Below are 114,228 nucleotides of genomic sequence, written 5' to 3' on the forward strand. Positions count from 1 at the left end.
GCAGTTTCATGGGTTCAGGCGCGGATTTGCCGCGCATCTCACCCAGCTTCGGCACCGCCGCCAGCAGCGCTTTGGTGTAGTCATGCTGCGGGTTCTCGAAGATTTCTTTTACGGTGCCCTCTTCAACCTTGTTTCCGCGGAACATGACGACAACCCGATCGGCCATCTGCGCCACCACGGCCATGTCATGGGTGATGAACATCACCGCCGTACCTGTTTCCCGCTTCAACCGGTCCATCAATGCCAGAATCTCGGCCTGAATGGTCACATCCAACGCGGTCGTGGGTTCGTCCGCGATGAGCAAACGTGGCTCGCACGCCATCGCCATCGCAATCACAACACGCTGTCGCATGCCACCCGACAATTCATGGGGGTACTGTTTCAAACGACGCTCAGGTTCAGGGATTCGAACCTGACGCAGCAGCTCAAGCGCGCGCTCCTCGGCCTGCGCCTTGGACATTTCTTTGTGGATGCGCAGCCCTTCGGTCAGCTGGCGTCCGACCGTGAAAACCGGGTTCAGCGCTGTCATCGGCTCCTGAAAGATCATCCCGATCTCATTGCCGCGAATCTGTTTCATCAGATCCTGATCGGCGTTTGATAGGTCCATCTCTTCGCCGTCGCGGCGGTCAAACAGTAGCTCTCCACCCGCGATTTCACCGCCACCAAACTCAACCAGACGCATCAAAGACAGTGAGGAAACCGATTTCCCTGAGCCAGATTCGCCAACGATACAAACGGTTTCGCCAGGATTTACTTCGAACGAGACATCCTCGACACCCACCACGGGGCCATCTTTCGTTTGAAACTCGACCCGCAGTTTTTTGATCTGTGCAATAGGTTGATCCAGCACGCACGCGCTCCTGTTGGTAGTCTTTTTTTGTTCGGATGCCCGACGCTAAGGCGGCAAGGCAGGAAAAGTCAAACCCGTTGCCATTTTTCCCGACGGCAACCCTTGCTTTTTTCCAGAGTTCTGTTTCGATACCTCGCGTAACCGTGATGGGGAGATCATGGATTCCGTGGATCTTAGCAGATTTTGCGGCAACAATTCAGACCCTTACCCAAAGCGGCAACGCCAAATCCGCAGGCCTTGCGGAGATAATCGAGACACGGAAGTGTCCTTTTCGGGAGTTTATTATGAAGATCAAAACCCTTTTGCTCGGTGCGATCGCAAGCACGGCGATGGCCCCGATGGCCTTGGCCGAGCGTGGATCGGACGGCAATGTCAGCATCATTTATTGGCAGGCTCCGTCGATCCTGAACCCCTTCTTGTCGGGCGGAACCAAGGACGTTGAATCCGCATCGCTGGTGATCGAACCGCTCGCGCGTTATGACCAGGACGGCAACATGGTGCCCTATCTGGCGTCAGAGATCCCGACCGTTGAAAACGGTGGCGTCAGCGAGGACCTGACTTCGATCACTTGGAAAATTGCGCCGGGAATCACCTGGTCGGACGGCTCGGCGTTTACCTCGGCAGATGTGGTCTTTACCGCGAATTACTGCATGGACCCCGATGGCGGCTGCGCGCAGGTCACCAAGTTTGAAGGCGTCACCAACGTCGAAGCGGTGGATGATCTGACCGTCAAGGTCACCTTCGACAAGCCAACCCCGTTCCCCTATGGCCCGTTTGTGGGTGGCGAAAGCCCGATCATTCAAGCCGCTCAGTTCGCAGATTGCATGGGCGCGAAAGCCCCCGAATGCACCGAGCAGAACTTTAACCCCATCGGCACTGGCCCGTTTGTTGTCACCGAATTCAAGCCGAATGACGTGATCACCTTCAAGGCGAACGACAACTATCGCGATCCGGCGAAACCTGCCTTTGCGACAGTCACCTTCAAGGGTGGCGGCGATGCAACGGCGGCTGGTCGTGCTGTTATGGAAACCGGCGAGTTTGACTATGCCTGGAACCTGCAGCTGGCGCCCGAGGTGATCGCGCAGATGCAAGAAGGCGGCAAAGGTACCCCGGTCGCTGGCTTCGGTCCACTGGTCGAGCGTATCATGCTGAACCAGACCAACCCCTCGCCTGACCTGCCGGAAGGCGAGCGGTCGACAGCAACGCATCCGCACCCGTTCCTTCAGGACCCGGCCGTTTACAAAGCCATGTCCATGGCTATCGATCGGCCGCTACTGGTTGAGATCGGCTATGGTCAGGCAGGTAAAGTGACCTGTAACTGGGTTCCGGCCCCGGCTGCGTTCAACTCGACCTCGATGACCTGTGACACGCAGGATATCGCTGGTGCGAACGCCCTGCTGGACGAAGCAGGTATCGTTGACACCAATGGCGATGGCGTCCGTGAAAAAGACGGTGTTCCGCTGAAAGTTGTCTATCAAACGTCGACCAACGCCGTCCGTCAGGACTTCCAGGCGCTGATCAAGGAATGGTGGAGCCAGATCGGTATCGAAACCGAACTGCGCAACATCAACGCTTCGGTCTTCTTCGGTGGTGACCCGGGCTCGCCTGACACGTTCCAGAAGTTCTATGCCGATGTTGAGATGTATGCCAACACCTTCAACGGCACCGACCCTCAGTCCTATCTGGGCAACGGTCTGTGCGACAAGGCACCTCGTCCCGACACACAGTGGCAGGGTGAAAACATCAGCCGCTTCTGCAACGAAGAGTTCGATAAGTTGCACGCACAGCTGGCCGAAACTGCCGGTCTGGAAAAGCGCGCCGAGATCGCGAAACAGCTGAACGACATCATAGTTGAAAACGGCGGTATGATCCCGCTGGTGCACCGTGGTCGTCTGTCGGCGCATGCAAACACCCTGGGTGGCGTTGTCCTGAACGTTTGGGACAGCGAGCTTTGGAATATCGCTGACTGGTACCGCAAGACCGGTTCCTAAGCGTTAGCCTTGCAAAGCCGCGCCCCGATCTTCGGGGCGCGGTGCTTTGCACACCACCCCAACAAGAAGACGCATATAAAGGCGCCTCTTAATGCTTAATTTTACCATCAGACGACTGATATTGGCGGTGCCTACACTGCTGTTCATCAGCCTCGTCATCTTCCTGCTCCTCGAACTCGCACCTGGCGATCCGATGGCACAGGTTCCGCTCACCGTTCCCCCCGAAGTCAAAGAGAAGATGCGCGAAGCGCTTGGCCTTGGCCAACCGATGCATATCCGGTTCTGGAAATGGATCGTTCAGTTCTTCTGGATCGAACCTCAGGTTCTGATCGACCACATGTTCGGCACCACCTTTTCCGAAGGTGATCTGCGTGTGATTTCGTGGCAGACCCGTTCGCCGGTCATGGACATCGTCGTTCAGCGCATCCCGCAGACCCTGTGGGTTGTTGGCACCGCCTATGTGGTTGCGATCCTGATCGCTCTGCCCATCGGCATCTATTCGGCCTATCGCCAGTATTCCTGGTTCGATCAAATGGGCACTTTTGTGTCGATGGTCGGCTTCTCGGTCCCGCCCTTCTTCTCGGGCGTTCTGGTGATCGTGATCTTCTCAGTCCAGCTGGGCTGGTTCCCTTCGATCTATGACACCACGCTGGTGGTCAACAGTTGGGACAGCTTTGTCGTGCAACTCAAGCAAATGATCATGCCGGTCATGGTTCTGGCGCTTCAGATCACCGCACAGCTGAGCCGCTTCATGCGCGCCTCGATGTTGGACAACCTCAATCAGGATTACGTTCGCACCGCCCGCGCCAAGGGTCTCAGCGAATACACCGTTGTCATGGTCCACGTCCTGCGCAACTCGATGATCCCTGTGGTCACAGTGATCGCGCTGGGTATCCCCGCCATCTTCGGCGGCGCCATCATCACCGAACAGGTTTTCAAGGTGAATGGCATCGGCCAGTTGCTGATCGGGGCCATTCAGGCCAATGACCTGCCGATGGTTCAAACTCTGACCTTCATCTTTGCCGTGCTGATCGTACTGTTCAACCTGATTGCAGACGTGCTCTACGGCATTCTGGACCCGAGGATTCGCTATGACTGATCATGATCGTACGGATACGCTGGTCCCGGATGAAGGTATTGCGCCGGCCTCCACCGCCCTGCCAACCGCAGGTGTGATGGACGACCTGTCCACCCCACCCCGCAGCCAGTGGCGCGATGTGTGGGATCAGTTCAAAACCCACAAGGGCGCGATGATCGGGGCGGTCCTGTTCATCTTCATCGTCGCTGCAGTGTATCTCGGCCCGTATCTCTGGACCATCGACCCGACGCAGATCGACATCCGGTCGCGTAATCAGGGGCCAAGCTGGGCGCACCCGTTTGGCACCGACCAGTTGGGGCGTGATATTTTGGCGCGGATGATGTCGGGTGGGCAGACCTCGGTATCGGTCGGCATCACCGCGATGCTACTGGCGCTGTTCCTGGGCTCATTCATCGGCGTGGTCGCCGGGTTCTTCAAGCGGCTCGACGGGCCGCTGATGCGCCTGACCGACCTGTTCCTAGCCCTGCCTCTGCTGCCCTTGCTGCTGGTCATGATGCTGCTGTTCCGCGAGCCCTTGTCTGCGGCCTTCGGGCTGGAACGCGGGATTTTCATCCTGATTGTCTGCGCCATCGGCATCACCTCGTGGATGCCGACAGCCCGGATCGTTCGGGGCGATGTTTTGGCCATCAAGGAACGCGAGTTCGTTTTGGCAGCCCGGTCCATTGGCACCAGCAACAGCCAGATCATCACGCGGCACATCCTGCCGAACGTGCTGTCTCCGATCATGGTGTCGGCGACATTGGGGATTGCCACGGCGATCATCACTGAAAGCGCGCTGTCCTTCCTGGGCTTGGGCTTCCCGCCCGACTTCCCGACCTGGGGCCGCTTGCTGTTTGATGGCGTTGACTATCTACAACAATACCCCGAGCGCGTGTTCTGGCCCGGCCTGGCAATCTCACTGACCGTTCTCAGCGTAAACTATCTGGGCGACGGCCTGCGCGATGCGCTGGATCCGCGTATTCGCGGACGTTAATCAAACTCAGTCGGCGCGCTTAAGCGCGCCGGCGCACACGACGATCAGAACGGCAAGCGGCAGTAAGACACCAAAGGCCATTCTCAGCGTCAGCAACTCTGCCAAAAACCCAATCAAAGGCGGGCCAATCAGCAGACCGCCATAGCCAAGCGTCGCCACACTTGCGATAGCCTGCCCCGGCGGTATCTTTGGGTCATTCGCGGCACGGCTAAACGCCAAAGGCATAATCACCGCATATCCCACGCCCATCAGCGTAAAGCCCACCAAAGCCAGCGGAGCGGCCCCGGCCGAGACAACACAAAACACGCCCATAGCGGCAAACATCCCGCCGCCCCGTGCCGCAGAAACCGGCCCGACCCGGGCAATCACCAGCCCCCCCGCAAGACGACATACCACCATCGCGACCGAGAACACTGCATAACCCAAGGTCGCAATGCTTTCGGCAGCGCCAGTGACGTCGCGCAGGAATATCGCACTCCAATCCGCGACGGCCCCTTCGCCCAGCGCACCGCACAAGGCCGTGAACCCCACCAGGATCAGCACCCCAGACGGGAACGCAAAAACTGATCCCTGCGACTGCACCGACCGGCGAGATGTCCATTGCACCCAGGACAGCGCCAGAGCCAAGGCCACGACCAAACCACCTGCGGCAAGAAAATGCTGCAACACGTTCATCTGCATCTGAACAGCCGCATACCCGCTGATCGCACCCAAGCCCGCCCCAAGGCTCCACATCGCGTGGAATGAGGACATCAACGGTTTCTCATAGGCGCTTTCAACTTCGGCGGCCCAGGCATTCATGGCCACATCCATCGACCCGTGAAACGCCCCGAAGACAAACAGAAAGACAGCAAGCAGGGTGAAACTGTCAGCCAGCCCCAACAGCACCAGAGATCCGGTATAGAGAACCGCGATAACCCGCGTGATTGCAACGGCGCCAAACCGGTCGGTCAATCGTCCGGTGATGGGAAAGGAGCACACCGCGCCCGCTGCCATGAACAGCAGGCCATAGCCCAACGCCTCATGGCTCAGCTGCAGATGATCCCGAACCGCCGGAATGCGCGAGGCCCAGATACCGAACAACGCACCGTTGAGGATGAACATCGCTGTCACAGCCCGCCATGCTGAAACGACATTGATCACAGGGATGCTCCGATTATGTGACTATCGCTGCCGGTCACTAGTACAAGGCTAGCCCCGCTGTGCAAGTGACGTCATTCCAACCGCTTGCGAATTCTGTGGACGGCAGCCCAGACCATCAAAATGACCGGCAACGTGATCAAGGCGGTCAATGTACCCTTGCTCAATCCGGTCGACGTGAGCGGATACAATACGTAGCTCACCAGCGACACGGCATAGTAGCTGATGGCTACAACCGAAAGCCCCTCGACAGTGTGCTGCAGACGCAAGGCCAGATCCGCACGCTTGTCCATGCTTTCCAACAAAGCCTGGTTCTGTGCACTGCGTTCCACATCGACCCGTGTGCGCAGCAGATCCCCAGCACGGATGGCCCGATCCGACAGGGTTTGCAGGCGTTTTTCTGTCGATTTCACGGTGCGCATAGCCGGGTCGTAACGGCGCATCATGAAATCGGCAAAGCTCTGACGGCCCATGAACCGTTCTTCCCGCAACACGGCGATGCGCTGATTGACGATGGCTTCATAGGCACCCGTCGCCCCAAAGCGAAAGGCACAGCGGGCAGACAAGGTTTCCAACTCGGTCGAGATGCGCAGCAGATCAGGTAACAGATCGTCAGGGTGGTTTTCTCCATCGGTCATCTCGCCCATCAACGCGGTCAGTTTCTGGTCTAGTTCACCAATGCGCGGGGTCAGGTCTTTGACCCGAGCAAAGCCCAGCATGGACATCGCCTTGTACGTCTCAATCTCGCACAGGCGTTGAATGATGCGCCCAATCCGACGCTGACCGGTGTCTTCAGAGACGAACAACGCAAAGCGCATATGACCCGCGGGATCGATGCGGAAATCGCTGGCACAGATGGCGGCATCATCCAGAACGCATGAAACGGCTAGGCTTTCGGGTTCGAACCAGTCGGGCAAAAGGGCACGGACCGCATCTTGATCTGGCCGCCGCACCACACGCATTAGGATCGATGTGATTCTTTTGCCCGGGCTGGCCATGACCCAATCCGCTGGAAACACCTCAAAATCAGCCGGATCAAACGCCCGGGCGCTCACATTCTGAGAGATCGCGGTATAGGTCACAAACTCGGTATGCTGTTCCCACTTCAACCAATGGCGCCCGATCTGACCCGCGTAGTGCGTGGCGTCTGGCTGGGGACGAGACGCACCATAACGCGTCAGCAACTCCGTCAGATGAGCGATATCCGTCTGACGCTCCCCTTCTATCGCCGCCGCCGGTTTCTTGATTGCTAGAAACGCAACTGTGCACGGCACCTCGGCGCTCGGAAAAGGCCTCGCGTGCAGTTCATTGGCCAGCGCATAGCGCAAGGGATGATCATCAATCGGCGTCATTTTTGGCTCCGTCTTACCGGGGGCACTATACGACACAGTCGAGATACATCAATTCTCTTTTTATTTCATATACTTACAGGAATGCAACGGTATACAAACCCGCTATCTCATTGATTTGGCTGCCACAGCTCGATCGGATTGCCTTCCGGGTCATGAATGCGGGCGAACTTACCAACCTCGCTGTCCCAGTCGGGATGGGTCTCAACCTTGATCCCCGCGGCCTCAAGCTGTGCGGTCATCGCCGCCAGATCATCCACGCGAAAATTGATCATCCATTGCTGCTCGGCCTTTCCGAAATACTCGGTGTCCTGCGCGAAGGGGGCAAAGACCGTGTAGCCCTCGCGCTGTTTCCAGGGCACTGGATCATAGTGATTGACCCCAAGATGGGTCGCGTACCAGTCCCGCAAAGCGTCAGGATCCCGGGCCCGAAAGAAAACCCCGCCAATACCGTTCACTTTCTGCAAAGCTACCTCCTGTCACCGTGCTCCGGCTCAGAATAGCACATTCCACAGGCTTCATCTGGCCCCAAATATCCTGGGGGTTTGGGGGCAAAGCCCCCAACTCTACCCAAAAAAGAAAAGGGCGCCCGCAGGCGCCCTTTGCAATTTGCTAGCAACATTTGATCAGTCGATCATCGGCAGCAGCTTGTCCAGCGACTGCTTGGCATCGCCATAGAACATGCGCGTGTTCTCTTTGAAGAACAGCGGGTTTTCGATGCCCGAATAGCCGGTGCCCTGACCGCGCTTCGACACAAAGACCTGCTTGGCCTTCCAGCACTCCAGCACCGGCATACCGGCGATGGGGCTGTTGGGATCCTCCTGCGCCGCAGGGTTCACGATGTCGTTCGAGCCGATGACGATGGCAACATCCGTTTCCGGGAAATCGTCATTGATCTCATCCATCTCCAGCACGATATCATACGGCACTTTCGCCTCGGCCAGCAGCACGTTCATGTGGCCCGGCAGACGTCCGGCAACGGGGTGGATCGCAAAACGCACCTCTTTGCCCTTGGCACGCAGCTTGCGAACCAGTTCGGACACCGATTGCTGTGCCTGCGCCACGGCCATGCCATAGCCCGGGATGATGACAATGCTGTCCGCATCGTTCAGCGCAGCGGCCACGCCGTCAGCCTCAATCGCGATCTGTTCGCCTTCGACAGCCATCTGCTCGCCCTGCGGGCCACCGAAGCCGCCCAGGATTACGCTGACAAAGTGACGGTTCATCGCCTTGCACATGATGTAGGACAGGATCGCACCCGACGAGCCGACAAGAGCGCCGACAACAATCAGCAGGTCGTTGCCAAGGCTGAAGCCAATCGCGGCTGCCGCCCAACCCGAATACGAGTTCAGCATCGACACAACCACCGGCATGTCGGCACCACCGATGCCCATGATCAGGTGATAGCCGATAAACAGCGCCGCCAGCGTCATCAGGAACAGCGGGAAAAACCCACCCGAGCTGGTATACCAGATCAGACAGATCAGCGAGAGACCTGCAGCCGCCGCGTTCAGCATATGACCACCAGGCAGCTTGGTCGCCGCCGAGGTCACTTTGCCCGCCAGCTTGCCATAGGCCACGACCGAGCCGGTAAAGGTGATTGCACCGATGAAGATGCCCAGGAACAGCTCAACATGCAGGATCGCCAGTTCCGCCGGGGTCTTCTTGGCGATCAGCTTGGCAAAAGCGCCAAGGTCGGACAGGTCCGCCTGGCTGGCACTATCCGCAATCGCCATGACCTGCGCCACGTTTCCGATCTCGAAATGCGCGTTAAAGCCCACGAACACGGCCGCCAGACCGACCAGCGAGTGCATTGCGGCCACCAGCTGCGGCATCTCGGTCATCTGGACGCGCTGCGCCACGTATTGACCGATTAGACCACCGCCGATGATCAGCAGAATGGACAGCAGCCACAGGCCCGAACCCGGACCGACCAGCGTGGCGAAAACCGCCAGCGCCATACCAACAATGCCATACCAGACCGCGCGCTTGGCGCTTTCCTGGTTCGACAATCCGCCGAGCGACAGGATGAAAAGGACAGCCGCAACAACATAAGCGGCAGAAGTAAAGCCAATCATATGCCCGACCTCCTTAGGATTTCTGGAACATGGCGAGCATGCGCCGGGTTACGAGGAAGCCGCCGAAGATATTGATCCCGGCCATGAACACGGACAGTGCAGCCAGCAGAATAACCAGGAACGACCCGGACCCAATCTGCATCAAGGCCCCGACGATAATGATCGACGAGATCGCGTTGGTGATCGCCATCAGCGGTGTGTGCAAGCTGTGCGCGACGCCCCAGATCACCTGGAAGCCCACGAAAATGGCCAGCACAAAGACGATGAAGTGCTGCATGAAGCTGGCCGGAGCGATCAGCCCCACCAACAGCATCAGCGCACCGCCACCCCCCAGCAGGGTGAACTGCTGTTTTGTCTGCGCCTTGAAGGCCGCGATCTCCTGCGCCTTCTTCTCTTCCGGGGTCAGTTCCTTGACCTCGGGTTTCTTCTGCGCCGCGATCGCCTGCACCTTGGGTGGTGGTGGCGGGAAGGTGATGTCGCCTTCAAATGTCACGGTCGCACCGCGGATCACGTCATCTTCCATGTCATGATTGATCTGACCGTCCTTTTCAGGCGTCAGGTCGGTCATCATGTGGCGGATGTTAGTGGCATAAAGCGACGACGATTGCGCCGCCATCCGGCTGGGGAAGTCGGTATAGCCGATGATGGTCACGCCATTGTCGGTCACGATCTTCTCATCCGCGACGGTCAGCTTACAGTTGCCGCCCTTTTCCGCCGCAAGGTCAACGATGACCGAGCCCGGCTTCATCGCCTCGACCATGTCTTTGGTCCAAAGCTCGGGCGCTTCGCGGTTCGGGATCAGCGCGGTGGTGATCACGATGTCCATCTCGGGCGCCAGTTCGCGGAACTTGGCCAGCTGCGCTTCGCGGAATTCATCCGACTGAACCGAGGCATAGCCGCCTGTGGCCGCGCCGTCCTGCTGGTCTTCTTCAAAGTCCAGATAGACAAACTCGGCCCCCATGGATTCGACCTGTTCGGCCACTTCGGGGCGCACGTCGAACGCATAGGTAATAGCTCCCAGCGAGGTCGAAGTTCCGATCGCCGCCAGACCAGCCACGCCGGCCCCAACGATCAGCACTTTGGCAGGTGGCACCTTTCCGGCGGCGGTCACCTGACCGGTAAAGAAACGGCCGAAGTTGTTACCGGCCTCGATCACCGCACGATAGCCCGCGATATTCGCCATCGAAGACAGCGCATCCATCTTCTGCGCGCGTGAAATACGCGGCACCATCTCCATGGCGATAACATTCGCGCCTTTGGATTTGGCCAGTTCCATCCCCTCTTCATTGCCCGCGGGGTTGAAGAACGAGATCAGCGTTTTGCCTTTGGTCAGACGCTTCATCTCGGTGTCTGTCGGGATGCGCACCTTGGCGACAATATCCGCCGCTTTCCATAGTGCTGCCGCGGTTTTTACGACCTCAACACCCGCAGCCTCATACGTCGCATCCGAAAACCCGGCCGCCGCACCGGCCCCTTTTTCGATCAGGCACTCATAGCCCAGTTTCTGCAACTGCACGGCCGAGTCTGGCGTCATTGCCACTCGGTTCTCGCCATCCAGTATTTCTTTTGGTGTGCCTATTTTCACTGGCAGTCCCCCTCGCTTCTAAGGCCGGTCAGGTCCTCGGGTATGGATTGTTAAGAAAAGATGTATCTTGCGCAATTTTATTTCGCAAGCGCAGCATCCATTACGTTGTGTCATTCGGTTGATCTGGCTACACCCACCGTCTTGTTTTTTGTTCGTAGCGGGCGAAATCCGCGCGGAAGGTGCGGCGCATGCGGTCCTCCTCGGGCAGGATGAAACGACGTTCAAGCACCCAGACGAAGATCGGCACCAGAGCCAGTGACAGAACGGCGTCAAAGCGCAGAACCAAGCCCGCCAGGATCAAAACATCTCCCAGGTAGATCGGATTCCGGCTGCGTTTGTAGATGCCGGATTGCACGATTGCACTGGGTGTTTCATGCGGGATGACTGTCGTCTTATGGCGTCGGAATTCGGCAACGGCCAATACGGCCAGAAGAATGCCACCCCCGATCAGCACGCCGCTGAGAAGATCGGTCAACCCACCGTCAAGGGACAGGCCAAATCCCAAATAGCGTCCCTGCAACCAGGCAAGCAGGGCAAAGCCCACGAGCCAGACAGGGGGAAGGTCGATCCAGCGCATCGTCAATCCTCGGGGCTGACGTCACGTAAGGGCACGTGTCGTTTCTGGGCGCTGTCCTACCGCTTTGGGACCGAAATAGCAAAACCCCAGTTGTCGCATCAATGGACAGCAGAGACGGGATGTTTTACGCCCTAGGGGCAATGCTATCCAAATAAACAAAAAACGGGCCGCCATGACTGATTTCGCGACGACCAAAGACATGTTCATTTTGCCCGAGGGGATGATCTACCTCGACGGAAACTCTCTGGGCCCGGTTCCGAGGGCAGCGGCGGATCACGTGCATCAGATGATGACCGACGAATGGGGGCAAATGCTGATCACGGGCTGGAACAAAGCCGGTTGGATGGGTATGCCCGCGGCGTTGGGCGACCGGATTGGCAAACTGATCGGAGCGGAACCGGGCAGTGTTGTCGTGGGCGACACGTTATCGATCAAAGTCTATCAAGCGGTTGCATCCGCTCTGGAGCTAAACCCGGATCGCAAGGTTGTGCTGTCAGACAATGGCAACTTCCCAACCGATCTTTACATGGTTGACGGACTTTTGCGTTCGCTCGGCGATGACTATGAGTTGCGAGTGGTCGACCCTGAACAGGTGGCTGATGCCCTGACGGACGATGTCGCCGTTCTGATGCTGACTGAGGTCGATTACCGGACCGGACGCATGCATGACATGAAAACCCTGACCGAATTGGCGCACTCCTCGGGCGTGGTGACCGTTTGGGATCTGGCCCATTCGGCTGGGGCGATTCCTGTAGATCTGACGGGCTGCAATGCCGATTTTGCAGTGGGCTGTACCTACAAATACCTTAATGGCGGGCCCGGTGCTCCGGCCTTTGTCTATGTCGCCCCTCGATTGGCGGAGCGCGTGCGCCCAGCTCTGTCGGGTTGGCTGGGGCACGAGGCTCCGTTCGCCTTTGATCTCGACTATCGCCCTGGCGCGGGGATCGAACGGATGCGGGTCGGAACTCCTCCGGTCATTCAGATGGCCTCACTTTCGGTGGCGATGGATGTCTGGGATATGGCCGATATGACCGATGTCCGTGCCAAATCCATCGAATTGACCGAGCTTTTCATTCAACGGGTCGAGGCCACCTGCCCTGATCTGACGCTTGCCAGCCCGCGCGACCCAATGCAGCGAGGCAGTCAGGTCTCATTCCGATTTGCCGAAGGCTATGCCGCGATGCAGGCGCTGATCGCGCGCGGTGTGATCGGAGATTTCCGGGCACCGGATATCATGCGCTTTGGCTTTACACCGCTTTACATTGACGAAACGGATGTGGAGCAAGCGGTTGATATTCTGGCCGATATCATGCGCAACAGGCAGTGGGATCGGCCCGAATACAAAATCCGTCAGCGGGTTACCTGACCTCAAGCCCAGCGCCGATCATAGCGGCCAACTGCCGGGTGCGCTGTTCGAATTCTTCGGCGCTGGAGGCGGTCAGCTTGATCCCTTTCAGGCTGGCCGTAATCGTCTTTGCAGCCTCGTGGGGCGTATCGAACACGCGGGCGCGCCCTTTGGCCTGCATATCGGTCAGCCAGTTGGCAAACAGCAAAGTCAGTTCTGCCTCACCCTGTTCGACAATATCGGTGGACATGGATTTGGTCGTATCCAGCATCTCGACCCCATGGGGTGAAGCCAGTATCGCGGCCATTCCCTCCATTTGCGCCTGAATCGCTGCGTTCAACACCTGCGAGATCGATCCTGCGTTCTTCAAAGCAGCGGCTACGGCATTTGCCTTGTCAGCATAGTGCAGCCTGGTTAGTTCGCGAACGATCGCCTCTTTGTTCTTATAGTGCAGATACACGGCAGGCCGGGACATACCTGCACCTTTCGCAATGTCATCCATCGATGTCTTGCGGAATCCGTATTTCGAAAAAGCCTGGAAAGCCGAAGCCAGAATAGCCTTTTGCCGTATGTCGTCGCTCGTATCCTTCATTTCAGAAGCTCTGACAGTTTTCGTATATTTTGTCAATTGACATACTGACACTTTTCACCAATTATGTCAGATACTGCCACAGCTAACGAGAGGCGCGCCATGGCGACCACCCTTAAGATCAACGGAACCGCACATCAGGTGGATCTGCCTGATGATGTCCCCCTGCTTTGGGTGCTGCGTGATGAGGTCGGCCTGACCGGCACCAAATTCGGTTGCGGTGTAGCTGCCTGCGGGGCCTGTACCGTGCACATCGATGGCGAGGCGGTGCGGTCCTGTCAGGTGGCCCTTTCGGATGTCTGGGGTGACGTGACGACGATTGAAGGCATCGGAACGCCTGCGGCCATGTCAGCACTCCAACAAGCCTGGGTCGACCATCAGGTGGCGCAATGCGGCTATTGCCAGTCCGGTCAAATCATGCAGGCCGCAGCTTTGCTGGCCGAAAACCCCGCGCCCTCAGATGCTGATATCGATGACGCGATGCAGGGCAACCTGTGCCGCTGCGGCACTTATCCCCGAATACGTGCAGCAATTCACGACGCCGCTGGCAAACTGAAGGAGGCGTAAGAGATGGGCAAAGTTGGAAAAATCCTGCGCCGTACCTTCCTGATCGGGTCTGCCGCGATCGTTGGCGGCGTGGCTTTCGGTGCTTATTACGTAAGCCGACCCGCAACGAACCCGCTGAAACCCGGCGAGGGTGAGGCTGCACTGAACCCGTTTATTCTGATCGATCAGAACGGTGTGACGCTATTCGCACCCCGCGCTGAAATGGGACAGGGTGTACAAACCACCTGGGCCGCGTTGATTGCCGAGGAACTGGACGTTGACCTTGATCAGGTCACCGTTCTGCACGGGCCTGCTGCTGCGGCCTACTACAACTCGGCCCTGATTGGCGAAGGTCTGCCCAACAAGGGCTATGACATCCCGGATATCCAGTACAATTTGGGTGAAGCACTAGGGGTGTTGGGGCGTACGCTCAGCCTTCAGGTCACCGGTGGATCGACTTCGATGAAAGACGGGTTTGAACGGATGCGTCAGGCAGGGGCTTCGGCGCGCGAAACCCTGAAACGCGCCGCCGCCGACCGATTGGGCGTTGATCCAGCAGAGTTGCAGACCGCGTCTGGCCATGTAATCGCCCCGAATGGTGACAAGATCCCTTACACCGATTTGGCCGTTGATGTCGCCGATCTTGAGCCGGTCGAGGTTCCCCTGCGCGATCCCTCCGAATGGCGCTATCTTGGACAATCCCAGCCGCGTCTGGATATGGTGGAGAAGGCGACGGGAACGGCGGAGTTTGGCGTCGATGTCCGCTTGCCGGGTATGAAATTCGCAGCCGTGCGCATGAACCCTAAGCTGGGTGGTGCGATGAACGGATATGACGACAGTCCCGCAACCTCAATGCCGGGGGTCGAGAAGGTGGTCGATCTGGGCGCGGGTGTTGCGGTCATCGCCAACAACACATGGCTTGCCCAACAGGCGGTTGACGCCATTGATGTGGATTGGGGCGACGCCCCCTACCCACCCGAAACCGATCAGGTCTTTGCCGAGATCGCCAAGGCGTTCGATGACGCCCCGAACTCGACGATGCGCGACGATGGCGATGTCAGCGTTTTGCCCGAGGGCGCAACAGAGATCACAGCCGAATATCAGTTGCCCTATCTGGCCCATGCAACGATGGAGCCGATGAACGCCACCGCGCTTTACACCGGAAACGCATTGGAACTGTGGTGCGGCAACCAGGCCCCCACCCTGATCCAGTTCCGCGTTGCCAACACAGCCGGGTTGGAGACCGAAGCCGTGCAAATTCATACCACCTATCTGGGTGGGGGCTTTGGCCGACGTGGTGAGCTGGATTTTGGTGACATCGCCACCAAAGTTGCCATGGCGATGCCGGGCACTCCGGTCCAGACCACCTGGAGCCGTGAAGAAGACATGCGCCACGACTACTACCGCCCCGGCGCCATCGCCCGGATGCGAGGCGCGGTTCAGGATGGCAAAGCGGTTTTGATCGACGGGGCCGTCGCCTCACAATCCTGCACACAACAGGCTGTTCAGCGGTATACCGGCTTACCTGGCGCAGGCCCGGATAAGGTATTGGTCGAGGGTTTCTTCAACCAGCCCTACGGCGTCCCGAACTATCGCATCAGTGGACATATCGCCAATCTCGATATCCCTGTCGGGTTCTGGCGCTCGGTCGGCAACAGCCATAACGGGTTCTTCCACGAGACATTCATGGATGAACTGGCCCATGCTGCAGGCCGTGATCCGCTGGAATTCCGGCTGGAATTGATGCAAGGCGAGCACGTCCCATCCGCAGGATGTCTCGAAGCGGTCCGCGATATGTCGGGCTGGACGGGCCAGACACCCCGTGGTGTCGGGCGCGGTGTGGCCTTCACTTACAGCTTCGGCACCCCTGTTGCGCAAGTCATCGAAGTGGTGGATGAGGACGGCATTATCCGTATCAACAAGGCGTGGATCGCCTGTGACATGGGGCTTGCGCTGGACCCGGAGAATGTCAAAGCGCAGATGTTCGGCGGCATGATGTATGGCCTGTCAGCGGCCTGCTACGGCGAGATTACCTTTGCCGACGGCGAGGTGGAGCAGTACAACTTCCCCGACTATGACGCGATCCGCATGCACACTGCGCCACAGGTTGAGGTGCGCGTGCTGGAAACCAACCGCCATATGGGCGGCGCGGGTGAGCCCGGCACACCGCCATCCATGCCTGCGCTTGGCAACGCCCTGTTTGACCTGACCGGAGAACGAGCGCGCAGCCTGCCCTTGATTAATCAGTTTGATCTGTTGATCTGATGATATTGAGGCGGTCCGGCACCCATCGCCGGGCCGCTGCCAATATCACGCCAATCTCTGCATCTGTTGCAACGCGGTTCCTGAAGCCCAGTTCCGCACAGCGGCCCCAAACGCTTCAAACAGCGGACGAGACACCGGATCATTGATTGCATCCCATTCCGGGTGCCACTGAACCGACAGGGTAAAACCAGGCGCGTCTTTGACATAGATCGCCTCGGGCGTTCCATCCGGTGCATGGCCATCAATCACAACGCGTTCGCCAATCCGTTTGATGCCTTGACCGTGCAACGTGTTCGTCATCACTTCGGTCGCACCAAAAACATCGTGAAACACACCGTTTTCTGATAAGGTCACGATGTGGCGGAGGGCGAATTTTTCCTCAAGCGTCCCATCCGGCGGCATCCGGTGGTTCATCCGACCCGGCAGGTCCCGGATTTCCGGATAAAGCGTGCCGCCCATGGCCACGTTCACCTCTTGAAACCCGCGGCAGATCCCCAGAAAGGGCTGGCCACGTTCGACACAGGCGCGCACCAAAGGCAGCGTGATTGCATCCCGCGCCCGGTCGAAATCGCCATGCGCATCTGTGGCTGCTTCACCATATTCCTCGGGGTGTACGTTGGGGCGACCACCCGTCAGCAGGAACCCGTCGCAGACCTCAAGTAATTCATCAACCGAAACATACCGCGGATCAGCTGGTATCAGCAGCGGCAGACAGCCCGACACATTGGCCACGGCATCCGAATTCATCGTCCCACCCGCATGTGTGGGATATTGATCATTCATCAGATAAGAATTGCCGATAATACCAACAACGGGTCGCACCATTCCAATGTCCTTGCTTTTGCATTGATTGGAACTGACGCTATCGACACAAAGCAGCCCGTGCAACAGAGCACAGGCTGCATAACAGCGCAAAGCAATGTTCAATTGCGCACACGCCTATTAACTGGACAGTGCCGGGTCAGATTTCGCCCGTCAGCCCAGCTGCTTCGATCCCTGCCATGCCTGCGACGGCATCATTGTCAGAGGTATCGCCCGTCACACCAACCGCACCGATCACGGCACCTTTGCGGTCGCGCAGCAGAATGCCGCCCGGCACTGGCACGACCTGTCCGCTGTACACGCCGTTCACCGCGGCCATAAAATAGGCCTGCGCTTCAGCCCGCTGCATCTGCGCCGTGCCTGCCATGCCCAGCATGACCGCACCATAGGCCTTGCCCTGCGCAATGGCGAACCGGCCAGGGGCGGCACCGTCTTCACGCTCAAACGCGATAACATGACCGCCGGCATCCAGAACCACAACCGACAGTGGTTTTAGTTCCATTTCCCGCCCTTTTTCCATCGCTTTACGTATAATGGTCCGCGCCTTGCGCAAAGAAATACCCATACCTGATCCCTTCATCTGGCCAAAAATATCCTCGGGGGAGCGCGAGGGGGCAGACAGCCCCCTCGTTCCCGCAACTACCACTCAATCCTGACTGGCTTTGAATTCCAACCGCCGCGCATGCAGGACCGGTTCGGTGTAGCCTGACGGTTGAACCCGGCCCTTGAAGACCAGATCGCAAGCAGCCTGAAAAGCCACACCGTCAAATCCCGGCGCCATCGGAACATAGTTTGAATCGCTCGCATTCTGCCGATCCACCACAGCTGCCATTTTCTGCATCGCGGCCATCACCTGCTGCTCGCTCACCACATCATGGTGCACCCAGTTCGCCAAGGCTTGGGATGAGATACGGCAGGTCGCGCGATCCTCCATCAACCCGACATCATGGATGTCTGGCACTTTTGAACAGCCAACACCCTGATCGACCCATCGCACCACATAGCCAAGGATACCCTGCGCGTTATTTTCGATCTCACGGGTGATTTCCTCATCGCTCAGGTTGCGACCATCCAATAATGGAACCGTCAGCAGATCATCCAAAGTGCCGCGCGCGCCGCCCGCCGCAATTTCATCCTGCCGGGCCAGCACATCCACCTTGTGGTAATGCGTTGCATGCAGAGTTGCCGCTGTAGGAGATGGAACCCAGGCGCAGGTTGCGCCAGATTGCGGGTGGCCGATCTTGGCTTCCAGCATCTCTCCCATCCGGTCGGGCATCGCCCACATACCTTTGCCGATCTGCGCCTTGCCCTTGAGACCGCAGGCCAGTCCGATATCGACATTGCGATCCTCATATGAGGCAATCCACGGCGTGGTTTTGATGTCCCCCTTGGGCAACATCGGACCCGCTTCCATTGAGGTATGAATCTCATCCCCGGTGCGATCCAGGAACCCGGTATTGATAAACGCCACGCGCGATTTCGCGGCGCGGATGCACTCCTTGAGGTTTGCCGAGGTGCGGCGTTCCTCGTCCATGATGCCCAGTTTCACGGTGTTGCGTGGCAGTCCCAGAACGTCTTCGACCATGTCGAAAATCTCAACCGCGAACGCGACCTCTTCGGGGCCATGCATCTTGGGTTTGACCACATAAACGGACCCTTCGACCGAGTTCCCGCCGTCACGCTTCAGGTCATGCATTGCGATCAGCGTGGTGCACAGCGCATCCATCAGCCCCTCACCGATCTCATTGCCTTCAGCGTCCAATACGGCCGGGTTGGTCATCAGGTGGCCCACATTCCGTATCAACATCAGCGACCGGCCCTTTAGCGACGCCTGAGCTCCGTCAGCAGCGGTGTATTCCACATCATCCGCAAGCTTACGGGTGAAGGTTTTGCCGCCCTTCGTGACCTCTTCGGTCAGGTCGCCCTTCATTAAGCCCAGCCAGTTGCCGTAGGCGACAACCTTATCTTCGGCATCCACGCAGGCGACCGAATCTTCGCAATCCATGATGGTCGACAGCGCTGATTCCAGGCGCATATCGGCAATGCCCGCAGGATCACTTGTCCCAATTGCGCTGGACGGGTCGATCATGATTTGAATGTGCAAGCCATTGTTTTTCAACAATACGAACGCAGGCTTATTTGCTTCCCCGCCGAAACCGGCAAACTGTGCAGGATTGGCCAACGCGGGGGTCAACGCGCCGGCATCGATGGTCAGCCCCGTGACATCAGCCCATGATCCTTCGGCAAGCGGCGCAACCTCATCCAGAAACGCCTTCGCCCATGCAATTACACGCGCCCCACGCTTCACGTCATAGCCCCCACCCGCAGGCAGATCGCCCATTGCGTCTGTCCCGTAGAGTGCATCATACAGGCTGCCCCAGCGGGCGTTTGCCGCGTTCAAAGCAAAGCGGGCATTGGTAATTGGCACAACCAGTTGCGGGCCAGGGGTCAGCGCGATTTCGGGGTCCACATTTGCCGTTTCGATCTGAAACGCGTCGCCCTCATCGACCAGATACCCGATCTCTTTCAGAAACGCCTGATAGGCGGAGGGATCCATGGGTTGCGATTTTTCTGCAAGATGCCAGCCATCAATACGGCTTTGAATGTCCGCGCGTTTGGCCAGAAGGGCACGGTTCTTGGGCCCCAGCTCTTGAACCATACGTGCAAGACCAGCCCAGAAATGCTGGGACGATACGCCTGTCCCTGGCAGCGCCTGCGTCTCGATAAACTCAACCAGTATTGGGTCTACCTGCAACCCGCTCAGGGCCTGTCTGCCACTCATATGTTGCTCTCCTGCGATTGTGTGCCGATGTATGCCAAACTGACTTAGGCCGAATGTTTCCGATAGGCAACTTTTGTCGAAGGTTTCCCATCGCACAGTTTTGCTTAAAGCTGTTTCAAAAGCCGCAAGACAATCCCGCAGGCTGGTTGCAGCCCCGGATCGAAGCTCCTAACGTCGCGAAAAACCCAAAACCGATGCGAGGCCTCGGATGCGCGACGAAACCGGCAAAACGATCTATCTGAAAGACTACACACCCTTTGGGTTCCTGGTGGACAGCGTTCACCTGACCTTTGATCTTGCCCCGCATGCAACGCGGGTTAAATCGCGCATCGCGTTTAGGCCAAACCCCGATGCCTCGGATCGCCGCTTCTATTTGCATGGGGAAGAGTTAAAGCTGATACGTGCGTCCATTGATGGCACAGAAGTGAACCCTGCAGTGACCGAGCAAGGTTTGACTGTCGATGTCCCCGATACTCCATTTATCTGGGAAGCCGAGGTTGAAATCGACCCGGGCAACAACACCGCGCTTGAAGGGCTCTATATGTCAAACGGCATGTACTGCACTCAATGCGAGGCTGAAGGCTTCCGCAAGATCACCTACTATCCCGACCGCCCCGATGTAATGTCCACATTCACAGTACGGATCAACGGCGACCTTCCTGTTCTGCTGTCTAATGGCAACCCATCGGGCAAAGGCAAAGGCTGGGCCGAATGGACCGATCCCTGGCCCAAACCCGCCTATCTGTTCGCGCTGGTCGCCGGAGACCTGATCGCCCATCTCGGTCAGTTCACCACCCAATCGGGCCGCGAGGTCGAGCTGAACCTCTGGGTCCGCTCCGGTGACGAAGGCAAATGCGCCTTCGGGATGGAGGCGCTGAAGAAGTCCATGAAATGGGATGAGGACGTCTACGGCCGCGAATACGATCTTGATGTGTTCAACATCGTCGCCGTGGATGATTTCAACATGGGCGCGATGGAGAACAAGGGGTTGAACATCTTCAACTCTTCCGCCGTGTTGGCCAGCCCCGAAACCTCGACCGATCTGAATTTCGAACGGATTGAGGCCATCATTGCGCATGAGTATTTCCACAACTGGACCGGCAATCGCATCACCTGCCGCGATTGGTTCCAGCTGTGTTTGAAAGAGGGGCTGACGGTGTTCCGTGATGCGCAGTTCACCTCCGACATGCGCTCAGCTCCGGTGAAACGCATTCACGACGCCATCGATCTGCGCGCACGCCAGTTCCCCGAGGATAATGGGCCATTGTCGCACCCTGTCAGACCTGAGAGTTTTCAGGAAATCAACAACTTCTACACCTCGACAGTCTATGAAAAAGGCGCCGAGGTGATTGGCATGTTGAAACGGCTGGTCGGGGATACGGCATATGCCAAAGCGCTAAACCTCTACTTTGACCGCCATGACGGGCAGGCCTGCACGATCGAGGACTGGCTACAAGTGTTCGAAGACACGACAGGCCGCGACCTCAGCCAGTTCAAACGCTGGTACAGCCAATCCGGCACGCCTCGAGTTTCCGTCGCCGAACATTGGGACAATGGCACTTATACCCTGACGCTTCGCCAGCGCACCGAACCTACGCCGGGTCAGGACAACAAAGCGCCTCAGGTGATACCCGTGGCCGTGGGCCTGTTGGGCCCCAATGGCGATGAGGTGCGCGCCACCGAAATACTGGAACTGACCAAAACCGGGCAGAGCTTTACCTTCTCGGATCTCACGGCCAGGCCGGTACCGTCAATCCTGCGAGATTTCTCGGCGCCGGTGATCCTTGAACACGATCACACCAACGCAGATCGTGCCTTCTTGCTGGCCCATGACACCGACCCATTTAACCGCTGGCAAGCCGGGCGTTCGCTGGCCGAAGATACGCTACTGCGCATGATTGCAGAGGACGCAACACCAGGAACCGACTACCTGGACGGGTTGCTGGCCGTGCTGCGCGATGGGGATTTAGACCCCGCCTACCGAGCGCTGATGCTGGGCCTGCCCACACAATCGGAACTTGCGGCGGCTTTACACGAACGGGGCCGTGCGCCCGATCCGATGGCGATCTGGACCGCGACCGAAACCTTGCGGCAAGCCACAGCCCAGCACCTGCAAGACCTGTTGCCCCGCCTGCATGGCGAAGCCCTCGTGGACGCGCCCTATGCGCCGGATGCCGAACAATCCGGCAAGCGCGCACTGGGCGGTGCGGCATTGGCTTTGACCACCCGTCTGGATGGAGGCGCACTGGCGGCTGAATCCTACGCGAAGTCGGATAACATGACCTTGCAACTCTCGGCCCTGTCCTGCCTTCTGCGTGCCCGGAAAGGCAAGGCGGAATTGGCCGGATTCTATGATCAATGGCAGCATGATCGGCTGGTCATCGACAAATGGTTCGGTTTGCAAGTGGCAATGGCCGCGCCCGAAGTCACGGCGGATGTCGCACAGAAGCTAGCGGAACATGCTGACTTCAATTGGAAAAATCCCAATCGATTCCGCGCTGTGTTGGGTGGTTTGGCGATGAATCATGCAGGCTTTCATCAGCTTGATGGCGCAGGGTATCAACTACTGACCGATTGGTTGATCAAACTGGATCCCGTGAACCCGCAAACCACAGCGCGCATGTGTTCGGCCTTCCAGACCTGGCGGCGGTATGATGCGGGCCGACAGGACCTGATCCAGGCGCAACTGACCCGCATTTCCGAAACACCAAACCTGTCGCGCGACACGACCGAAATGATCTCGCGCATCCTGGGCGCATGACGACCTACACGTTCACGCGGCGCAATCGGAACCCTCGGGCAGTCATTCTTCTGATTGGTATCTACGCGACTTTGCTTGCGCTGATTATTCTGTTTGACGCCGTATGGTGGCTGATGGCTTTGCTGGCTTTGACCACCCTGCCCGCGATATGGGATGTTTTGCACGACAGCAGCGCAGGTATTCAATTCGATCAGGATACGCTGCGCTGGTATTCCGGCAAACGGCAGGGCCAGATCGCTTTGGAAGAGGTTGATTTCTTTCGATTTGATACGCGCTGGGATTTCTCGGTCCGCGTCTCACTGGTGCTGAAATCAGAAAAACGCATCCGCCTGCCCGATGAGTCGTTGCCGCCGCATCAAGAGTTTGAAAACGTTGTCACCCAAGCCGGTTTCCGCGTTGAGCGCCATCATTTCTCTGTTTTCTGAAACGATCCGCACAGCGGAGTGCGATTGCACAGGATTCATGGAAGGTAACGCGCATTTAACTTGAAATCGTCGGGTTTTCCGGCCAGCCTACCTTGCAGTTACCAGTTTTTAAGTTCTCGAGTTCCACTATGTTCCGCATTGCACGGGCATTCTCTGCCCGATTTTCACCTCACAAACCTCAGGCCGCACCTGATTTCTGTCCGGCTAATTCTGCTTTAGCCGCAGCTTTACCCGAACAGGGTCAGTTGAACATTCCTGTTGCCAAACTTGACCCCAAGGATCTTGTGGGCCGTGAGATGATCGAACGCGGGCGTCATCTGGCGCGTCAAGATCGGTGGGATGAATTGTCCACAGAAATGCGCGCTGCGGATCAGACTGGCGCGACGGCGCCGGATGGGATGCCGATTGCCGATTTGTTGGGTTTTGGCGCCCGGTCTGACGTGGTTTTGGCGGCGGAACATGCCTTGTCAGATGGCAAGGCCGTATCCGATTACGATCTGCTGGGCGGGATTTCGGAACTTGAAACCGAGATGCGCGACCATCCGGGTGACCCAATGATTGCTGCAATCGTCGCGCTGGCACATATCGATATCGCGTGGGCCTGGCGAGGCAACTCGGCGGATGCGACTTTGCCCGCGCTGCACAGTTCGCGTTGCGCGGCCCATTTCGACCGCGCCGGGCAAATCCTGCCGGACTGCACGGCTGCCGCACCCGATAGCCCGCTCATCGCTGCGGCGAACTGTGCGTTGCTGGCCGGTCAACGCAAGGAGACCGCTCGGGTCGCCGAGAAGTATGAGCGCCTAATTGGCCTCGACCCGAAAAACCAGCGCCATATGCGCGCGATGGGCAGCCATCTGCTGCCTCGCTGGTTCGGCAGCTATGAGGAGCTTGAACTGCAAGCCCTACGCAACGCGGCCAGAACACACGACACATGGGGCGCAGGCGGTTACACATGGGTCCAGTTCGACGCCATTGCGATGGACGCCAAAGCTTGCGCGCGGGTGGATGTCGAGTATTTCCTTGAAGGCCTGCGCGATATTCTGCGGCTGCACCCCGGTCAGCAAATGGTCAATATGCTGTCCGCTTATTGCGCGATCACGGTGCAAAACGGGCTGGGCTTGAACGAAAAGGCCGATCAGGTCCGCAACCAGATGCGCGAGACCGCCAATTGGCTGATCCGCGACCATCTGACCGAACTGCATCCGCTGATTTGGGCCCATGCAACTGCGGGCTTCAACAACTCAGTGCGTATCAATTCACCCGAGCGATTTGCAGCACGTGGACAGCGCGATGCGCTGCGTACGATCGGCGATTTCTTCCGGGATGAGTTGGGCAGCGGCAAGGATGTGACCTTTACACCCACCGGTCTGCAATTCTCGCAGCACTGAATCGCGCCTTTCCCCCTTGCCCCTAGGCCCCGCCGGGCCTAATACGCAGGCTTAGACTTCTGCGGAAATGAGGCGCGACATGCTCGACCTGACATACGAAATGCCCAAAATCAAAACCATTGCCGGGGCCAAGCACGACTGGGAACTGGTGATCGGGATGGAGGTGCACGCTCAGGTCTCGTCCAATGCCAAGCTGTTTTCCGGCGCGTCGACCCAATTCGGGGCCGAGCCGAACTCGAACGTGGCCTTCGTGGACGCGGCGATGCCCGGTATGCTGCCGGTGATCAACGAATATTGTGTGGAACAGGCCGTGCGCACCGGTCTGGGTTTGAAGGCGGATATCAATCTGAAATCGGCCTTTGACCGCAAAAACTATTTCTACCCTGACCTGCCACAAGGCTACCAGATCTCGCAGCTTTATCACCCCATCGTAGGCGAAGGTGAAGTGCTGGTTGAGATGGGCGATGGCACTGCGCGCATGGTCCGTATCGAACGTATCCACATGGAGCAGGACGCGGGCAAATCGATCCACGACATGGACCCGCATATGTCCTTTGTTGACCTGAACCGGACCGGCGTCTGCCTGATGGAGATCGTCTCGCGCCCCGACATTCGTGGCCCGGAAGAGGCTGCGGCTTATATCGCCAAGCTGCGCCAGATCATGCGCTACCTAGGCACCTGTGATGGCAACATGCAAAACGGCAACCTGCGGGCGGACGTGAACGTCTCGATCTGTTTGCCGGGGGCTTATGAGAAGTATCAGGAAACGCAGGACTTCTCGCATCTGGGCACGCGCTGCGAGATCAAGAACATGAACTCGATGCGCTTCATCCAGCAGGCGATTGAGGTCGAGGCCCGCCGTCAGATCGCAATCGTCGAAGGCGGTGGCACCGTCGATCAAGAAACACGCCTGTACGATCCGGACAAGGGTGAGACCCGCTCGATGCGGTCCAAGGAAGAAGCGCACGATTACCGCTATTTCCCAGACCCTGACCTACTGCCTTTGGAGATCGAACAGGCGTGGGTTGACGACATCGCCGCCAAGCTGCCTGAGCTGCCCGACGAGAAAAAGGCGCGGTTCATCGAAACGTTCGGCCTGACCGACTATGACGCCTCAGTCCTGACCGCCGAGGTCGAAAGCGCCGCTTATTTCGAAGAGGTCGCCAAAGGCCGCAACGGCAAGCTGGCCGCGAACTGGGTCATCAACGAGCTGTTTGGGCGCCTGAAAAAAGAAGATCACGACATCACCGACTCGCCTGTATCTCCGGCGCAGTTGGGTGGGATCATCGACCTGATTTCCTCGGATGCCATCTCGGGCAAGATCGCCAAGGATCTGTTCGAAATCGTCTACACCGAAGGTGGTGACCCGGCGAAGATCGTCGAAGAGCGCGGCATGAAGCAGGTCACCGACACCGGCGCGATCGAGGCTGCTTTGGACGAGATCATCGCCGCCAACCCGGCGCAGGTCGAAAAGGCCAAGGTGAACCCGAAACTGGCTGGCTGGTTTGTCGGTCAGGTGATGAAAGCCACCGGCGGCAAAGCCAACCCCAAGGCCGTGAACGAGCTGGTTGCCCAAAAGCTGGGCTCATAACCCCGTTTTCAAAGTTCTGCGACGGAGTCAGGCCACCTGCTTGACTCCGTTTTCTTTTGCGCCCTTTCTTCCGCACAGGAGAGGTGCCATGACCAGAAAATTCGATCAGGAACTTGAAGACCGTCTGATGCGCTACGCGGCTATCGACAGCCAAAGCGATGAGACATCGCCTTCGACCCCAAGTACGCCCATTCAGTTCGACATGCTGAACCTGCTGCAGCAGGAGCTGACTGAAATCGGCGCGCAGGATGTCGAGATGACTGGCGACAGCGTCGTTGTGGCGACCATTCCCGGCACCGCCGAAGGGCCGACCGTGGGTTTCCTCGCCCATGTCGACACCGCCCCGCAATTCAACGCAACCGGTGTCAAACCACGCGTCATCAAAGGCTATAACGGCGGTGAGATCACCTTTCCTGACGATCCCGATCTGGTTCTGTCGCCAGGCGAGCACCCTTATCTGGCCGAAAAGATCGGACATGATCTGATCACCGCTTCTGGCACCACTCTATTGGGCGCCGATGACAAGGCCGGCGTGTCCATCCTGATGACCATGGCGCGGCACCTGATCGAAAATCCAGACATTCCACACGGGCCCATCCGCATTGCTTTCACTCCGGACGAAGAAATCGGACGCGGCGTGACCGAGCAACTACCTAAGGACCTCAAGGCCGATTTCGCCTATACGCTGGACGGGCAGGAAGTGGGCGAGATCGAATATGAAAGCTTCTCGGCTGACCGTGCGGTGATCAAGATCACCGGCGTGTCGATCCACCCGGGGCTGGCTAAGGAAAAGATGGTCAATGCCACCCATCTGGCCGCAAAGATCGTACAGACCCTGCCGCAGGCCACACTGACCCCCGAAGTCACCGATGGGCGCGAAGGGTTCATCCATGTCACCGACATGAATGGCGGCTCGTCCGAGATGGAGATCAAGCTGATCCTGCGGGATTTCGAGATGGAGGGTCTTGAGGCCCAGCGCGATCTGGTGCGCAAGGTCTGCGACGCTGTTCAGGCATCCGAACCTCGCGCGACCATCACCTGCGACATCAGCCATCAATACCGCAACATGCGCTATTGGCTGGAAAAGGACATGACACCCGTTGATCTGGCCCGCGCAGCCTGCCGGGAACTGGGGATTGAGCCCCTCTCGGTTCCAATCCGGGGCGGCACTGATGGCTCACGCCTGACCGAGTTCGGCACACCCTGCCCCAACCTGTTCACGGGCATGCAGTGCATTCACGGACCGTTGGAGTGGATTTCGGTGCAGGACATGGCGCTGGCGACGGAACTTTGCCTGTCAGTTGTGACCAAAGCGGCACAGACCAGCGGTAACATGCGGAGCTAAATCTCGCCGATCCCGCAACGATGCTTTCGCCCGGGGACCAGCATGTTAAGTTGGCGCGAATATGGTTTAGGAACAGTTGATGCAGCGCTACGAATACAAGGTCATCCCCGCCCCTCAAAAAGGTGTCAAAGCCAAGGGCGTGAAAACGACCGAGGGCCGCTTTGCCGCCTCGGTCGAGCAGGTGTTGAACCAGATGGGCCAGGACGGCTGGGAATACCAGCGCGCTGAACTGCTGCCCAGCGAGGAACGCTCGGGCCTGACGGGGTCGACAACGAACTGGCGCAATGTGCTGGTGTTTCGGCGGGCGGTGGCGCAAGACGCGCCAGACGTCGAGACGGCACCCGTGGTTGCAGCCCCAACCCCCAGCGAAACCCCAGAAGGCCTACCGTTGGCGCAGCCGGTGCCAGGGCCGGATGCGGTTCAAGCCCCTGAGCCCATCGCCGAAGAGGCGGACGAGCCGCCATTGACATTGAAGTCGGCCGAGTTGGATGGCAAAACTGAGGAAAAAAATGGCTAGCCGAATGGCTAGTTCTCTACGCCTCTGGCGGACATTACTTGCATTGCTTTTAACTCTGTTTAGCTTAGCCTACGCTATCGCCGCGCAGTCAGAAACACAGCCAGAGGGCCTCAGTCTTCCATGGTGCCTGACGAACGTCGACGCCAAGGGCAGCCTCATCGCTGGACTCTACGGGACAGTGGCTTCTCCAGTGTCGTATGAAAACGTGATTTCCGGAAGTGAGAGTATCACGATCTTCCCAGGAAACAGGTCCGGGCTACATACCGAAATCCACGCTTACGACGTTTTCAAATCTTCCGCGTCAGACGGCACTCGAAATAGTACTTCCCTCAGCCGCAGCACTATTTTGACTTTTCTCAGAAAAGACGAGACAGAAGCTTACAGTTGTTTGGTGCAAATTGTTGAATTCAATCCCGATCTTCACAATTTGGAAGATCTGGAGTTTGGAAACTGTGAGTTGGTACATCAATACGGAGCGAAGGCTCCAATCGTTGGACATGTCCAGATTATTGAGCTCCCAGAGGATGTATCGGAAGTCAGCGGCAGACCCCGCGCGATAATTGATGCGGGGCCGCTCATTGATCGATCCGTTCAAGTTCGTGGCCAGGCTGAAGGACTGGGCAGCCTCTCATGGAACAAAGGGACACCGGACGATAGAGAGGCGAGCATCTACGAAATTGGTGGAGTTTGCCCATATTGGGTAACTCAACCGACCTCAACGGATGAAAACAAAATGCTGGAAGCAACGCCATTTTGCCAAGATGTTAACGGCGAAGACATAGTTTTAGCCGTCGATGGAAGAGCTACACTATTGCTGTCGGAGTATAGTAGAAACATCAATTTTTTCTCGGGCAGTCTGACACAAATTCTACCACCGATAGAAGTAGTCACACAACTAGTATTTGGATCCCCAGAGGTACAAGAATTCGAAGTGATCGCTTCTAAGCCCGGGCTGATGACGCTGGTTCGGCTAATTTACTATAGCGAAGAACGAAAGCTGACTTATGAAGCCTGTAAAGTCATCGTCATCCAGTAGAAAAAAAGGTCGATACATCAGCAATTTTCTTAACTCCGACAATGCAATGCGATGGTTCCATCAAACCCCAATATCCAACGCCAGTGCGTGGATGCGTGGCACGACGTCTCCCAACACCTTGTGCACGGCCCGGTGACGCGCCACACGGGATTGGCCCTCGAATGCTGCGGCGCGGATGCGAACGTTGAAATGGCTCTCGCCGCCTTCCTGAAAGCCTGCATGGCCGCGATGGCTTTCGCTGTCGTCGATCACCTCTAACTCTCGCGGGTCAAAGGCGGCTTGAAGGCGGGTTCGGATGTCCTCGGTTATGCTCAATTTTGTGCTCAGCGGCAAAAAACTTGCCGCCCCCCTCTTCTACTTTCGGCAGCTTAGACTAAACTGCTGCCTCCGAGTCGAAAAGATGCGTTCGTGAGGATAAAGCATGGCGAAATCAGACCCCTTTGGATTCGATATGTCCGTTTCCAGCGCCAAGAAAAAGAACCCGCGCGGGCGTCGGGGCATGTCGGGCGCATCTGAAACCTCGGTGCGAATCTGTGACCATCCCGGATGTCAGGAGCCCGGAAAGTATCGCGCACCCAAGGCCCCGGATGTGCTGGATGATTTCTACTGGTTCTGCCAACAACATGTGCGCGAATATAACCAGAAATGGAACTTCTTCGATGGCACGACCGAGGCCGAGCTGAATGCGCAACGCTCGAAAGACAAGGTGTGGGAACGTGAAACAAAGCCCATGGGCGACCCTGAAGCCCGCGCTTGGGCCCGTCTGGGCATCGAGGATCCGCATCAGGTTCTGGGCGCAAACAGCACCCAGAACAAAGGCCGCACGTCAGGCGGCGGCGGGCGCCGCCTTCCGCCGACCGAGCGTCGCGCCATTGAGATTCTTGAAGCCAATGACAGCTGGTCCAAAGCCGAAGTGCGCAAAGCCTATAAAAAGCTGATCAAGGTCCTGCACCCTGACATGAATGGCGGCGACCGGTCACAAGAGGAACAACTGCAAGAGGTGGTCTGGGCCTGGGATCAGATCAAGGACAGCCGGAACTTTAAGTAGCTTGGGGCTGAAAGTTAGTCCTTTATCGCAAGCTCTAAGATATTAAGCAGGCTAGCCGCGCCTTCGGCCAGATTCATCCCAAGCTCTGCTTTGTCAGCCGGGGACAAGTTCGACCACAGGCGGCCCGAGTGTTCGCCTTTTAAAATCACCGCATCCGCGCGACCGGTTTCAACATCCAGTGTCATGCTGAGGTCTTCGGTTTCCATCTGCAACGCAGGCGCCCCGTGGGTCAAATGGCGCAAGGCGGCCTTTCGCTCGGATTGCAGCTCTGCAATGCGCTGTTCGCGTTCGGCCTGATTTAGCGTGGCTGCTTTGTCCATGTCTTTGCGCCAGGCGCGCATCGCAGCAAGCACTGCGCCCCCTGCCGTAAGCGGCAACAATGGTGGGCACAGGACCCCAACCACAACACCCAAGCCGACCCCGGCCCCGACGCCATGTTTCAGAGCTCGCCCCCCTGCATTCAGCCGCATGGATATCGGAGTCAAAACGGTGTCAGACAGTGCACCAGACACGGTTTTCTGCAAATTCTCGAACAATGCCGGAGCAGACGCGGCGCGCGACAGTGTACCTGAAACACCGCTCTGAAGGCCGCTAACCAGATTAGGCATTGCAGTTGCATGCGATTTCGCACCCTGCCAGGCGGAGTCCGAAGCCGAAGCAAGGCCGTTGAACGCGCGCGTAAGGCGCGACGGCTTTTGATAGGGTTCGTCTGGGATTGCCGCGTATTGGGCAAGCACCTCAAGCTCGGTTTTAGCATCCATCAATTTGGATTGTTCCATGCGTCGTCTAGCCACTTTGGCCAACTGCGCAGCTCGATGAACCGAAATCAGAATCTGGTGTTTTTCATCATCCGATATAGACACCATCTGATCCATATCATCGAATATCGACATGATGGCGAGGAAGCTTGGTACATGAACGATATGGAACGCCCTGTTTTGCCGCCATTTGGCAGGCTCGGCTCTTAGAGCTTTGTCTATGTAGACCAGATCATTCTTTAAGGTTCCAATAGCGCGTCCGAAATCCCGATCAGCGGATTCGCGTCTTTCAACGAGTTTGACTAGAGCATCAATATTGCTCAGTTTTTCATCATCAACATCAATCATTTCCAAACTAGAACACGCTCTGCATAATCGACTTTTTATTGGTCGTAATTCTACCGACAGATGCATCGGGTTTCGAGTTATTTTCTGTCAGAAACGAACTTTCGCGCGCTTTTCATGACTCTCAAAATAACCGAGGCGTCGCGCTGAACCGTTAACCGGCTCTGGGGTCCTCAACCTGTTACAAAGCCTTGCTACGGCCTGTCCCTATGGGCTGCGCACTGTGCCCATATCCGAACATGACCTTTGACAACGGAATTCGATATGGAACCCCTCATCTATCACGCTCATACGATTGCTCTTTGTGTTGCTCTGGGCTCGGCCTTGTTGCTGAGCGGATATCTTTCTCTGAATCTGCGCCTTCCGCAGCTTGGCCTATGGCCCAGCGCAAACGGATGGCGGCATCATACGGCTTTTGGCCTGTTTCGGTTGTTCTGCGGTGCAACCGTTGTGTTTGCCCTGTCAGAAGTATGGGTGAACGGCTGGGGTCATTGGATCCGCTATGTGCTAGGCCTGCCGATCATGCTGATGTCCTTTGGCATCACGCTTTGGGGCTATCGGTTCCTGGGGCTCGATAACACCTATTGCGAAAGTGATGGGCTGGTAACCGGCGGCATGTATGCCTATTCGCGCAATCCACAATATGTCACCTCGGTTCTGGCAACGATTGGCTTGGGTATCGCCAGCGGGTCGTGGGTGACCCTTGGTCTGGCCGCCATCCTGTTCGTGATCTACTTTCTGTTCGTTCTGAACGAAGAACGCTGGCTGCTGCAGGGTTATGGCCGCGCCTTCCGCGACTACATGCACCAGACCCCGCGTTTCGTTGATGAACGCAGCCTAGTCCGGATGCGTAACGCCATTCTGGATTAAGCGTGGTTCTGCCCGCGATAAGGCCAGTTTGAAAGAAAGATCCTGTCAGCCATTTCATCACGCGGCTTTCCCTTGCCCTTGTCTGCAATATGTTGCACCACACACGGGTTCAAACCCGGTGAACGGGCCAAAGGATAAGGACAAGGCGCATGGCTGACGGATCGATCGACATCAACGCAAAACCAACCGAAGAGATTTCGGTTCGTGAAGTGTTCGGCATTGATAGCGATATGGCGGTCAAAGGGTTTGCTGAATCAAGCGACCGCGTCCCGGCAATCGACCCTACCTATAAGTTCGATCCGGAAACCACGCTGGCGATCTTGGCGGGCTTTACCCATAACCGGCGCGTTATGATCCAGGGCTATCACGGTACGGGTAAGTCGACCCATATCGAACAGGTCGCCGCCCGCCTGAACTGGCCCGCCGTGCGTGTGAACCTGGATAGCCACATCAGCCGGATCGACCTGATCGGTAAAGACGCGATCAAACTGCGCGACGGCAAGCAGGTCACCGAGTTCCACGAAGGCATCCTGCCCTGGGCCCTGCGCAACCCCGTTGCCATCGTGTTCGACGAATACGATGCGGGCCGCGCGGACGTGATGTTTGTGATCCAGCGCGTTCTGGAGCATGACGGCAAGCTGACCTTGCTGGACCAGAACGAAATCATCACACCAAACCCGAACTTCCGCCTGTTTGCCACCGCAAACACTGTGGGTCTGGGCGACACAACCGGCCTCTATCACGGCACACAACAGATCAACCAGGCGCAGATGGACCGCTGGTCTCTTGTCTCGACGCTAAACTACCTCAGCCATGATGCGGAAACGATGATCGTGCTGTCCAAGGCACCTTTGTACAACACCGCCGAGGGCCGCAAGACCGTCAGCCAGATGGTTACCGTTGCCGACCTGACCCGGACCGCCTTCATGAACGGTGACCTGTCGACCGTGATGAGCCCTCGGACCGTGATCAACTGGGCCCAGAACGCCGAGATTTTCCGCGATGTCGGCTACGCCTTCCGTCTGTCCTTCCTGAACAAGTGTGATGAGCTGGAGCGTCAGACCGTGGCCGAGTTCTATCAGCGTTGCTTTGATGAGGAACTGCCGGAAAGCGCGGCGAGTGTGAGCTTGGGGTGATGCGTTGCGGCCCTGGCATCGCAATTCTCGCCTTCATCTTGAGCGGTGCACATACCGCTTTTGCGGATTTGAAATTGCCTTGTGTGAAACCAGGGTACATCGGTTTCATTGATACAACAAATGCCCTCGAGGCCGGTGTATTCGCGGTTTGCAACACCGGCCCTCCTGCTAGAATCGAATATCGAGGGTTCGACGATGATCGAAGTTGGAGCATGCATTATGAGAACGCTGTCGTTATCTTTGCAGACAGCCTAGTCATGTTAGAGGGCGAGCCTTGGCTGAGTGTTCGCCCGCCATTGGATCAAACCTGCAATAGCAGCGCTATCTTGGGCCTGGTTAAAATGACTAATATGAGCTGCATGTTTGGGGATCAGGACAAGAAATGAGCAAACCCAACGACAATCCCGCTGATCCGTTCAAGAAGGCCTTGGCCGAGGCTACCAAGGTCATGGCCGATGATCCGGAACTGTCGGTGAGTTACACCGTCGATCCGTCGGGCCTGTCGGGTGAATCGATGCGGTTGCCGCAAGTCTCGCGCCGGATGACCCGCGAAGAGGTTCTACTGGCGCGGGGTACAGCGGATGCCCTGGCCTTGCAACGCCGCTATCATGACGACGCGACCCATGCGCGTTATGCCCCTCCGGGCGATATGGCGCGCGACCTCTATGAAGCGATGGAAACCGCGCGGTGCGAGGCGATGGGTGCGCGGGACATGCCCGGCACGGCGTCGAACATCGATGTGAAAATCGGCCATGAAGCGCTGCGGCGCGGATATGATCAGTGCAAACAACCGGCCGAGGCGCCTTTGTCCGTGGCCGCGGGATACCTGATCCGGCATCTGGCCACGGGGCGCGATCTGCCGCCTGCGGCTGAGAATGTCATGAACCTGTGGCGCGGGTTTATCGAGGAACAGGCGGGCGGAACGCTGGAAAACCTCGATGACATCCTTTCGGATCAGGCCGAGTTCGCCAAATTCACCCGGCAGGTGATCAAGGATCTGGGATACGGCGATCAGTTGGGCGATGACCCGGATGAGCTGGACGACGAGCAGGAAGATCAGGCCGAGGAAGACGCCGAAGAACAGCCCGATCCCGACAGCACCGGGCAGGATGATCAGGACGAACAAGACGCGGACGCCACGCCCGAGCAGACGCAGGAAGAACAGCAGGACCAGTCTCAGGCACAGGTCTCGATGGACGAGATGGCCGACGAAGAGATGTCGGATGAGGCCGAGATGCCAGATGGCGAGGCCCCGCTGGAGCCGCCTGCCCCGCCGCCTGCCTCCGAGGCTGATCCGGACTACAAGGTCTACCTGAACACGCATGACGAAGAGATTGCGGCCGAAGACCTGGCAGAACCGGCCGAACTAGAACGGCTGCGCGCCTATCTGGATCAACAACTGGATCAGTTGAAAGGCGCGGTCAGCCGACTGGCCAACAAGCTGCAGCGCCGTTTGCAGGCGCAACAGAACCGGTCTTGGGAGTTTGACCGCGAAGAGGGTATTCTGGATGCTGGTCGTCTGGCCCGTGTGGTTGCAAACCCGACCACCCCGCTGAGCTTCAAGGTCGAAAAAGACACTGAATTCCGGGACACGGTGGTGACGTTGTTGCTGGACAATTCTGGGTCGATGCGCGGACGCCCGATCTCGATCGCGGCAGTTTGTGCGGATGTTCTGGCCCGTACGCTAGAGCGCTGCAATGTGAAGGTCGAAATTCTGGGCTTTACCACGCGGGCGTGGAAAGGCGGACAGGCGCGCGAGGCGTGGCTGAACGATGGCCGTCCGCAGCAACCCGGTCGCCTGAACGACCTGCGTCACATCATCTACAAAGGAGCCGATGCGCCCTGGCGGCGTGCACGAGCCAATCTGGGCCTGATGATGAAAGAGGGCTTGCTGAAGGAAAACATCGACGGTGAGGCACTGGAATGGGCCCATCGCCGCATGCTGGCCCGGCGCGAGCAGCGCAAGATCCTGATGGTGATCTCGGATGGTGCGCCGGTCGATGATTCAACGCTCAGCGTGAACCCGGCGAATTATTTGGAAAAACACCTGCGCGATGTGATTGCGATGGTGGAAAAGCGCAAGATGGTCGAACTGCTGGCCATCGGTATCGGCCATGATGTAACCCGCTACTACGACCGCGCGGTGACCATCACCGATGTCGAGCAATTGGCAGGCGCGATGACTGAACAGTTGGCCGCGCTGTTTGACAGCGATCCTCGCGCCCGTGCCCGCGTGATGGGAATGAAGAAAGCAAGCTAGGCTTGCTGCGTCGGAAGAGTCCAGAAGCCTGTTAAAAAGGCGAAAATGCTCTGCAGGAACGGTCGGCGCGACCTCTTGGTTCGGGCAGCAGCGTTGCGCATTTGGTAGCGTGTCGGTTGGTGCTGAAGAAGCGCTGTGTCAAAGGGTGGCAACATGTTGAAATCTCCTGATGTTGATTGTCATTTTGCCACCCAGCTAAGCTGAGCGCTTGAAGGCCGCATTGAGAAATCCCTAAGAAACCTTTGGGATTGCCATTGGCGCTTGTGAGACCGCCCAAAACCGGATGTACTAATCCCATGCGCTATGAATTTGCAGATTGTGTTCTGGACGTGGATCGTCACGTTCTGACCCGCCAGGGCGAGGCGGTGCCTGTTGAACCGCAGGTCTTCGATCTGCTGAAGCTTCTGGCCGAACACCCCGGCAAACTGGTCGCACGTGATGAGATTGTCGCGCGGGTCTGGAACGGGCGCTTTGTATCGGAATCCACCATCAGCGCCCGCGTGGCCGCCGCTCGGCGTGCCGTGGGTGATGACGGCAAGGCGCAACGGATCATCCGCACAATCGTGCGCCGCGGGCTGCAATTGGCCGCAGAGGTTACGTGCGACCAAATCGTTTCCCAAAGTGAGCCGGCGCAGACCCGCACTCTGCGCTATGTCAAGGGTAGCAACGGTCAGGCGATTGCTTTTTCAGTAGCAGGTTCCGGCCCTCCAGTGTTGCGTGTCGGATCGGTTGTCTACGACATCGAAGCAGAATGGCGGCTGCCGTCGGAAAGGGCCTATCTGAAGGCCATGGAGGCCAAGTTCACTCTGTTACGATACAACAAACATCATCAAAGTGGCTGGGACGATCCAGAAGACACAGACTACGATGGTGTCGTCGAGGATATTTTGGCGATCACCAAGGCAGCAGGCTTTGGAAGCTTCGCGATTGTCTCGGAATTTGGCGGTTTGTTTTCGGCATTAAGATTTGCGACCCGATATCCCCAACGTGTCAGCAAACTGGTCATCATCGGAGGCTGGGCCGAAGGGCGCGATCACCGAGAAGGCGTCGTCGGGCCGGATTCAATTCGCAATCTGATTATTGAAGGCTGGGATGAGCGCGGTAGCGGCTATGCGGTGGGCTCGTTGCTCAGCTATTTCCCGGACGGCCCCCTGGAAACCGTGCGCGAGATGGTGGGCGAGTTGCAGTCCCTCTACTCGGTCGAGCAGAAACTACATCAGCGCGATTGCGGCAATACCGCATCGGTACTCCACTTGTTGTCTGAGGTGAAATGCCCGACCTTGATCCTGCATGGCCGGAATTGTGCGGTGCATCCCCTGTCCGAAGCGCGCAAGCTGGCTGCTGGTATTCCCGACGCGTCGCTGGTCGTGCTGGAAACCGCAAACATTATTCCGCTGCCCGGCAATGATGTCTACGACACCTATCTGCGCACCTTGACAGATTTTCTGTCCGACAACGACTAACCCGCAATGACGCTGGACATTTCTCGCGACAGGTCTCAGGTTTCACCGAAATTCGACAGCTGCAAGAGGCCCTCATGTTCCAGAGTTTCAAAGTCACTGCGCGCCCGGAACAGGGACCTCCGAGATTGGCTGCGCTTCGGGCCGAGTTAGAGCGTGCCGGGCTGGATGGGTTTCTGATTCCCCGCGCGGATGCGCATCAAGGTGAATACGTAGCGCCTCGGGATGAACGTCTGGCCTGGTTGACCGGCTTTACTGGCTCGGCCGGATTTTGCGTCGCGCTCGGGGATGCGGCGGGTGTGTTCATCGATGGGCGATATCGCACACAGGTCAAGGCGCAGGTCGCGGATGTTTATACACCTGTCCCATGGCCGGATGTCAGCCTGAGCGCCTGGCTGAAAGAGCAATTGCCGCATGGTGGAAAGGTAGGCTTTGACCCCTGGCTGCACGCGGCGGGCCAAGTTTCCGCTGCGGAAAAGGAGCTCGAAGGCAGTGGCATCGAACTGGTGCGCTCCGACAATCTGGTCGACCGGGTATGGGAGAACCAGCCTGCCTCACCGATGAACCCGGTCAAAGCACACCCGTTAGAGTTTGCGGGAGAAGCCGCGCGTGACAAGATCACGCGATTGGCGAGTGGGGTACAGGACGCAGGGTGTACGGCAGCGCTGATCACGCTGCCGGATTCGATCATGTGGCTGCTGAACATTCGCGGCTCTGATATCGCCTATAATCCGGTTGCTCATGGTTTCGCAATTTTGCACGCCGCAGGCCAGGTGGATTTGTTCATGGCCGCGCAGAAACTTGTCGAGGTGCGCGATCATCTTGGTGATGAGGTTTCGATCCATGACCCTGTTGATTTTCTGGATGCAGTTCAGAAGTTGGACGGGCGTGTTCAGGTCGACGCAGGCACGGTGCCGCAGATCGTGGCAGATATGCTGGGCGACAAGATGGTCGATGGTGGCGACCCCTGCGCCCTACCTAAGGCCTGCAAAAACCCCGCCGAGATTGCAGGCAGCGCCGAGGCGCATCTGCGCGATGCGGTCGCAGTTGTCGAGACCCTGTGTTGGCTGGATGCGCAACAGCCCGGCAGCGTGACCGAAACGCAGGTCGTGACCCGGCTGGAACATAACCGACGCAAAGACAATGCGCTACAGGATATCTCATTCGATACGATTTCAGGCACCGGCCCGAATGGCGCCATCATGCACTACCGAGTGACCGAAGAGACTGACAGTCGGCTGCAGAATGGCCACCTGCTGGTTCTGGACAGCGGTGGGCAGTATCTGGACGGTACGACTGACATCACCCGAACCATCGCCATTGGTGAGGCGGGTGACGACGAAAAAGCATGTTTCACCCGTGTTCTGAAAGGCATGATCAACCTCTCGATGTTGCGCTGGCCTGTCGGTTTGGCTGGGCGCGACATTGAGTGTATCGCACGGGCGCCACTGTGGCTGGCCGGGCAGGATTTCAATCACGGCGTTGGCCATGGTGTGGGCGCGTATCTCAGCGTCCATGAGGGCCCGCAGCGTTTGTCACGCGTCAGCCATGTGCCCCTGAAACCCGGGATGATCTTGTCCAACGAACCGGGATACTATCGCGAAGGGGCCTTTGGCATACGCATCGAAAATCTAGTCGTCGTCGAAGATGCCCCAGCCCTGCCTGGTGGCGATGATGAACGCGAGATGCTGCATTGGCGCACTCTGACCTATGTGCCTATTGACCGCCGGCTGATCGTGGTGGACATGCTAACCGCCGCCGAACGCAGCTGGCTCAACGCCTATCACCACGACGTTGCGGAAAAAATCCGACCAAGGCTGGGCCCTGACGCTCAACTGTGGTTGGATGCCGCAACCGCGCCGGTCTGACACCGGACTGTTACATAGAACGGGCACAGGAGAGCCCCACGCGACGCTGAGGGAAAGGCAAGAAATGACAGAGATCACAATCGAGAAAGCTGATGGCAAGTGGAGCGTCCGATCAGGCGGTGCCATTCTAGGCGAAACGAACAATGCTCTGGTTCTGCTGGAAGGCGATCTGGAACCCGTAATCTATTTCCCTCGGTCCGACATCGCGATGGCTTTTCTGGACCAAACGGACAAGGTCACACATTGCCCGCACAAAGGGGATGCAACCCATTTCTCGATCGTCAACAAGTCATCGGTCACCGAAAATGCCGCGTGGAGCTATGAGAGCCCGATCCCCGGCGTAGCAAAGATCAAAGACTACATCGCGTTCTATCCGGTGGAGTCGGTGAAGGTGGAGCAGATCTAAAGCAATAGATCGCGCAATCCCCGACGCTGAGTACCTGTCGCTTTCCAGATGATCTAGGCTGGCCTTGAGGGTCTGCTTGCAACCAATATGATAGCTGCGATGAGCGCGACCACCGAGGCGGTATGCACAACCGTTCGGAAATCGTAGACCTGAGCGATAAGCCCAACGACTGGACCGGCCAGAAGACCTGTAATCATGAGGGTGTTCCAGTACATGGCCGTAGCCCGTGCGGGACGGTCGGTTGCGAATGACTGCACATAGCTGATGCCCAGGCTGGCGTAGAGGCCATAGTACAACCCTTCCAGTGCAGCGGCACCCAGCATTTGCGGAAAGGTCTGAACCGCCGCAAGGAGTTGTATGGTGATCACCGCCAGCAAAGTGGTGGCGATCAGAGCCGGACGCATTCCGAACCTAACTATGATCAACGGTGTGCTGAAGATCGCAAACACTTCGACAAAGGTTTTGATACTGAATGCCAGGCCCGGTGCGTAGCCAGGCAAACCGACCTCTTGCACATAGAAGACCGGCAGCGAGGTGAATGTCAGCGAATGCGCAAGCGACAGGCAGAACACAAAACCTGTCGCAAGCCACAACTGGCGCGACGCTGAAGCTTGCGCAACATCGCTGCCCGGAATTTCTTTGACTCCGGCGGCGATATCACGAGGCAGCGTCGTCCACCACAATGTCAGCCAGATCAAGGCGACGATGAAAGAGAGAACAAAGACTGCGCGCAAACCAATCTGATCGGCGATCAGAAAACTCACGGCAGGGCCGATCATCCAGGCAGTGGATGTTGTCGCGCGCATATATGCATTAAATCGGCTCCGCGCGATCTCATGCCGTTCAGCCATGCTGCCGCCAAGGCTGAACATGGTCGACACGGCGCTAGACCCGATGCCAAAGCCCACCGCGCCAATGGTCATGACCATCCAGATGGTCGGCAAAGCAGACAGCGTCAAAGTGGCCACAAGGAATCCTGCGATGGCAATCCCTACAAGCGGAAAGACGTGCGCACCACCATCAATGCGTCGCGCAAACTGCCTGTTCGCGAACAGGGTCAGGCTGAGCGCCAGAACAGAATACACGCTGATCACCCAGGGCTCGTACCCCAATCCGTCAACCAGAAAAAAGCCCATGAAAGGCACAATCATCGAACTGCAGATCGTGCCGCAAAACAGTAGCAACAGGAATAGCAGACGCGCAGAGGCTGGATTGGAAGGCATGACAGAAATGGATTGCAAACAGACGTACCATGTTTTTCAGGCCCGGCGAGGCATTGCAACTGCCGAGTTCAGATACCTCTGACACAGGTTTCTGCAAGCTCACGCATCTGTTGCGTGAATGTGAGCGCGACAGCGGTCAGAATATGGCCAAGCAGAAGTGGAGGATGCCATGTCAGTTTCACGCCGCAGCTTTGTTGGGGGGCTGAGTTTCAGCGCGCTGGCACCACGCGTGCTTTGGGCGCAGCAGGACCCGGTCCTGCAGGCACTGCGCAGCACGCTTTATTCCGGTCGAACCGAGTTTGAGACACAGATGGCCTATCTGACGCAGCGCAGAAAGCCGGATGTGGTGCCTGCCCTGCTGACTGCGATGCGATACGGGGATCGGCGGCGGGATGAAATCTCGGAGGTGATGGAAACCCTCAGCGGGCAAAAGCTAGGTACAGACTGGTTTGATTGGATGCTCTGGCAAGAGCGGAATCCGCAGCTGATCCCGCACCCATCGCTGATCCCCTTCAAGCGTGAGGTTCTGCTAGGCCTCGACCAAAACTTTGATCTGTTCCTCAGGCCCGAATACCTGGCACGGGATCGGATGAAAATCAGGCTGGAAGAGATCGCCTGGGGTGGGGTTTACAAAGACGGTATCCCTTCATTGGACAATCCAACCCTCCTGTCGGCGGCTGATGCCAGCTACCTCAAGGGTGACGATCTGGTCTTTGGCGTCTCGATCAACGGGGATGTACGCGCCTATCCGCTGCGGATCATGGGATGGCATGAAATGTTCAACGAAGTGATCGGAGGAGTTCCGGTCGCACTTGCCTATTGTACCTTGTGCGGGTCGGGCATTTTGTTTGAAACGCAGGTTGCGGGTCGGCGCAAACCGTTTGTCTTTGGCTCCTCTGGCTTCCTCTACCGGTCAAACAAACTAATGTTTGACCGCGAGACACACTCGCTGTGGAACCAATACACCGGCAAACCCGTGGTCGGCCCATTGGTTGATAGCGGGATTGAGTTGAAGCAGCGACCGGTGGTGATCACGACCTGGGACAACTGGAAGACCTCGCATCCTGGTACCCGCGTACTGTCGCTGGATACTGGGCATCGCCGAAACTATGGGTCTGGCGTGGTCTACCGCGAGTATTTCGCCTCGCCCGAACTGATGTTCCCCGCGCAGGTCGATCAATCCCAGCACCGACAAAAGGACTACATCTTCACGATCCGTCAGTTCGGTGCTGCGCGGGCATGGCCTTTGGACGCGTTCAGCCGCACCCGTGTGATCAATGATGCAATTGCGAACCGCCCTCTGGTTCTGATCGGAAACCCGGATCGCCGAACCGTGCGGGCTTATGAGCGGGCGGGGCACAGATTCAAAGCCTCTGACGGTGGACTGGTGGATGAGACAGGACGCAAATGGACACTGTCCGAAGAGATGTTAACCGGACCAGATGGCGCGCAACTGCCGCGCGTCGCCGGGCATATCTCTTATTGGTTTGCCTGGGATAACTATCTGGGTGACGCTGCCAGCGTCTATGATGGCTAGGAATGTTCCTCGGCCGCTGTGGCCGCCAACGCCCTGTTGTAGGCCTTGAGCGCATCGACATGATAGAGCGCGCCGATCGGGGTTTCTGACCCGTCCTCTTCTAACAAGATCACCGGAATACAAGGAATGTCTTCCCGGTCGAAATAAGGCATGGCGGCTTCCAGTGTGGCGCTCGCTTTGACGCAGAGGCCCCGCGCGATCAGTTCTTGCGCCTCATCTGCCGTAATCGAGCGCGCGTCGCCGATTGGCCGCATCACTGCCCCGGCGCGCAGCATGGCAAGCAGATAAGCTTGCGGGCCAGCGGCCAGATGCACATTTCGGCGCTCCAACTGAGTCAGGAAGAAAGACCGGTCCACCAAACGAGATGCCAGCGCCGTCGACATCGAAACCGAAACCATCACCGCCAAACCGATCTGCCAGTCTCCGGTCAGTTCAAACACGATCAACGTGGTCGAAATTGGTGCGCCCAGTACCGCAGCTGCAACCGCTCCCATCCCTGCAAACGCATAAAGCGTGTGGGTTCCCGACACGTCCGGCAGCAACCCCGTTGCAATCAAGCCGAAGGCCAACCCTGTCAACGCCCCGATCATCAAAGAGGGCGAAAATACCCCGCCGCCCATGCGACCACCCATGGTGATGGCCACCGCGATGGTTTTGATCACGGCCAGCAAGATAGCGGTCGTCAGAACCAGATCACCAGTCAACGCACGGATCGTGGTTTCATAGCCGACACCGATAATATGCGGAAACCAGATGGCCAAAACGCCCAGCATCGCCCCCGACACCGCCGGACGCAGCCATCCCGGCAAGGACAGGCGGTTCTGGACGTGGGTGCCGATGTCTTCGGCAAAAAAGATTGACCGCATCAATACCAAAGCAACGAGACCGCAGATCAGGCCAAGGATCAGAAAGGCGGGCAGCTCCACATAGAACTTCAGGGACCCCGGCGTATCCAGCGCGAATTGGGTCACATCCCCATAGGCCAGCCGGTTGATCACCGTTCCTGCGACCGAGGCAATGACGATGGGCGCAAAGGCGTGAACCGCGAAATGGCGCAGCACGACCTCAAGCGCGAACAAAGCCCCAGCAATGGGCGCGTTAAAGCTGGCCGAGACAGCAGCGGCAACGGCGCATCCCAACAGATCCCTGCCTGTGATCCCATCCGCATGAATACGGTTGCTGACCCATGTCGAAATAACTCCGGCCATATGCACAACCGGCCCTTCTCGACCGGTCGAACCGCCTGAGCTGAGCGTGATCAGTGAGGCAAAGAAGGACGCTATACCTGCCTTCGTCTCGACCCGGCCATCCGTGATCGCGGCACCTTCGATCACATCCGCAACCGACCGTACACGGCCATCATCAGTGAACCAGTTCAGGATCACGCCAACCAGCAAACCGCCCAGGATCGGGATGATCAGAACCATGTACCACGGCAGTTTCTCAGCATGGCTGTGCAGCAGCAGGATATCATCTGTGTCGTACAAATAGGCCTGTAAAAACTGGATCGCCTTACGGAAACCCAAGGCCATGAACCCGGCGGCAATCCCGATCACCAAAGCGATGAACCAGAACTGTATTTGACTGGGCCCGCGTCGGCGCATCACCCAAAAGGCATCCTTGATCGCGGCGATGGCCTGATTCAGCTGGTTGCGCAGTACGGTATAGGTTGATTGAGTCATCTGCCTTCGGGGCTCGTCACTTAACCCTTAGTAAGCCAAGGGGTGGTCATATAAAAGCATGGCAGAACAAAGAAGGCGGCGCCAATACATCACGCCTTCAACAGCGCACGTGCGGCGGCCCGCGCTTCGTCGGTGATCGTATCGCCCGAAACCATCCGGGCAATTTCGTCCACACGGTCACCTTCGGCCAGCGGTACAACGGTAGACAGCGTCTGCCCGTCGCTGACCTGTTTCTGCACCCGCCAGTGGTGTGCTGCCCGTGCGGCCACCTGAGGTGAGTGAGTCACGACCAGAACCTGCCCTCCTTGCGCCAACGCCGCCAACCGGCGGCCAACCGCATCGGCGGTGGCGCCCCCGACGCCCCGGTCAATCTCATCAAAAATCATGGTGCGCGCACTGTCATCGCCAGACAGACAGACCTTGAGCGCCAGCAGAAAGCGGCTGAGCTCGCCGCCAGAAGCGATCTTGTTCAATGGACCCGATGGCGCGCCGGGGTTCGTGGCCACGGTAAAGGCAACCGCGTCGATACCTTCGGGACCCGGGTCCGCTGTGGTGATTTCGGTCTGGAACACGGCGCGTTCCATTTTGAGCGGCGCAAGCTCGGCCATCACCGCTGCATCCAATTGACCGGCGGCTTTTTGACGGGCCGCACTGAGGGTCGCAGCCTCGGCGTTGTAAGCGGCCTGCGCGGCCTCGACTGATGCGCGTCGATCGGCCAGATCGGCATCGCCTGCATCCAAACGACCCAGCCGATCCCGCAGGGTATTCGCAAAGGCCCCCAGGTCATCCGGGGCGACATCATGCTTTCTGGCAAGTGCGCGGATCGCAAACAGGCGCTCCTCAGCTGCTTCCAGCTCTGCCGGGTTGAAATCCAGCGCCTGAAGGCAGGCGTTCACGCCATCCTGCGCTTCGCCTAGCTCGATCAGCGCGCGGCCTAAAGCACTGATTGGCCCTTCCAACTGCCCGCCTGCATTGTCCGAAACACCCTCCAGCCAGCGCATCGCATCCGACATCGCCCCTTCGGCCCCGTCGCCACCCAGCAGGTCAAAGGCCCGGGCGACATCATCGCGGATGCGTTCAGCCCCCTGCATCATGCGGCGGCGGGCGTCCAATTCAGCATCTTCACCCGGTTGAGGGTCCAGCTTGTCCAGTTCGGCAACGGAATGGCGCAGGAAATCTTCTTCGGCCCGCATCTCAGCCAGCGCCGCCTCGGTCTCGGCCAGCGCTTTACGGCTGCGCGACATTTCGGACCATGCGCGGCGCACTGCGGCTAGTTGCTCCGAGACCTGAGCGTAGTTGTCCAACAGCAGGCGATGCCCACGCGGGTTCAGCAATCCGCGATCATCGTGCTGGCCGTGAAGCTCGACCAGAGTCTCGGACAAGGCGCGCAGAACTTCACCGGAACAGCGGCGGTCATTGACCCAGGCGGTCTTACGGCCTTCGGCAGTGTTGACACGGCGCAGGATCAACTCCTCTCCACCCGGCAGTCCAGCCTCGGCCAAAACCTCGTGCGCGGGATGGCCTTCGGGCAGCTCGAATTCGGCCACGACCTCACCTTGCGCAGCCCCCTGCCGTACCAGTTCGGCCCGACCGCGCCAACCCAGAACAAACCCCAGCGAATCCAGAAGGATCGACTTGCCCGCCCCGGTCTCACCGGTCAGCGCGTTCAGTCCCGGCTGGAAGGTCAATTCCAGCCGGTCGATGATCAACATGTCACGGATATCTAAGGCACGCAGCATCGGGTGTTAGCATCCCCTGCCCGTCACCAGCTTACAACCACTGGCCCTTGATCGTCTGACGATAGATCTGGCTGAGCCAGTTGTTGCCGCGGCTCTTCAGGTCCAACCCGCGCGAGGTCAACAGCTTGTAGGCATCGTCATACCATTCCGAGGACTGGTAGTTGTACCCAAGGATCGCGCCCGCGGTCTGCGCCTCATCAAACAGACCCAGAGACAAATAGGCCTCGACCAGACGATACAGGGCTTCGGCTGTATGAGAAGTTGTCTGGAAATCCTCAACCACAACGCGGAATCGGTTGATGGCCGCGACATAGTGATCCTGACGCAGGTAGTAGCGCCCGATCTCCATTTCCTTGCCCGCCAGATGATCGAAGGCCAGATCGAATTTCAGCACCGCCGAGGTCGCGTATTCGCTGTCAGGATAGACTTCGATCACCGTTCGAAGCGCTTGCAGCGCCTGAAAGGTCAGACCCTGATCGCGGCCCACTTCGTCGATCTGATCATAATAGCTGAGCGCCAGCAGATACTGCGCATAGGCGGCATCTTCATCGGTAGGATAGAAATCGATGTAGCGCTGCGCAGCGGCACGGCTTTCTTCATAATTCTTGTCGGAATGGAACGAAAACGCCTGCATGATTAGCGCGCGTTTTGCCCAGTCAGAATAGGGATAAAGACGCTCAACCTCCGAGAAATACCAAGCCGCATCATCCGAGCGATTCTGCGACAGTTCATACTCACCACGGGTATAGATCTGCTCGGGCGTGAAGCCTTCGAGGTTTTGATCGCGGTCTGCGCCCCTGTTGCCGCATGCCGTCAAAACTGCTGCCAGAAGAATCGCACCTGCGAACCTGACTGCCGCTTTGCTGCCAACCATACCGCCCATCCTTGTCATCTTACTTACCGGGGTTCGCCCCGAATTGAGCCATGGTCTAGCATAGATATTTCCGGTGCAAAACGCCTTATGCACCCTCTGTCGCAAATGTCGTCAAAGGTGAGCGGCTCAGGCCACCGCCGGAATCTCTTCCTGAACCAGACCTTGCCCAGGCAGCCGTGCTGCCTGTTCAGGGGTGCACAAGATCGGACGCACAGCGCCCGGCGTTTCAAACAGCTTCCGCAACAGCGTGTTGGTCATAGAATGACCGGACTTGTCGCCGGTGAAATGGCCCAGAATCGGCCCGCCGGCCAGATACAGATCACCCAGAGCGTCCAGCATCTTGTGACGCACGGCCTCATCCGCGTGGCGGAAACCGCCTGGTGTCAGCACCTCTTCGCCCTGCACCACCACTGCATTTTCAAGTGTACCACCCAAGGCCAATCCATTCTCGCGCATTGTCTCGACATCAATACGGCGACAGAAAGTGCGGCAATCGCTCAGCTCACGTACAAACGAGCCATTGCGCATGTCCAGTGTCTTGGTCTGATTTCCGATTGCGTCATCTTCAAAGTCGATGTGAAAATCGATGATCAGACCATCCGCAGGCGCAATCGTTGCACTTGCACCTTCGCGGGACGCAGTAACGGGCTTGAGCACTTCGTAAGCCAGAACCGGGCTGGCCTGACGGCGCACGCCCTTGGCCATGATGCCGCGCACGAAATCAATCGACGAGCCATCCATGATCGGAACCTCGGGGCCGTCAATCTCGATCAGCGCGTTGTGAACACCACAGCCCGCAAGTGCGGCCATGATATGTTCCACGGTAGAAACCGATACACCCGCATCGTTCACCAGACGGGTGCAGAGCGGTGTCCGCTCGACCACGTCATAGATCGCGGGGATCAATGCATTGCCAAGCTCAATATCCGTCCGCTTGAACCAGATTCCATGACCTGCCGCAGCGGGTTTCAGAACCATAACGACAGGCTGACCGCCATGCAGTCCGACGCCGTTAAAGGTAACCGGAGATTTGAGCGTATGTTGCAAATTGGGCCTCAGCGAGTGGTGTCCAGCCTGTTACAGCTGTGTTGGCCACTCAGTTAAGGAAGCACGGGTCTATGCTCAACTCACTCTTTGTAACTGAATGAAACATGGATGTGACAGATCGGCAAAACCCTGCTTATCCCCCTATATCCATCTGTTAACAAAGAAAAAAGGATCGCCGGAAGGCGACCCTTTGCATTCATTTTGTTACCGCGATCAGTTGGCCTGACGGCGCAGGAAAGCAGGAATTTCGATCCGATCCTGATCGGGGTCGGCCTCTTCATGCGCAGGTGCCGTCGCGTCAACCTGGCGCATCGCGGGCTGCTGACGGGCTGGCTGAGACGGTGTGTCTGCCGCATGTCCAGTCATCCGATCGATCAATCGGTTGAAGCCAAAGCGCGAGCGTTCCTCGGTTTCTGCCTGCACCTGAGGCGCCGGTTCCTGTGGCCGGGTTGCCGTCAGACGCTGCGCCGAAGAAGGCACGTTCTGGACAGCGGCCTGCAACCGCTGCAGCGCTTCTGGCGAAGGTGTTCCCGCGGGTTCCGGCTGCGGCGCAACATAGCTTTCGGGGGTCTGTTCGAAATGCTCCGGCTGCGGTTCAAACTCGGCGACCCGAGGCTGATATGCTGGCGGAGGCAGGCCGTCATCCTCCTGCTGATCCTGCGGCTGGAACCGGGTTGCCGGGTCTTCGGTGGTTTCGAACAACGTCGGCTCACGGTTTTCCACGATTTCAGGCGCAGGTTCAGCAACCTCAGCAGCAACAGGCGCTGCCTCAGGTGTCGGTTCTTCTGCAGATACGGTGCGGGTCAGCGGCTCCGACATCGAACGGCGCGCGACCGGCACATCGCTGGTTTTTTCCGTGGCATCGATCCCGGTCGCAACAACCGAAACGCGCATACCGCCTTCCATGGCCGTATCCAGGGTCGAGCCGACGATGATGTTGGCCTCTGGGTCCACTTCCTCGCGAATACGGTTGGCGGCCTCGTCCAGTTCGAACAGCGTCAGGTCATGCGAGCCAGTGATGTTGATCAGCACGCCCTTGGCGCCCTTGAGGCTGATTTCGTCCAGCAGCGGGTTGGCAATCGCCTTTTCGGCGGCCTGAATGGCGCGATCTTCGCCAGTTGCCTCGCCCGTGCCCATCATCGCCTTGCCCATCTCGTCCATCACGGCGCGCACGTCCGCGAAGTCGAGGTTGATCAGGCCCGGGCGCACCATCAGGTCGGTCACACCTTTGACGCCCTGGTACAGAACGTCATCAGCCATCGAGAATGCCTCGGTGAAGGTGGTTTTTTCGTTGGCCAACCGGAACAGGTTCTGGTTCGGAATGATGATCAATGTGTCGACGACCTGTTGCAGCGCTTCAACGCCATCTTCGGCCTGACGCATCCGCTTGGCCCCTTCGAACTGGAAGGGCTTGGTAACTACACCAACGGTCAGCACGCCCAGTTCCCGAGCAGCTTGCGCTATGATCGGCGCAGCACCCGTACCGGTGCCGCCGCCCATACCGGCGGTGATAAAGCACATATGCGCGCCTGCCAGATGATCGACGATCTGCTCGATGCTTTCTTCTGCGGCGGCTGCGCCAACGGTTGGGCGGGCTCCAGCCCCCAGACCTTCGGTGACTTTCACACCCAACTGCACGCGCGCCGAAGAATGGCTTTGCTGCAGCGCCTGCGCGTCGGTGTTGGCAACTACGAAATCAACGCCGTCCAACTGCTTTTCAATCATGTTGTTGACTGCGTTGCCACCCGCACCGCCAACACCAAATACTGTAATCCGAGGCTTCAGTTCGTCGTGCCCGGGCATCGAAAGGTTCAATGTCATGCTCTGTCCGCCTGTATTTTTGTTCCGCCAAAGCGGTGTTTTTCTTACCTATCCTTGTTCGATTCTATCGTTGTGATGCGCAAAGGTCACGCTAAAAATCGCGAATTCCCACAAAATATGGAGGAAGTAAGGCGCTACCCGGCGGTATTTCGCGCCACCCGCGAAATCTAGCGGACTGACTTAAGCACGCCACAAGACAGGCGAAATGAGCGCGATACCTTTTCGGCTCACGTGCGGGTTGCTTTCCCGGATTTCACAGGGCGGAAAACTGCTCATGGTCCTGCCGCCGGGCCTCTGACGGGCCTTGTGGATATCTTTATGGATAAATGCCTGCGCTGCAACCGGTTTCTTTAGCTGGTGGGCGCATTCGGACAGTTCAAACCCTTCTCCGAGATGTTTCGCGTTTCCTGTATTTCCCCATCCGACAATGAGGCCAGTCGCACCATCAGCCGGTCCTGATACAAAAACGGCCACCAACAGACCGGCACCCCGTCCGCGTCATTGTCATACAGAAAACAAATCTGACCGTTCGGCGTGGTGATCTGACCATAGACGCAGCCGCGGCCTTCTTCCCGCCAGACAGAGGTTCGGTGATTCAGAAACTCCTCGGTCCCGACCAGATCGCCGCTGCGAATCTCGTAGAACATGACGGTTTTACCGACAACAGCATCCAGAAAGGCTTCGGGCGTGATCCGGGTTTGCGCCACGGCATCGCCCGACCACAGCGTCAGAGTGGTAAGGCCGAGAACTCTACCAATTGTCACGGAACCACCGGACGGCGCGTTTGAACGGGCGCGCGGCATAGGTGTCTACAGGAATTTCGAAATCCCACCATTCGTCCTGCGGATGGGCCGCAAACAAGCTGAGCCCCACGGCAGACGAGAAGCCCGGTCCGGTGGCCGATTGCGGCAGACCATGAACGCGCAGCGGGCGGCCCAAACGCACGCGTTGACCCAGGATGCGCGTCGCCAATCCATCCAGCCCCATGATCTGACTACCGCCACCAGTCAGAACGATCTGCTGGCTCGGCATATGCTCAAAGCCTGCTGCATCCAGACGCACGCGGACCTCTTCCAGAATTTCTTCAACACGGGGGCGCATAATGCCAATCAATTCGGCCCGGCTGACCGTGCGGCGATCATGCTCCCAATCGCCAGTATCTCCCCCGATATCGATCAGATCGCGGTCATCGGCACCGGTTGCATGAACACCACCATTGAAGGTTTTGATCCGCTCAGCCACGGCCGCCGGTACGCCCAACCCCATTGAGATATCAGCGGTCACGTGATCCCCACCCATGCGCACGCAATCGGCATAGATCATGTGTTTCTTCATGAAGATCGACACGCTGGTCGTACCACCGCCCATATCGATACAGGCGGCACCCAGCTCCTGCTCGTCCTCGACCAGCGCCGAAACGCCCGACACATAGGCCGAGTTCGCAATACCGGCCAATTCCAGATCACAACGCTTGATACAGCGCACGATGTTCTGGATAGCAACCGCATCAACAGTCAGCATGTGCATGTCAACGGCTAGGCTTTGACCCAGTTGCCCACGCGGATCGATCAGGCCTGATCGGTTATCCAACGCAAAGTTCACAGGCTGTGCATGCAGCACCTCGCGCCCTGCCCCGTAATCCGGAACGTCACAAGCGTTAAGTACGCGGCCCACTTCGGCCTCGGTCACCAGCTGGCCTTCCAGATCAACCTGAGCGTCCAGCCCGTAAGAGCGCGGGTTTGCACCCGAGAAACAGGCGATCACATGGTCGACGCGAATATCGGCCATTTTCTGCGCCGCTTGCAGGGCGGTCCGAATGGCGCGTTCGGTTTCCTGCATCGCGGTAACTTCGCCGAACTGCACACCCCGCGAACGCGTTGTGGCCGCACCGATGACGCGGAACCCGGTCTGACCAGCCATGGATCCGATCGTGTTATCCTCGTTTAGGCGACCGGTTCCGTCAAAGCGCAGCACCAAACAGGCAATCTTGGAACTGCCCACATCCAGAATGGCAATGACACCCCGCTGCATCGCTTGTCTGCGCATCTGCCGCATGGCGCGTTGGGACTGATAAAGATCGGTCATCATGGTCGTTACTGCCCGCTACTCACGTCTGTTTTTGTGTTCCACCAGTCTTCGCTGGCGGCTTTGGTCATTCTGACCGTGGGACGCTGCCCGAGGCGCATGTCGACGATAGCGACATCGCGTTCCAAAAGATCTTGCACTTCATTGACGGCCAATACCCGTTCCAGCGCGCGCACCGGACGCTCGGTCGGCAACATGATGCGCTGCCCGCGATCCAGAACCAGATCCCAGCGCCGTTCGCCCATGCGCACAAGCCCACGCACCCGCGTGCCCAGGCTGCGCGCGGTCTGAAAAATCTCCAACGCTTCTGCAACGTGCAAATCCGCGCCCTCGCCTGCGATCAGTGGCAGATCAACGTGATCTTTGCGCGAGGAGATCTGGTCGACATGAACTCCGGTTTCATCCAGCAGTTCAATGCCGCTCCGGGTGCGCCAGACAATGACGGGCTGGCGTTCGATCACATCGACCTGCAATACACCGCCGGGCCGGATGCGCACGGTAGCCGTTTTCACCGGGTCCAACCCGATGATCGTGTCGCGCATCTGCTCGACATCCAGATCCCAGGAACTGATCGGGAAATCCAGCGGCACGACCTCGCGGATATCCTCAGCAAGGCCTGATCCCGCACCATCGATGGCCATTAGGTTGACCATAAATTCCGGACGTTCCTGAATCGAGGTGCGGATTTCGACAATGTAGGTGCTGACCGCCTCGCGCCGTTCGGCAGAAGCAAAGTAAAGCCCAACACCCGCGACGACCGCACAAATCGGCAAGCCCAGCTTGACACCCAATCGAATGCCAGGCGTCAGCATCCAGCGCTGAAATCGGTAGCTCAGCCGCGAAGGCGCCGGGTCCGAGCCGCGCGAAGTACGCCCAAACAACCGCGCTCCGCGCAGGCGCAAGACGGGGTCCACCTCATGCGTTTCTGTATCTGCAGAGTCGAAACCCGCATCCGGCCCTGCAACGGGCTTGGTCCGGTGGATCACCGGCGCGCGGGTGGCGCTTAGCGGTCGCATGAGGCGTCCTCCACCATCCAGGCGCACAGCTGGCCGAATGTCATGCCGCAATACTCACCCTGTTCGGGGACAAGCGAGGTAGGAGTCATCCCCGGCTGAGTATTGGTTTCCAGCAGCGCCAGACCATCAGCGCCTTTGGTGTCATCCCAACGGAAATCGGTCCGACTGACGCCTTTGCAGCCCAGTACGTTATGGGCGCGCAGCGCGTAGTCCATGCACAGGTCAAAAATTTCTACGGGAATCTCGGCTGGTAGAACGTGCCACGAGCCGCCAGGCTTATACTTGGCGTCATAGTCGTACCAACCATCGGTCATGATCTCGGTCACGGTCAGGGCACGATCGCCCATCACGGTCACCGTCAGCTCTCGACCGGCCACATATTGCTCGACCATCACCTCATCCGGCATGTCGTCGGATAGCTGAGGCGGGCCGTTTGTATCCTCATGCACCAGATAAATACCGACGCTGGAGCCCTCGTTGTTCGGCTTGACCACATAAGGTGGCGCCATCACGTGATCGGCCATCACATCCCGCTTAGGTACGATGATGCTGCATGCAATGGGCAGGCCGCTAATGCGAAACGCCTCTTTGCTGCGCTGCTTGTCCATTGCCAGGGCCGAGGCCAAAACGCCGGAATGCGTGTATGGGATTTGCATCCACTCCAGCAGCCCCTGCACACAGCCATCTTCGCCCCAGCGTCCATGCAGGGCGTTGAAAACCACATCCGGCTTGATCTCAATCAGGCGCGCATAGAGGTCCGGACCTGCGTCCAGCTCGACCACGTCAATGCCTTCTCCCACAAGGGCGGCTGCGCATTCGCGCCCAGAGCTGAGAGACACCTCGCGTTCCGCCGAGGGGCCGCCCATCAATACCGCCACTTTGGGGTTTGTCCTGCTCGACATACCCAATGTGCGCCTCAATGTCCCCGGACCTTATGTAATGGTCCGTACTGTGTTTATGCCTTTGATCCGTCGCCTGAATTTGCCTGTTTTGGTCTGACGGTTGGGGCTTTATTCTGTCAGCGGATCACCGACCCGCATGATTTCCCACTCTAGCGTGATGCCGCTTGTTTCGTAAACCTTTTTTCGCACCTCTTCACCTAGACCTTCCAGATCAGCCGCAGTGGCGTCACCAGTGTTGATCAGGAAATTCGAATGCTTCGGGCTCATCTGCGCGCCGCCTTTGGTTGCGCCACGCATCCCGGCATCGTCGATCACCTTCCATGCCTTGAGGTCATGTACGTCATCCGCCTTTCCGGTCGAGGAAAACCCCGCCGGATTGCGAAAGGTCGATCCTGCGCTGCGGTCCTTGGTGGGTTGGGTTTCGTCACGTTTTTTCAGCTGCGCCTCCATTCGGGCGTGCAGCTCTGCCGGGTCGCCCTTGGGTCCTTCGAATGTGGCAGACACCAGAACAGCCCCTTCAGGCAGGTCGGATTGGCGATAGCGGAAATTCAAGTCGGCGGCGGTGAGGTCTATCAACTCACCCTGCCGCGTGACGATCGTGGCTTTGCGAAGGACGTCCGCCGTATAGCTGCCGTAGCACCCCGCATTCATCCGAACCGCCCCGCCTATCGATCCGGGGATCGTGCGAAGGAATGTCAGATCAACACCCCCATCTGCCGCCTTACGCGCCACATGAGCGTCCAGCGCAGCGGCACCAGCCGTGACGGTCGAGCCTTCGATCGAAATCCCGTTGAAGTCACGCCCCAACCGGATCACGACCGCACGCAAGCCACCGTCGCGCACGATCAGGTTAGACCCAACACCCATGGGAAATATCGGCACATCTTCGGGTAGCTCGCGCAGGAAGGCCTGCAAATCCTCAAGATCGGCAGGCTGGAACAGAAAGTCTGCAGGGCCACCAACGCGGAGCCATGTCAGGTCGTTAAGGTTACGATTTTTAGACAGTTTGCCACGCGGCGCAGGAAGTGTTCTCATGAACGCTAGATCGCGGATTCAAAGGGATATGGCAACCTGTATCCGAAACTCAGCTATCAAATGCGTCGACGGATCCAGCGACCCAGATAGATCACCGGCCAGCGCAGCATGGACATGCCCGCAGCCAAAACCAACAACCCGATCCATGGGCCGTTCTCATAGGTAACATAGCCCAAAATCGGAATGCCCACAGCGATCAATACATAGGCGCGCGTCCAGTGGTTGTCCTTGCTGGGGATCATGGCTAACAGGTTGGCGGCCAGGCCCCAGAGGGCGGCCAGAGCAAGCGACCAGCTCATTCCATTACCTCCCCGCGCACCCATTTGCGCCAGTAGTAGCGGATCGGGTTGCGGAACATTGAGGCGAAACCTCCGAAGGCGAGAGCCGACCAGAACCAGCCATGATCATAGCCCAGCCAGACAATCAGGATCGGCGCGCAGATCAGCAGGGTGACACCCGGAGGGAATTGCAGCCGCATAGGCAACAACGCCACAATGGTGGCGCAGATCACCCAGATCGCAGCAAAGATCATCGAATAGTCCATGCGCCCCTTCCGAGCACCCGCGGTAACTAAGGTTAACCTACCACACTTTCAGGTTGTGCTGCAAATGAGGAATGCCTTCAAACTGCTTGTTTTCTTTGCAGTCTCTCAGGCAGCCCATTCGCCCATGCGCTGATCGTACCGGCGCCAAGGCAGACGACCATATCCCCCGGACGCGCCTGTTCGCGCACGAGGCGTTCAAGATCGCCCTCGTCCAGCAACGCACGAGCATGCCGATGCCCATGGCGGATCAGCCCCTGCACCAGATCATCGCGCGAGGCCCCTTCGATCGGATCTTCACCGGCCGCGAAGATATCGGCAATCGCAACCACATCCGCGTCGTTGAAACAGGTGCAGAAATCATCGAACAGATTGGACAGACGGGAATAGCGGTGCGGCTGGTGTACGGCAATCACGCGTCCCTCAGTCGCCTGACGCGCAGCTTTCAGCACCGCAGCGATTTCCACCGGGTGATGGCCGTAATCGTCGATGATGGTGACGCCATCAATCTCTCCGACCTTGGTGAAACGCCGGTTCACGCCGCCGAAATTGGCCAGCGCCTCGCGGATTTCAGTGGTTTTCATGCCCAGATGGCGGGCAACAGCCACGGCAGACAACGCGTTTGAGACGTTGTGATCGCCTGGCATCGGCAGAGTACAGTCCTCGATCACGTTGTCTTCGTATTGTAGATGGATGTCGAAATGGGCGACGCCGCCTTTGTAGGTCAGGTTTTCGGCGCGCACATCGGCTTGCGCGTTGAACCCGTAAGTGCGCACGCGGCGGTCAGTGATACGCCCGACGAGAGCCTGCACTTCGGCATGATCCGTGCAGCAAACGGCTAGGCCGTAGAACGGCAGGTTCGAAACGAACTCATAAAACCCGTCGCGCAGCCTATCGAAATCGCCCCAATGCTCCATATGCTCGGGGTCGATATTGGTGACGATGGCGATGGTTGCGGGCAGACGGTTGAACGAGCCGTCGGATTCGTCGGCCTCGACCACCATCCATTCGCCCTGCCCCATCCGCGCGTTCGAGCCATAGGCGTGGATGATCCCGCCATTGATGACCGTAGGGTCAAAATCACCCGCGACCATCAGTTCGGCCATCATCGTGGTCGTGGTGGTTTTGCCATGCGTCCCGGCAATAGCGATGTTCGAACGCAGGCGCATCAGTTCGGCCAACATATCCGCGCGGCGAACGACAGGAAGACCTTGCGCGCGCGCCTCATCCAGTTCCGGGTTGCCCGGTTTGATCGCGGTCGAGGTGACAACCACGGCGGCGTTTTGCAGGTTTTCGGCCTTTTGACCCACGAATATCTCGGCCCCCAGAGACGCCAACCGATCCGTGATCTTCGAAGCCTTTAGATCCGACCCCTGCACCCGGTAGCCAAGGTTCAGCAACACCTCGGCGATGCCCGACATCCCGATCCCTCCAATCCCAACGAAATGGATCGGTCCTACGTCCTGCGGCAGTTTGGTTGCGGGGTTCATGTGGTCTCCTTCTGCGCCAGTTGCTCGACAAGCGCGACCAGACGCTCAGTAGCGTCGGGGGCACCTGTCGAGAGGGCGGCATGGGCCATTTTCTGTGCGGCTTCGGGGTTGGTCAAAACCGTGGTCATTTGCTCGGTCAGTGAGGGAACGTCAAGTGCCTTTTCAGGGATCATGATCGCCCCGCCCGCCTGCACCAGCCCTCGGGCGTTGGCGGTTTGATGATCGCCTGCGGCGGCGGCGAAAGGGATCAGGATCGACGGGCGACCGATGACCGAGATGTCGGCCACGCTCGACGCGCCCGAACGGCTGATGACAAGCTGCGCATCCGACATCCGTCGCGGAACGTCGTCAAAGAACGGTTGCACATCGGCGCGAATACCGTGATCGGCGTAGAAGGCCGTGACGCGCGCGCCATCCTCGTCCCGGGCCTGGTGCGAAACGCGGATGAACCCGCGCAGGAATTCAGGTAGAGCGGCAATCGCTTCGGGCACCACATCGCTGAGAATACGGGCGCCCTGAGAGCCGCCCATCACCAGAACCGACATCGGATATTCGCCGGGTGGGATATAGGGCGCACCCGCCCGTTCCAACACTGCGGCCCGGACGGGGTTGCCGGTATGGATGCCCTGCGCGCCTTCGGGCAGGTCCGTCGGCCAGACACCGCAGGCCACTTGTGAAACGCGCGTGGCAAACAGCTGGTTCACCCGGCCCAGCACCCCGTTTTGCTCATGGATCATGCGCGGGAGTTTCAGCATCACCGCCGCACCCAGCGCCGGGATCGAGGGATATCCGCCGAAGCCCACGACCACGTCCGGTTTGTCCCGCATCATCTGAAACGCCATGCTGGCGACGCCACCAACAATCTTAGGGCCGACCAGTGCCTTAGCCGCTAAACCGCCTCGCGCGAAAGTGGCCGAGGAGGCTTCGACAATCTCGGTCGTGTGCGGGAAGCCACCGGTATAGCGGGCCCCACGGGCATCGGTAGACAGGCGCACCCGCCAACCTTTGTGCAACATCGCCTCAGCCAGGGCTTGCGCCGGGAACATATGGCCCCCGGTGCCGCCCGCCGCAATCAGAAGGTAGGGTTTGCCCATCAGCTTCGTCCGCGCAGAATATCGCCCAGTTCGCCTTGCGGGCGGGTTCGGGTGAAGGCCAGCAACATGCCGATGGCGATGCCGCCAGCGATCAGGGACGAGCCGCCGTAGCTGACAAAAGGCAGCGTCATACCCTTGGCAGGCAGCAGTCGCACCGCAACACCCATATTGATTATCGCCTGGACACCAAACATGCAGGCCAGGCCAGTTCCCGCCAAGCGGATGAACATATCCCGTTCACGCATCAACCTCAGCAGCGAGCGCACCACGATGATCGAATAAAGCGCGATGATGATCAGCACCAGGATCAGCCCATATTCCTCGGCCGCCACGGCGATGATGAAATCTGTATGCGCATCCGGCAGAGACCATTTGACCTGCCCCTCCCCCACGCCGACGCCAAACAAACCGCCCTCGCGGATAGCATTGGTGGCATAGCCAAGCTGAGTGGTCGGATCGACCTCTTGATTCAAAAATCCGTCAATACGACGCGCGAAATGGTCCGAGTTGGAATAGGCGAACATCCCCGCCAGAATGACCACACCCGCCATGCCAACCAACAGCAGCATGGGGGCGCCTGCCACAAAATACATCACGCCCCAACCAAAAAGGATAAGGCAAGCTTGCCCGAAATCAGGCTGCATCACCAGCATGCCGACAATCGCCATACACAGCGCAAAGGACCACAACCGCCCCGGAGGGCCATTGATCTCTTGAGAGGCGGCCAGCAACCAGGCTGCGACGACCACAAATCCGGGCTTGAGAAACTCGGACGGTTGCAACGAGGCAAAGCCGAGCGAGTACCAACGTACTGCCCCTTTGCCGAAATCCGTGCCAAAAATCGGCAGAAAGGCGAGCGCAACAAACGCCCCCAGAAAGCCCAGCACCGCCAGACGGCGCACCAAAGTCGGCGACATCATCGAGGTCAGCAACATCGCAATCAGCGCCAGCCCACCGAACAGCACCTGACGTTCAACATAGTGAAACGGATCGAAGCCGTTGCGCCCAGCCAGTGGCGGCGAGGACGCCAACCCCAACAATAGCCCGATGACAAACAGGATCAGAACGCAGGACATCGTCCAGCGATCAATCGTGCGCCACCACTTTGGTAGAATCGGTTCGCCGCGCTGGTCTTGGACCGCGCCATACACCATCTCAGTCATGAGATACCGCCACTTACTGCCTCGTTAACGCCCCGTTTTCGGGGTCTGGGTCGAAGTGTACAGGGATTTTGGGGATTGGGCTAGGGAAATGAGGGGCATAAGCGGAATTCGATCAGCCCCAGAGATATGAAAGTGCGCTACGCTTTGATCGGATACCGGTCCGGTTCCTCAAAGACATCAATCACGCGCGTACCTGCCTTGATCCGGCCTCCGTGTTCGACCCCGGCTGGGATCGAGTAGCTTTCACCAGGACGGTAGGTTTTTGTCTGATCTCCGATTGTCAGTTCAATCTCACCTTCAATAACTGTACCCCACTGCGCGCCATGAGAATGAAGCGGAAGCTCCATTTCCTTAAGAAAGGTAAAAAACGCCACCAGCCCCGCATCCGAGCGAATTACCGCCGTCTGCACCACATCTTCGGGGAAAGGAACGTCGAGTTTTGGAAAGGCCACCATAAAATCCGGGAATTGCATGAACTGTTCCTTCTAAGCAGGTAAGTTATTACCGCAGGATGACAGTGCGTCCGGCAACTGGCAATGCGGATTTCCGGCGCGGGATTGCACCTTGAACGAGACGATGGCGCGCTCTTGCGTTCTGGCTCAATCCAAGCCATCCCCCCACCCATGACCTACGACACGATCATCCTTGGGGCCGGAGCGGCCGGCATGATGTGCGCCGCCCATTGCGGCGGACGCGTATTGGTGATCGATCACGCGAAAGCGCCGGGTGAGAAAATCCGCATTTCTGGCGGCGGGCGCTGCAATTTCACCAACATGTATGCGGGACCGGGAAAATTCCTGTCGCAGAACCCACATTTCTGTAAATCCGCTCTGGCGCGGTATACGCAATGGGATTTCGTCGATCTGGTCGTGCGCCACAAAATCGCATGGCATGAGAAAACACTGGGGCAACTGTTCTGCGACGGATCCTCGAGGCAGATCATCCAGATGCTGCTGGATGAGATGACGCGTACCGGAGCAGAGCTGTGGGTGCGGACCGAGCTGAAGGACCTGCGCAAGACTGAAAGGGGCTTCACACTGGAGGTCGAACGCGAAGGACAGCGCCAAAGCCTGACTTGCTCCAATCTGGTTCTGGCCACAGGCGGCAAGTCAATCCCCAAAATGGGCGCGACAGGGCTGGCCTATGATATCGCCCTGCAATTCGGGTTGCGAATGACTGAAACCCGCGCCGCGCTGGTCCCGTTCACGTTCTCAGATGGGAAGTTCAAAGACCTCTCAGGCGTGTCGCTGCCAACACGATTGTCAAACGAGCGTACCAGTTTTGACGAAGCGCTTCTGTTCACTCATCGCGGCCTTAGCGGGCCGTCGGTTCTGCAACTCTCATCCTACTGGCGCGAGGGTGAGGCGATCTGCGTGAACCTGATCCCCGATCTGCCTTTGTTCGACCTGCTGCGGGATCAACGCCAAAGCGCTGGGCGCAAGGATTTGACCACAGAACTGGCGCGCCACTTGCCCGCGCGACTGGTCGATTACCTCAGCCAACAGATGCCAATGCATGGCAATCTGGCCGACCAGTCTGATGCGGCGCTCAGCGATCTGAGCTCCGCCCTGTCCAACTGGCAACTGACCCCATCGGGCACCGAAGGCTACCGCACGGCCGAGGTCACGCTGGGCGGGATCGATACAGATGAGCTGTCCTCAAAAACGATGGAGGCCAGGGATGTCCCCGGCCTCTATGCAGTTGGTGAAGCGGTGGATGTCACCGGATGGTTGGGTGGATACAACTTCCAATGGGCGTGGTCCTCGGGCCACGCCGCCGGAACCGCCATCGCAAGCCGCTCGTTTTGACGATCAAACCCTAGCCGACGACGTTATAGCCACGCCCGCGCATGCAATTGCGCACGATAACCTCTTGATTTTGGGTGTTCTGCAGCGCGCTTGCGCCTGCGCCGATCAGAGCACCCGCAACAGCGGTACGGCCCAGATCGCTGGCACTGTCATCGATGATCGCTTTTGTACCAGCGGCACCTGCAGCACCAATCGCCGCCGCACCCGCTGTTCTGCCATCAACCGTTGGCTGTGTTCGGGCCAGAGCCTGACACTGCGCCAAGTCTGCGTTGTAATTGGGACCGATATTGCCATCGATGATCGGCGTGTAGTTCGCACCCGAACTGGCACAAGCTCCGACCAACAGTACAGCTGGCAACACCATAAATTTCTTTCGGTTGGACATATCCGTAACCTCGTTATCTACGTCCTGCCAAGGCAAGACCAAATCCGCTAGGGCGTCAAGACGATAGCCCATTTGCCCTTGTGAACAAGCGGCAAACTGTAATCGCTCTATTCAGCCAGTCTTTGCAGAACATTGTCAGCAAAATCTTCGCCACGTCGTTCAAAACTATCATACTGGTCAAAACTTGCAGCAGCAGGCGCAAGCAAAACGGTATCACCTGCTTCGGCATCTGCCATCGCCTGTTCAACCGCCGCAGCCATGGTTGTGCAAACCTGTGTTTCGACGTTCAATTGCATTGCAAAATTCGCAGCCTCACGCCCAATGACGTAAGCCTTCAGCACATCCGAGGTCGCATCGTTCAGAGCAGCCAGACCACCCTCTTTCTCCAACCCGCCACAGATCCAGCGTATCCGCTTGAACGCCCCCAGCGCCTTGACCGCACTGTCGACATTTGTGGCCTTAGAGTCGTTCACATAAGTCACGCCCTGCGCTTCGGCGATAATCTGGCTGCGATGCGGCAGGCCCGGATAGCTGTGCAACGCTTCTTCGATCACCCGAGGGGCCAAGCCCAGCGAACGGCAAGCGGCATAGGCGGCACAGGCGTTTTGGTGGTTATGGGTCCCCGGCAAGCCCTTGATGGCGCGCAGATCAATTGAACCCGCCTGCCGCCCCTTGCGGTATTCTGAAAGGAACCCTTTACGGGCAAAGACCTGCCAGCCCGGACCGGTCAGCTTACGATCGACCGAGACACGGATAACTCGGTCATCCGCCGGCCCCTCAGCCATCTGACCAGCCAGAAACGCGCCCTCGGCCTCATCCACTCCAATGACAGCACGATCGGGCCCACCTTCGGCAAACAGGCGTCTTTTTGCAGCGAAGTAACCACCCATGCCGCCATGACGGTCCAGATGATCTGGCGAAAGATTGGTGAACACCGCCACATCCGGTGTCAGCGACCGGGCCAGTTCAGTTTGATAGCTGCTGAGTTCCAGCACCACGACCGAACCATCGGTGCCGGGATCAATATCCAGCACGCCCCGCCCGATATTCCCGGCCAGTTCGGCTGATCGTCCGGACTCGGTCAGGATATGATGGATCAACGCCGCGGTGGTTGACTTCCCATTCGACCCGGTGACAGCAATCACACGCGGTGGAGTATCAAAGTTGTTCCATTCCGGCCCTGCGAAGGAGCGGAAGAACAGGCCGATATCATTGTCCACCGGAACGCCCGCCTCCAAGGCCGCCGCAACGATGGGGTTCGGCGTGGGATAGAGATGCGGTATCCCCGGCGAGACGATCAGAGACGCAATACCCTCGAACGCCCCGTTCCGGCGCAGATCGGTACAGTCGAACCCTTCGGCCTGCACCTTCTCCCGCGCGTCCGGATTGTCATCCCAACACACCGGCCGTGCCCCGCCTGCACGCAACGCTCGTGCGGTGGTCAGCCCAGATCGCCCCAGCCCCAGAACCGCAACTTTCTGTCCTGAAAACCCTTTGACCGGGATCATGTCGTTTGCCCTTTGTTTAGCTGCGCCTCAAACCAATCTGCCCGGTCTGCAACTGGCTTTTTTGGAAAAAGCACAGTTTGAAACCCGAGCGTTGGTAAGCGGTCGCACAAAGCCTCATACTCTTCAAGTGCGTCGGACAAGTCATGCCTTCGCTGTTCGTCTTTTACATAGATTTCGGGCCACGGTGGGAACAGATAAACGCAGTGATCGTATCCCAGGCTTAGTATCTTATCCCGGAGTGAACTCTCCAGATTGGCACCGGTTCGATCAAACCAAATCAAGGCGTCCAGCGCGGAACGGTCAAATAAGACCATACCATCTGGAGCCTTGGTCACATCATCTAAAGATGTTTGGATCACTTTACGGCAAAACGACTCGGGATTGATCCAGGGCAAACCATCTCCGCTGTGCTCTTGCTCGGCTGCGATCACCCGACGACCCGGTTCCGCGACCGTGGCATAGCCGCGTCGCGCCATTTCCTCTAGTAGGGTGGACTTGCCACCACCCGAACATCCGGACAGTACAACCCGACGGTTCTTCAACGTACCTTCAGCGTCGCCAACCCGATCATCGCCAGGATCAGCGAGATGATCCAGAATCGGATCACAATGGTCGGCTCGGCCCAGCCCTTTTTCTCATAGTGGTGATGGATCGGGGCCATCAGGAAAACGCGCTTGCCGGTGCGCTTGAAGTAGAGGACCTGAATGATCACGCTCAGCGCCTCGACCACGAACAAACCACCAACGACGGCCAGCACCAGCTCGTGCTTGGTCGCCACAGCAATAGCCCCCAGCGCGCCGCCCAGTGCCAGTGATCCGGTATCGCCCATGAACACCGCAGCGGGCGGGGCGTTGTACCACAGGAACCCAAGCCCCGCGCCGAAGAGGGCCGAGGTGAAGATGAAGATTTCACCTGTCCCGGGCACATAATGCACGTCCAAGTACTCGGTAAAGTCGACCCGCCCGACGGCATAGGCGATGATTCCAAGCGTCGAGGCCGCGATCATTGCGGGCATGATCGCCAAGCCGTCCAAACCATCGGTCAGGTTCACCGCATTTGCCGCCCCCACGATTACGACAATAGCGAACGGGATGTAGAAGATGCCCAGATTAACGAGCGTATCTTTGAAAACAGGCACAGCAAGTTGGTTTTGCAGCGCTTCAGGATGATGCAGAACTGCCCATAGCGACGCCAGTACAGCGATGATGACACCCAAAGCCATGCGCATCTTGCCGGAAACACCCTTCGTGTTTTGCTTTGATACCTTTGCGTAGTCATCCGCAAAACCAATGGCCGCATAGGCCAAAGTCACGAACAGAACCATCCAGACATAAGGGTTGTCCCACCGCGCCCAAACGAGGGTCGAAGTGACCAGAGCGCCAACGATCAGCAACCCACCCATGGTTGGGGTACCAGCCTTGGAAAAGTGCCCCTCTGGGCCGTCGTCGCGGATCGGCTGGCCTTTGCCTTGCTTCTTGCGCAGCACATTAATAAGCGGTTTTCCGAAGATGAAGCCAAATATCAGCGCCGTTAGAAAGGCCCCGCCCGCGCGGAAGGTGATGTAGCGGAAGAGGTTCCAGAAATCCCCTCCGTCCGACAAGGCGGTCAACCAATACAGCATTACAAAACCTTTCTTACACGAGGCCTATGGGTAAGTTCACCCGTCAAGCGCGCCCCCTTGCCCCATTTTGCGCAGACCGTCAACAATCCGCGCCAGAGCCATGCTCAGTGAGCCCTTGGCCAGCACGGTATCGCCGGTTTTGATCAGATCAGGCATGTGCTCAGCCATCTCGACGCTGGTTTTAAACCACAGCCCGCGCTTGTCATCTGGCAGAACCTGATGCAGCGCCTGCATTAGCGGGCCGATACAATGCACCTGATCCACACGGGCCATCGCATTGACCTGCGCCATCGCCGCGTGCATGGCCTGTTCCTGCGGCCCCAGCTCTTTCATGTCCCCCAGAAAGGCGATCCGGCGCGCACCTTGGGATGCCGCCAGCACGTCCAAAGCAGCCTCCATCGAAGTCGGGTTGGCATTGTAGCTGTCGTCCAGCAGTTCGATTTGCCCGCCATTTGCCAATGGCAAAGTCTCGCGCACCCCGCGACCTTTGACCGGAGACCAGTGCTGTAACCCTTCGATGGCCTGTTCCAGATCGACGCCCAGTTCGACACAGGCCGCCAAAGCGCCCAACGCATTCATTGCAAAATGCGTACCGGCGGATTGGACGTCGAAGGTGAACTGCGTATCACCAACCGAGGCTTGGGCCTGAACCGAATCCGGCCCGGCAGTCACAGCCGTCAGTTTGTAGTCTGCGGCCTGTCGGCCAAATTCGACTATACCTGCGCCGTGGTCTTGCGCCGTCTGGCGCAGAATTTCGGCATGCTCGATATCGGCATTCAAGATGGCTGCGCCGCCGGGTTCCAGCCCCTCAAAAATAGCCGCCTTTTCATGGGCAATCCCTGCAACCGACACAAACGCCTCAAGATGCACCGCGGCCACCGTTGTCACCAAAGCCACATGCGGGCGGGCCTGACACGCGAGCGGAGCAATCTCGCCGGGGTGGTTCATCCCGATCTCGATCACTGCAAATTCAGTGTCTTGCGGCATCCGCGCCAAAGTCAGGGGCACGCCCCAATGGTTGTTGTAACTGGCCACGCTGGCATGAGTCCTGCCCTGCCTTTCCAGAATGGTCGCCAGCATTTCCTTGGTCGAGGTTTTGCCGACACTGCCTGTCACACCGACGATACGTGCCTCTGTGCGCGCACGCGCGGCTTGGCCCAGTGCTTCCAAACCGGCCTGAACATCCTCGACGATCAACAGCGGTGCGTCTTCGGGCACGCCCTCGGGGACATGCGAGACCAAGGCAGCCCCCGCGCCTTTCTCAAGCGCCTGAGCCACAAAGTCGTGCCCGTCTCGCGCAGCTTTCAAAGCAACAAACAGGTCGCCAGGCTGCAAGGTGCGCGTGTCAATCGACACACCATTCGCCATCCAATCAGTAGTCGCGCGACCACCGGTCCCTTCGGCAGCCTCGGCCGCTGTCCAGAGTGTCATGCGACCCTCCCATCCAGAGCGGCCACAGAGATGCTGGCTTGTTCAACATCATCAAAGGGCAAAACCTGATCACCAACGATCTGGCCGGTTTCATGGCCTTTGCCTGCAATCAACAACGCGTCACCGGGTTGCAAAGCGTCAATGCCGCGCAAGATCGCTTCGGCCCGATCACCCACTTCGGTCGCGCCTGGCGCACCCTCCATCACGGCCGCGCGGATGGTGGCGGGGTCCTCGCTGCGCGGGTTGTCATCGGTGACAAAAACGATATCGGCGTGATTGGTTGCGGCCGCGCCCATCAGCGGGCGTTTGGCGGCATCGCGATCTCCGCCCGCGCCGACGATAGCAATCAGACGTCCCATCACATGCGGGCGCAGCGCTTTCAAAGCTGTCGCAACAGCGTCGGGCGTGTGAGCATAGTCTACAAAAACCGCCGCGCCATTGTCGCGGGTGGCGGCCAGTTGCATGCGGCCTCGGACCGTTGTCAGATGCGGCAGGGTTGCGAATACGCGTTCGGGCTCATCCCCGGCGGCTATCACCAATCCACACGCGAGCAGGATGTTTTCGGCCTGAAACCCTCCGATCAGTTTCAGACGGGTCTGGAAGGTCTTGCCCTGCCATGAGAACCGCAAATCCTGACCGGTCGAGTCAAACCTTTGGTTCATCAAGCACAGGTCGGCCTCGCCCAGCCCAACGGTCAGCACCGACTGCCCCCGCGCTTCGGCGATCTTGCGGACTTGCGCGCCCTTGGGGTCGCTGAGGTTGACGACCGCTGTTCCGTCCTGCGGCAGAACCCGGTCGAACAAACCCGCTTTGGCAGCAAAATAGGCCTCGAAGGTTTCGTGATAGTCCAGATGATCCTGCGTGAAGTTCGAGAACCCGGCAGCGGTCAGATGCACGCCATCCAACCGGCGTTGCTCCAAACCGTGAGAGGAAGCCTCCATCGCCGCATGGGTCACGCCATTCTCCGCCGCCTCGGACAGGCAGCGATGCAGGGTGATCGGTTCGGGCGTTGTGTGAGCCAGCGATGCGGTCCATGCGCCCTCAACCCCAGTGGTGCCAAGGTTGACGGCGGCGTGGCCAAGCTCGGACCAGATCTGGCGGACGAACGTGGCGACCGAGGTTTTGCCATTGGTCCCGGTGACCGCCACAATCGTCTGAGGTTGCGCGCCGAACCAAAGTGCAGCGGACCCGGCCAATGCTTGGCGCGGGTCTTCAACCACAACCAAGGCAGCATCAGATGTGGCCAACTCGGCCTCGGCGATCTGCGCGCCTTGGGCATCGGTCAGAATGGCAGCCGCCCCCATGCGCAAGGCGTATTGAATGAATTCACCGCCGTGCACGCGGGTGCCGGGAAGGGCCGCAAACAGGAAACCCTCTTTGACCTCGCGGCTGTCAACGGCCAGCCCGGTGATATCCGGGTTTGCACCACCGCGCGCGGTCAGGGCCAGTTGGCTGAGTTTCTTTGTTTTTACGCCCATGACCCACCTGTTCTCTGGCACCCTAATTCGAGGTCAGGGTTATAGCAGCGCCCGCCTCGGGCTCAAGCCGGGGGCGCAAGCCCAGCAAAGGAGCAACCCGCCCGATCAATTCAGCGGCGACGGGCACCGCCGTCCACCCGGCCGTCCGGCGCTTTTCGCCATAGGCCACGATCGACGGTTCGTCCAGCGTAACAATCAGCACATATTTTGGATCGTAAGCCGGGAAAATGGTGGCAAAGGTCGCGATCACCTTGTCATCGTAGTACCCGCCACGCGGCTTTGGCTTGTCTGCCGTTCCGGTCTTGCCTGCCACATCATAGCCTTTGACATCACCAAAGCTTGCTGTGCCGTCGGTGACCACCTTGCGCAGCATCTTTTGCGCCTGCGACGCAGCGCTGTCCGTCAGGACACGCGGGCCGTATTGAGGGCCGTTTTTCTTCAGGATCGTCGGGCTGACATAATGCCCACCATTGGCAATCGCCGCATACCCTGCCGCCAGATGCATCGGGCTGGTCGACAGGCCGTGGCCATAGGAAATGGTCACCGTACTCAGTTCACCCCATTTTTTGGGTTTGAGTGGCGCACCCCCGGAGGCCTCGACAATCTCGAACGGTGTTGGTTCGAACATGCCCAGCGTTTCCAGAAACTCCTGCTGTCTTTTGGCCCCGATCTGCAAGGCCAGCCGGCCGGTTCCTCGATTCGAACTGTGGACGATCACATCAGCGACGCTGATCTTGCCATAGTTCTTGCCGTTGAACTCACCAATCGGAAAACGACCGATCTTCATCGGGCCGGAGGTATCGATGATAGTCTCAGAATTCACCAACCCAAGCTGCACCGCCTGTGCTGCGGTGAATATCTTGAAAACCGAACCCAGCTCGTACACGCCCTGCACATAGCGGTTGAACAACGGGCTGTCGGAGGGATCAAAACCCGAGGTCGGCGGGCGTGGGCGGTCATTAGGGTCGAACGAGGGCAGAGAGGCAGCCGAGACCACCTCACCCGTATGGGCATTCATCAAAACCGCCGAGGCCCCTTTGGCGTTCATGATCTTCATGCCACCATAAAGCACCTGCTCGACCGCGGCCTGAATGGTCAGGTCCAGAGACAGTTGCAGCGGCTTGTTGCCATTGGCCGGATCGCGCAGGTAGTCGTCGAATTTCTTTTCGACCCCGGCAACGCCGATCACTTCAGCAGCACTTACGCCCTCGCGCCCAAAACCCGAGCCACCCAGAATATGCGCGGCCAGCTTACCGTTGGGATACAGCCGCATTTCACGGGGGCCGAACAGGATGCCGGGATCGCCGATGTCATGCACGGCCTGTTTCTGCTCAGGTGAGATGCGTTTCTTGATCCAAAGGAACTTGCGATTGCCGGTGAAGTCCTTGACCAGACGCTCTTTTTCCAGATCGGGGAAGATCGCCACCAGCTGATCCGCCGCCGCAATCGGGTCGATCATCAGAGGCGGCTGGGCGTAGACCGAATAGGTATCCAGATTGGTCGCAAGAATACGGCCTTCACGATCCACAATATTGGCACGTTGCATAGCAATCGAAGCCCCAGGCGCGCTCGCCAGCGGCTCTTGCGCCTCAGAGGTCGCAAGCATGCCCATGCGGACCCCAACAACCGAAAACGCGCAGAAAAAGAACAGGCCCAGCACAAGCAAACGCCCCTCAGCGCGGGCGCGCGCGCGATCTTTCATCTGCTCGTGGCGTTGCCGGATATTCTCGCGCTCGATGACCTTGGGGTTTTCCCCTTTTGCGCGCGCCTCAAGAACACGGGCTAGTGGGCGAAGTGGGGTACGTGTCATGGCAGCTGAACCTCGCCCAGGGCCTGCAGATCCGTAATGGCCTGCAATTCAATCGGATCAACAATTGGCAGATCAGGGTCCTCGGCATACGCGATCTGATCCGCACGCCCGAACTGTTCAGACCGCAAGGGCAGCAGGCCCAGACGTTCGAAGTTCAGATCGGCAAGCTCACGCAACCGATCCGGGCGGTTGAGATAAGCCCATTCGGCGTTTAGAACCGCCAGCCGCACCTGCGCCGTGCCAATCTGACGCTGCAACGACTGGGTTTCTTTCAACACCTGCTGGGTGCGGTAGTTCTCTTGATACGCCCAAAGCGCCAAACCAAACACGGACATGGCAGTTAACACATACAGAATACTCTTCATCTTGCCTTCTCCCCCAGCTGCGGCATGCCAATGGCCCGCGCATCGATTTCCCCCGCCGGAGCCTCAGTTCGTACCGCGACGCGCAGCTTGGCAGAACGCGCGCGTGGATTTTCCTGCAATTCCCGCTCATCCGGCGCCACGGCCTTGCGGGTCTTCAGGGTAAATTGCGGCAGTTCCTGTTCGATTTCGGGCGCATAGCGATTGGCCCGACCGGTCTTGCCCGCGCGCGATTGGAAGAACCGCTTAACCATCCGATCCTCGATGGAATGAAAGGTCACAACGGCCAGTTGTCCGCCAGGCTTCAAGGCCCGTTCAGCAGCCATAAGGCCCTGAAACAGCTCCTCATATTCAGCATTCACAGCAATCCGCAGCCCCTGAAAACTGCGCGTCGCCGGGTGCGATTGGCCCGGTTTCGGGCGCGGCAGACAGGATTCAATGATCTCGACCAATCGCAACGTCGTTGTGATCGGTGCCTCAGTCCGTGCTTTGATGATCGCTTTGGCGATACGCCGACTGGCCCGTTCTTCGCCAAAATGAAAGAGAATATCTGCCAGTTGAGCTTCGGTTGCGCCGTTTACCAGATCAGCGGCGCTTTCACCCTGTTGGCTCATGCGCATGTCAAGCGGCCCGTCTTTCATGAACGAAAACCCGCGCTCGGCCTGATCCAATTGCATCGACGACACGCCAAGGTCCAGAACGACTCCGTCCAAATCCTGCGCATATTCATCCAACCGCGAAAACACACCCGGCTGCATCACCAGCCGGTCACCATAGTCACGCGCCCAATCTGCTGCCATCTCAAACGCAAGCGGATCGCGGTCCACACCGATCACCTTGTCGGCGCCAGCCCCAAGCAGACCCCGCGTATAGCCGCCTGCGCCAAAGGTTCCGTCCAACCATACACCCGACACCGGAGACACCGCCGCCAGCAAAGGGCGCAGCAGGACAGGGATATGTGGGTTCGAAGATGAGGAGACAGCGCCGGACATGCCGTTACGCGTCCCCAACGCCATCGAGATAGACCATCGGGTCGAAATCATCCGGCAGATCGTCCATCCACTCTTCGGTCTTGGCCAGTTCTTCGACCTCATAGGTCTCGGGCTTCCAGATCTGGAAGGTGTCACCGGCGGCAATAAAGAATGCCTCATTTTCAAGGTCGATCTTGTTGCGCAGCTTGGCAGGCAGGACCAGACGTCCGGTCTCATCTACTGTCGTAGGGAAGGACTGACCGTGGAACATACGTTGCAGCATCCGCCGCTCCATCGAGCCGCGCGGCAAGGCATCGATCTTGTCATCGACCTCATCAATTGCCTGCATCGTATAGCATTCAAGGTATTTGCGACGGTGGTCGCCATAGACAATCACAAGCTCAGGAGTATCACCGGGCTGCCAGTTGGGATCAGAAGCTTCAAGCACACGGCGAAACGAGGCCGGGATCGACACCCTGCCCTTCGTGTCCACCTTATGGTGGCTTTCACCTCTAAACCTGCGCGCCAAGACGACTGTCCCTTTCGCTTGCGCCCCACCTCAAATTTCACGCCCCCGGATGAAAAACGGCGGGTTGATCTGCTGCCACTGATCAACCCGCCGCATTGACCCGCTGTGCGGGATGTCCAGCTGCGCGCGCCACCTGGGGGGATGTCTGCTCGCTCGCGCGCCGGATCTTCAGAGTGATGAAAGCGAAGTGCCTGTATGAAACCTGTTTGTTATTTGGTTTGGGGTCGTTTTGTGCCCCTGCTGCCTCGTCCTCATCGGATGCATATAGGGATGCCATGGGAATTCATGGAAATCAATAGGAAATTCAGGCCCCATGCTGACTCAGTGGCCAAACAACGGCTCTCAAATCTTTCTGCAGAGAACCTCAGACACCCCCTGTAGTGCCTCCCATCAAGCAAGACACTATATATATGTAAATCTCGTCGACCCATTCGACCCCATGATTTCCCGTACATTTTCAGATTTTTTCAGAGGACCGGGTGTTTTCGTCGATTTTCCTGCTCGTGAAGTCGAATCACCTCTCAAAAAAACTCAGAGATATCGCCAGAGTTCACCGCATCCCACGAATTCCCAGCAAGGTCACAGGACGCCTCCAAAAGACCCCAACACCGTTCGATACCCGGTTCGTGAACGCCTAAATTTTGTGATTTGTCGCTCAAACATCGCGCAGTCAGTCCGCGCATCAATTTTTTTTCAATGTAACGATTTTGCGAATGATCTGCCCAGAACTCATGTTTTTAGGGGCGATCAAGGTGCAGAGCATCAAGTTTTTGATATCTATGCATTTGCTGCATAGCAGCATTGTTATCGCTACCTATTGTGCAATTGCAGCATTGGCTTATCTTCAGTCTCAAGCAAACGCTGGAAATGACCAGCACAGAGATATGAAAGCGAGTGAGCAAATGGCAGTCGCAACCAACACTTCCGCGCTGAAAGGTGCACACAGCAACGGGCTGAACGCATGGATCGAAGCCGCCAAAACCCGCTTCGCCAGCTACCGGATGTACCGTCAGACAGTCAATGAGCTGTCCAACCTCTCGGATCGGGAACTGGCCGATCTCGGCCTGCACCGGTCGATGATCCGACGTCTGGCCAAGCAAGCCGCCGACGAACACACAGCGCGTTAAGCGCCCAGAACAACCGAGATCAGGCCCTTCCTCCTCCCTTTAGGGTCTGTAATCAGCGGCAGCATCTACCTCCTCCCTGATGCTGCCGCACCTTATACCGGCCCAAATAGCCGGAAACTGATACATCGGGGCTCTCCTCCTCCCTGCTCTGATGTTGCAAAGAGCGGCGGTTCCCTCTCCTCCTCCCTGGGAACCGCCGCTTTTCTTTTTCAAACAGCAAAAAGGGGCGCGAACGCCCCCACCTTCTTCTGTTTAAAAATACCTCGGAGCGCGAGGCAGAGCCTCGCAAAAGATCAAAACGGCACGTCGTCCTTGGCAGACAGGAACCGAGAGACAACTTTCTTGGTCCCTGCCTTGTCGAACTCGACCTCAACCTTGTCACCTTCGATGCCAACCACACCGCCATAGCCGAATTTCTGGTGAAACACCCGCTCACCCAATGTGAAACTGGCCACTGCCGTTGCATCGATTACCGTATTCCGGCTTTCCTTGGGTTGCGACACCCCGTACTGCCCCTGCCGCGCCTGCATCCGCTTCCAACCCGGCGAGTTGTAAACATTCGCTTCCGCCGCGCGGGTTTCAATACCCGCCGACACCTGCCCGCCGCCATACAACCCCGGAGGGGTCAGCACCTCCACATGATCCTCGGGCAATTCGTCAATGAATCGCGAGGGCATGGAGTTCTGCCACTGCCCGAACACCCGCCGATTGGCCGCAAAAGATATCGTGCAGACCTCTTCCGCACGGGTGATGCCCACGTAAGCCAAGCGCCGTTCTTCTTCGAGCCCCTTGAGGCCCGATTCGTCCATCGACCGTTGCGAAGGGAACAGACCATCCTCCCACCCCGGCAGGAACACCGCGGGAAACTCTAGCCCCTTAGCCGCGTGCAGGGTCATGATCGAGACCTTGGCGCCATCCGAATCCTGCTCATTGTCCATGACCAGACTGACATGCTCCAAAAACCCTTGCAGGTTCTCGAAATTGTCCAGTTGGTTTACCAGTTCCTTAAGGTTTTCCAACCGCCCGGGCGCTTCGGGTGTTTTGTCGTTCTGCCAGTGACCGGTATAGCCGGACTCGTCCAAAACGATCTGCGCCAGCTCGATATGCGTATGCTCGGGCGCGCCATAGCGTATGGGCGAAACGCCATCATCAATGACCGAGTCGTCATCGACTTCGATCCGAGGCCCTCGCGTCATCGAATTCCAGCGCGCCAGACCGTCGATCAATTCGCGCAGCGCCTTACCGCCCTTGCCTTTGATCAACCCGTTATCGACCGCAAGCCGTGCGCCTTCGACCAGAGACACCCCATTTTCACGGGCCACCACCTGAATCGTCTGCTGCGCCTTATCGCCCAAACCGCGTTTGGGTGTGTTTACGATCCGCTCGAATGCCAGATCATCCTCAGGGCTGACCACCAGCCGGAAATAGGCCATGGCATCACGGATCTCCATCCGCTCATAGAACCGCGGGCCTCCGATCACCTTGTAAGGCAGACCGATGGTCAGGAACCGATCTTCGAACGCCCGCATCTGGTGCGAGGCGCGGACCAGAATGGCGATCTCATCCAGGTTCATGGGCCGCACGCCCCGCGTGCCGCCCTGCATCGCGTCAATTTCCTCGCCGATCCAACGCGCCTCTTCCTCGCCATCCCAATGTCCGATCAGGCGAACCTTTTCTCCGTCTTCGCGATCAGTCCACAGTTCCTTACCCAACCGGCCTTCATTGCCGCGAATGACATTCGAGGCAGCCGCCAGAATATGTGGGGTCGAGCGGTAGTTCTGTTCTAAACGGACAACTTTTGTACTGGGGAAGTCTTTCTCAAATCGCAAGATGTTATCGACTTCGGCCCCACGCCAGCCGTAGATAGATTGGTCATCGTCACCGACGACACAAATGTTTCTGTCGTCGTTTGTTAGCAGGCGAAGCCAAAGATATTGCGCGACGTTGGTATCTTGGTATTCGTCCACAACTATGTATTTGAACCAACGTTGATACTGCTTTTGAAGGTCTTCATGAGTCCTCAAGACAGTTATCATGTGTAGCAACAGATCCCCAAAATCCACCGCATTCAATTCACGTAAGCGCGTTTGATACTGTGCGTAGAGTTCAATACCCTTGTTATTAAAGGCCCCAGCATCTGCCGAAGGTACTTTCTCAGGAGTCAGAGCGCGATTCTTCCATTCATCAATATGTCCGGCCAACAACCGAGGAGGCCAGCGTTTGTCGTCAATATTGGCCGCCTGCACCAACTGCTTGAGCAAACGCAACTGATCATCACTGTCGAGAATGGTGAAGTTCGACTTTAGATCGACCAGTTCCGCATGTCGCCGTAGCAACTGTGCACAAATAGAATGAAAAGTACCCATCCAAGGAAGCGGATGCCTAAGTTTGTAGGGATCCTCCTCCATTCGCTTTTTCATATCTCTGGCGGCCTTGTTGGTGAACGTCACCGCCAACACTTCATTCGGTTGTGCAAGACGGTTTCGGACTAAATACGTGACACGAGCCATCAAAGTTCTTGTTTTGCCGGTGCCGGCACCAGCCAAAATCAAAACGGGTCCATTGACCTGCTCAGCTGCATTACGCTGTTCGGGATTGAGATAGTTCAATTCATAAGGCTCGGTCCGAGCCATGGCCCTTTGGGATAGCGATGCGCCCTCGAAGGCGTCCATTTCGTCGTAACTGCTCATACCCCCAAACTACGCGGGTTGCGTGCCGAGGGGAAGAGTTTGTTCACGGCTTGTTCACTCATTTTTTTGGGGCCGAATATCCACAAATCACGAACGGACCTCACCCGAATGTAGGCGCAGACCCGTAAAACAACCTCAGATGCTTGCCGAATCGCAGCACAGGGCGGATCAATCCGCATGGATTTGCACAGCACTTACCCCGGTATTTCGGACCTGAAGCACCGCGCGCGACGGCGGTTGCCACGCTTTGTCTGGGATTATGTGGAAAGTGGCACGGGCATGGAAACTGCCCTGCAGCGCAACCGGGATGCCCTGGACCGTGTACAGCTTTATCCCGCAATCCTGCGAGGTGAGAGTGATTTTGACACCCGCACGCAGTTTTTGGGCCAGAACTACCCGATGCCTTTTGGTATTGCCCCGATCGGTATGTCCGGACTGGTCTGGCCGGATGCCGAAGGTCTGCTGGCCCGGACCGCCGCCAAGGCCCGGCTGCCCTACACGCTCTCTACGGTCGCGGCACAGAGCCCCGAAGATTTGGCACCCAGTATTGGCGAGAATGCATGGTTCCAACTCTATCCGCCCAAAGACCCTGAAATACGCGCTGATTTGCTGTCTCGCGCACGCAACGCGGGTTTTAAGACTTTGGTGCTGACGGTTGATGTTCCTGTGGCCTCTCGGCGCGAGCGTCAGACACGCTCTGGTCTCACGCAACCCCCAAGGCTGACGCCACGATTGTTGGCGCAGATCGCGATGCGACCAGCCTGGGCGTTGGGGATGTTGCGGCAAGGGTCGCCCAGAATGCGCACACTGGACAAGTACATAGACAGCGGACAGAACCTGCCGCCAACCGCCCATGTGGGGTATCTGCTGCGCACTTCGCCAGATATGGACTACGTCAATTGGCTGCGCGATCACTGGAACGGGCCATTGATCATCAAAGGTGTAATGCGTGCAGAAGACGCCGATCCGTTGGAGCGCGCGGGCGTTGATGCGCTGTGGGTGTCAAACCACGGGGGGCGGCAGTTCGATGCAGCCCCCGCCAGTATCGAGGTTTTGCCAGAACTGCGCTCGGCAACCAAGCTGCCCCTTATCTTTGACAGCGGCATCGAAGGTGGCTTGGACATCCTGCGGGCGCTGGCCTGTGGCGCGGATTTTGTCATGCTGGGGCGAGCATTTTTGTACGGGATGGCAGCCTTGGGTCCGCGAGGTCCGGCGCATGTGATCGATATTCTCAAGCAGGATATGCTGTCCAATATGGGACAGATGGGCACCTTTTCCTTGGATCAACTGACCCAAAGTAAATTAAAGAATTGATGCTGCAACGCAGCGACGTTAAGAAAAGCGCACAAATAAAAGGCGTTTGCGAGCGTTAACATGCCGGTTCTACCCAGAAAGACTGATGTATCTGCGCGTAGTGTCCGGCTAAGAACACGCCCAAACCATCAACACCGGGACCTGCCATGACTGACTTCAAAAAGATCCTTATCGCCAATCGCGGCGAGATTGCCATTCGCGTGATGCGCGCCGCCAATGAGATGGGCAAACGTACAGTCGCAGTCTATGCAGAAGAGGATAAGCTGGGTCTGCATCGCTTTAAGGCGGATGAAGCCTATCGCATTGGCGAAGGGATGGGCCCGGTTGCCGCTTATCTGTCGATTGATGAGATCATTCGTGTCGCCAAGGAATGCGGCGCAGATGCGATCCACCCCGGATATGGCTTGTTATCGGAAAACCCCAGCTTTGTGGATGCCTGTGTGAAGAACGGGATCACGTTCATCGGGCCCAAAGCGGAAACCATGCGCGCATTGGGGGATAAGGCCAGCGCGCGGCGGGTCGCCATCGAAGCAGGTGTGCCCGTGATCCCGGCAACCGAGGTTCTGGGCGACGACATGGATGCGATCCGGGCCGAAGCCAAGGAAATCGGCTATCCCCTGATGCTCAAGGCCTCCTGGGGTGGTGGCGGGCGCGGCATGCGCCCGATCGAATCCGAGGACGAGTTGGAAGAGAAGGTTCTAGAGGGTCGCCGTGAAGCCGAAGCCGCCTTTGGCAATGGCGAGGGCTATCTGGAAAAGATGATCACCCGCGCCCGCCATGTCGAGGTGCAGATTCTGGGCGACAAGCATGGTGAGATTTATCACCTGTACGAACGCGACTGCTCGGTCCAGCGGCGGAACCAGAAAGTCGTCGAACGCGCCCCTGCCCCGTATTTGTCGGAAAACCAGCGTGCAGAGATTTGTGAACTTGGCCGCAAGATCTGCGCCCATGTGAACTATGAGTGTGCAGGTACAGTCGAGTTCCTGATGGATATGGAAACCGGCAAGTTCTACTTCATCGAAGTGAACCCGCGTGTTCAGGTCGAACACACCGTTACTGAAGAGGTCACAGGTATCGACATCGTTCAGGCCCAGATTCTGATCGCCGAGGGCAAAACTCTGGCCGAAGCCACCGGTGCAGCCAGCCAGGCCGACGTGCATCTGACCGGCCACGCATTGCAGACCCGGATTACCACCGAAGACCCACAGAACAACTTCATCCCCGATTATGGCCGTATCACCGCCTATCGTTCGGCCACCGGGATGGGCATTCGTCTGGATGGCGGCACGGCTTATGCAGGCGGGGTGATCACGCGGTATTATGACTCACTGCTGACCAAAGTGACCGCGAAGGCACCGACTCCTGAGGCTGCGATTGCGCGCATGGATCGTGCACTGCGTGAATTCCGAATTCGCGGTGTCAGCACCAATATCGACTTTGTCATCAACCTGCTGAAACACCCGACCTTCCTGTCAAACGAATACACCACCAAGTTCATCGACACGACGCCAGACCTGTTTACCTTTAAACGTCGCCGCGACCGGGGCACCAAAGTGCTGACCTATATCGCGGACATCACCGTGAACGGGCACCCCGAAACCAAGGACCGCCCCGAGCCGCGTGCTGACCTGAAAGAGGCCAAACCTCCGGCACTGCGGGGTGAACCGCAGATGGGCACCCGCAATCTGTTGGAACAAAAAGGACCGCAGGCGGTTGCCGACTGGATGAAAGCCCAGCGTCAGCTGCTGATCACTGACACCACCATGCGCGACGGGCATCAGTCGCTGCTGGCCACGCGGATGCGGTCGATCGACATGATCAAGGTGGCGCCGACCTATGCGGCCAACCTGCCGCAACTGTTCTCGGTCGAATGCTGGGGCGGTGCGACCTTCGATGTGGCTTACCGCTTTTTGCAGGAATGCCCGTGGCAGCGTCTGCGTGATCTGCGCGAGGCAATGCCGAACCTGATGACCCAGATGCTGCTGCGTGGTGCGAACGGAGTTGGCTATACCAACTACCCCGACAACGTGGTGCAGGAATTCGTCCGTCAGGCCTCGCAGAATATCGACGTGTTCCGTGTGTTCGACTCGCTCAACTGGGTCGAAAACATGCGCGTCGCCATGGATGCGGTGGTGGAGAACGGCAAGATCTGCGAGGGCACCGTGTGTTACACCGGTGATATCCTCGACCCGGACCGCTCTAAATATGACCTGAAATACTATGTCGGCATGGCGAAAGAGCTGCGCGATGCAGGAGCACATATCCTGGGTCTGAAAGATATGGCCGGCCTGCTGAAACCCGCCTCGGCCAAGATCCTGATCCGCGCCTTGAAGGAAGAGGTTGGCCTCCCGATCCACTTCCACACCCACGATACCGCCGGGATCGCCAGCGCCACCATTCTGGCTGCCTCCGAGGCGGGCGTGGATGCTGTCGATTGCGCGATGGACAGCTTCTCAGGCAACACCAGCCAGGCGACTTTGGGCACTGTGGTCGAGGCCCTGCGCCACACTGACCGCGACACTGGTCTGGACATCAAGGCCATCCGCGAGATCAGCGACTATTTCGAAGCGGTGCGCGGCCAGTATGCGGCGTTTGAATCCAGCCTTCAGGCGCCAGCGTCCGAGGTCTATCTGCATGAGATGCCTGGCGGTCAGTTCACCAACCTCAAAGCACAAGCCAGGTCCTTGGGATTGGAAGAGCGTTGGCATGAGGTTGCGCAGATGTATGCGGACGTGAACCAGATGTTCGGCGATATCGTCAAGGTGACACCGTCATCGAAAGTGGTTGGCGACATGGCGCTGATGATGGTCAGCCAGGGCCTGACACGGGACGAGGTGGAAAGCCCGGACACAGATGTGGCCTTTCCAGACTCGGTCATCGACATGATGCGTGGCAATCTGGGTCAGCCTCCGGGTGGGTTCCCGAACACCATCATCCAGAAAGTGTTGAAGGACGAAGCACCGAACACGCAACGCCCCGGAAAGGACGTGCCTCCGGTCGATCTGGAAGCCACCCGCGCCGAACTGTCCAAGCAATTGGAGGGCAAGGAGGTTGATGACGAAGACCTCAATGGCTACCTGATGTATCCCAAGGTTTTCCTGGATTATATGGGCCGTCACCGCACCTATGGCCCCGTCCGCACCTTGCCAACCCGCACCTTCTTTTATGGCATGGAGCCCGGAGACGAGATCACAGCCGAGATCGATCCGGGCAAGACGCTGGAAATCCGCTGTCAGGCCATCGGCGAGACCGATGAAAAGGGTGAGGTCAAAGTCTTCTTTGAACTCAACGGGCAGCCTCGGGTGATCCGGGTACCGAACCGCATGGTCACATCGTCCACGCAGGCGCGACCCAAAGCCGAAGCGGGCAATCCCAACCATATCGGCGCCCCGATGCCGGGCGTTGTGGCAACGGTTGCGGCCAGTGTCGGACAACAGGTCAAAGAAGGTGATCTGCTGCTAACCATCGAAGCCATGAAGATGGAAACCGGCATTCACGCCGAACGCGATGCGGTGGTCAAAGCGGTTCATGTTCAGCCTGGCGGCCAGATTGACGCCAAGGACCTGCTGGTGGAACTGGAATAAGCTGTAAAATCAGCTAAGCTTTGAATGGCCGCGCGGGCAACTGCGCGGCCATTTTGCACGACCCTGACGGAGGCCCCAAGAATGCTGACCATTACCCCGATCTATGCTGCATTGATCGCAATTCTTTACGTCTGGCTCAGTGCAAAGGTCATCTCGGCGCGCCGCAGCGGGAAGGTCTCGGTCGGAGATGGGGATGACAAAGTGCTGATCAAAGCGATGCGAACACACTCAAATTGCGCGGAATATGCGCCTTTTGCGCTGCTCTTGATTGCAATGGTCGAGTTGCAGGGCGCACCTGGTCTGTTGGTGAATCTGTTGGGTTTGTTGATCCTGGCCGGACGGCTGATGCATGCCTATGGCTTCGGCCGCAACCCTCAGGTCGTTATTCTGCGGCAGATCGGAATGGTTTTGACTTTTGCCGCCATTCTGGTCAGCGCTATCGCAAGTCTTGTTCTGGCGCTTTAGGCCTCTGTGCTGGACTTATCCTGGCAGCGTGCTGACTACTACAACCGGTGCAGCGGCGATTGTGGGATATGTATGCCCAACGTGCTGCGGCTCGGCTTTGATGATCCAAAACCCCATCACAATCATCACCGCAAGCGCCGCCATTTTCAGGTCTGCAATTTGCATCATCTGTCCACCTCCGCCATTTTCGTTCTCAATTGCTCTGGTTCTTCAACGCACCAGACCCCGGTTTCCGTCGAAAGATTTTTACAGAATTTTGTGTTTTTCCGCTTGCAGCCTCGCGTGGGACTTTATACATCCCTCCTCACTCAACGGCGCGGGCGTAGCTCAGGGGTAGAGCATAACCTTGCCAAGGTTAGGGTCGGGCGTTCGAATCGCCTCGCCCGCTCCATTGAGAGGTCTTTGGACCACATATGTATCTGATGCGGGCGTAGCTCAGGGGTAGAGCATAACCTTGCCAAGGTTAGGGTCGGGCGTTCGAATCGCCTCGCCCGCTCCAGATACCAACCTTTCCTGAACATGCTGGTCCTTTGCAAAGCGTTGCGCCATTCTGGCGACACTGCGAATTACAGGATCATGTGACATGTCAGACTACGTCATCCGCCCCCTTACAGCAGCCGAGCTGCAGCACGCCGTTGACTGGGCCGGGCGCGAAGGGTGGAACCCCGGTCAGCACGACGCTGCGTGCTTCCGCCCAACCGACCCGGATGGCTTTCTGGGCGGGTTTCTTGATGGTGAAATGATCGCGTCAGTATCTGCGGTGAACTATGACGATGCGTTTTCTTTTCTGGGCTTTTACATCGTCCGTCCCGAATTTCGCGGATCGGGCCATGGGCTGGAGATCGCCCAGCACGCGCTGGCCCATTGCAAAGGGCGTAATATGGGTCTGGATGGTGTGGTCGAGCAACAGGACAACTATCGCAAATCCGGCTTTACCTTTGCCTATAACAACTACCGCTTTACCGGAACAAAGACCGGGATATTGGCCGCGCTTGGGTCGCAAGCGACTGCGAACATATCCGTTCTGACCGACATCTCCGAGGACCTGTTGGCCTATGACAGAGCCCTGTTCCCTGCCCCACGCGGCGTTTTCCTGCGTGAATGGCTGCACGCGCCTAGCCATGCCTCACGTGCCTTTGTCGAAAACGGGATGATCAAGGGCTACGTGACACTGCGCCCCTGCCAGACCGGATGTAAGATCGGGCCTTTGTTTGCGGACAGCCCTGACATCGCACAGGCGCTGCTGGTCTCAGTTCTCAACACCATCCCCGAGGATCACGCGTCGCATGAGGTGTTTATCGACATGCCCCAACCCAACGCCGCCGCATTTGCGCTCGCTGACGCGTTGGGACTTGAGAAGGTCTTTGAGACCGCACGGATGTACTCGCATCATGAGCCCGATATCGACCTGAGCCGGATTTTCGGCGTGACGACGTTTGAGCTGGGCTAGAACGCCTTGAACGTCATTGTCGTCAATGAGCGTTCGATACCGGGAATCACCAGCAGGTTTTCATTGATGAAATGGCCCACATCTTCGGATTCGGGAATATAAAGCTTGAGCATCAGGTCATATTCACCGCTGGTAGAATAGAGCTCGGAGTGGATTTCGCGCAGCGCGATCTCTTCCGCCACTTTATAAGTGGTGCCGGGTTTACAGCGGATCTGGATGAAAACGCAGGTGGACATGGGCCGGGCCTTGTTGGTTCGTGTTGCACGCAGGCTGGCACGGGCCGCGCCCAGGTGCAATCCCCTGCAACAGTTTGCAGCGAAGGCCTCAAGCGGTCTGGATAGGCAGCCCGTCCGCGTCTATAAGCGCCCCTGTAGCAAAAGGAATTCGCCCATGCGCAGCGCTAAGATCAGTCGTCAGACCGCCGAGACCGAGATCTCGGTCGAGGTCAATCTGGATGGGACCGGCCAGTATGACAACCAGACCGGTGTTGGTTTCTTTGACCACATGCTGGATCAGTTGGCGCGTCATTCGCTGATCGACATGACGATCCGGGCCAAGGGCGACTACCACATCGACAACCACCATACGGTCGAGGATACCGGCATTGCGCTGGGTCAGGCGCTGACTCAGGCTTTGGGCGATAAAAAGGGGATTCGCCGATATGGTGAATGCCACCTGCCCATGGATGATGCGCAAGTGCGTTGTGCACTGGACCTGTCTGGCCGTCCGTTCCTAGTTTGGAACGTGGACCTGCCAACCCAGAAGATCGGCACGTTCGACACCGAGTTGGTGCGTGAGTTCTTTCAGGCGCTCAGCACCCATGGGGGCATCACCCTTCATATCGACCAGTTGCACGGCTTTAACAGCCATCACATTGCCGAAGCCACATTCAAAGCGGTTGCGCGGGCGCTACGCGATGCGGTCGAAACCGACCCGCGCAAGGCAGATGCGATTCCATCGACCAAAGGTGCCTTGTAGATGCTGACTGCCATTATCGACTACGAGAGCGGTAATCTGCACTCGGCCGAGAAGGCGTTTCAACGCATGGCACAGGAACAGAACGCGGGCGAGGTCGTGGTGACCTCGGATGCGAATGTTGTTGCACGCGCCGATCGGCTGGTGTTGCCCGGTGATGGAGCTTTTCCCGCCTGCGCGGCAGAGCTGCGGGGGCATAAGGGTATCTACGACGCCATGGTCGAAGCGGTCGAACAGAAAGGCCGCCCGTTTCTGGGCATCTGCGTCGGCATGCAGCTGATGGCAACAAAGGGCCATGAATACAGCGAAACCGATGGTTTGGGCTGGGTGGCTGGCGATGTGGTGCGGATTGAACCGTCAGATGCTGCGCTGAAGGTGCCACATATGGGTTGGAACAATCTGGTTCTGGAAAGCGATCACCCAGTGTTCAACGGGGTCGCATCCGGTGATCACACCTATTTCGTCCACTCCTACCATTTCCGTGTCACAGACCCGGCGCAGCGTTTGGCGTATGTGAAGTATGGGCAAGAGGTCACGGCCGTGATCGGCCGCGACACGATGGTAGGCATGCAGTTCCACCCCGAAAAAAGTCAGGATGTGGGCCTGCGCATGATCGGGAACTTCCTGACCTGGACCCCATAAAAGCTTATTGAACGCGCGTCCAAGTCTGCCCGCGGCAGACTAGGCCACCAGCGACACATCCTTTGACCGTCAGCTGGTTCTGGCTGTCCAGGGTCATCTTCGAATTGTAGGTCTTATCCCGATCCGGGGCCCAGATTTTGCCGCTGTCATAGCTTCCGCCACCTTCGGGCACCATGTCCCAGATGATCTGCTTGCCCAGATTCTCATAATCCAGTTGCTGATCACCGTTGCCATCAAAAGCGCTGTCGATGGTGCCGCAGATCGCGCTGCCACACTCACCGATGGAGACGTGCAGATACCCCCCGGTGTCACCCGGCTGTGTTTTCCACAACCCATCAACCGGGTCCGCCGCCATTGCGCCGGTCGCCAAGGTTGCAAAGACAACGGATGTTGCAAGTTTCTTCATAGTAACCTCCCTGATTTGGTGTCAGTCTGGCGTGCCATCGGGCATCGGACAAGATTGACTTTGCGTCGCGTTGCATCCCCGGCCCAGCTTGTGCGATATGCCGCCCATGTAACATTCAGATAAGGTCGCCCGACATGATCCTCTACCCCGCCATCGACCTCAAAGACGGCAACGCCGTGCGCCTGCTGCGCGGAGAGATGGATAAAGCCACCGTTTTCAATGAGGACCCGACCGCTCAGGCCCGTGCGTTTGTCGAGGCCGGGTGCGAGTGGTTACACCTTGTCGACCTGAATGGCGCTTTCGCGGGTGAGCCGGTAAATGCCGCCCCGGTCGAAGCGATCCTGAAAGCCTGCGATGTGCCCGCGCAGCTGGGCGGTGGTATCCGGGACATGGCAACCATCGAGACCTGGATCGACAAAGGGCTGGCCCGCGTCATTCTGGGAACAGTCGCTGTCGAAAACCCCGATCTGGTGCGCGAAGCGGCCAAAGCCTTCCCCGGCAAGGTCGCCGTTGGGATTGATGCACGCAACGGCTTGGTCGCAACCAAAGGCTGGGCTGAAGAAACAGACGTTCAGGTCACCGATTTGGCGCGCAGTTTTGAGGACGCAGGCGTTGCAGCGATCATCTACACCGACATCAACCGGGACGGGGCGATGCAAGGCCCGAATATCGACGCAACCGCCGCGCTGGCGAAAGCCGTTTCAATCCCTGTGATCGCTTCGGGCGGCGTCTCTTCGATTGAAGACCTGCTTGCCCTGCGCGATTGTGGCGCAGCCTTGAATGGTGCCATTTCCGGCCGCGCCCTTTATGATGGGGCGATCGATTTGAAAGAGGCTCTGACAACTCTCAGAGAATAGCGCGATGTTCCATTCCGCTGTCAAACGCACGGCGCTATCGGCCCGAAGCTTGCTTAACAAACGAATCAAACAGGGCGATTTCTTGGACTGTTTCAGTGTCGCGTCGGATTTATCCCCACGTCAGGCAGCAGAGATTATCACCAGCTTTCCGGCATGGGCCATGGCACTGGTTCGGCTACGCGGAGTATTGGTGGCGCCATTCGGGCTCAGCACCAGCGGGCCCAATGCGACCGACAAGGTAGGGATATTTCCGGTTGAGCATGACGATGAGACCGAGGTGATCGCAGGCTTCAACGACCGTCATCTGGATTTTCGTGTGTCGGTCTTGTCTGAAAATGGCCGTATCTCGCTGGCGACCTGGGTTCACCGGCACAATCTGGGCGGACGCTTGTACCTGGCAGCGATCCTGCCTTTCCACATCCTGATCGCCAGAAATGCGCTTGCACGCGTCAGTCGCGCAAGCGCCTAGGGCTTAACCAGCCGCCGCCGCAGTCAATTTGGCCAACGCTCCGCGCATTTTCTCGACAACGGGCGAGTTTTCGACGTCGTCCAACTCGTCCATCGTTTCTTTCGGGTCCTCATAGGCCAACCAGACCTGACCCTCTGCATCTTGATAGGCCTGCACCTTCAGCGGCAGGAACAGCCCTGCACGAGGGTCAATCAGCATGGCAGGCGTACCCAGGGCGGGGTTTCCGAAAATCAACACCTGGTTGGGTGGGATCGGCGTGCCCACCTTCTCGGCCCCTGCCGCGTGATCGATCCGCGCAAAAACGGTTGCGCCCGCATTGCCCACGGCGGCTTCCAATGCGTCCAGCGCCTCGGTCACGGATTTTTCGGTTTGTATCTTGATAATATCGTCAGCCATGGCGGTCAAAGCGCCTCCGATTGTGAAAACTGATGCCAGAAGAAGATGTTTCATTGCAGAAGTCCTTTTGCTGAATTTCATACCTAATTTCCATGGCTTCGCCGCAGATCACAATCACAAGTCTGGCATCGGCGGGGCTTTGCCGGTAGAGGTGCGCCAAGCAAAGGATGGTTCATGCTCAAGACCCGCATCATACCCTGTCTGGATGTTGCCGATGGCCGCGTGGTCAAAGGTGTGAATTTCGTGGGCCTGCGCGATGCGGGCGATCCGGTGGAGTCGGCCAAGGCCTATGACGCAGCAGGCGCGGACGAGATCTGTTTTCTTGACATCCACGCGACCCATGAAAACCGCGGCACGATGTTCGATGTGGTTCAGCGTACGGCTGAACAATGCTTTGTCCCCCTGACCGTTGGTGGAGGTGTGCGCACCAAGGATGATGTGCGCGCCCTGTTGCTGGCGGGCGCTGACAAGGTCAGTTTTAACTCGGCCGCTGTCGCCAACCCCGATGTGATCGCCGAAGCTGCAGACCAGTTTGGCAGTCAATGCATCGTCTGTGCCATCGACGCCAAAACCGTAAGACCGGGGAAATGGGAGATTTTCACCCATGGCGGGCGTAAACCCACAGGGATCGATGCGGTCGAATTCGCCAAGACTGTTGTAGCCAAAGGTGCAGGAGAAATCCTGCTGACGTCGATGGACCGTGATGGCACCAAGGCCGGATTCAACCTGCCACTGACCCGGGCGATCAGTAATGCAGTGGACGTGCCAGTGATCGCCAGTGGCGGTGTTGGTACCCTCGACCATCTGGTCGAAGGTGTAACCGAGGGTCGCGCGAGCGCAGTTCTGGCCGCCTCGATCTTCCATTTCGGCGAATACAGCATCCGCGAGGCCAAGGAACACATGGCTGCTGCGGGTATTCCGATGAGGTTAACATGAGCATTCTCCAAGAACTTGCCGCGACGATCGAAGCCCGCAGAGGGGCTGACCCTGACTCCAGCTGGACCGCCAAACTGCTGGCCAAGGGCCCAGAAAAATGCGCCGAGAAATTCGGTGAAGAAGCGATTGAGGCGATCATCGAAGCTGTCAAAGGCGACAAGGACAAGCTGACCTCCGAGGCGGCGGATGTACTGTATCACCTGCTGGTGATGCTTGCCGCGCGCGACGTTGCGCTGGATGATGTGCTAGCTGAACTCGAACGACGTCAAGGCACCAGCGGTATTGCAGAGAAGGCCACGCGCTAAGTAAGCTTTCGATATGTTAGTTCCAGCTTTATGATCCTTCGAGATATCCAATAGGGGAAATCGGAATGATCAGAGCTTTGGCCTTTGTTCTGGCTCTTGTGGGTTTGGCAGCCTGCGCTACCCCTCCCCCGCAGACTGGGGATGAGGTGCAGCGTCTTGCGGCCGAGATTCGGACTCTAGGGCCTGGGATTGACCCGGAAGAGGCCGACCGCGCCGCCCGGATCGCCTATGCCTACACAGCCCAGCTGGCGCAGGAATATCAGATCACTGATCCCCCGCTGATCCACAACACGAAGGTCAACAGGGGGCTGCGCCCGCGCGGGCTGTGCTGGCATTGGGCCGAAGATATCGAGCGTCGATTGAAGCAGGAAAACTTCGAAACACTTACGCTGCATCGCGCCATCGCCAATGCCGACAACCCTTTCCGCATCGACCACAGCACGGCGATCATCAGCCGCGCCGGAGACTCGATGTACGAAGGTGTTGTGCTGGACCCCTGGCGCTATGGCGGGGTTTTGTTCTGGTCCCCGGTGTCAGATGACAGCCGATATGACTGGGTTCCGCGCGATGTTGTTCTCGAAAAACGGCGCCTCGAACAGGTGGCGCGGCTGAAACCCTATGTCGCCAACTAGGTTCAAAGCTTCGATGAAATGATGCCGGTGCTGAACCCACCCATGCGCAGTTCGCCAAACAGGCGCTGATATTCGATTTTGGGGCAACGGTTCATTACCACATCCACCCCACGGGCCTGCGCCGTTTCAGCAGCCTCAGGATGCTCGACCCCGATCTGCATCCAGATGGTCCGAAGCTTGGGGAACACCTCCAGCGCCTCATCGACAATGGGTGGAACAGCCTCGGAGCGCCGAAATATATCGACCATATCGACAGGTTCAGAAATCTCGGACAGGGCGCCACGCACCGTCTGGCCAAACAAGTCCTTGCCAGCATGGCCCGGATTGACGGGGATCACCGCATATCCTTTCAACGAAAGATACCGCGCCACATAATAGCTGGGTCGCACCGGATTCATCGACACCCCAACCACCGCGATGGTTTTGGTGCGTTGCAGGATGGTTTTCAGATGATCGTCGGAATAATCAGCCATGGCCGCATCCTAATCACAGCCGCGAAAAAGAAAAAAGCGCCCAAGAAGCCTTGGGCGCCAGTTGTTGGAACGAGGGACAGTGAAATGACCCGCGGCAGTTCCGTTCCGCGGTCACTGTGACATTTAGGCATGATCTGGTTAAAAAAAAGACCAAGCGCTCATTTTTGTGATGACTTTTCACAAAAAACGGAAATTCGCTTAGTCTTCGTACAGAATGACGGGCCAATTTTCTTCGGCCAGATGGATATTTGCCGTCCTGTCCTGTTCCCAGATCTGCTCAACCGCCGGGGAATGAGTCAGATACAAACGCCCATCCACAACCTGCCATGCCATGGGGTCAGTGCTTTTCAGAACACCATTTGCCATCGCATAGGAACAATAGCCCCCGAACTGAGGCGCGAAGGCACGCGGGTTGCTTTCAAACCGCTCGCGATTTTCCTGCGACGCAAAATGCCACTGGGCCCCCTTCCACATAACGGCAATGCTTGGTTCACCACGAACCGGTACAGCACTGTCGAAATAGGACACCGGATCGTACCCCGCCATCGCGGCGCCATCGGTCGCAAAATAGACAGGTTTGTCCTGCGCCAAAGCGATAGGCGCCAAAGCGATGGCTGTCAGTATACCGAATATGAAACGGCGGTTTTGCATCTGGGTTCCGTAGCAAAGAATCGAGCAACTAAGATGCAACTTTTGAACCGCTGTGAAACCCCCGTTGACGTGGATGTGAACATCCTTGCGAATGCGCGGTAGCCTTTAATCAAAGATGTCTTCTATAACGTCCCAGGCTTCATCCAGAACGCGATAGAAAGTGCTCTTTTTCTTCTTCTTTTTTCGCGATTTCGGGGGTGCTACGTGGCTGATCGCCGTACGAGCAGACTTTGATTTCTGAACCTTGTGCTTTGGCAACATCTTAAGGTCGTGCAGGGGCGCACCGCAGCTTGAACAACTCAGCTCGTGCCGTTTCTTCCCGGTCAGAACCAGGGCAGCCCGAGTACCGCAATAGCAGCAGGTGGCGATTTTGGACGGTCCGGAAATAGCGATCTCCTGTCTAATGATGCCGAGAGGCATATAGGGCGATTGCGGCAGCATTTGAGACGTTCAGTGACCCAAATCCCCCGGATGCGTCAATTTTAACCAATTGATCTACAGTTTCTTTGGTCTTTTGCCGCAATCCCGGCCCTTCAGCACCCAATACCAGCGCCACAGGTCGATCCCTTTGGTCCCCCAGGGCTGTTTCAATAGTTTCATCCGCCTCGCCATCCAGACCAAGCACCAGAAACCCCATCGACTGAAGCTCGGTTATGGCATCGGCCAGATTGCGCACCCTTAGATAAGGCTGACGTTCCAATGCGCCGCTGGCGGTCTTGGCCAGTGCCCCGGTTTCAGGGGCCGAATGATGCCGGGTTCCGATCACAGCACTTGCACCCAGTACTTCGGCTGACCGAAGAATCGCACCTACATTATGTGGGTCCGTTACACGGTCCAGCAGGATCACCCGGGGATGTTCCCGTCCGATGCAGTTCTCGGCCAAACCGCCCCACTCCAGCGGCTTAACCTCAAGCGCTGCCCCCTGATGCACCGAACCCGCATCGATCGGGGCACTAAACTTGCGCGGATCAACCATCTCGGCCTCGATCCCCGCGAATTCAATGGCTTCGAGCAGCTTGTCCCGCGCATTTCGCGTCACAATCAGGCGCAGTTTCTGGCGTTTGGGGTTCATCAAGGCGTCGCGCACGGCGTGCAAACCAAACAGCCAAACCGTCTCTGCCGCAGCTGCTTTTCGCGCCTGTTCCTTTTCAACAACCCACTTGGGTTTTTTCATTCTGAGGGCCTCCGGGCCATGAATTCGCTTTCCTGCGTCAATGCCGTATTTTCCTGTTGACGCTCCTTTGGTGCGCTAGTAATCACGCCTCCACGTCAGGTGCAACGCCTGACAGTGGGCGACAGGCCGCAAGGTGTGGCAGGGGACTGTAACTCCCTCGCGGAGACGCACGCCTGGTTCGATTCCAGGGTCGCCCACCACTCTCACAAAGCTTCCAGATACCAAAGCAAAACGCCCCCGACTTTGGCCTGTATCTGCTGTTATGAAGAGCCGTCTAGTTATTCGTCAAACATTTGGTTCAGTGAAGTGGTCGCTGTAAACCTTTCGAAAGCCGCAGGCTAAGCCCAGCCATGCCGCCCAGCGACTGCCAGAGGTCGTTTTTCTGCACCCGGCGTTGCGGTTGTCGGCGACACGCTTGACAAGCACCGTATCAGTGCCGCATGTCCGATCCGTTGGTGTCCTCGTAAGAGGATGAAAAGGGAATGCGTCAACGGGTTTACCGCCAAACGCAGCCGCCCCCGCGACCGTGACCGGAGAGGGTGCCCAAAGCCACTGGCCAAAGGCTGGGAAGGCAGGACATCCGACAGGGTATACACCCTGACATCCGCAAGCCGGGAGACCTGCCAGCGCCCGAAGATGAAACCGGACGGGGTGTTCCGGTGTGGGGCTTGGATCGGCCCACATGAAACCCCGTCCCCCAGATTTGACTAAGGGGGATGAGAGAGATGAGTAAAGCCGCACCAGTTGAACTGCTGGTCTGCACGACATGCCGCCGTGGCCTAGCAATCGAAGATGACACCCAGCGCCCCGGCGCTTTGCTGCATAAGGCGCTTGAACAGGCGGGCGTGCCAGATGGAATCCACCTGAAACCCGTGGAGTGCCTGTCAAATTGCGATCAAGGATGTTCCATCGTACTGCGTGGCGGGCCCACGCGTTGGACTTTTGTCTACGAGAACCTCAACGAAACCGACCATGTCGAAACGATCATCGAAGGTGTGACCAAGTATTTGGCCACTGACGATGGTTTGGTCAAATGGCGCGAACGTCCTGAACATTTCCGCAAAAACTGTGCGGCCCGTATTCCCCCGATTGGAGCCCTAAAATGAGCAACTTGGAAAAACTCCCCGTCACCGTGATCACTGGCTTTCTGGGCTCGGGCAAAACCACACTGGTCAAGCATCTGATGCAAAACCCGCAGGGCAAGCGTCTGGCGGTGGTGGTCAATGAGTTCGGCGATGTGGGCGTCGATGGCGACATCCTGAAATCCTGCGCGATCCCGGATTGCCCGGCGGAAAACATCATGGAGCTCGCGAACGGCTGTATCTGCTGCACCGTGGCCGACGACTTCATCCCGACCATCGAAGCCTTGATGGCGCTGGAGCCGCGCCCCGATCACATTCTGATCGAAACCTCGGGCCTCGCCTTGCCTAAGCCGCTGCTGAAAGCGTTCGACTGGCCCGATATCCGCTCAAAAATCACCGTTGATGGCGTGATCGCGCTGGCCGATGCCGAAGCCGTCGCCGCCGGTCGCTTTGCGCCGAATGTGGCAGCGGTGGATGCGCAACGTCTGGCCGATGACTCGATTGACCACGAAACACCCTTGTCCGAGGTGTTCGAGGATCAGATTTCCTGCGCCGACATCATTCTGCTGACCAAGCCCGATCTGGCCGGTCCTGAAGGCGTCGCCAAAGCGAAAGAGATCATCGCCACTGAGGCCCCTCGCCCGCTGCCCGTTGTCGAAGTTGCCGAAGGCGCCGTGGATGTGCGCGTCGTTCTGGGTCTTGAGGCCGCAGCCGAGGATGACATGGATGCTCGTCCGTCGCATCACGACGGTCACCACGATCACGAGCATGACGATTTCGAAAGCACCATCGTCGAGTTGCCGGAACAATCCGATCCTGCCGATCTGGTCGCCAAGATCGAGCGTCTGGCCAATGAGCTGAACATCCTGCGCGTCAAAGGCTATGCCGCTGTTCGAGGCAAACCGATGCGCCTGCTGGTGCAAGCCGTGGGTGCTCGTGTGCGTCACCAGTACGACCGCCCGTGGGGGCCCGGTGAAGAACGCCGCTCGCGCATGGTGGTGATCGCTGAGCATGACGACATCAAAGAAGCAGAGATCCGCGATATCCTCACGGGCGTAACCGAGGCCGCTGAGTAAGGCCCATGCACGTCGTCTTCCGCGAAAGCCACGGGTTAGAAGAAACGGAAACCCCAACCGATCTGGGCCAGAGCCCGGCGGATTTGGTGGTGCTGTCCTTCTCGGACAGCGACCTTGGCGCTTTCGCGGCAGGCTGGCACCGTGGCGGCGGGCCCGAGGGGCGTATGCCCACGATGCGGTTGGCGAACTTGGCGGCGTTGAAGCATCCTCTGTCCGTCGACACCTACGTGGAACAGACGCTTGAGGGTGCGAAGGGCATTCTGATCCGCCTGATTGGTGGCGTGCCATACTGGGCCTACGGACTGCAGCAAGTTCTGTCGCTGGCGCAGGACAAGGGCATCGCGTTGGCCGTCTTACCCGCCGACGGGCGTGAGGACACGCGGCTGGATGAATATTCCACCCTACCCGTCTCGACCCTGCGCCGTCTGGCCCATCTTTGCGACACCGGCGGTGAAGTCGCAGCACAGGCCGCCTTAGCGCAGATGGCATTGGCGGCGGGGCTTTATGCCGGCCCTGTTATGGGGGCTAAGATCCTGCCCGAATCCGGCGCGTGGTGTCCTGATCGCGGCGTGATCCCGGTTGAGACTGCGTTTTCGGGCGACGCAAAACGTATCGTCGTCACGTTCTATCGCGCCTATCTGACCTCGGCGGACACGGCCCCCGTCGCCGCCGTGATCCGCAGCTTGCGGGATCGTGGGTTCGAGGCCGTCGGTCTCTTCGCCCCCTCGCTCAAGGCTCCTGCTGCCGCAGAATGGCTGCGCGACAACATCGTCGCACTGAAACCTTCGGCGATCATCAACGCCACCTCGTTCTCAGGCAAAGGCGCATCGGGTACGTCCCCTTTGGACGCGGCGGGCGTGCCCGTGTTTCAGATGGCTCTGGCCACGTCGCGCCGCAAAGCGTGGGCCGAGGCGGAACGGGGTCTCTCCCCTGCCGACCTCGCCATGCATGTGGTGCTGCCCGAGGTGGACGGGCGCATTTCGGCGGGCATTGCCTCGTTCAAAGAACCGGGCAAGCGCGATCCGCATCTGGAATATTCCCGCTTTGCCCACCGGGCTGAGCAAGAACGGATCGAAGCGATCATCGACCGTGTCACCGGCTGGCTGACACTACATGACAAGCCAAAAGCGGATCAGGTGCCCGCGCTTGTTCTGTCGACCTACCCCGGCAAAGATTGGCAAATGGCGCACGCGGTGGGTCTGGACGCGCTGGCCTCGGCCGAGGCGATGCTGGCCGATCTTCAGGCCGAGGGCTACAACACCGCACCGGCTGAGCCGATTGCTGAAACCCTGCTGGACGCGCGCATCTCATGGTCTTTGGAAGACTACCATGCGGCCCTAGCTGGCCTGCCCGAGCAACTGCGCGCCGATCTCCAAACCGTTTGGGGCAACCCCGAAGACGACCCAGTTTTTACCAAAGGCGCGTTCCACTTCACCGCCCTGCGCCGAGGCAACGCGCTGGTTGCACTGCAACCCGAACGCGGCATTCCTGAACTGCGCGATGACGACTATCACAACCTGTCTCGCACCCCGCGCCACGGCTATGTTGCCTTCTATCTGTGGCTCCGCAAAGGGCTGGGCGCAGACGCGCTGATCCATATCGGCGCGCATGGCACGCTGGAATGGCTGCCGGGCAAGTCCGTTGCTCTGTCTGCGAATTGCTGGCCCGAGGCGCTGATCCGCGACCTGCCAGTGATCTACCCTTTCATCGTCAACGACCCGGGCGAGGCCGCGCAGGCCAAGCGTCGGATCGGGGCTGTCACGCTGGGCCATATCCCGCCCCCGATGAAGGAAAGCGGGACGCCGGATCGCATGGTGCGTCTGGAATCGCTGCTCGATGAGTTTTCGAACGCGGACGGGCTGGACCCCAAACGGCGTGACCGTTTACAGGAGGATATCCGCGACGAGGCGCAGGCCATCGGTTTAGAAAGCGATCTGGGCCTCGATCAGGCGACCTGCACCGCGGAGGCAATCACCCGCATCGACCGCTTTGTCTGCGATATCAAAGAAAGCCAGTTCGGCGACGGGCTGCACATCTATGGCCGCGCGCCTGAGGTGTCCGGCACTTTCGACCCCGCGCCCTCGGCCCATGCGGAACGTAGCGCTCTGATCGACGCGCTGGCCGGGAAACGGATCGAGGCCGGGCCGTCCGGTTCCCCCTATCGCGGTCGCTCGGACGTTCTGCCGACCGGGCGGAACCTCTATACCACCGACCCCCGCTCGGTGCCCACGCGGGCGGCCTACACCCAAGGCGTCAAGCTGGCCGAGGAACTGGTCCGCCGCCACCTTCAGGAAGAAGGCGACTATCCCAAGGGGCTAATCGTCGACCTGTGGGGCTCGGCCACCATGCGCACGGCGGGTGAGGAATTCGCCATGGCGCTGCACCTTTTGGGCGTGAAACCGGTCTGGGACAAAGGGTCCGAGCGGGTCTCGGGGATCGAGGTGCTGCCGATCACTGACCTCAGCCGCCCGCGCCTAGACGTGACGCTGCGGGTCTCGGGCCTGTTCCGGGACGTCTTCCCAACCCTTTCGGCGCTTTACGGTCAGGCGATCCGTGCGTTGGCGGCGCGGGATGAGGCGACCGACTGGAACCCTTATGCCGGTCAAGCCCCGTCGGCCCGCGTCTTCGGCCCCGCCCCCGGCGGCTATGGCGTCAACATGACCCAACTGTCCGAAGTCTATACTGACGAGGCGCGCGTACAGGCGGGTGAGGCGTGGCTTGAGGCCAGCTCCTTCGCACTGGAGGGCGAGAATATCGTTCAGGACAAGGCGGGCATCACTCAACTCGTGGCGCACGCCGACAGTTTTGTTCACCTGCAGGACCTGACCGAGACAGACTTGCTGTTGGCAAATGACTACGCCACGCATGAGGCCGGTTTTGCCGCCGCCAAGAAGGCCGCAGGTGGGACCGCACAGCTGTATCATCTGGACAATACCAATCCCGAAAACCCACGCGCCCGCACCTTGCCGGAAGAGATCAGCCGCGTCGTCCACGCCCGCGCTGCCAATCCGGACTGGATCGCCGGGATGCAACGGCATGGCTTCCGGGGCGCGGCAGAGATAGCCGCGACGCTAGATCACATGGCCTCGTTTGCGCATCTCTCGGGCACGGTTGCATCGCATTTGTTCGACCTCTACCACGATGCCACACTGGGCGATGAAGACGTGGAGGCCTTCCTGCAGCAGGCCAATCCGCAGGCCCATCAGGCCATGCAGGACCGGTTCCGCGCACTGCTGGATGCCGGGTTATGGAAAACGCGGCGCAACTCGATCCGGGCGGATCTGGAGGGGCTGGGATGAGCGCGCCCACCCCAAAACCAGTCGTCCAAGGTTGGTGCCCCGGCGCCCACCGACCGATGATGTCAGGGGATGGGCTGGTGGTGCGCGTGCGCCCTCGTCTCGCACGGCTGACCGCACCACAGGCGCTTGGTCTGTGTGAACTGGCCCAGAAATACGGCAACGGCACAATCGACCTGACCAACCGTGCGAACCTGCAGTTGCGCGGCGTGCAGGAAGGGGAACACCAGGCTTTGCTGTCCGAGTTGTCCGCGCTTGGGCTGCTGGACACGGAGCCGAGTATCGAGGTTCGGCGCAACATTCTGGTCTCACCGCTTTACCAGCCGGGCGATCTGACCGCGCGGCTGACAAAGGAATTGATCGACCGCCTGAGCGAGCTTCCCGTGCTACCCGCCAAATTCGGCTTTGCCATCGACACCGGACCGGAGCGCCTGCTCGCGACGGATTCGGCCGATATCCGGTTGGAGCGTTCCGCCGATGTCCTGATCCTACGCGCAGATGGGGCAAAGACAGGACGAGCAGTCTCGGAGGCCGAGGCCATTGATCACCTGGTTGCTCTGGCCACGTGGTTTGCCGAGATGTTCACGCCGGACACCCGCCGCATGGCGCGGGCCGTGGCGGCTTTTGGTCTGCCTAAGGAGTGGCAGGGCCGCGACCCCGGACCCATCGGCGCATCGTTGCAACCAGGCGCTTGCGATCTGGGCAGCCTATACGGCGCGGCCTTCGGGCAATTGCCCGCAAACGAGTTGCACGTGCTGATCCGCGACAGCGGCGCCTCGGCCTTACGTTTCACCCCGTGGCGACTGATCCTGCTGGAAGGCGGGGCGGCGATACCCGCCCCGGGCTTCGTCACGGACGGCACCGACCCGCTGATGACCGCCGACGCCTGCCCCGGGGCGCCGCTCTGCCCGCAGGCGCAGGTGGAAACCCGCAAAATCGCCCGAGAATTGGCCCCGCTTGTACCCGGCACACTTCATGTTTCGGGCTGTTCCAAAGGGTGCGCCCGGATGGGCCCGGCGGATGTGACTTTGGTCGGCCAGAACGGACGATTTGATCTTGTCAAACAGGGCCGCACAGGGGATGAGCCAATCCTGCGTGGGCTGAACCCCGAAACACTGATGACGATGGACTTCACCTGATGCCCTACACATACGAAACCGACGGCGCGGCGATCTACAGGGAAAGCTTTGCCACCATCCGGTCCGAAGCCGATCTGGCCCGGTTCGACGCCGACGAAGAGCAGGTCGCCGTTCGGATGATCCACGCGGCTGGCATGGTCGGGCTGGAAGAGTTCGTCCATTTCTCACCCGGTTTCGTATCCTCCGCGCGGACCGCGCTGGAAGGTGGCGCGCCGATCCTGTGTGACGCGCGTATGGTGAGCGAAGGCGTAACCCGGTTCCGCCTGCCCGCCGAGAATGAGGTGATCTGCACCCTGCATGACGAACGCGTGCGACCACTGGCCGCCGAGATGAGCAACACGCGTTCAGCCGCCGCGCTGGAGCTGTGGCGTCCGCATCTTGAGGGCGCTGTGGTCGCCATCGGCAACGCGCCGACGGCTTTGTTTCACCTGCTGAACATGCTGGAGGACCCCGATTGCCCACGCCCCGCCGCCATCATCGGCTGCCCGGTGGGCTTTGTCGGCGCGGTCGAATCCAAGGACGCCCTGTGGGAGGCACAGCCGGTGCCGTCGTGCATCGTCAAAGGGCGTCTGGGCGGCAGTGCCATCACCGTTGCCGCCGTGAACGCCATCGCGAGCCGCGCCGAATGAGCGGCGGCACCATATACGGCGTTGGCCTCGGCCCCGGTGACCCCGATCTGATGAGCGTTCGGGCCGACCGTTTGCTGCGCAATGCGCGCCATGTGGCGTTCTTTCGCAAGCCGGGCCGCAACGGTCAGGCGCGCAAGATTGTGGATGGCATGATACCCGGCATTGCGACGGAGTTCCCGATGGAATACCCCGTCACCACGGAAATTCCACTGTCTGATCCGCGCTATAACGCCTTGCTCGCTACGTTTTATGAAGACTGCGCCGCGCATCTGAAAAACCTGTCCAACACAGGTGAAGATGTCGTGGTATTATGCGAGGGTGACCCGTTTTTCTATGGCTCATTCATGCATCTTTACAGCCGCTTACGAGATGAAGCTGAAGTTGAAATCGTACCCGCGATCACAGGCATGTCCGGTGCCTGGACCGCAACGGGCGACCCGATCACTTGGGGCGACGACGTCCTGACTATTCTGATGGGAACATTGCCCGAAGACGATCTGGCCCGTCGCATGGCGCAAACCGACGCGTTGGTCGTTATGAAAATCGGGCGCAATATCGAAAAGGTCAAACGCGCCTTGAAAACCGCAGGCTTGTATGACCGCGCCTGGATCGTGGAATACGCCCAGATGCCCAATCAGCGGGTCTGCAAACTTTCCGATGATTGCGAAGAGATCACGCCCTATTTCTCGATCATCATCGTTCACGGACAGGGACGGCGGCCATGACGGGTTGGGTCAAGATTGCCGGGCTTGGCCCCGGGGATGAAGCGCTGGTAACACCCGAAGTCACAGCTGCCTTGGCCGAGGCTACGGATTTGGTTGGCTATATCCCCTATGTCGCACGCGTGGCAGATCGCGCGGGGCTAACCCTGCATGCCAGCGATAACCGCGTTGAAATCGACCGGTCCCAGCATGCTTTGAAGATGGCATCCGAGGGGAAACGGGTTGTTGTGGTCTCGTCCGGAGACCCCGGCGTGTTTGCCATGGCCGCCGCCGTGTTTGAAGCGATGGAAAACGGGCCCGTTGATTGGCGCGATATCCCTGTCGACGTGTTGCCGGGCATTACGGCCATGCTGGCCGCCTCGGCCCGCGCGGGTGCGCCACTGGGGCATGATTTCTGCGCCATCAACCTGAGTGACAACCTTAAACCCTGGTCGCTGATCGAAAAGCGGCTGCGTCTGGCCGCACAAGGCGATTTCGCCATGGCGTTCTATAACCCACGCTCAAAGTCTCGCCCACAAGGGTTTGTAAAGACGCTGGAAATCCTGCGAGAGGAATGCGAGCCAGAACGGTTGATCCTGTTTGCCCGCGCCGTGTCGCGTGCGGATGAGGCGATCCGGATTTCGAAATTGGCCGAAGCGACGCCCGAAATGGCCGATATGCAGACCGTTGTGATCGTCGGCTCCTCCCTAACCCGCGTGATCGAACGCGAAGGCGCGCCGATTGTCTACACACCAAGGTTCACTTTGGCCGAGGGTCAGGAATGATCAAGCCAGTCCAAAACCTGATCGACCGAAGACAGTTCCTGCCTAGGCGGCAGGCTGGGGCGGTCGATCATCAGGACAGGCACATCCAGCGTCCGCGCAGCATCCAACTTGGCGCGCGCACCCGTGCCGCCTGCGTTCTTCGAAACAACAAGTTCGGTGCCGTGGTTTTTCATCAGCGCAACATCGTCTTCAACCGTGAAGGGCCCACGCGAGACCACTATATCAGCGTTGGGCAGAGGTACAGTTTCCGGTTCATCGACCAGTCGCAACAAATAATGATGCTGAGGCTGAGCCGCGAAATCCTGCAAATGCATTCGACCCACAGCCAGAAACACGCGCCGAGCGGGACCGTCAAGCGCCGCTACAGCTGCCGGAATATCCGACACATGTTGCCAGCGATCACCCTCTTGCGGGCTCCAGGCAGATCGGGTCAAAGCGGCAAGCGGAACATCCGCCGCTTTGCACGCAGCTATGGCGTTGGCGCTCATCTTTGCTGCGAAGGGGTGCGTTGCGTCCACAACATGCGTGATGGCGTTGTCGCGGATGTATTCGGCCAGCCCGTCGACTCCTCCGAACCCACCCACGCGAACCGGAAGAGGTTGCGGGCGAGGATTGTCCACGCGCCCGGCATAGGAGTAGATTGCATTCATCCCCCGTTCGGCAAGGCTGCGGGCCAGGGCGTTGGCCTCGGTCGTGCCGCCAAGAAGCAGGAGTTTGGGCATGCATGAAGCTCCGTGGCTGACCATTCTGGGACTGGGCGAAGATGGACTGGATGGCCTGCCACCCGCAAGTCGTCAAGCCCTGGATCGGGCCGAAGTCGTCATCGGCCCGCCACGGCATCTGTCGCTGGTTCCAGAAACTCAGGCCGAACAGATCGAATGGCCCGTGCCGTTTGCCGATGGGATACCCATTCTAACCGACCTGCGCGGGCGACCCACGGTTGTGCTGGCATCAGGTGATCCGTTCTGGTTTGGCGCGGGCTCGGTCATTGCCCGGACCTTTGATGCGGGCGAATGGATTGCCTTGCCGGGTCAATCCACCTTTTCGCTGGCCGCTGCCCGGTTGGGTTGGCCATTGGAAGCCACACTGACCTTTGGACTGCACGCCGGGCCCTTGACCCGGTTGCGCCCACATCTGGCGGCGGGCCTGCGCGCGATCCTGTTGCTGCGCGATGGCAAGGCGGTGGCCGAACTGGCAACCTATCTGACAGAGACCGGTTTTGCCGACAGCGCCCTGCACGTGATGCAAGCCCTTGGCGGACCGCGCGAAAACACGCAGACGGTTTCGCTGACCGAAGCCCTGCTGGGCACTTTTGATCATCCCGTTTGCGTTGGGCTTGAGGTTACCGGTCCCGGCCTGTCCTTCCCCAAAGCTTCCGGCAAGCCAGACGACATCTTTGAAACCGATGGTCAGATCACCAAACGCCCCATCCGCGCGCTGACCCTGTCGGCGCTGGCACCGCAAAGGGGCGAGCATCTGTGGGACATTGGTGCCGGTACCGGGTCTATTAGCATCGAATGGCTGATGTGCGATCCGACCTTGACCGCCACCTCGATTGAACCACTGGCCGAGCGCGCAGACCGCATTAGGCGCAACGCGGACACGCTGGGGCAGGATCGATTGGAAGTCATTCACGGCACCGCGCCTGAGGCTTTGTCAGGCTTGGCTGATCCAGATGTTGTATTCATCGGCGGCGGCTTGTCCGAGGCCTTGCTGGTCTGGTTGCGCGACAGTCTGCCAAAGGGCACGCGGCTGGTCGCGAATGCAGTAACGCTCGAGAGCGAGGCGCTGCTGGCGCGGTGGCATGAAACGCTGGGCGGTGACTTGCTACGGATTGAATTGGCGCAGGCGGGCCCTCTGGGTCCCCGGCGTGGATGGAAATCCGCCTACCCGGTGGTGCAGTGGAGCGTGACCCTATGATCGTCGCCGGTCTTGGGTTTTCTAACGCCGCCACAGTCGACAGCCTGAAGGCGGCCTATGATCAGGCGTCCTCGGGCCATGCGGTGGATGCGTTGGCCACGGTCGTAGACAAAGATGGGCACCCCGCTTTGGCGGGCTTCGCTGCGACCCTAGGCTTGCCGTTACACTTGATCGCGCCTGCTGATCTTGCCGAACAACGTACCCTGATATGTTCACCCCGCAGCCGCGCCAGCTATGGCACCGGCAGCGTGGCAGAGGCATCTGCATTGGCCGCCGCCGGATTCGGCGCGCGGCTGATTACACCCAGACAGATTTCACACGACCGGCTGGCCACCTGCGCCATCGCCATCGGAGGACAGACATGACCGTTCATTTCATTGGTGCCGGACCGGGTGCCGCCGACCTGCTGACCTTGCGCGGGCGCGATATCATCGCCTCTTGCCCGGTGTGCCTTTATGCCGGGTCGCTGGTTCCGGAAGAGATTCTTAGCCATTGCCCCAAAGGCGCGAAGATCGTGAACACCGCGCCGATGGATCTGGATCAGATCATGGCCGAGATTGACGCTGCTCATCAGGCAGGTCAGGACGTGGCACGTTTGCATTCGGGTGACCTCTCGGTCTGGTCCGCGATGGGCGAACAGATACGACGATTGAAAGAGATGGGTATTCCGGTCAGCGTCACCCCCGGCGTGCCGTCCTTTGCGGCAGCAGCTGCGGCTTTGGGCACCGAACTGACGCTGCCCGGTCTGGCACAATCCGTGGTTTTGACCCGTACGCCCGGCCGGGCTTCATCAATGCCCGAGGGTGAGACACTGAAAAACTTCGCGCGCACCGGGGCCACACTGGCCATTCACCTTTCGATTGGCAATCTGGACAAGGTTATCGCTGACCTGACCCCAGCCTACGGCGCGGATTGCCCGGTGGCCGTTGTCTATCGCGCCAGTTGGCCGGATGAGCGGATCATCCGTGCGACCTTGGAAACGCTGAAAGACGCGTTGGACGAAAGCATTTCGCGTACCGCTCTGATCATGGTCGGACCCGTGCTGGCAGGTGAAGGGTTTGACGAAAGCTGCCTGTATTCAAAGACCTATGACCGTCGGTATCGTCCGCAAAGCGCGGATAGCCCATGGTCCAGCTGGGAACATGGCGATGACTAATCCTCCGGGCATACTGATTTCCGCGCCGTCTTCGGGCACAGGAAAAACCACTGTCATGCTGGGGCTGTTGCGGGCATTGGCCGAGGATGGGTTGACCGTGCAGCCGTTCAAAAGCGGCCCCGACTATATCGACCCGGCTTTTCACCGCGCAGCTGCGGGGCGGGCCTCGTTCAACCTGGACAGTTGGGCGATGGATGATCCGCTTCTGAGCGCGATCTCTGCTCAGGCAGAAGGGGCGGATATTGTGGTCGCTGAAGGCTCGATGGGTCTGTTCGATGGCGTGGCCAAACCCGGCGAGCTGGGCCATGGCTCCAGCGCCGAGACCGCGCAGCGCATGGGCTGGCCGGTGGTGCTGGTGCTGGATGTGGGCGGACAGGCGCAATCGGCGGCAGCCACGGCACTGGGGTTCAAGATGTACAATCCCGATCTACCCTTTGCAGGCGTGATCCTGAACCGCTGTGCCAGCCCACGCCACGAGCGACTGACCCGGCTAGGGATGGAGCGTGCAGATCTGCCGGTTTTAGGCGTGCTGCCAAGACGCGGTGATCTGACCCTGCCTGAGCGGCATCTGGGTTTGATCCAAGCTGTTGAGCATCCCGATCTGGAAAGCGCCATCGTGGGTTATGCGGCGTTCCTGCGCGACCATGTAGATCTGGAGGCGATCAAGCGGGCGGCCTCCTCAGGCCCGGTTGGGCCATCGTCAGCCGCGCTGCCGCGGCCCCCGGCCCAACGGATCGCATTGGCGAGGGATGCAGCGTTTTCCTTTACCTATCCCCATTTGCTAGAAGGCTGGCGCGCAGCCGGGGCCGAAGTGCTACCGTTCTCACCCTTAGCGGATGAAGCGCCGGCGGCGGATGCCGAACTGGTTTGGCTGCCCGGGGGATACCCGGAACTGCATGCCGGCAAACTGGCAGCGGCAAACACCTTCCTAAACGGACTGCGCCGCCATGCTGAAACCAAACCGGTGCATGGCGAATGCGGCGGCTACATGGCTTTGGGGGAAGGGCTAATCGATAAAGACGGCACACGGCACCAAATGGCCGGGTTGCTTGGGCTGGTCACCTCCTACGAGAAGCGCAAATTCAATCTGGGTTATCGCCGGGCTGAATTGCTGGCCCCGATGCCGGGGCTTGCAGCAGGTGCAGCCCTGCGCGGGCATGAGTTCCACTATTCTTCGATCGTTGACCAACCCGATGCGCCGCTTGCGCGCGTCTTTGATGCCGAAGGCACGGAAGGTCCCCAAACCGGGTCGGTGCGTGGCAATGTCACCGGTACGTTCTTTCACCTGATCGCTGAGGCCTCGGCATGAATGGGTTTGTCTCGTTCATCGGCTCTGGGCCTGGTGACCCGGAACTATTGACGCTTAAAGCCGTGGACCGGCTAGGAAAAGCCGATGCAGTACTGTTTGATGACCTGAGCAGCGGCCCGATCCTGAGCCATGCCCGCGAAGATGCGGATTTGGTTGGGGTTGGCAAACGCGCTGGTCGCCCATCGCCGAAGCAGAACCATGTCAGTCGCTTACTGGTCGAATACGCGCAAACAGGACAGCACGTGGTGCGACTGAAATCCGGGGATGGCGGGTTGTTTGGACGGTTGGAAGAGGAACTGGTCGCGTTGCGTGAGGCCGGGATCGACTATGAGATCATACCGGGCATCCCCTCTGCCGTCGCGGCGGCTGCCTCAGCTGGCATCCCTCTGACACGCCGCCTGACCGCGCGCCGGGTGCAGTTTGTGACCGGCCATGATGTAAGCGGGCAATTGCCCGAAGACCTGAACCTGCTTGCCCTGGCCGATGGGCTGGCCACAACGGTTGTATTCATGGGCAAGCGCACCTTTCCCTTGCTGGTCGAAGCGCTGCATGCACATGGCCTGCCGTTGGAGACCCCTGCCTTGCTGGCGGAATCCGTTTCGACCCCGGATCAGGCCCTTCATCGTTCGACCATCGGCGCATTGGCCGACAAGCTGAAATCCGAGATCGGAACAGCCCCGGCCCTGATCCTCTATGGCCCACTCGCGGAATTCGAAGATGTATGAGCTGACCCTGATCGGTATCGGCACCGGCAATCCCGATCATCTGACCCTTCAGGGTGTGCAAGCGATCCGAGAGGCCGATCTGATCCTGATCCCGCGCAAAGGCGAAAGCAAAGCGGATCTGGCCGGGGTGCGGGAAGAGATCATCGCAAAGGCCTGCGAGACGCCACCTCAGATCGCCTATTTCGATATCCCCACGCGCCGCTCGGATGAGGGATATCTGCAAGGTGTCGACGACTGGCATGACGCCATCGCATTGCGCTGGCAGGCAGCCATTGCAGAGTACCCGGATGTAACCAAAGTGGCGCTGTTGATCTGGGGCGACCCATCGCTCTATGACAGTTCTCTGCGCATCGCAGCCCGATTGCACCCGCAGCCCCGCAAACGCGTCATTCCGGGGATCACCGCTCTACAAGCCCTGACCGCCGCGCATGCGATCCCGATCAACGATATTGGCGCACCTTATGTGGTCACAACCGGTCGGCGCTTGCGTGACGAAGGGTGGCCTGCGGACGCATCAAAAGTTGCGGTGATGCTGGATGGGGAGTGTTCATTCCAAAGCCTTAATATAGCAGGTTATGACATCTGGTGGGGCGCTTATGTCGGAATGAAGGAAGAAATCCTGATCCATGGGCCACTGATCGACGTCGCCCAACAGATATTGGACACCCGCGCCAAAGCCCGCGCCGATCACGGCTGGATCATGGATATCTATTTGCTGCAAAAATCCACACGGTGATGTGAGTGCAAACCCCGTCAAACTCTGGCATCAAGATGTGAATACTTGACGGAGATCTCAGATATGAAAGCCCTGTACGCAGCAATGTGCCTTTTTGCCCTGCCCGCCTTGGCCGACGAGGCGTTGCCGGGCTGGGCCGTGTATGAGACCGACAAGACCTATGAGATCTTGATCGCGGACACCAAGGCGGCAGTCAAAGAAAACGGGCTAATCGTTGTCACGCAGGCCGGTCCGACCAAGGCAGCAGCGGCGCGTGGCATCACCATCCCCGGCAATCGGGTGATCGGCGTGTTCAACAATGACTATGCTGTGCGGGTTCTGGAAACTTCAACCGAGGCGATGATTGAAGCCCCGATCCGGTTTTACGTCACCGAGAATGAGGACGGAACTGCAACCCTGTCCTACAAGACTCCCAGTTTTGTCTTCGCCCCATATGCCAACCAAGGTGGCGCAGCCTTGTCTGAGATCGCTGCAGAATTGGACGCGAAGTTTCAATCCATTGCGGAATCGGCGCGCGAATAGTCACACTGGCGTGATCCGGCTTGCCTCTGGGGCGAAGGTCAGACATCTGCTTGGCAATGAAAATCTCGGAGCTCATTGATGCAGGACATGTCCCCCCGCGCGGCTGATTTGCTGGCCCAACGCTTGTATGAGGCCGGATGCCGCCATGCATTTGGCATGCCCGGCGGTGAGGTGCTGACACTGGTCGACGCGCTGGAGCAAGCAGGGATCACCTTTCACCTGGCCAAACATGAAAACGCGGCCGGGTTCATGGCCGAAGCCGTGCATCACCGCGACGGCGCACCCGCGATTCTGGTTGCCACTATTGGCCCAGGTGCGATGAACGGGATCAACGTGGTCGCCAATGCGTTTCAGGATCGGGTGCCGATGATTGTTCTGACCGGCTGCGTGGATCCCGATGAAGCGCTGACCTATACCCATCAGGTGATGGATCACAGCCAGGTTTATCGCTCGATCACCAAGGCCACTTTTGTGATGACCGCAGAAGGCGCGGATATCATCGCCGACAAGGCCGTATCGCTGGCCAACCAGCCCCGGCCCGGCCCGGTTCATATCGACGTACCAATCTCGGTCGCGGATATGCGCGTGTCATCGACCAAGCGTCGGCGTCTGGCCAAGGTCGCAGCCGTTGCTCCGGAAGGCGATTGCCTTGCCAAAGCACGTCGCTGGGTGTCCGAGGCCGAACGTCCCGTCGCGATCATTGGACTGGATGTTCTTTATGATGACTCGTGCAGCGTGGTGCAGGCGTTTCTGGAACACTTCAACATCCCGTTTGTGACAACCTATAAGGCCAAGGGTGTCATCCCCGAGGATCACCCTTTATGTCTGGGCGGTGCAGGGCTGTCGCCTTTGGCTGACAAGCACCTGATCCCTCTGATCGAACAATCCGATCTGGTTCTGTGCCTGGGCTACGACCCGATCGAGATGCGCCCCGGCTGGCGCGAAATTTGGGACCCTGTCGAAAAGCGCGTCATCGATATCTCGGCCGTAGTCAATGATCACTATATGCATCAGGCCGGGCTGAATCTTGTGGCTCACACCGGCGAAACCCTCGAAGCTATGGCCAAAGGCACCCAGGCGCGCGCGACATGGCCCGGCGGAGAACCTGCTCAGGTGAAGGCAGCGCTGGCGCAAACCTTCCCGCAAGATGATGATTGGGGGCCTGCTGCTGTGATCGCCGAAACCCGCGCCACCCTGCCACAGAACGCTCTTGCAACGGCAGACAGTGGTGCGCATCGCATCCTGCTGAGCCAGATGTGGGAGTGTCACGAACCGCGTGGGCTGATCCAGTCTTCGGCGCTTTGCACCATGGGGTGTGCCCTGCCCATGGCCATCGGCCTGAAACTGGCCGAACCCGAGCGTCCGGTGATCAGTTTCTCAGGCGATGCCGGTTTCCTGATGATAGCCGGAGAGCTGTCGACCGCCGCCGAGATGGGCGGCAATCCCATCTTTCTTGTCTTTGTTGATGCCAGCCTTGCGCTGATTGAACTAAAACAGCGCCAGCGTCAGATGGGCAATCGGGGTGTTGATTTCGACCGCCATGACTTTGCCGCCATGGGGCGCGCTTTCGGTGGCTATGGACATACTGTTCGCAACCGCGCAGAACTGCGGACGGCGCTGGAAGAGGCGGTCAAAGCCGACCGCTTTACCGTAATCGCCGCCGAGATCGAGCGTGGAGGATATGATGGCCGCATCTGACGGGCCGCTGAAGGGCGTCAAAGTACTGGACCTGTCTCGCATTCTGGCCGGGCCGACCTGCACACAATTGCTGGGCGATCTGGGCGCAAGCGTCATCAAGGTTGAAAACCCGGCCTCGGGCGGGGACGACACGCGACAATGGGGACCTCCATATGTGACGGATGCCGAAGGCAACCGCTCGGACCTGAGTGCCTATTACATGTCGGCCAATCGGAACAAGAAATCCGTCGCCATCGACATTGCAACGCCCGAGGGGCAGGCCGAAATCAAGCGTCTGGCCTCGCATGCTGATATCCTGATCGAGAATTTCAAGCCCGGTGGGTTAGCCAAATACGGATTGGATTACAACAGCTTATCGCAGGATCTGCCGGGCCTCGTCTATTGTTCGATTTCCGGCTATGGGCAAACCGGACCTAATTCCAGCAAGCCCGGATATGACCTGATGGCGCAAGGCTACGGTGGCGTCATGTCACTGACCGGCGACCCGGATGGCGCGCCGATGAAAGTAGGCGTCGGTATATCTGATGTGATGTGTGGGATGTACGCCGCTGTCGGCATTTTGGCCGCCCTGCGCCATCGCGATCTGACCGGCGAAGGGCAGCAGATCGATCTGGCGCTGGTGGATTCGCAGGTGGCCTGGCTGATCAACGAAGGCGTCAACTATCTGACATCAGGCAACGTCCCGCAGCGACGTGGCAATGGGCATCCCAATATCGTACCTTATGATGTCTACCAGACCGCAGATGGCCACGTGATTTTGGCGGTTGGCAATGATAGCCAGTTTCGTCGTTTTTGCGATTTCATCGGCCGCTCCGACCTTGCCGACGACCCGCGTTTCGCCACCAACCCGGCCCGGCTGGAGCATCGCGATGCTCTGAATGCGATTCTGCGGCCTGCGCTTCGGTCGCACAACATGGACACCGTGATTTCGGAACTGGAGAGGCGCAAAGTCCCTGTTGGCCCGGTGCAGACGCTGGATCAGGTCTTCGACACCGATCAGGTGGCCGCGCGCGAGATGCAAATCACCATGCAGGCCCAGCCGGGTGAGGTGAATCTGATCGGGAATCCGCTGAAACTGTCGCGCACGCCTGTAACATACCGGCACGCCCCGCCACTGTTTGGTGCAGACACTGATGACATTTTAGGCGCTGAAAACCCCTTTGAGGACTGAAACACTTGCCCATTTCGGCGGCAAGTTGCTGAAACATGCCCTTGAATCGGCGGTTTTTTTCAATTTTTGCACACACGCCTTTTCACCAATTCGAGAGCAGGGTCGATACTGTTACGACGCGCCCGCACACTCTGATAAATCAAACAGTGTCGAATATCTCAGTCGGATTGGACCCAAGTATGAAACAAGACGTTTTTGGACAGATGAACACTTTGACCCACTCGGCCAGCGCCGAAGCGTGGGATGGTGTTCTGCTTGGGTTCATGGCGCACGCAGCAATCACCCCTCAGCACTTGGGCAAGGTGCTTGAGCTGGAACCGGATTTTGCCCTAGGCCACGCGATCAAGGGCCTGTTCATGGTTCTGCTGGGCCGACGCGAAATGCTGCCCGTCGCGACCGAAGCGCTGAGTGCGGCCACCACCGCGATGGAGCGCCAGCCTGTATCAGCCCGCGAACGGCTGTATGTTGAGGCACTTTCACTCTATCTGTCCGACCTGCCCTCGCAAGCGATCCAGAAGTTCGAAGAGATTCTGCGCACCCATCCAACCGATACGCTGGCGATGAAACTCAGCCATGCAACCCGGTTTGTTCTTGGGGACGCCGAAGGAATGCGTCGGTCGATCGAACGCATCCTGCCTACCTATGAGCCCGATCATGCCGGGCGCGGCTACCTGTTGGGTTGCCACTCATTTGCGCTGGAAGAAACCGGTGCTTACCAGAAGGCTGAGATTGCCGGACGTCAGGCGCTATGGATGGTTTCAGACGATGCCTGGGGCCTGCATGCTGTGGCCCATGTGCACGAAATGACGGGCAATGCCCAACTGGGCCTTGATTGGCTGGCCGGGCGCGAAGATGCCTGGGCCCATTGCAATAACTTCCGCTATCACGTCTGGTGGCACAAGGCGTTGATGCATTTGGATCTGGGTCAGGTCGATCAGGTGATGGCCCTATACGATCAGCATATCCGCAAGGATAAGACCGACGACTACCGCGACATCTCAAACGCCACATCGCTGCTCTCGCGGCTCGAACTTGAGGGGATCGATGTCGGCAACCGTTGGGAGGAACTGGCCGATCTCAGCGCCGCTCGGACCGAGGATGGCTGTCTGATCTTTGCTGACCTGCACTATCTGCTGGCCTTGACCGGTGACAATCGCGGCGATGCAACCGGGAAAATGCTGCAGCGTATCCAAAAGGATGCGCAGCGCAATCAAGGCGACACCCCGATCCGCATGTCTGATCCGGGCATCGCAGCTGCCAAGGGGCTTGAGGCGTTTGGCGACGGGCTTTACGGCGCGGCCTTTGACTTCCTGTCAACCGCTCGGGCCGGGATGCAATTGGCCGGTGGCAGCCACGCCCAGCGTGATGTATTCGAGCGCATCACAATTGATTCCGGCCTGCGCGCAGGTCGTCTGGATGCAGTCGAGCGCATTCTGGATGATCGCCGCGCGAAACGCGCCGGGGGCGAGGACAATTACGCACTAGCGCGCCGCGCATTGATCGAAGCGGCTCGCGACAGCGGCGACGCGCAAAGCGTCCCGGCTGAATAACCAAAAGACTAAGAAGGACAGAAAACGTATGGCGACTGTTTCGCCCGCTTCTGATTTTGCGCCTGCGGCGGCCCATGCGGCGACGCCCGCAACGATGCGCGACCCGCGGCTGGATTTCTATCGCGGCATTGCGATGTTCATCATTCTGGTGGCCCATATTCCCGGCAACGCCTGGACCGGTTGGATTCCGGCCAGATTCGGATTCTCGGATGCGACCGAGATCTTTGTGTTCTGTTCCGGCATGGCCTCGGCCATTGCTTTTGGCGGAGCCTTCATGCGCAAGGGCTGGTGGATGGGCACGGCCCGCGTGGCGTTCCGCATCTGGCAAGTCTATTGGGCCCATATCTGCCTGTTTTTCTTTGTCGCCATGACCATGGCCGCCTTGGACCAGACCGGTGCGTTTGAAAAGACCTACATCTCATCCCTGAACCTTCAGCACTTCTTCAAAGACCCAGCCTCTCAGATGGTGGGGATTTTCACGCTGACCTATGTGCCGAACTACTTTGACATCCTGCCGATGTATCTGGTGGTTCTGGCCATGATGCCGCTTTACATGGCGCTGTATCGGGTCAATTTCTGGCTGATGGCCGCCGTTTCCGTGGCGATCTGGTTTATTGCTCAAACCGGAGCGCTGGCCCTTCCGGCCGAGCCGTGGTCGGATCGTCAATGGTTCTTCAACCCGTTTGGCTGGCAATTGCTGTTCTTCACCGGCTTTGCCTTCATGCGCCGCTGGATTCCGGCCCCGCCGGTTTCGAATACGCTGATCTGGGCGGCGATTGCGTTCCTTGTTCTGTCCGCGCCGATCGGGTCCTGGAAAGTGTTCCTCTGGGTGCAGTCCGCTGCCCCGGGTCTGGCCGAGCAAATCCGCGAGATCTGGCCCCTGACCAAAGAACTGCGCGGCAAGACCGAGTTTGGCCTGTTCCGCTATATCCACTTCCTGTCATTGGCCTATCTGGGCTGGGTCGTCGCCGGTGAACATGGTCATCGCCTGATTGCTTCGGGTCACAGCCTTGGCGCGCGCATCTGGCAAGTGGCACTGAAACTGATCACCAAAGTGGGTCAGCAATCGCTCGCCGTCTTCGTCTTTTCGATGGCCGCAGCGCGCCTGATCGGCGTTGCCTTGGATCAGACTGGGCGGGATTTTGCCACCGTCTTCGCCGCCAACACGATTGGCTTTGCCATGATCATCGCGGTGGCCTATCTGGCGGCTTGGTTCAAATCACAGCCTTGGAAATCAAAGAGATGACCCTGACGCGCCGCGCATTTCTGGCTTCAACTTCAGCGCTGTTTCTGGCGCCGGCCACCTTTGCCTCGGGCGGTGACGTGCCGTTTGACCGCAACCACGTGATCGAGCTGGCCCGCGAACTGGCAAATCGCCCCTTTACCGAGCGCGAGATGGTGCCGCAGGAATGGCAGGACCTGACCTATCAGCAATACCGATCAATCCGGTTCCGGCTTGATCGCGCGCTGTGGTATGAGACCGAGACGCCGTTCAACGTCGATTTCTTCACGCCTGGCCTGTATTTTCCGCGCACGGTCAAAGTGTCGACGGTTGAGAATGGCATGACCAAACCGGTCGCCTTCGACCTGGACATGTTCGACAAGTCCAAAGATGTTCCAACCCTTCCCATCGATGAAACGCTGGGCTTTTCCGGCCTGCGCCTGCGCACTGAAATGCACCGCCCCGGCGAAACCGATGAGTTCTGCGTCTGGCAAGGGGCCAGCTATTTCCGTGCCATTGGTCTGCACGAGGTTTACGGCCTGTCTGCACGCGGTCTGGCGCTGAAAACAGGCGATCCGGATGGCGAGGAGTTCCCCGAATTCATCCGCTTCTGGCTGGAACGACCGGAACCCGGCCAACGCAATATGGTGGTCCACGCACTTATGGACAGCCCCAGCGTAACAGGGGCTTATCGGTTTAAGGTGACCGCAGGGGCCGATTGCATCATGGATGTCGAGGCCACCTTGTTCCCACGCACCGAACTGGATCATGTCGGCATCGCGCCCGGAACCTCGATGTTCCTGTTCGACCAAACCAACCACAGCCGCTTTGACGATTTCCGCCCCGCCGTCCATGACAGTGACGGGCTGCTGATCCGCAATGGCGTGGGTGAGGTGATCTGGCGGCCTCTGGCCAACCCAACCCGTCTGCAAATCTCTTCCTTCGTGGACACGAACCCTCAGGGCTTTGGCCTGATGCAGCGTAAACGCGAATTCTCGGACTATGCGGATCTTGAGGCGAATTATCACAAGCGACCCAGCCTGTGGGTCGAGCCCGGCGCTGATTGGGGCAAGGGCACGGTGACGCTGGTTGAGATCCCAGCCGATCAGGAGATCTACGACAACATCGTTGCCTATTGGCGTCCGGCAGAACCTTATTCTGCTGGCAACCAGGTTGATCTGACCTACCGCTTGATCTGGGGCGAGGAACCTCAGCGCACCCCGATGCCGCGTGTGATCAACACTGCGATGGGCGAAAATACCTTTGGCGAGGGCCGTCTGGCTGTGATCGACTTCGAACCCAGTGAGCTGTTCGAGGATCTGGACGCGGTTACCATCTTTGCGAACTCCCCTCACGCCGAAACCTCGGATGGTGTGTTGCAGCGCAATCCCGATACCGGCGGCGTGCGTCTGGCGTTTTCTTTCCAACCCGGTGAGCGTGACCATGTCGAACTGCGCGCGCAGCTGCTGGTCAACAAACGCCCGGCCTCCGAAGTGTGGCTGTATCGTTGGACCGCATGAACCGCGACTTGCATATCATGCCACCCGAGGCGCCACTGGCGATGCCCGCTCAGGACTTCAGCGCCGGGTTCCGTGATGCCGAGGTGCCATCAGGCAAACATCGCTCGGCCGGGTTCTGGCGCGCGCTGGCCTTTTCCCCGGCCATGGTGGCAACACTTGGCCTGCTATGGGTTATGGCCGACTGGTTCGGGGCCGAAGGCATCAACCTAGTCGAAGGCATTTTGCTTACCCTGATCTCGTTTAATTTCTTCTGGATATCCTTCACGGTCTGCACCGTTCTGCTGGGCATGATCTCACTATCGCGGCAAGAACGGCCTGTACCGCAAGGTCGCGCGCAGCCGCTGCGCGTCGCCCTGTTGATGCCGATCTACAACGAAGTGCCATGGTTCGTACTGGGAAATGCTCGCACCATGCTAGAGCAGCTGCGCGCACGCGGTGGACGGCACGAATACGCCATGTTCATCCTGTCGGATACCCGCGACCCCGAGATCGCTGCGCAGGAACAAGCCAGTATCGAGGCGCTGCGCACAACGCTGGCCCCGGACCTGAAACTCTATTATCGCCGCCGCGAACAGAATACCGATCGCAAGGTAGGCAATATCGCTGACTGGGTCAGCCGTTGGGGCGCGGATTGGGACGCGATGTTGGTACTGGATGCCGACAGCTTGATGACCGGTCGCGCCATCGCCCGCCTGACGGATTCGCTGGCCCGAGATCCCGGCGCGGGCCTGATCCAAAGCTACCCGCAACTGATCGGCGCGCAGTCGGTCTTTGCCCGGATGCAGCAATTCGCCAATGGCGTCTATGGCATTGCCTTTGCCGAAGGCTTGGCCCGCTGGTGCGGACAAGAAGGCAATTACTGGGGTCACAACGCGATTATCCGAACCAAAGCATTCGCGACCTGTGCGGGTCTGCCTAAACTGCGCTCGCTCAACGGGCAGGACAAGCTGATCATGAGCCACGATTTTGTCGAGGCTGGTCTGCTGCGCCGCGCTGGTTGGGGCGTGCGGTTCCTGCCACGTATTCGCGGCTCTTACGAAGAAACACCACCCACCCTCATCGACCACGCCCTGCGGGACCGCCGCTGGTGTCAGGGCAACCTGCAACATCTGAAATTGCTGGGCTCGCGCGGGTTCCGCTCAGTCTCGCGGTTTCACATGTTCCATGGGGCGGTCGGCTATCTGATGTCGCCGCTGTGGTTTGCGCTGCTGCTGATGTGGGCGCTGATCGGTCAGGGCGAAGAGGCGTCGGTTCTGCACTATTTCAGCCCGGACAACCCACTATTTCCGCAATGGCCCGAGATGAGCGAAACCCGTCACGTGCTGATCATTCTGGTCATGTACGCGATGTTGCTGGCCCCTAAGGTTTTGGGCGTGGCGGCGCTGCCACTGAGCGGTGTCCGCTATTCAGATTTCGGCGGTTGGCGGCGGTTCTTCACCTCATTCCTTTTCGAGGTCATCCTGTCGATCCTCTACGCGCCAATCCTGATGGTGCAACAGATGATTGCCGTGTTCCGCACCGCCTTGGGCCTGCAAAAAGGTTGGTCACCGCAGGCGCGCGACGGAGGCAGCTATGGTCTGCGCACGCTGATCTTTTGCCATGCGCTGGAAACCGTTAGCGGCATCGCACTCAGCCTTGGTATACTGGCCGGTCTGGTTTCAGTCTGGCTGGCCCCGATTGCCATCAGCCTGGCTTTTGCAATCCCACTGTCAGCACTAAGCGGCGTGTCCGCCGGGGCGGCGCGTCAGATGGTCGGAATGCGCGAGGATTTTGCTGAGCCAGATATCACCCGATCAGCCCGTCGTCACCGCGATGAACTGAAACGTCTGATCGAAGGTAAAGGCAGCATGACCCCGGCAGAGTGATTATCCGCCGGACAGACCTTCGTACCAATCCACCATCATGTCCGCCCAACCGTTGGGCACATTATGGCCACCCGGGAACAGTGCAAATTCGAGCGCGCCGCCATCAGCGCAGCCGCTCCAATACCGGCGCATGAATGGACCGGTCGTGGAAAACCCGCTGGGCTTAGTGTCAACGCATCCGTTGGCAACACGCCAGATTTCAAGCCCAGCAAAGATATCACCCTGATGAAACCGACCACCCCCAAGCAGCCGCCCTTCGAGCGGTACAACATTGTCGATCCAGCCATGCGTATGGAACAGGCGCACCGGCCCATTGCAGGCTTCTGGATGTGGTCGCCAGAACCCGCCAGAAACCGGCACATAAGCCGAGAAGGTCTCGGGCGCATCGCAGGCAAGATAGTTCACCATGAACCCTCCGGCTGAAAACCCACCCAGAACGGCGCGATCGCTATCGATGCCGAACCGCTCTGCCGCATCGTTTACCACTTCGCCCAGAAAGGCTGTCTCATCCCGTTCACCAAAACCCGGGTAGAAGTTCCAGCTTTTGGTGCCGCCGCGATCCGGTCTTTCCAGACCCTCGGGGGCCATAACGGCGTATCCACGGGCCAATAAAGGCTCGACCATGCTGCGGTTGTTCATGGTGCCGGACCCACTGCCGCCATAGCCATGCAAGAATACCAGCAAAGGCGGGTTTTCGGCATTGGGCAGTTCGATGTGATATTCGCCCAAGGTCGTCTTGCATGTGCCCTCATCCGGGCCGCAATCAGCAAATGCGGACTGGGCCGCAACGGCCAAACAGGCAGACAACCAGTATTTCATCTTGCTCAGGTCCCCTCAGAATACGTCTCGACCGGCAATCCAGACCAAACCCAACCCGGCCCGGCCGCTGATCCCAGCATGCCTTCCGGCACGTCGATAATATTGGTAAATCCCGCCTCGGTCAGTTGATTGCTCAACCGCGCAGACCGCACGCCCCGTGCGCAGATCAGTGCAATCGGGCCGGATTGATCCCCGTCGGTCAACTGCAACAAAGCTGAAACGAAATCATCCCGCCGCATATCCAGCGGTTGCGCGCCCTGCCCGATGCCGGTCGCCTTCCATTCGCGCGGGGTACGAATATCCACCAACAGAATGTCACCTGAAACCGCACTTTGATGCGCTTGCTTAACATCAAGCTGATCGCCCGAATAATCCTGTGGAATCAAACGGTATTCGCGGATTGC

At 58.6% G+C, this 114,228-nt stretch carries 106 protein-coding genes, 3 tRNA genes and 1 riboswitch (2 of these 110 running past the window's edge); of the genes, 57 read left to right on the plus strand and 52 right to left on the minus strand.

Annotation, left to right across the window (positions count from 1 at the left end):
* On the minus strand, window positions 1–850 hold the start of the coding sequence (locus tag ACR0EL_RS06040) for an ABC transporter ATP-binding protein (RefSeq protein WP_480498881.1). 971 nt of this gene lie to the left of the window's left edge; the window shows 850 of its 1,821 coding nt (coding positions 1–850); the start codon lies at window positions 848–850; the stop codon falls past the left edge of the window.
* 284 nt (window positions 851–1,134) lie between these two features.
* Here ACR0EL_RS06040 and ACR0EL_RS06045 point away from each other — a divergent pair, with 284 nt between their 5' ends.
* The 3 genes from ACR0EL_RS06045 (at window position 1,135) to ACR0EL_RS06055 (ending at window position 4,913) form a co-directional block, all read left to right on the plus strand.
* Window positions 1,135–2,841, plus strand: coding sequence for a peptide ABC transporter substrate-binding protein (locus ACR0EL_RS06045; protein ID WP_353008170.1), 1,707 nt, complete (start codon window positions 1,135–1,137; stop codon window positions 2,839–2,841).
* 91 nt (window positions 2,842–2,932) lie between these two features.
* Window positions 2,933–3,940 carry an ABC transporter permease gene (locus ACR0EL_RS06050; RefSeq protein WP_170532227.1) on the plus strand — a complete coding sequence of 336 codons (1,008 nt, stop codon included), beginning with the start codon at window positions 2,933–2,935 and terminating at the stop codon, window positions 3,938–3,940.
* Window positions 3,933–4,913: an ABC transporter permease gene (locus ACR0EL_RS06055; protein WP_353008173.1), complete on the plus strand. Its 981-nt coding sequence runs from the start codon at window positions 3,933–3,935 to the stop codon at window positions 4,911–4,913. Before ACR0EL_RS06050 ends, ACR0EL_RS06055 begins: the two co-directional genes overlap by 8 nt.
* Window positions 4,914–4,919: 6 nt before the next feature.
* Here the strand turns inward: ACR0EL_RS06055 and ACR0EL_RS06060 are convergent, their stop codons facing one another.
* The 6 genes from ACR0EL_RS06060 to ACR0EL_RS06085 form a co-directional block, all read right to left on the minus strand.
* Window positions 4,920–6,056 (minus strand): MFS transporter, encoded by a 1,137-nt coding sequence (locus ACR0EL_RS06060; protein ID WP_480498882.1) that lies wholly within the window; start codon window positions 6,054–6,056, stop codon window positions 4,920–4,922.
* A gap of 71 nt (window positions 6,057–6,127) precedes the next feature.
* Entirely contained in the window at window positions 6,128–7,405 is a 1,278-nt protein-coding gene (locus ACR0EL_RS06065) for a DUF3422 family protein (RefSeq protein WP_480498883.1), read from the minus strand.
* Window positions 7,406–7,512: 107 nt separating this feature from the next.
* Window positions 7,513–7,869 (minus strand): VOC family protein, encoded by a 357-nt coding sequence (locus ACR0EL_RS06070; protein ID WP_480498884.1) that lies wholly within the window; start codon window positions 7,867–7,869, stop codon window positions 7,513–7,515.
* 159 nt (window positions 7,870–8,028) lie between these two features.
* Entirely contained in the window at window positions 8,029–9,480 is a 1,452-nt protein-coding gene (locus ACR0EL_RS06075) for an NAD(P)(+) transhydrogenase (Re/Si-specific) subunit beta (RefSeq protein WP_480498885.1), read from the minus strand.
* A 13-nt stretch (window positions 9,481–9,493) separates the two neighbouring features.
* Entirely contained in the window at window positions 9,494–11,065 is a 1,572-nt protein-coding gene (locus ACR0EL_RS06080) for a Re/Si-specific NAD(P)(+) transhydrogenase subunit alpha (RefSeq protein WP_480498886.1), read from the minus strand.
* A 127-nt stretch (window positions 11,066–11,192) separates the two neighbouring features.
* A complete protein-coding gene (locus ACR0EL_RS06085; RefSeq protein ID WP_353008184.1) occupies window positions 11,193–11,642 on the minus strand; it encodes a methyltransferase family protein in 450 nt (149 codons plus the stop codon).
* A 172-nt stretch (window positions 11,643–11,814) separates the two neighbouring features.
* On the opposite strand from ACR0EL_RS06085, the gene kynU reads away from it, so the two are divergent.
* Window positions 11,815–13,008 (plus strand): kynureninase, encoded by a 1,194-nt coding sequence (gene kynU / locus ACR0EL_RS06090; protein ID WP_480498887.1) that lies wholly within the window; start codon window positions 11,815–11,817, stop codon window positions 13,006–13,008.
* On the opposite strand, the gene ACR0EL_RS06095 is transcribed toward kynU, so the two are convergent.
* Complete coding sequence (locus ACR0EL_RS06095; RefSeq protein WP_480498888.1) at window positions 13,001–13,579, minus strand: TetR/AcrR family transcriptional regulator; 579 nt, start codon at window positions 13,577–13,579, stop codon at window positions 13,001–13,003. The genes kynU and ACR0EL_RS06095 overlap by 8 nt on opposite strands.
* A gap of 99 nt (window positions 13,580–13,678) precedes the next feature.
* Here ACR0EL_RS06095 and ACR0EL_RS06100 point away from each other — a divergent pair, with 99 nt between their 5' ends.
* Both ACR0EL_RS06100 and ACR0EL_RS06105 read left to right on the plus strand, forming a co-directional pair.
* On the plus strand, window positions 13,679–14,143 hold the full coding sequence (locus tag ACR0EL_RS06100) for a (2Fe-2S)-binding protein (protein ID WP_170532209.1): 465 nt from the start codon (window positions 13,679–13,681) through the stop codon (window positions 14,141–14,143).
* Window positions 14,144–14,146: 3 nt separating this feature from the next.
* Entirely contained in the window at window positions 14,147–16,387 is a 2,241-nt protein-coding gene (locus ACR0EL_RS06105; RefSeq protein ID WP_480498889.1) for a xanthine dehydrogenase family protein molybdopterin-binding subunit, read from the plus strand.
* Window positions 16,388–16,432: 45 nt separating this feature from the next.
* Here ACR0EL_RS06105 and ACR0EL_RS06110 read toward each other — a convergent pair whose 3' ends face one another.
* The 3 genes from ACR0EL_RS06110 to ACR0EL_RS06120 all read right to left on the minus strand — a co-directional run bounded on the left by ACR0EL_RS06110 (window position 16,433) and on the right by ACR0EL_RS06120 (window position 19,991).
* Window positions 16,433–17,212: a gamma-glutamyl-gamma-aminobutyrate hydrolase family protein gene (locus ACR0EL_RS06110; protein ID WP_353008190.1), complete on the minus strand. Its 780-nt coding sequence runs from the start codon at window positions 17,210–17,212 to the stop codon at window positions 16,433–16,435.
* 136 nt (window positions 17,213–17,348) lie between these two features.
* Window positions 17,349–17,774, minus strand: coding sequence for a GlcG/HbpS family heme-binding protein (locus ACR0EL_RS06115; RefSeq protein WP_480499008.1), 426 nt, complete (start codon window positions 17,772–17,774; stop codon window positions 17,349–17,351).
* 81 nt (window positions 17,775–17,855) lie between these two features.
* Window positions 17,856–19,991 (minus strand): malate synthase G, encoded by a 2,136-nt coding sequence (locus ACR0EL_RS06120; protein ID WP_480498890.1) that lies wholly within the window; start codon window positions 19,989–19,991, stop codon window positions 17,856–17,858.
* A gap of 208 nt (window positions 19,992–20,199) precedes the next feature.
* Between ACR0EL_RS06120 and pepN the strand changes: the two genes are divergently transcribed.
* The 7 genes from pepN (at window position 20,200) to ACR0EL_RS06155 (ending at window position 29,054) form a co-directional block, all read left to right on the plus strand.
* Window positions 20,200–22,752, plus strand: a complete 2,553-nt coding sequence (gene pepN, locus ACR0EL_RS06125; RefSeq protein WP_480498891.1) for an aminopeptidase N — start codon at window positions 20,200–20,202, stop codon at window positions 22,750–22,752.
* Window positions 22,749–23,177, plus strand: a complete 429-nt coding sequence (locus ACR0EL_RS06130) for a hypothetical protein (protein ID WP_480498892.1) — start codon at window positions 22,749–22,751, stop codon at window positions 23,175–23,177. The genes pepN and ACR0EL_RS06130 overlap by 4 nt, the downstream gene beginning before the upstream one ends.
* Before the next feature lie 128 nt (window positions 23,178–23,305).
* The gene (locus tag ACR0EL_RS06135; RefSeq protein ID WP_480498893.1) at window positions 23,306–24,565 is read left to right on the plus strand and encodes a hypothetical protein; all 1,260 of its coding nucleotides are present in this window, start codon (window positions 23,306–23,308) and stop codon (window positions 24,563–24,565) included.
* A 79-nt stretch (window positions 24,566–24,644) separates the two neighbouring features.
* The gene (gene gatB / locus ACR0EL_RS06140; protein WP_480498894.1) at window positions 24,645–26,156 is read left to right on the plus strand and encodes an Asp-tRNA(Asn)/Glu-tRNA(Gln) amidotransferase subunit GatB; all 1,512 of its coding nucleotides are present in this window, start codon (window positions 24,645–24,647) and stop codon (window positions 26,154–26,156) included.
* A gap of 88 nt (window positions 26,157–26,244) precedes the next feature.
* Entirely contained in the window at window positions 26,245–27,501 is a 1,257-nt protein-coding gene (gene pepT, locus ACR0EL_RS06145; protein ID WP_480498895.1) for a peptidase T, read from the plus strand.
* A gap of 79 nt (window positions 27,502–27,580) precedes the next feature.
* Window positions 27,581–28,018, plus strand: coding sequence for a DUF4177 domain-containing protein (locus ACR0EL_RS06150; RefSeq protein WP_480498896.1), 438 nt, complete (start codon window positions 27,581–27,583; stop codon window positions 28,016–28,018).
* Window positions 28,019–28,022: 4 nt separating this feature from the next.
* Window positions 28,023–29,054, plus strand: a complete 1,032-nt coding sequence (locus ACR0EL_RS06155; RefSeq protein WP_480498897.1) for a hypothetical protein — start codon at window positions 28,023–28,025, stop codon at window positions 29,052–29,054.
* 60 nt (window positions 29,055–29,114) lie between these two features.
* Here ACR0EL_RS06155 and ACR0EL_RS06160 read toward each other — a convergent pair whose 3' ends face one another.
* Window positions 29,115–29,369: a BolA family protein gene (locus ACR0EL_RS06160; protein WP_480498898.1), complete on the minus strand. Its 255-nt coding sequence runs from the start codon at window positions 29,367–29,369 to the stop codon at window positions 29,115–29,117.
* A 106-nt stretch (window positions 29,370–29,475) separates the two neighbouring features.
* Between ACR0EL_RS06160 and ACR0EL_RS06165 the strand changes: the two genes are divergently transcribed.
* On the plus strand, window positions 29,476–30,102 hold the full coding sequence (locus ACR0EL_RS06165; protein ID WP_170532183.1) for a J domain-containing protein: 627 nt from the start codon (window positions 29,476–29,478) through the stop codon (window positions 30,100–30,102).
* Between the two features lie 14 nt (window positions 30,103–30,116).
* Here ACR0EL_RS06165 and ACR0EL_RS06170 read toward each other — a convergent pair whose 3' ends face one another.
* Entirely contained in the window at window positions 30,117–31,208 is a 1,092-nt protein-coding gene (locus tag ACR0EL_RS06170) for a hypothetical protein (protein WP_480498899.1), read from the minus strand.
* Window positions 31,209–31,469: 261 nt separating this feature from the next.
* Here ACR0EL_RS06170 and ACR0EL_RS06175 point away from each other — a divergent pair, with 261 nt between their 5' ends.
* The 6 genes from ACR0EL_RS06175 to ACR0EL_RS06200 all read left to right on the plus strand — a co-directional run bounded on the left by ACR0EL_RS06175 (window position 31,470) and on the right by ACR0EL_RS06200 (window position 39,205).
* Window positions 31,470–32,075, plus strand: a complete 606-nt coding sequence (locus ACR0EL_RS06175) for a methyltransferase family protein (RefSeq protein ID WP_480498900.1) — start codon at window positions 31,470–31,472, stop codon at window positions 32,073–32,075.
* Window positions 32,076–32,224: 149 nt separating this feature from the next.
* Window positions 32,225–33,211, plus strand: a complete 987-nt coding sequence (gene cobS / locus ACR0EL_RS06180; RefSeq protein ID WP_480498901.1) for a cobaltochelatase subunit CobS — start codon at window positions 32,225–32,227, stop codon at window positions 33,209–33,211.
* Window positions 33,212–33,593: 382 nt separating this feature from the next.
* Complete coding sequence (gene cobT / locus ACR0EL_RS06185) at window positions 33,594–35,471, plus strand: cobaltochelatase subunit CobT (protein ID WP_480498902.1); 1,878 nt, start codon at window positions 33,594–33,596, stop codon at window positions 35,469–35,471.
* Between the two features lie 296 nt (window positions 35,472–35,767).
* Entirely contained in the window at window positions 35,768–36,934 is a 1,167-nt protein-coding gene (locus ACR0EL_RS06190) for an alpha/beta hydrolase (protein WP_480498903.1), read from the plus strand.
* Window positions 36,935–37,008: 74 nt separating this feature from the next.
* Window positions 37,009–38,799 (plus strand): aminopeptidase P family protein, encoded by a 1,791-nt coding sequence (locus ACR0EL_RS06195; RefSeq protein ID WP_480498904.1) that lies wholly within the window; start codon window positions 37,009–37,011, stop codon window positions 38,797–38,799.
* A gap of 64 nt (window positions 38,800–38,863) precedes the next feature.
* Window positions 38,864–39,205, plus strand: coding sequence for a DUF427 domain-containing protein (locus ACR0EL_RS06200; protein WP_480498905.1), 342 nt, complete (start codon window positions 38,864–38,866; stop codon window positions 39,203–39,205).
* Between the two features lie 53 nt (window positions 39,206–39,258).
* Here the strand turns inward: ACR0EL_RS06200 and ACR0EL_RS06205 are convergent, their stop codons facing one another.
* A complete protein-coding gene (locus ACR0EL_RS06205; RefSeq protein ID WP_480498906.1) occupies window positions 39,259–40,341 on the minus strand; it encodes an MFS transporter in 1,083 nt (360 codons plus the stop codon).
* A gap of 256 nt (window positions 40,342–40,597) precedes the next feature.
* Here ACR0EL_RS06205 and ACR0EL_RS06210 point away from each other — a divergent pair, with 256 nt between their 5' ends.
* Complete coding sequence (locus ACR0EL_RS06210) at window positions 40,598–41,965, plus strand: DUF3179 domain-containing protein (RefSeq protein ID WP_480498907.1); 1,368 nt, start codon at window positions 40,598–40,600, stop codon at window positions 41,963–41,965.
* Here ACR0EL_RS06210 and ACR0EL_RS06215 read toward each other — a convergent pair.
* The 16 genes from ACR0EL_RS06215 to ACR0EL_RS06290 all read right to left on the minus strand — a co-directional run bounded on the left by ACR0EL_RS06215 (window position 41,962) and on the right by ACR0EL_RS06290 (window position 58,927).
* A complete protein-coding gene (locus ACR0EL_RS06215; protein ID WP_480498908.1) occupies window positions 41,962–43,647 on the minus strand; it encodes a chloride channel protein in 1,686 nt (561 codons plus the stop codon). The two genes, ACR0EL_RS06210 and ACR0EL_RS06215, sit on opposite strands and share 4 nt — an antisense overlap.
* A gap of 89 nt (window positions 43,648–43,736) precedes the next feature.
* Entirely contained in the window at window positions 43,737–45,386 is a 1,650-nt protein-coding gene (gene recN / locus ACR0EL_RS06220; RefSeq protein WP_480498909.1) for a DNA repair protein RecN, read from the minus strand.
* A 31-nt stretch (window positions 45,387–45,417) separates the two neighbouring features.
* Complete coding sequence (locus tag ACR0EL_RS06225) at window positions 45,418–46,260, minus strand: outer membrane protein assembly factor BamD (protein ID WP_170532154.1); 843 nt, start codon at window positions 46,258–46,260, stop codon at window positions 45,418–45,420.
* A gap of 126 nt (window positions 46,261–46,386) precedes the next feature.
* Window positions 46,387–47,307: a UDP-3-O-acyl-N-acetylglucosamine deacetylase gene (gene lpxC / locus ACR0EL_RS06230; protein ID WP_353008221.1), complete on the minus strand. Its 921-nt coding sequence runs from the start codon at window positions 47,305–47,307 to the stop codon at window positions 46,387–46,389.
* A gap of 213 nt (window positions 47,308–47,520) precedes the next feature.
* On the minus strand, window positions 47,521–49,128 hold the full coding sequence (gene ftsZ, locus ACR0EL_RS06235) for a cell division protein FtsZ (protein WP_480498910.1): 1,608 nt from the start codon (window positions 49,126–49,128) through the stop codon (window positions 47,521–47,523).
* A gap of 350 nt (window positions 49,129–49,478) precedes the next feature.
* A complete protein-coding gene (locus tag ACR0EL_RS06240; protein ID WP_480498911.1) occupies window positions 49,479–49,892 on the minus strand; it encodes a hypothetical protein in 414 nt (137 codons plus the stop codon).
* Complete coding sequence (gene ftsA / locus ACR0EL_RS06245) at window positions 49,879–51,213, minus strand: cell division protein FtsA (protein ID WP_170533075.1); 1,335 nt, start codon at window positions 51,211–51,213, stop codon at window positions 49,879–49,881. The genes ACR0EL_RS06240 and ftsA overlap by 14 nt, the downstream gene beginning before the upstream one ends.
* An 8-nt stretch (window positions 51,214–51,221) precedes the next feature.
* Window positions 51,222–52,229 (minus strand): cell division protein FtsQ/DivIB, encoded by a 1,008-nt coding sequence (locus tag ACR0EL_RS06250; protein ID WP_480498912.1) that lies wholly within the window; start codon window positions 52,227–52,229, stop codon window positions 51,222–51,224.
* Window positions 52,217–53,137, minus strand: coding sequence for a D-alanine--D-alanine ligase (locus tag ACR0EL_RS06255; RefSeq protein WP_480499009.1), 921 nt, complete (start codon window positions 53,135–53,137; stop codon window positions 52,217–52,219). Before ACR0EL_RS06255 ends, ACR0EL_RS06250 begins: the two co-directional genes overlap by 13 nt.
* Before the next feature lie 102 nt (window positions 53,138–53,239).
* Window positions 53,240–54,166, minus strand: a complete 927-nt coding sequence (gene murB, locus ACR0EL_RS06260; protein ID WP_480498913.1) for a UDP-N-acetylmuramate dehydrogenase — start codon at window positions 54,164–54,166, stop codon at window positions 53,240–53,242.
* A 56-nt stretch (window positions 54,167–54,222) separates the two neighbouring features.
* Window positions 54,223–54,465 (minus strand): DUF2484 family protein, encoded by a 243-nt coding sequence (locus tag ACR0EL_RS06265; RefSeq protein ID WP_480498914.1) that lies wholly within the window; start codon window positions 54,463–54,465, stop codon window positions 54,223–54,225.
* Complete coding sequence (locus ACR0EL_RS06270) at window positions 54,462–54,710, minus strand: DUF2484 family protein (RefSeq protein WP_480498915.1); 249 nt, start codon at window positions 54,708–54,710, stop codon at window positions 54,462–54,464. The genes ACR0EL_RS06265 and ACR0EL_RS06270 overlap by 4 nt, the downstream gene beginning before the upstream one ends.
* Before the next feature lie 77 nt (window positions 54,711–54,787).
* Window positions 54,788–56,197: a UDP-N-acetylmuramate--L-alanine ligase gene (murC, locus tag ACR0EL_RS06275; RefSeq protein WP_480498916.1), complete on the minus strand. Its 1,410-nt coding sequence runs from the start codon at window positions 56,195–56,197 to the stop codon at window positions 54,788–54,790.
* Entirely contained in the window at window positions 56,194–57,291 is a 1,098-nt protein-coding gene (locus ACR0EL_RS06280; protein ID WP_480498917.1) for a UDP-N-acetylglucosamine--N-acetylmuramyl-(pentapeptide) pyrophosphoryl-undecaprenol N-acetylglucosamine transferase, read from the minus strand. Before ACR0EL_RS06280 ends, murC begins: the two co-directional genes overlap by 4 nt.
* Complete coding sequence (gene ftsW / locus ACR0EL_RS06285) at window positions 57,291–58,454, minus strand: putative lipid II flippase FtsW (protein ID WP_480498918.1); 1,164 nt, start codon at window positions 58,452–58,454, stop codon at window positions 57,291–57,293. Before ftsW ends, ACR0EL_RS06280 begins: the two co-directional genes overlap by 1 nt.
* Before the next feature lie 137 nt (window positions 58,455–58,591).
* A complete protein-coding gene (locus ACR0EL_RS06290) occupies window positions 58,592–58,927 on the minus strand; it encodes a cupin domain-containing protein (protein ID WP_480498919.1) in 336 nt (111 codons plus the stop codon).
* Between the two features lie 150 nt (window positions 58,928–59,077).
* Between ACR0EL_RS06290 and ACR0EL_RS06295 the strand changes: the two genes are divergently transcribed.
* Window positions 59,078–60,262, plus strand: a complete 1,185-nt coding sequence (locus tag ACR0EL_RS06295) for a BaiN/RdsA family NAD(P)/FAD-dependent oxidoreductase (protein WP_480498920.1) — start codon at window positions 59,078–59,080, stop codon at window positions 60,260–60,262.
* A 10-nt stretch (window positions 60,263–60,272) separates the two neighbouring features.
* Here ACR0EL_RS06295 and ACR0EL_RS06300 read toward each other — a convergent pair whose 3' ends face one another.
* The 10 genes from ACR0EL_RS06300 to mraZ are packed head-to-tail and all read right to left on the minus strand — an operon-like array spanning window position 60,273 to window position 70,357.
* The gene (locus ACR0EL_RS06300; RefSeq protein WP_480498921.1) at window positions 60,273–60,719 is read right to left on the minus strand and encodes a glycine zipper family protein; all 447 of its coding nucleotides are present in this window, start codon (window positions 60,717–60,719) and stop codon (window positions 60,273–60,275) included.
* 35 nt (window positions 60,720–60,754) lie between these two features.
* The gene (murD, locus tag ACR0EL_RS06305) at window positions 60,755–62,155 is read right to left on the minus strand and encodes a UDP-N-acetylmuramoyl-L-alanine--D-glutamate ligase (RefSeq protein ID WP_480498922.1); all 1,401 of its coding nucleotides are present in this window, start codon (window positions 62,153–62,155) and stop codon (window positions 60,755–60,757) included.
* Window positions 62,152–62,697: an AAA family ATPase gene (locus ACR0EL_RS06310; RefSeq protein WP_480498923.1), complete on the minus strand. Its 546-nt coding sequence runs from the start codon at window positions 62,695–62,697 to the stop codon at window positions 62,152–62,154. Before ACR0EL_RS06310 ends, murD begins: the two co-directional genes overlap by 4 nt.
* Window positions 62,694–63,776, minus strand: a complete 1,083-nt coding sequence (gene mraY, locus ACR0EL_RS06315) for a phospho-N-acetylmuramoyl-pentapeptide-transferase (protein WP_480498924.1) — start codon at window positions 63,774–63,776, stop codon at window positions 62,694–62,696. Before mraY ends, ACR0EL_RS06310 begins: the two co-directional genes overlap by 4 nt.
* A 36-nt stretch (window positions 63,777–63,812) precedes the next feature.
* A complete protein-coding gene (locus tag ACR0EL_RS06320) occupies window positions 63,813–65,207 on the minus strand; it encodes a UDP-N-acetylmuramoyl-tripeptide--D-alanyl-D-alanine ligase (RefSeq protein ID WP_480498925.1) in 1,395 nt (464 codons plus the stop codon).
* A complete protein-coding gene (locus ACR0EL_RS06325; RefSeq protein ID WP_480498926.1) occupies window positions 65,204–66,685 on the minus strand; it encodes a UDP-N-acetylmuramoyl-L-alanyl-D-glutamate--2,6-diaminopimelate ligase in 1,482 nt (493 codons plus the stop codon). The genes ACR0EL_RS06320 and ACR0EL_RS06325 overlap by 4 nt, the downstream gene beginning before the upstream one ends.
* Before the next feature lie 22 nt (window positions 66,686–66,707).
* A complete protein-coding gene (locus tag ACR0EL_RS06330; protein ID WP_353008243.1) occupies window positions 66,708–68,495 on the minus strand; it encodes a peptidoglycan D,D-transpeptidase FtsI family protein in 1,788 nt (595 codons plus the stop codon).
* A complete protein-coding gene (gene ftsL / locus ACR0EL_RS06335; RefSeq protein WP_353008245.1) occupies window positions 68,492–68,860 on the minus strand; it encodes a cell division protein FtsL in 369 nt (122 codons plus the stop codon). Before ftsL ends, ACR0EL_RS06330 begins: the two co-directional genes overlap by 4 nt.
* Window positions 68,857–69,849 carry a 16S rRNA (cytosine(1402)-N(4))-methyltransferase RsmH gene (gene rsmH / locus ACR0EL_RS06340; protein WP_480499010.1) on the minus strand — a complete coding sequence of 331 codons (993 nt, stop codon included), beginning with the start codon at window positions 69,847–69,849 and terminating at the stop codon, window positions 68,857–68,859. Before rsmH ends, ftsL begins: the two co-directional genes overlap by 4 nt.
* Window positions 69,850–69,853: 4 nt before the next feature.
* Window positions 69,854–70,357: a division/cell wall cluster transcriptional repressor MraZ gene (mraZ, locus tag ACR0EL_RS06345; RefSeq protein WP_480498927.1), complete on the minus strand. Its 504-nt coding sequence runs from the start codon at window positions 70,355–70,357 to the stop codon at window positions 69,854–69,856.
* Window positions 70,358–71,070: 713 nt separating this feature from the next.
* Here mraZ and ACR0EL_RS06350 point away from each other — a divergent pair.
* Window positions 71,071–71,484 (plus strand): DUF1127 domain-containing protein, encoded by a 414-nt coding sequence (locus tag ACR0EL_RS06350; protein WP_480498928.1) that lies wholly within the window; start codon window positions 71,071–71,073, stop codon window positions 71,482–71,484.
* A gap of 293 nt (window positions 71,485–71,777) precedes the next feature.
* Here the strand turns inward: ACR0EL_RS06350 and ACR0EL_RS06355 are convergent, their stop codons facing one another.
* Window positions 71,778–74,174 (minus strand): ATP-dependent helicase, encoded by a 2,397-nt coding sequence (locus ACR0EL_RS06355; protein WP_480498929.1) that lies wholly within the window; start codon window positions 74,172–74,174, stop codon window positions 71,778–71,780.
* Window positions 74,175–74,351: 177 nt separating this feature from the next.
* Here ACR0EL_RS06355 and ACR0EL_RS06360 point away from each other — a divergent pair, with 177 nt between their 5' ends.
* The 3 genes from ACR0EL_RS06360 to ACR0EL_RS06370 all read left to right on the plus strand — a co-directional run bounded on the left by ACR0EL_RS06360 (window position 74,352) and on the right by ACR0EL_RS06370 (window position 79,537).
* Window positions 74,352–75,488, plus strand: coding sequence for an alpha-hydroxy acid oxidase (locus ACR0EL_RS06360; RefSeq protein ID WP_480498930.1), 1,137 nt, complete (start codon window positions 74,352–74,354; stop codon window positions 75,486–75,488).
* A 146-nt stretch (window positions 75,489–75,634) separates the two neighbouring features.
* The gene (locus ACR0EL_RS06365) at window positions 75,635–79,072 is read left to right on the plus strand and encodes a pyruvate carboxylase (protein WP_480498931.1); all 3,438 of its coding nucleotides are present in this window, start codon (window positions 75,635–75,637) and stop codon (window positions 79,070–79,072) included.
* Window positions 79,073–79,153: 81 nt separating this feature from the next.
* Window positions 79,154–79,537: an MAPEG family protein gene (locus ACR0EL_RS06370; RefSeq protein WP_170532109.1), complete on the plus strand. Its 384-nt coding sequence runs from the start codon at window positions 79,154–79,156 to the stop codon at window positions 79,535–79,537.
* Between the two features lie 15 nt (window positions 79,538–79,552).
* Here ACR0EL_RS06370 and ACR0EL_RS06375 read toward each other — a convergent pair whose 3' ends face one another.
* Window positions 79,553–79,705, minus strand: coding sequence for a hypothetical protein (locus ACR0EL_RS06375; RefSeq protein WP_480498932.1), 153 nt, complete (start codon window positions 79,703–79,705; stop codon window positions 79,553–79,555).
* A gap of 148 nt (window positions 79,706–79,853) precedes the next feature.
* Between ACR0EL_RS06375 and ACR0EL_RS06380 the strand changes: the two genes are divergently transcribed.
* From ACR0EL_RS06380 to ACR0EL_RS06390, 3 genes are all read left to right on the plus strand, one after another.
* Window positions 79,854–79,928 (plus strand) — tRNA-Gly (locus ACR0EL_RS06380).
* A gap of 33 nt (window positions 79,929–79,961) precedes the next feature.
* Window positions 79,962–80,036, plus strand: a tRNA-Gly gene (locus ACR0EL_RS06385).
* An 84-nt stretch (window positions 80,037–80,120) separates the two neighbouring features.
* Window positions 80,121–80,987: a GNAT family N-acetyltransferase gene (locus ACR0EL_RS06390; RefSeq protein ID WP_480498933.1), complete on the plus strand. Its 867-nt coding sequence runs from the start codon at window positions 80,121–80,123 to the stop codon at window positions 80,985–80,987.
* Here the strand turns inward: ACR0EL_RS06390 and ACR0EL_RS06395 are convergent.
* Complete coding sequence (locus ACR0EL_RS06395; RefSeq protein WP_170532103.1) at window positions 80,984–81,223, minus strand: Lrp/AsnC family transcriptional regulator; 240 nt, start codon at window positions 81,221–81,223, stop codon at window positions 80,984–80,986. The genes ACR0EL_RS06390 and ACR0EL_RS06395 overlap by 4 nt on opposite strands.
* 154 nt (window positions 81,224–81,377) lie before the next feature.
* Between ACR0EL_RS06395 and hisB the strand changes: the two genes are divergently transcribed.
* Both hisB and hisH read left to right on the plus strand, forming a co-directional pair.
* On the plus strand, window positions 81,378–81,965 hold the full coding sequence (hisB, locus tag ACR0EL_RS06400; RefSeq protein ID WP_480498934.1) for an imidazoleglycerol-phosphate dehydratase HisB: 588 nt from the start codon (window positions 81,378–81,380) through the stop codon (window positions 81,963–81,965).
* Window positions 81,966–82,604 (plus strand): imidazole glycerol phosphate synthase subunit HisH, encoded by a 639-nt coding sequence (gene hisH / locus ACR0EL_RS06405; RefSeq protein WP_480498935.1) that lies wholly within the window; start codon window positions 81,966–81,968, stop codon window positions 82,602–82,604.
* Window positions 82,605–82,608: 4 nt separating this feature from the next.
* Here the strand turns inward: hisH and ACR0EL_RS06410 are convergent, their stop codons facing one another.
* Entirely contained in the window at window positions 82,609–83,010 is a 402-nt protein-coding gene (locus ACR0EL_RS06410) for a DUF2147 domain-containing protein (protein WP_480498936.1), read from the minus strand.
* A 134-nt stretch (window positions 83,011–83,144) separates the two neighbouring features.
* Here ACR0EL_RS06410 and hisA point away from each other — a divergent pair, with 134 nt between their 5' ends.
* Window positions 83,145–83,867, plus strand: a complete 723-nt coding sequence (gene hisA, locus ACR0EL_RS06415) for a 1-(5-phosphoribosyl)-5-[(5-phosphoribosylamino)methylideneamino]imidazole-4-carboxamide isomerase (protein ID WP_480498937.1) — start codon at window positions 83,145–83,147, stop codon at window positions 83,865–83,867.
* A gap of 4 nt (window positions 83,868–83,871) precedes the next feature.
* Window positions 83,872–84,336 (plus strand): DUF2867 domain-containing protein, encoded by a 465-nt coding sequence (locus ACR0EL_RS06420; protein WP_480498938.1) that lies wholly within the window; start codon window positions 83,872–83,874, stop codon window positions 84,334–84,336.
* Between the two features lie 3 nt (window positions 84,337–84,339).
* On the opposite strand, the gene ACR0EL_RS06425 is transcribed toward ACR0EL_RS06420, so the two are convergent.
* Window positions 84,340–84,786, minus strand: a complete 447-nt coding sequence (locus ACR0EL_RS06425) for a DUF302 domain-containing protein (RefSeq protein WP_480498939.1) — start codon at window positions 84,784–84,786, stop codon at window positions 84,340–84,342.
* A gap of 120 nt (window positions 84,787–84,906) precedes the next feature.
* Between ACR0EL_RS06425 and hisF the strand changes: the two genes are divergently transcribed.
* The 3 genes from hisF to ACR0EL_RS06440 all read left to right on the plus strand — a co-directional run bounded on the left by hisF (window position 84,907) and on the right by ACR0EL_RS06440 (window position 86,605).
* Complete coding sequence (hisF, locus tag ACR0EL_RS06430; RefSeq protein WP_480498940.1) at window positions 84,907–85,668, plus strand: imidazole glycerol phosphate synthase subunit HisF; 762 nt, start codon at window positions 84,907–84,909, stop codon at window positions 85,666–85,668.
* A complete protein-coding gene (locus tag ACR0EL_RS06435; RefSeq protein ID WP_480498941.1) occupies window positions 85,665–85,973 on the plus strand; it encodes a phosphoribosyl-ATP diphosphatase in 309 nt (102 codons plus the stop codon). Before hisF ends, ACR0EL_RS06435 begins: the two co-directional genes overlap by 4 nt.
* Window positions 85,974–86,038: 65 nt before the next feature.
* The gene (locus ACR0EL_RS06440; RefSeq protein ID WP_480498942.1) at window positions 86,039–86,605 is read left to right on the plus strand and encodes a hypothetical protein; all 567 of its coding nucleotides are present in this window, start codon (window positions 86,039–86,041) and stop codon (window positions 86,603–86,605) included.
* A gap of 2 nt (window positions 86,606–86,607) precedes the next feature.
* Here ACR0EL_RS06440 and ACR0EL_RS06445 read toward each other — a convergent pair whose 3' ends face one another.
* From ACR0EL_RS06445 to rlmB, 4 genes are all read right to left on the minus strand, one after another.
* Window positions 86,608–87,078, minus strand: a complete 471-nt coding sequence (locus tag ACR0EL_RS06445) for a CoA-binding protein (RefSeq protein ID WP_353008277.1) — start codon at window positions 87,076–87,078, stop codon at window positions 86,608–86,610.
* 198 nt (window positions 87,079–87,276) lie between these two features.
* Window positions 87,277–87,729 carry a YHS domain-containing (seleno)protein gene (locus tag ACR0EL_RS06450; protein WP_480498943.1) on the minus strand — a complete coding sequence of 151 codons (453 nt, stop codon included), beginning with the start codon at window positions 87,727–87,729 and terminating at the stop codon, window positions 87,277–87,279.
* 105 nt (window positions 87,730–87,834) lie between these two features.
* On the minus strand, window positions 87,835–88,149 hold the full coding sequence (locus tag ACR0EL_RS06455) for a hypothetical protein (protein ID WP_480499011.1): 315 nt from the start codon (window positions 88,147–88,149) through the stop codon (window positions 87,835–87,837).
* Window positions 88,130–88,903: a 23S rRNA (guanosine(2251)-2'-O)-methyltransferase RlmB gene (gene rlmB / locus ACR0EL_RS06460; RefSeq protein WP_353008280.1), complete on the minus strand. Its 774-nt coding sequence runs from the start codon at window positions 88,901–88,903 to the stop codon at window positions 88,130–88,132. Before rlmB ends, ACR0EL_RS06455 begins: the two co-directional genes overlap by 20 nt.
* 116 nt (window positions 88,904–89,019) lie before the next feature.
* On the opposite strand from rlmB, the gene ACR0EL_RS06465 reads away from it, so the two are divergent.
* From ACR0EL_RS06465 to cobJ, 8 genes are all read left to right on the plus strand, one after another.
* A tRNA-Tyr gene (locus ACR0EL_RS06465) sits at window positions 89,020–89,103 on the plus strand.
* A gap of 236 nt (window positions 89,104–89,339) precedes the next feature.
* A riboswitch (cobalamin riboswitch) is annotated at window positions 89,340–89,545 on the plus strand.
* Between the two features lie 83 nt (window positions 89,546–89,628).
* Window positions 89,629–90,009: a DUF1636 domain-containing protein gene (locus tag ACR0EL_RS06470; protein ID WP_353008281.1), complete on the plus strand. Its 381-nt coding sequence runs from the start codon at window positions 89,629–89,631 to the stop codon at window positions 90,007–90,009.
* Entirely contained in the window at window positions 90,006–91,061 is a 1,056-nt protein-coding gene (cobW, locus tag ACR0EL_RS06475) for a cobalamin biosynthesis protein CobW (RefSeq protein ID WP_480498944.1), read from the plus strand. Before ACR0EL_RS06470 ends, cobW begins: the two co-directional genes overlap by 4 nt.
* 5 nt (window positions 91,062–91,066) lie before the next feature.
* Window positions 91,067–94,360 (plus strand): cobaltochelatase subunit CobN, encoded by a 3,294-nt coding sequence (gene cobN, locus ACR0EL_RS06480; protein WP_480498945.1) that lies wholly within the window; start codon window positions 91,067–91,069, stop codon window positions 94,358–94,360.
* On the plus strand, window positions 94,357–95,496 hold the full coding sequence (cobG, locus tag ACR0EL_RS06485; RefSeq protein WP_480498946.1) for a precorrin-3B synthase: 1,140 nt from the start codon (window positions 94,357–94,359) through the stop codon (window positions 95,494–95,496). The genes cobN and cobG overlap by 4 nt, the downstream gene beginning before the upstream one ends.
* On the plus strand, window positions 95,496–96,125 hold the full coding sequence (locus ACR0EL_RS06490) for a precorrin-8X methylmutase (protein WP_480498947.1): 630 nt from the start codon (window positions 95,496–95,498) through the stop codon (window positions 96,123–96,125). Before cobG ends, ACR0EL_RS06490 begins: the two co-directional genes overlap by 1 nt.
* Window positions 96,122–96,850, plus strand: a complete 729-nt coding sequence (locus ACR0EL_RS06495; RefSeq protein WP_480498948.1) for a precorrin-2 C(20)-methyltransferase — start codon at window positions 96,122–96,124, stop codon at window positions 96,848–96,850. Before ACR0EL_RS06490 ends, ACR0EL_RS06495 begins: the two co-directional genes overlap by 4 nt.
* The gene (gene cobJ / locus ACR0EL_RS06500; protein ID WP_480498949.1) at window positions 96,847–97,611 is read left to right on the plus strand and encodes a precorrin-3B C(17)-methyltransferase; all 765 of its coding nucleotides are present in this window, start codon (window positions 96,847–96,849) and stop codon (window positions 97,609–97,611) included. The genes ACR0EL_RS06495 and cobJ overlap by 4 nt, the downstream gene beginning before the upstream one ends.
* Here the strand turns inward: cobJ and ACR0EL_RS06505 are convergent.
* The gene (locus tag ACR0EL_RS06505; RefSeq protein WP_480498950.1) at window positions 97,602–98,333 is read right to left on the minus strand and encodes a cobalt-precorrin-6A reductase; all 732 of its coding nucleotides are present in this window, start codon (window positions 98,331–98,333) and stop codon (window positions 97,602–97,604) included. The two genes, cobJ and ACR0EL_RS06505, sit on opposite strands and share 10 nt — an antisense overlap.
* Here ACR0EL_RS06505 and cbiE point away from each other — a divergent pair.
* The 13 genes from cbiE to mdoH all read left to right on the plus strand — a co-directional run bounded on the left by cbiE (window position 98,332) and on the right by mdoH (window position 113,005).
* The gene (gene cbiE, locus ACR0EL_RS06510; RefSeq protein ID WP_480498951.1) at window positions 98,332–99,531 is read left to right on the plus strand and encodes a precorrin-6y C5,15-methyltransferase (decarboxylating) subunit CbiE; all 1,200 of its coding nucleotides are present in this window, start codon (window positions 98,332–98,334) and stop codon (window positions 99,529–99,531) included. The genes ACR0EL_RS06505 and cbiE overlap by 2 nt on opposite strands.
* The gene (locus ACR0EL_RS06515) at window positions 99,528–99,896 is read left to right on the plus strand and encodes a cobalamin biosynthesis protein (protein ID WP_353008291.1); all 369 of its coding nucleotides are present in this window, start codon (window positions 99,528–99,530) and stop codon (window positions 99,894–99,896) included. The genes cbiE and ACR0EL_RS06515 overlap by 4 nt, the downstream gene beginning before the upstream one ends.
* Window positions 99,893–100,687, plus strand: a complete 795-nt coding sequence (cobM, locus tag ACR0EL_RS06520) for a precorrin-4 C(11)-methyltransferase (protein ID WP_480498952.1) — start codon at window positions 99,893–99,895, stop codon at window positions 100,685–100,687. The genes ACR0EL_RS06515 and cobM overlap by 4 nt, the downstream gene beginning before the upstream one ends.
* Window positions 100,674–101,996, plus strand: a complete 1,323-nt coding sequence (locus ACR0EL_RS06525) for a cobyrinic acid a,c-diamide synthase CobB (protein ID WP_480498953.1) — start codon at window positions 100,674–100,676, stop codon at window positions 101,994–101,996. Before cobM ends, ACR0EL_RS06525 begins: the two co-directional genes overlap by 14 nt.
* Window positions 101,993–102,721: a uroporphyrinogen-III C-methyltransferase gene (cobA, locus tag ACR0EL_RS06530; protein WP_480498954.1), complete on the plus strand. Its 729-nt coding sequence runs from the start codon at window positions 101,993–101,995 to the stop codon at window positions 102,719–102,721. The genes ACR0EL_RS06525 and cobA overlap by 4 nt, the downstream gene beginning before the upstream one ends.
* Window positions 102,714–103,457: a precorrin-6A synthase (deacetylating) gene (cobF, locus tag ACR0EL_RS06535; RefSeq protein ID WP_480498955.1), complete on the plus strand. Its 744-nt coding sequence runs from the start codon at window positions 102,714–102,716 to the stop codon at window positions 103,455–103,457. Before cobA ends, cobF begins: the two co-directional genes overlap by 8 nt.
* 63 nt (window positions 103,458–103,520) lie before the next feature.
* Window positions 103,521–103,979, plus strand: coding sequence for a DUF302 domain-containing protein (locus ACR0EL_RS06540; protein WP_480498956.1), 459 nt, complete (start codon window positions 103,521–103,523; stop codon window positions 103,977–103,979).
* A gap of 78 nt (window positions 103,980–104,057) precedes the next feature.
* Window positions 104,058–105,677, plus strand: a complete 1,620-nt coding sequence (locus ACR0EL_RS06545; protein WP_480498957.1) for a thiamine pyrophosphate-binding protein — start codon at window positions 104,058–104,060, stop codon at window positions 105,675–105,677.
* Entirely contained in the window at window positions 105,664–106,848 is a 1,185-nt protein-coding gene (locus ACR0EL_RS06550) for a CaiB/BaiF CoA transferase family protein (protein ID WP_480498958.1), read from the plus strand. Before ACR0EL_RS06545 ends, ACR0EL_RS06550 begins: the two co-directional genes overlap by 14 nt.
* 179 nt (window positions 106,849–107,027) lie before the next feature.
* Window positions 107,028–108,398, plus strand: a complete 1,371-nt coding sequence (locus ACR0EL_RS06555) for a tetratricopeptide repeat protein (RefSeq protein ID WP_480498959.1) — start codon at window positions 107,028–107,030, stop codon at window positions 108,396–108,398.
* Window positions 108,399–108,426: 28 nt separating this feature from the next.
* A complete protein-coding gene (locus ACR0EL_RS06560) occupies window positions 108,427–109,644 on the plus strand; it encodes an OpgC family protein (RefSeq protein ID WP_480498960.1) in 1,218 nt (405 codons plus the stop codon).
* On the plus strand, window positions 109,641–111,140 hold the full coding sequence (locus ACR0EL_RS06565; RefSeq protein WP_480498961.1) for an OpgD/OpgG family glucan biosynthesis protein: 1,500 nt from the start codon (window positions 109,641–109,643) through the stop codon (window positions 111,138–111,140). Before ACR0EL_RS06560 ends, ACR0EL_RS06565 begins: the two co-directional genes overlap by 4 nt.
* Window positions 111,137–113,005: a glucans biosynthesis glucosyltransferase MdoH gene (gene mdoH / locus ACR0EL_RS06570; RefSeq protein ID WP_480498962.1), complete on the plus strand. Its 1,869-nt coding sequence runs from the start codon at window positions 111,137–111,139 to the stop codon at window positions 113,003–113,005. Before ACR0EL_RS06565 ends, mdoH begins: the two co-directional genes overlap by 4 nt.
* Here mdoH and ACR0EL_RS06575 read toward each other — a convergent pair whose 3' ends face one another.
* Window positions 113,006–113,824: a CE1 family esterase gene (locus ACR0EL_RS06575; RefSeq protein ID WP_480498963.1), complete on the minus strand. Its 819-nt coding sequence runs from the start codon at window positions 113,822–113,824 to the stop codon at window positions 113,006–113,008. It abuts the gene before it with no gap.
* A gap of 5 nt (window positions 113,825–113,829) precedes the next feature.
* Window positions 113,830–114,228 carry the 3' portion of a rhodanese-like domain-containing protein gene (locus ACR0EL_RS06580; protein WP_480498964.1) on the minus strand. Its footprint extends 72 nt past the window's final position, so only the last 399 of its 471 coding nucleotides appear in the window; its start codon lies beyond the right edge, outside the window; its stop codon occupies window positions 113,830–113,832.

The organism is Ruegeria sp. AH12 (genome assembly GCF_056541465.1).

Excerpts from the sequence above, each read along its gene's own strand:
- ACR0EL_RS06045 (WP_353008170.1), top strand. The coding sequence starts at position 1,135 with ATGAAGATCAAAACCCTTTTGCTCGGTGCGATCGCAAGCACGGCGATG.
- ACR0EL_RS06050 (WP_170532227.1), top strand. The coding sequence starts at position 2,933 with ATGCTTAATTTTACCATCAGACGACTGATATTGGCGGTGCCTACACTG.
- ACR0EL_RS06055 (WP_353008173.1), top strand. The coding sequence starts at position 3,933 with ATGACTGATCATGATCGTACGGATACGCTGGTCCCGGATGAAGGTATT.
- ACR0EL_RS06065 (WP_480498883.1), bottom strand. The coding sequence starts at position 7,405 with ATGACGCCGATTGATGATCATCCCTTGCGCTATGCGCTGGCCAATGAA.
- ACR0EL_RS06075 (WP_480498885.1), bottom strand. The coding sequence starts at position 9,480 with ATGATTGGCTTTACTTCTGCCGCTTATGTTGTTGCGGCTGTCCTTTTC.
- ACR0EL_RS06085 (WP_353008184.1), bottom strand. The coding sequence starts at position 11,642 with ATGCGCTGGATCGACCTTCCCCCTGTCTGGCTCGTGGGCTTTGCCCTG.
- kynU (WP_480498887.1), top strand. The coding sequence starts at position 11,815 with ATGACTGATTTCGCGACGACCAAAGACATGTTCATTTTGCCCGAGGGG.
- ACR0EL_RS06095 (WP_480498888.1), bottom strand. The coding sequence starts at position 13,579 with ATGAAGGATACGAGCGACGACATACGGCAAAAGGCTATTCTGGCTTCG.
- ACR0EL_RS06100 (WP_170532209.1), top strand. The coding sequence starts at position 13,679 with ATGGCGACCACCCTTAAGATCAACGGAACCGCACATCAGGTGGATCTG.
- ACR0EL_RS06105 (WP_480498889.1), top strand. The coding sequence starts at position 14,147 with ATGGGCAAAGTTGGAAAAATCCTGCGCCGTACCTTCCTGATCGGGTCT.
- ACR0EL_RS06110 (WP_353008190.1), bottom strand. The coding sequence starts at position 17,212 with ATGGTGCGACCCGTTGTTGGTATTATCGGCAATTCTTATCTGATGAAT.
- ACR0EL_RS06115 (WP_480499008.1), bottom strand. The coding sequence starts at position 17,774 with ATGGGTATTTCTTTGCGCAAGGCGCGGACCATTATACGTAAAGCGATG.
- ACR0EL_RS06120 (WP_480498890.1), bottom strand. The coding sequence starts at position 19,991 with ATGAGTGGCAGACAGGCCCTGAGCGGGTTGCAGGTAGACCCAATACTG.
- pepN (WP_480498891.1), top strand. The coding sequence starts at position 20,200 with ATGCGCGACGAAACCGGCAAAACGATCTATCTGAAAGACTACACACCC.
- ACR0EL_RS06130 (WP_480498892.1), top strand. The coding sequence starts at position 22,749 with ATGACGACCTACACGTTCACGCGGCGCAATCGGAACCCTCGGGCAGTC.
- ACR0EL_RS06135 (WP_480498893.1), top strand. The coding sequence starts at position 23,306 with ATGTTCCGCATTGCACGGGCATTCTCTGCCCGATTTTCACCTCACAAA.
- gatB (WP_480498894.1), top strand. The coding sequence starts at position 24,645 with ATGCTCGACCTGACATACGAAATGCCCAAAATCAAAACCATTGCCGGG.
- pepT (WP_480498895.1), top strand. The coding sequence starts at position 26,245 with ATGACCAGAAAATTCGATCAGGAACTTGAAGACCGTCTGATGCGCTAC.
- ACR0EL_RS06150 (WP_480498896.1), top strand. The coding sequence starts at position 27,581 with ATGCAGCGCTACGAATACAAGGTCATCCCCGCCCCTCAAAAAGGTGTC.
- ACR0EL_RS06155 (WP_480498897.1), top strand. The coding sequence starts at position 28,023 with ATGGCTAGTTCTCTACGCCTCTGGCGGACATTACTTGCATTGCTTTTA.
- ACR0EL_RS06165 (WP_170532183.1), top strand. The coding sequence starts at position 29,476 with ATGGCGAAATCAGACCCCTTTGGATTCGATATGTCCGTTTCCAGCGCC.
- ACR0EL_RS06170 (WP_480498899.1), bottom strand. The coding sequence starts at position 31,208 with ATGATTGATGTTGATGATGAAAAACTGAGCAATATTGATGCTCTAGTC.
- ACR0EL_RS06175 (WP_480498900.1), top strand. The coding sequence starts at position 31,470 with ATGGAACCCCTCATCTATCACGCTCATACGATTGCTCTTTGTGTTGCT.
- cobS (WP_480498901.1), top strand. The coding sequence starts at position 32,225 with ATGGCTGACGGATCGATCGACATCAACGCAAAACCAACCGAAGAGATT.
- cobT (WP_480498902.1), top strand. The coding sequence starts at position 33,594 with ATGAGCAAACCCAACGACAATCCCGCTGATCCGTTCAAGAAGGCCTTG.
- ACR0EL_RS06190 (WP_480498903.1), top strand. The coding sequence starts at position 35,768 with ATGCGCTATGAATTTGCAGATTGTGTTCTGGACGTGGATCGTCACGTT.
- ACR0EL_RS06195 (WP_480498904.1), top strand. The coding sequence starts at position 37,009 with ATGTTCCAGAGTTTCAAAGTCACTGCGCGCCCGGAACAGGGACCTCCG.
- ACR0EL_RS06200 (WP_480498905.1), top strand. The coding sequence starts at position 38,864 with ATGACAGAGATCACAATCGAGAAAGCTGATGGCAAGTGGAGCGTCCGA.
- ACR0EL_RS06205 (WP_480498906.1), bottom strand. The coding sequence starts at position 40,341 with ATGGGCTTTTTTCTGGTTGACGGATTGGGGTACGAGCCCTGGGTGATC.
- ACR0EL_RS06210 (WP_480498907.1), top strand. The coding sequence starts at position 40,598 with ATGTCAGTTTCACGCCGCAGCTTTGTTGGGGGGCTGAGTTTCAGCGCG.
- ACR0EL_RS06215 (WP_480498908.1), bottom strand. The coding sequence starts at position 43,647 with ATGACTCAATCAACCTATACCGTACTGCGCAACCAGCTGAATCAGGCC.
- recN (WP_480498909.1), bottom strand. The coding sequence starts at position 45,386 with ATGCTGCGTGCCTTAGATATCCGTGACATGTTGATCATCGACCGGCTG.
- ACR0EL_RS06225 (WP_170532154.1), bottom strand. The coding sequence starts at position 46,260 with ATGGTTGGCAGCAAAGCGGCAGTCAGGTTCGCAGGTGCGATTCTTCTG.
- ftsZ (WP_480498910.1), bottom strand. The coding sequence starts at position 49,128 with ATGACATTGAACCTTTCGATGCCCGGGCACGACGAACTGAAGCCTCGG.
- ftsA (WP_170533075.1), bottom strand. The coding sequence starts at position 51,213 with ATGACCGATCTTTATCAGTCCCAACGCGCCATGCGGCAGATGCGCAGA.
- ACR0EL_RS06250 (WP_480498912.1), bottom strand. The coding sequence starts at position 52,229 with ATGCGACCGCTAAGCGCCACCCGCGCGCCGGTGATCCACCGGACCAAG.
- murB (WP_480498913.1), bottom strand. The coding sequence starts at position 54,166 with ATGAGAACACTTCCTGCGCCGCGTGGCAAACTGTCTAAAAATCGTAAC.
- ACR0EL_RS06265 (WP_480498914.1), bottom strand. The coding sequence starts at position 54,465 with ATGAGCTGGTCGCTTGCTCTGGCCGCCCTCTGGGGCCTGGCCGCCAAC.
- ACR0EL_RS06270 (WP_480498915.1), bottom strand. The coding sequence starts at position 54,710 with ATGGACTATTCGATGATCTTTGCTGCGATCTGGGTGATCTGCGCCACC.
- murC (WP_480498916.1), bottom strand. The coding sequence starts at position 56,197 with ATGAACCCCGCAACCAAACTGCCGCAGGACGTAGGACCGATCCATTTC.
- ACR0EL_RS06280 (WP_480498917.1), bottom strand. The coding sequence starts at position 57,291 with ATGGGCAAACCCTACCTTCTGATTGCGGCGGGCGGCACCGGGGGCCAT.
- ftsW (WP_480498918.1), bottom strand. The coding sequence starts at position 58,454 with ATGACTGAGATGGTGTATGGCGCGGTCCAAGACCAGCGCGGCGAACCG.
- ACR0EL_RS06290 (WP_480498919.1), bottom strand. The coding sequence starts at position 58,927 with ATGCAATTCCCGGATTTTATGGTGGCCTTTCCAAAACTCGACGTTCCT.
- ACR0EL_RS06295 (WP_480498920.1), top strand. The coding sequence starts at position 59,078 with ATGACCTACGACACGATCATCCTTGGGGCCGGAGCGGCCGGCATGATG.
- ACR0EL_RS06300 (WP_480498921.1), bottom strand. The coding sequence starts at position 60,719 with ATGGGCTATCGTCTTGACGCCCTAGCGGATTTGGTCTTGCCTTGGCAG.
- murD (WP_480498922.1), bottom strand. The coding sequence starts at position 62,155 with ATGATCCCGGTCAAAGGGTTTTCAGGACAGAAAGTTGCGGTTCTGGGG.
- mraY (WP_480498924.1), bottom strand. The coding sequence starts at position 63,776 with ATGCTGTATTGGTTGACCGCCTTGTCGGACGGAGGGGATTTCTGGAAC.
- ACR0EL_RS06320 (WP_480498925.1), bottom strand. The coding sequence starts at position 65,207 with ATGACACTCTGGACAGCGGCCGAGGCTGCCGAAGGGACCGGTGGTCGC.
- ACR0EL_RS06325 (WP_480498926.1), bottom strand. The coding sequence starts at position 66,685 with ATGGGCGTAAAAACAAAGAAACTCAGCCAACTGGCCCTGACCGCGCGC.
- ACR0EL_RS06330 (WP_353008243.1), bottom strand. The coding sequence starts at position 68,495 with ATGACACGTACCCCACTTCGCCCACTAGCCCGTGTTCTTGAGGCGCGC.
- ftsL (WP_353008245.1), bottom strand. The coding sequence starts at position 68,860 with ATGAAGAGTATTCTGTATGTGTTAACTGCCATGTCCGTGTTTGGTTTG.
- rsmH (WP_480499010.1), bottom strand. The coding sequence starts at position 69,849 with ATGTCCGGCGCTGTCTCCTCATCTTCGAACCCACATATCCCTGTCCTG.
- ACR0EL_RS06350 (WP_480498928.1), top strand. The coding sequence starts at position 71,071 with ATGATCTGCCCAGAACTCATGTTTTTAGGGGCGATCAAGGTGCAGAGC.
- ACR0EL_RS06355 (WP_480498929.1), bottom strand. The coding sequence starts at position 74,174 with ATGAGCAGTTACGACGAAATGGACGCCTTCGAGGGCGCATCGCTATCC.
- ACR0EL_RS06360 (WP_480498930.1), top strand. The coding sequence starts at position 74,352 with ATGGATTTGCACAGCACTTACCCCGGTATTTCGGACCTGAAGCACCGC.
- ACR0EL_RS06365 (WP_480498931.1), top strand. The coding sequence starts at position 75,635 with ATGACTGACTTCAAAAAGATCCTTATCGCCAATCGCGGCGAGATTGCC.
- ACR0EL_RS06370 (WP_170532109.1), top strand. The coding sequence starts at position 79,154 with ATGCTGACCATTACCCCGATCTATGCTGCATTGATCGCAATTCTTTAC.
- ACR0EL_RS06375 (WP_480498932.1), bottom strand. The coding sequence starts at position 79,705 with ATGATGCAAATTGCAGACCTGAAAATGGCGGCGCTTGCGGTGATGATT.
- ACR0EL_RS06390 (WP_480498933.1), top strand. The coding sequence starts at position 80,121 with ATGTCAGACTACGTCATCCGCCCCCTTACAGCAGCCGAGCTGCAGCAC.
- ACR0EL_RS06395 (WP_170532103.1), bottom strand. The coding sequence starts at position 81,223 with ATGTCCACCTGCGTTTTCATCCAGATCCGCTGTAAACCCGGCACCACT.
- hisB (WP_480498934.1), top strand. The coding sequence starts at position 81,378 with ATGCGCAGCGCTAAGATCAGTCGTCAGACCGCCGAGACCGAGATCTCG.
- hisH (WP_480498935.1), top strand. The coding sequence starts at position 81,966 with ATGCTGACTGCCATTATCGACTACGAGAGCGGTAATCTGCACTCGGCC.
- ACR0EL_RS06410 (WP_480498936.1), bottom strand. The coding sequence starts at position 83,010 with ATGAAGAAACTTGCAACATCCGTTGTCTTTGCAACCTTGGCGACCGGC.
- hisA (WP_480498937.1), top strand. The coding sequence starts at position 83,145 with ATGATCCTCTACCCCGCCATCGACCTCAAAGACGGCAACGCCGTGCGC.
- ACR0EL_RS06420 (WP_480498938.1), top strand. The coding sequence starts at position 83,872 with ATGTTCCATTCCGCTGTCAAACGCACGGCGCTATCGGCCCGAAGCTTG.
- ACR0EL_RS06425 (WP_480498939.1), bottom strand. The coding sequence starts at position 84,786 with ATGAAACATCTTCTTCTGGCATCAGTTTTCACAATCGGAGGCGCTTTG.
- hisF (WP_480498940.1), top strand. The coding sequence starts at position 84,907 with ATGCTCAAGACCCGCATCATACCCTGTCTGGATGTTGCCGATGGCCGC.
- ACR0EL_RS06435 (WP_480498941.1), top strand. The coding sequence starts at position 85,665 with ATGAGCATTCTCCAAGAACTTGCCGCGACGATCGAAGCCCGCAGAGGG.
- ACR0EL_RS06440 (WP_480498942.1), top strand. The coding sequence starts at position 86,039 with ATGATCAGAGCTTTGGCCTTTGTTCTGGCTCTTGTGGGTTTGGCAGCC.
- ACR0EL_RS06445 (WP_353008277.1), bottom strand. The coding sequence starts at position 87,078 with ATGGCTGATTATTCCGACGATCATCTGAAAACCATCCTGCAACGCACC.
- ACR0EL_RS06450 (WP_480498943.1), bottom strand. The coding sequence starts at position 87,729 with ATGCAAAACCGCCGTTTCATATTCGGTATACTGACAGCCATCGCTTTG.
- ACR0EL_RS06455 (WP_480499011.1), bottom strand. The coding sequence starts at position 88,149 with ATGCCTCTCGGCATCATTAGACAGGAGATCGCTATTTCCGGACCGTCC.
- rlmB (WP_353008280.1), bottom strand. The coding sequence starts at position 88,903 with ATGAAAAAACCCAAGTGGGTTGTTGAAAAGGAACAGGCGCGAAAAGCA.
- ACR0EL_RS06470 (WP_353008281.1), top strand. The coding sequence starts at position 89,629 with ATGAGTAAAGCCGCACCAGTTGAACTGCTGGTCTGCACGACATGCCGC.
- cobW (WP_480498944.1), top strand. The coding sequence starts at position 90,006 with ATGAGCAACTTGGAAAAACTCCCCGTCACCGTGATCACTGGCTTTCTG.
- cobN (WP_480498945.1), top strand. The coding sequence starts at position 91,067 with ATGCACGTCGTCTTCCGCGAAAGCCACGGGTTAGAAGAAACGGAAACC.
- cobG (WP_480498946.1), top strand. The coding sequence starts at position 94,357 with ATGAGCGCGCCCACCCCAAAACCAGTCGTCCAAGGTTGGTGCCCCGGC.
- ACR0EL_RS06490 (WP_480498947.1), top strand. The coding sequence starts at position 95,496 with ATGCCCTACACATACGAAACCGACGGCGCGGCGATCTACAGGGAAAGC.
- ACR0EL_RS06495 (WP_480498948.1), top strand. The coding sequence starts at position 96,122 with ATGAGCGGCGGCACCATATACGGCGTTGGCCTCGGCCCCGGTGACCCC.
- cobJ (WP_480498949.1), top strand. The coding sequence starts at position 96,847 with ATGACGGGTTGGGTCAAGATTGCCGGGCTTGGCCCCGGGGATGAAGCG.
- cbiE (WP_480498951.1), top strand. The coding sequence starts at position 98,332 with ATGCATGAAGCTCCGTGGCTGACCATTCTGGGACTGGGCGAAGATGGA.
- ACR0EL_RS06505 (WP_480498950.1), bottom strand. The coding sequence starts at position 98,333 with ATGCCCAAACTCCTGCTTCTTGGCGGCACGACCGAGGCCAACGCCCTG.
- ACR0EL_RS06515 (WP_353008291.1), top strand. The coding sequence starts at position 99,528 with ATGATCGTCGCCGGTCTTGGGTTTTCTAACGCCGCCACAGTCGACAGC.
- cobM (WP_480498952.1), top strand. The coding sequence starts at position 99,893 with ATGACCGTTCATTTCATTGGTGCCGGACCGGGTGCCGCCGACCTGCTG.
- ACR0EL_RS06525 (WP_480498953.1), top strand. The coding sequence starts at position 100,674 with ATGGCGATGACTAATCCTCCGGGCATACTGATTTCCGCGCCGTCTTCG.
- cobA (WP_480498954.1), top strand. The coding sequence starts at position 101,993 with ATGAATGGGTTTGTCTCGTTCATCGGCTCTGGGCCTGGTGACCCGGAA.
- cobF (WP_480498955.1), top strand. The coding sequence starts at position 102,714 with ATGTATGAGCTGACCCTGATCGGTATCGGCACCGGCAATCCCGATCAT.
- ACR0EL_RS06540 (WP_480498956.1), top strand. The coding sequence starts at position 103,521 with ATGAAAGCCCTGTACGCAGCAATGTGCCTTTTTGCCCTGCCCGCCTTG.
- ACR0EL_RS06545 (WP_480498957.1), top strand. The coding sequence starts at position 104,058 with ATGCAGGACATGTCCCCCCGCGCGGCTGATTTGCTGGCCCAACGCTTG.
- ACR0EL_RS06550 (WP_480498958.1), top strand. The coding sequence starts at position 105,664 with ATGGCCGCATCTGACGGGCCGCTGAAGGGCGTCAAAGTACTGGACCTG.
- ACR0EL_RS06555 (WP_480498959.1), top strand. The coding sequence starts at position 107,028 with ATGAAACAAGACGTTTTTGGACAGATGAACACTTTGACCCACTCGGCC.
- ACR0EL_RS06560 (WP_480498960.1), top strand. The coding sequence starts at position 108,427 with ATGGCGACTGTTTCGCCCGCTTCTGATTTTGCGCCTGCGGCGGCCCAT.
- ACR0EL_RS06565 (WP_480498961.1), top strand. The coding sequence starts at position 109,641 with ATGACCCTGACGCGCCGCGCATTTCTGGCTTCAACTTCAGCGCTGTTT.
- mdoH (WP_480498962.1), top strand. The coding sequence starts at position 111,137 with ATGAACCGCGACTTGCATATCATGCCACCCGAGGCGCCACTGGCGATG.
- ACR0EL_RS06575 (WP_480498963.1), bottom strand. The coding sequence starts at position 113,824 with ATGAAATACTGGTTGTCTGCCTGTTTGGCCGTTGCGGCCCAGTCCGCA.